At 62.1% G+C, this 84234-nt stretch carries 83 protein-coding genes (1 of these 83 only partly in view); 41 read left to right on the forward strand and 42 right to left on the reverse strand.

Annotated elements, in window-relative coordinates; translation table 11 throughout:
- Window positions 1-548: the 5' portion of an NAD(P)-dependent oxidoreductase gene (locus ACIP02_RS03010; RefSeq protein WP_400613056.1), read on the reverse strand. It extends 70 nt beyond the left edge of the window; 548 of the gene's 618 nt are visible here — the first part of the coding sequence; it begins with the start codon at window positions 546-548; its stop codon lies beyond the left edge, outside the window.
- Window positions 549-600: 52 nt separating this feature from the next.
- On the opposite strand from ACIP02_RS03010, the gene ACIP02_RS03015 reads away from it, so the two are divergent.
- Complete coding sequence (locus ACIP02_RS03015) at window positions 601-933, forward strand: DOPA 4,5-dioxygenase family protein (RefSeq protein ID WP_201200377.1); 333 nt, start codon at window positions 601-603, stop codon at window positions 931-933.
- Between the two features lie 121 nt (window positions 934-1054).
- Here ACIP02_RS03015 and trpA read toward each other — a convergent pair whose 3' ends face one another.
- Both trpA and trpB read right to left on the reverse strand, forming a co-directional pair.
- The gene (trpA, locus tag ACIP02_RS03020) at window positions 1055-1864 is read right to left on the reverse strand and encodes a tryptophan synthase subunit alpha (protein WP_400613058.1); all 810 of its coding nucleotides are present in this window, start codon (window positions 1862-1864) and stop codon (window positions 1055-1057) included.
- The gene (gene trpB / locus ACIP02_RS03025) at window positions 1861-3078 is read right to left on the reverse strand and encodes a tryptophan synthase subunit beta (RefSeq protein ID WP_133969820.1); all 1218 of its coding nucleotides are present in this window, start codon (window positions 3076-3078) and stop codon (window positions 1861-1863) included. Before trpB ends, trpA begins: the two co-directional genes overlap by 4 nt.
- A 110-nt stretch (window positions 3079-3188) precedes the next feature.
- Between trpB and ACIP02_RS03030 the strand changes: the two genes are divergently transcribed.
- Complete coding sequence (locus ACIP02_RS03030; RefSeq protein ID WP_400613061.1) at window positions 3189-4085, forward strand: LysR family transcriptional regulator; 897 nt, start codon at window positions 3189-3191, stop codon at window positions 4083-4085.
- On the opposite strand, the gene ACIP02_RS03035 is transcribed toward ACIP02_RS03030, so the two are convergent.
- Window positions 4082-4405: a YqjD family protein gene (locus ACIP02_RS03035; RefSeq protein ID WP_400613064.1), complete on the reverse strand. Its 324-nt coding sequence runs from the start codon at window positions 4403-4405 to the stop codon at window positions 4082-4084. The genes ACIP02_RS03030 and ACIP02_RS03035 overlap by 4 nt on opposite strands.
- Before the next feature lie 150 nt (window positions 4406-4555).
- On the opposite strand from ACIP02_RS03035, the gene ACIP02_RS03040 reads away from it, so the two are divergent.
- Window positions 4556-4771 carry a dodecin gene (locus ACIP02_RS03040; RefSeq protein WP_400613066.1) on the forward strand — a complete coding sequence of 72 codons (216 nt, stop codon included), beginning with the start codon at window positions 4556-4558 and terminating at the stop codon, window positions 4769-4771.
- Window positions 4772-4871: 100 nt separating this feature from the next.
- Window positions 4872-5093 (forward strand): DUF1161 domain-containing protein, encoded by a 222-nt coding sequence (locus ACIP02_RS03045; protein ID WP_400613068.1) that lies wholly within the window; start codon window positions 4872-4874, stop codon window positions 5091-5093.
- Between the two features lie 99 nt (window positions 5094-5192).
- On the opposite strand, the gene ACIP02_RS03050 is transcribed toward ACIP02_RS03045, so the two are convergent.
- Window positions 5193-6197 carry an LLM class flavin-dependent oxidoreductase gene (locus ACIP02_RS03050; RefSeq protein ID WP_400613070.1) on the reverse strand — a complete coding sequence of 335 codons (1005 nt, stop codon included), beginning with the start codon at window positions 6195-6197 and terminating at the stop codon, window positions 5193-5195.
- Between the two features lie 153 nt (window positions 6198-6350).
- Between ACIP02_RS03050 and ACIP02_RS03055 the strand changes: the two genes are divergently transcribed.
- Both ACIP02_RS03055 and ACIP02_RS03060 read left to right on the forward strand, forming a co-directional pair.
- Entirely contained in the window at window positions 6351-6776 is a 426-nt protein-coding gene (locus ACIP02_RS03055) for an OsmC family protein (RefSeq protein ID WP_400613073.1), read from the forward strand.
- A gap of 74 nt (window positions 6777-6850) precedes the next feature.
- Window positions 6851-7084, forward strand: coding sequence for a DUF1161 domain-containing protein (locus ACIP02_RS03060; protein WP_046615292.1), 234 nt, complete (start codon window positions 6851-6853; stop codon window positions 7082-7084).
- 122 nt (window positions 7085-7206) lie between these two features.
- Here the strand turns inward: ACIP02_RS03060 and ACIP02_RS03065 are convergent, their stop codons facing one another.
- A complete protein-coding gene (locus tag ACIP02_RS03065; protein ID WP_400613075.1) occupies window positions 7207-7620 on the reverse strand; it encodes a hypothetical protein in 414 nt (137 codons plus the stop codon).
- A 53-nt stretch (window positions 7621-7673) separates the two neighbouring features.
- A complete protein-coding gene (locus tag ACIP02_RS03070) occupies window positions 7674-8087 on the reverse strand; it encodes a hypothetical protein (protein WP_201200398.1) in 414 nt (137 codons plus the stop codon).
- Between the two features lie 85 nt (window positions 8088-8172).
- On the opposite strand from ACIP02_RS03070, the gene ACIP02_RS03075 reads away from it, so the two are divergent.
- The gene (locus ACIP02_RS03075) at window positions 8173-9246 is read left to right on the forward strand and encodes an aminopeptidase (RefSeq protein ID WP_400613077.1); all 1074 of its coding nucleotides are present in this window, start codon (window positions 8173-8175) and stop codon (window positions 9244-9246) included.
- Between the two features lie 122 nt (window positions 9247-9368).
- On the opposite strand, the gene ACIP02_RS03080 is transcribed toward ACIP02_RS03075, so the two are convergent.
- Both ACIP02_RS03080 and ACIP02_RS03085 read right to left on the reverse strand, forming a co-directional pair.
- Window positions 9369-10019 (reverse strand): HAD family hydrolase, encoded by a 651-nt coding sequence (locus ACIP02_RS03080; protein WP_400613079.1) that lies wholly within the window; start codon window positions 10017-10019, stop codon window positions 9369-9371.
- Window positions 10020-10133: 114 nt separating this feature from the next.
- Window positions 10134-10682: a gamma carbonic anhydrase family protein gene (locus ACIP02_RS03085; RefSeq protein ID WP_004575263.1), complete on the reverse strand. Its 549-nt coding sequence runs from the start codon at window positions 10680-10682 to the stop codon at window positions 10134-10136.
- Between the two features lie 66 nt (window positions 10683-10748).
- On the opposite strand from ACIP02_RS03085, the gene prlC reads away from it, so the two are divergent.
- The 6 genes from prlC to ACIP02_RS03115 all read left to right on the forward strand — a co-directional run bounded on the left by prlC (window position 10749) and on the right by ACIP02_RS03115 (window position 19189).
- Window positions 10749-12836 (forward strand): oligopeptidase A, encoded by a 2088-nt coding sequence (gene prlC / locus ACIP02_RS03090; RefSeq protein WP_400613083.1) that lies wholly within the window; start codon window positions 10749-10751, stop codon window positions 12834-12836.
- Window positions 12833-13114, forward strand: coding sequence for a YheV family putative zinc ribbon protein (locus ACIP02_RS03095; protein WP_085621407.1), 282 nt, complete (start codon window positions 12833-12835; stop codon window positions 13112-13114). Before prlC ends, ACIP02_RS03095 begins: the two co-directional genes overlap by 4 nt.
- Window positions 13115-13238: 124 nt before the next feature.
- Window positions 13239-15233 (forward strand): M3 family metallopeptidase, encoded by a 1995-nt coding sequence (locus ACIP02_RS03100; RefSeq protein WP_400613087.1) that lies wholly within the window; start codon window positions 13239-13241, stop codon window positions 15231-15233.
- 71 nt (window positions 15234-15304) lie between these two features.
- Window positions 15305-16363, forward strand: a complete 1059-nt coding sequence (locus ACIP02_RS03105; RefSeq protein WP_400613089.1) for a PA0069 family radical SAM protein — start codon at window positions 15305-15307, stop codon at window positions 16361-16363.
- A gap of 380 nt (window positions 16364-16743) precedes the next feature.
- Window positions 16744-17463, forward strand: a complete 720-nt coding sequence (locus ACIP02_RS03110) for a carbonic anhydrase (RefSeq protein WP_003253046.1) — start codon at window positions 16744-16746, stop codon at window positions 17461-17463.
- Window positions 17464-17656: 193 nt separating this feature from the next.
- The gene (locus ACIP02_RS03115; RefSeq protein ID WP_400613092.1) at window positions 17657-19189 is read left to right on the forward strand and encodes a SulP family inorganic anion transporter; all 1533 of its coding nucleotides are present in this window, start codon (window positions 17657-17659) and stop codon (window positions 19187-19189) included.
- 139 nt (window positions 19190-19328) lie between these two features.
- On the opposite strand, the gene ACIP02_RS03120 is transcribed toward ACIP02_RS03115, so the two are convergent.
- Window positions 19329-19970 carry a hypothetical protein gene (locus ACIP02_RS03120; RefSeq protein ID WP_400613094.1) on the reverse strand — a complete coding sequence of 214 codons (642 nt, stop codon included), beginning with the start codon at window positions 19968-19970 and terminating at the stop codon, window positions 19329-19331.
- Between the two features lie 369 nt (window positions 19971-20339).
- Between ACIP02_RS03120 and coxB the strand changes: the two genes are divergently transcribed.
- From coxB to ACIP02_RS03140, 4 genes are read left to right on the forward strand one after another with little or no spacing between them, the layout of a single operon-like run.
- Window positions 20340-21467: a cytochrome c oxidase subunit II gene (coxB, locus tag ACIP02_RS03125; protein ID WP_400613096.1), complete on the forward strand. Its 1128-nt coding sequence runs from the start codon at window positions 20340-20342 to the stop codon at window positions 21465-21467.
- A 43-nt stretch (window positions 21468-21510) separates the two neighbouring features.
- Window positions 21511-23100 carry a cytochrome c oxidase subunit I gene (gene ctaD / locus ACIP02_RS03130; protein WP_400613098.1) on the forward strand — a complete coding sequence of 530 codons (1590 nt, stop codon included), beginning with the start codon at window positions 21511-21513 and terminating at the stop codon, window positions 23098-23100.
- Window positions 23101-23110: 10 nt separating this feature from the next.
- A complete protein-coding gene (locus ACIP02_RS03135) occupies window positions 23111-23677 on the forward strand; it encodes a cytochrome c oxidase assembly protein (RefSeq protein WP_400613100.1) in 567 nt (188 codons plus the stop codon).
- 16 nt (window positions 23678-23693) lie between these two features.
- On the forward strand, window positions 23694-24581 hold the full coding sequence (locus ACIP02_RS03140; RefSeq protein WP_400613102.1) for a cytochrome c oxidase subunit 3: 888 nt from the start codon (window positions 23694-23696) through the stop codon (window positions 24579-24581).
- Between the two features lie 99 nt (window positions 24582-24680).
- On the opposite strand, the gene ACIP02_RS03145 is transcribed toward ACIP02_RS03140, so the two are convergent.
- Complete coding sequence (locus ACIP02_RS03145) at window positions 24681-24884, reverse strand: twin transmembrane helix small protein (protein WP_003258925.1); 204 nt, start codon at window positions 24882-24884, stop codon at window positions 24681-24683.
- Window positions 24885-24935: 51 nt separating this feature from the next.
- Here ACIP02_RS03145 and ACIP02_RS03150 point away from each other — a divergent pair, with 51 nt between their 5' ends.
- From ACIP02_RS03150 to ACIP02_RS03170, 5 genes are read left to right on the forward strand one after another with little or no spacing between them, the layout of a single operon-like run.
- The gene (locus tag ACIP02_RS03150) at window positions 24936-25673 is read left to right on the forward strand and encodes an SURF1 family protein (protein ID WP_400613106.1); all 738 of its coding nucleotides are present in this window, start codon (window positions 24936-24938) and stop codon (window positions 25671-25673) included.
- Window positions 25642-26223 (forward strand): hypothetical protein, encoded by a 582-nt coding sequence (locus ACIP02_RS03155; protein WP_400613109.1) that lies wholly within the window; start codon window positions 25642-25644, stop codon window positions 26221-26223. Before ACIP02_RS03150 ends, ACIP02_RS03155 begins: the two co-directional genes overlap by 32 nt.
- Window positions 26224-26232: 9 nt before the next feature.
- Complete coding sequence (locus ACIP02_RS03160) at window positions 26233-27312, forward strand: heme A synthase (protein WP_400613111.1); 1080 nt, start codon at window positions 26233-26235, stop codon at window positions 27310-27312.
- Window positions 27297-28190 carry a heme o synthase gene (gene cyoE / locus ACIP02_RS03165; protein WP_400613113.1) on the forward strand — a complete coding sequence of 298 codons (894 nt, stop codon included), beginning with the start codon at window positions 27297-27299 and terminating at the stop codon, window positions 28188-28190. The genes ACIP02_RS03160 and cyoE overlap by 16 nt, the downstream gene beginning before the upstream one ends.
- Entirely contained in the window at window positions 28187-28819 is a 633-nt protein-coding gene (locus ACIP02_RS03170; protein ID WP_400613116.1) for an SCO family protein, read from the forward strand. The genes cyoE and ACIP02_RS03170 overlap by 4 nt, the downstream gene beginning before the upstream one ends.
- A 120-nt stretch (window positions 28820-28939) precedes the next feature.
- Here the strand turns inward: ACIP02_RS03170 and ACIP02_RS03175 are convergent, their stop codons facing one another.
- The 3 genes from ACIP02_RS03175 to ACIP02_RS03185 form a co-directional block, all read right to left on the reverse strand.
- Window positions 28940-29713: a MetQ/NlpA family ABC transporter substrate-binding protein gene (locus ACIP02_RS03175; protein ID WP_400613118.1), complete on the reverse strand. Its 774-nt coding sequence runs from the start codon at window positions 29711-29713 to the stop codon at window positions 28940-28942.
- A gap of 64 nt (window positions 29714-29777) precedes the next feature.
- A complete protein-coding gene (locus ACIP02_RS03180; protein WP_012269918.1) occupies window positions 29778-30449 on the reverse strand; it encodes a methionine ABC transporter permease in 672 nt (223 codons plus the stop codon).
- Window positions 30449-31456, reverse strand: coding sequence for a methionine ABC transporter ATP-binding protein (locus ACIP02_RS03185; RefSeq protein WP_400613121.1), 1008 nt, complete (start codon window positions 31454-31456; stop codon window positions 30449-30451). Before ACIP02_RS03185 ends, ACIP02_RS03180 begins: the two co-directional genes overlap by 1 nt.
- 225 nt (window positions 31457-31681) lie before the next feature.
- Between ACIP02_RS03185 and katE the strand changes: the two genes are divergently transcribed.
- Complete coding sequence (gene katE / locus ACIP02_RS03190) at window positions 31682-33817, forward strand: catalase HPII (RefSeq protein WP_400613123.1); 2136 nt, start codon at window positions 31682-31684, stop codon at window positions 33815-33817.
- Between the two features lie 121 nt (window positions 33818-33938).
- Here the strand turns inward: katE and ACIP02_RS03195 are convergent, their stop codons facing one another.
- The 4 genes from ACIP02_RS03195 to zur all read right to left on the reverse strand — a co-directional run bounded on the left by ACIP02_RS03195 (window position 33939) and on the right by zur (window position 36803).
- Window positions 33939-34646, reverse strand: a complete 708-nt coding sequence (locus ACIP02_RS03195; protein WP_400613126.1) for a PA5502 family lipoprotein — start codon at window positions 34644-34646, stop codon at window positions 33939-33941.
- 126 nt (window positions 34647-34772) lie between these two features.
- Entirely contained in the window at window positions 34773-35555 is a 783-nt protein-coding gene (gene znuB / locus ACIP02_RS03200; RefSeq protein WP_019099207.1) for a zinc ABC transporter permease subunit ZnuB, read from the reverse strand.
- A complete protein-coding gene (znuC, locus tag ACIP02_RS03205; protein ID WP_016712841.1) occupies window positions 35548-36321 on the reverse strand; it encodes a zinc ABC transporter ATP-binding protein ZnuC in 774 nt (257 codons plus the stop codon). The genes znuB and znuC overlap by 8 nt, the downstream gene beginning before the upstream one ends.
- On the reverse strand, window positions 36318-36803 hold the full coding sequence (zur, locus tag ACIP02_RS03210) for a zinc uptake transcriptional repressor Zur (RefSeq protein ID WP_400613130.1): 486 nt from the start codon (window positions 36801-36803) through the stop codon (window positions 36318-36320). Before zur ends, znuC begins: the two co-directional genes overlap by 4 nt.
- 18 nt (window positions 36804-36821) lie before the next feature.
- Between zur and ACIP02_RS03215 the strand changes: the two genes are divergently transcribed.
- On the forward strand, window positions 36822-37778 hold the full coding sequence (locus ACIP02_RS03215; protein ID WP_400613132.1) for a zinc ABC transporter substrate-binding protein: 957 nt from the start codon (window positions 36822-36824) through the stop codon (window positions 37776-37778).
- Between the two features lie 400 nt (window positions 37779-38178).
- Here ACIP02_RS03215 and ACIP02_RS03220 read toward each other — a convergent pair whose 3' ends face one another.
- Both ACIP02_RS03220 and ACIP02_RS03225 read right to left on the reverse strand, forming a co-directional pair.
- Window positions 38179-39129, reverse strand: a complete 951-nt coding sequence (locus ACIP02_RS03220; RefSeq protein WP_400613134.1) for a homoserine kinase — start codon at window positions 39127-39129, stop codon at window positions 38179-38181.
- Between the two features lie 69 nt (window positions 39130-39198).
- The gene (locus ACIP02_RS03225; RefSeq protein WP_010951520.1) at window positions 39199-39486 is read right to left on the reverse strand and encodes a DUF2782 domain-containing protein; all 288 of its coding nucleotides are present in this window, start codon (window positions 39484-39486) and stop codon (window positions 39199-39201) included.
- A gap of 75 nt (window positions 39487-39561) precedes the next feature.
- Here ACIP02_RS03225 and polA point away from each other — a divergent pair, with 75 nt between their 5' ends.
- Window positions 39562-42312 (forward strand): DNA polymerase I, encoded by a 2751-nt coding sequence (gene polA / locus ACIP02_RS03230; protein ID WP_400613136.1) that lies wholly within the window; start codon window positions 39562-39564, stop codon window positions 42310-42312.
- Window positions 42313-42713: 401 nt separating this feature from the next.
- On the opposite strand, the gene yihA is transcribed toward polA, so the two are convergent.
- Window positions 42714-43346: a ribosome biogenesis GTP-binding protein YihA/YsxC gene (gene yihA, locus ACIP02_RS03235; RefSeq protein WP_400613138.1), complete on the reverse strand. Its 633-nt coding sequence runs from the start codon at window positions 43344-43346 to the stop codon at window positions 42714-42716.
- A 193-nt stretch (window positions 43347-43539) separates the two neighbouring features.
- Here yihA and ACIP02_RS03240 point away from each other — a divergent pair, with 193 nt between their 5' ends.
- The 7 genes from ACIP02_RS03240 to ACIP02_RS03270 all read left to right on the forward strand — a co-directional run bounded on the left by ACIP02_RS03240 (window position 43540) and on the right by ACIP02_RS03270 (window position 50964).
- Complete coding sequence (locus ACIP02_RS03240) at window positions 43540-43842, forward strand: c-type cytochrome (RefSeq protein ID WP_400613263.1); 303 nt, start codon at window positions 43540-43542, stop codon at window positions 43840-43842.
- Window positions 43843-43873: 31 nt separating this feature from the next.
- Window positions 43874-44491, forward strand: a complete 618-nt coding sequence (locus ACIP02_RS03245; RefSeq protein WP_400613140.1) for a c-type cytochrome — start codon at window positions 43874-43876, stop codon at window positions 44489-44491.
- A gap of 317 nt (window positions 44492-44808) precedes the next feature.
- Window positions 44809-45441 carry a thiol:disulfide interchange protein DsbA gene (gene dsbA / locus ACIP02_RS03250; RefSeq protein ID WP_400613143.1) on the forward strand — a complete coding sequence of 211 codons (633 nt, stop codon included), beginning with the start codon at window positions 44809-44811 and terminating at the stop codon, window positions 45439-45441.
- 12 nt (window positions 45442-45453) lie between these two features.
- Entirely contained in the window at window positions 45454-46308 is an 855-nt protein-coding gene (locus tag ACIP02_RS03255; RefSeq protein ID WP_400613147.1) for an endonuclease/exonuclease/phosphatase family protein, read from the forward strand.
- A 96-nt stretch (window positions 46309-46404) separates the two neighbouring features.
- Window positions 46405-48339: a diguanylate cyclase gene (locus tag ACIP02_RS03260; protein ID WP_400613150.1), complete on the forward strand. Its 1935-nt coding sequence runs from the start codon at window positions 46405-46407 to the stop codon at window positions 48337-48339.
- 62 nt (window positions 48340-48401) lie between these two features.
- Window positions 48402-49190, forward strand: a complete 789-nt coding sequence (locus tag ACIP02_RS03265) for an N-acetylmuramoyl-L-alanine amidase (RefSeq protein WP_400613152.1) — start codon at window positions 48402-48404, stop codon at window positions 49188-49190.
- 157 nt (window positions 49191-49347) lie between these two features.
- Window positions 49348-50964: an EAL domain-containing protein gene (locus ACIP02_RS03270; RefSeq protein ID WP_400613154.1), complete on the forward strand. Its 1617-nt coding sequence runs from the start codon at window positions 49348-49350 to the stop codon at window positions 50962-50964.
- Here ACIP02_RS03270 and ACIP02_RS03275 read toward each other — a convergent pair.
- Both ACIP02_RS03275 and algB read right to left on the reverse strand, forming a co-directional pair.
- Window positions 50943-52709, reverse strand: coding sequence for a KinB sensor domain-containing domain (locus tag ACIP02_RS03275; protein ID WP_400613157.1), 1767 nt, complete (start codon window positions 52707-52709; stop codon window positions 50943-50945). The genes ACIP02_RS03270 and ACIP02_RS03275 overlap by 22 nt on opposite strands.
- A gap of 11 nt (window positions 52710-52720) precedes the next feature.
- Window positions 52721-54067 carry a sigma-54-dependent response regulator transcription factor AlgB gene (algB, locus tag ACIP02_RS03280; RefSeq protein ID WP_027591966.1) on the reverse strand — a complete coding sequence of 449 codons (1347 nt, stop codon included), beginning with the start codon at window positions 54065-54067 and terminating at the stop codon, window positions 52721-52723.
- A gap of 211 nt (window positions 54068-54278) precedes the next feature.
- On the opposite strand from algB, the gene ACIP02_RS03285 reads away from it, so the two are divergent.
- The 6 genes from ACIP02_RS03285 (at window position 54279) to ACIP02_RS03310 (ending at window position 59794) form a co-directional block, all read left to right on the forward strand.
- A complete protein-coding gene (locus ACIP02_RS03285; protein ID WP_400613160.1) occupies window positions 54279-55100 on the forward strand; it encodes a BON domain-containing protein in 822 nt (273 codons plus the stop codon).
- A gap of 174 nt (window positions 55101-55274) precedes the next feature.
- Complete coding sequence (locus ACIP02_RS03290; protein WP_400613162.1) at window positions 55275-55565, forward strand: hypothetical protein; 291 nt, start codon at window positions 55275-55277, stop codon at window positions 55563-55565.
- Window positions 55566-55607: 42 nt separating this feature from the next.
- The gene (locus tag ACIP02_RS03295; RefSeq protein ID WP_003252966.1) at window positions 55608-55769 is read left to right on the forward strand and encodes a DUF1328 domain-containing protein; all 162 of its coding nucleotides are present in this window, start codon (window positions 55608-55610) and stop codon (window positions 55767-55769) included.
- 2 nt (window positions 55770-55771) lie between these two features.
- Window positions 55772-56242, forward strand: a complete 471-nt coding sequence (locus tag ACIP02_RS03300) for an inhibitor of vertebrate lysozyme family protein (RefSeq protein ID WP_400613165.1) — start codon at window positions 55772-55774, stop codon at window positions 56240-56242.
- 744 nt (window positions 56243-56986) lie between these two features.
- A complete protein-coding gene (gene gltP, locus ACIP02_RS03305) occupies window positions 56987-58315 on the forward strand; it encodes a glutamate/aspartate:proton symporter GltP (protein WP_201204279.1) in 1329 nt (442 codons plus the stop codon).
- Window positions 58316-58564: 249 nt separating this feature from the next.
- Window positions 58565-59794: a nucleoside recognition domain-containing protein gene (locus ACIP02_RS03310; RefSeq protein ID WP_400613168.1), complete on the forward strand. Its 1230-nt coding sequence runs from the start codon at window positions 58565-58567 to the stop codon at window positions 59792-59794.
- A 155-nt stretch (window positions 59795-59949) separates the two neighbouring features.
- Here ACIP02_RS03310 and ACIP02_RS03315 read toward each other — a convergent pair whose 3' ends face one another.
- From ACIP02_RS03315 to ACIP02_RS03355, 9 genes are all read right to left on the reverse strand, one after another.
- On the reverse strand, window positions 59950-60567 hold the full coding sequence (locus ACIP02_RS03315; RefSeq protein ID WP_400613170.1) for an ABC-type transport auxiliary lipoprotein family protein: 618 nt from the start codon (window positions 60565-60567) through the stop codon (window positions 59950-59952).
- Window positions 60564-61502, reverse strand: a complete 939-nt coding sequence (locus tag ACIP02_RS03320; protein ID WP_400613173.1) for an MlaD family protein — start codon at window positions 61500-61502, stop codon at window positions 60564-60566. The genes ACIP02_RS03315 and ACIP02_RS03320 overlap by 4 nt, the downstream gene beginning before the upstream one ends.
- 3 nt (window positions 61503-61505) lie before the next feature.
- A complete protein-coding gene (locus ACIP02_RS03325; RefSeq protein WP_400613175.1) occupies window positions 61506-62297 on the reverse strand; it encodes an ABC transporter ATP-binding protein in 792 nt (263 codons plus the stop codon).
- Window positions 62294-63427 carry an ABC transporter permease gene (locus ACIP02_RS03330; protein WP_400613177.1) on the reverse strand — a complete coding sequence of 378 codons (1134 nt, stop codon included), beginning with the start codon at window positions 63425-63427 and terminating at the stop codon, window positions 62294-62296. The genes ACIP02_RS03325 and ACIP02_RS03330 overlap by 4 nt, the downstream gene beginning before the upstream one ends.
- A 114-nt stretch (window positions 63428-63541) precedes the next feature.
- Window positions 63542-64564, reverse strand: coding sequence for a DUF5924 family protein (locus ACIP02_RS03335; RefSeq protein ID WP_400613180.1), 1023 nt, complete (start codon window positions 64562-64564; stop codon window positions 63542-63544).
- 157 nt (window positions 64565-64721) lie between these two features.
- Complete coding sequence (locus ACIP02_RS03340) at window positions 64722-66128, reverse strand: M16 family metallopeptidase (protein WP_400613182.1); 1407 nt, start codon at window positions 66126-66128, stop codon at window positions 64722-64724.
- Between the two features lie 30 nt (window positions 66129-66158).
- The gene (locus ACIP02_RS03345) at window positions 66159-67817 is read right to left on the reverse strand and encodes a Na/Pi cotransporter family protein (RefSeq protein ID WP_400613184.1); all 1659 of its coding nucleotides are present in this window, start codon (window positions 67815-67817) and stop codon (window positions 66159-66161) included.
- Window positions 67818-68139: 322 nt separating this feature from the next.
- On the reverse strand, window positions 68140-68910 hold the full coding sequence (locus ACIP02_RS03350; protein WP_400613187.1) for a TerC family protein: 771 nt from the start codon (window positions 68908-68910) through the stop codon (window positions 68140-68142).
- Window positions 68911-68983: 73 nt separating this feature from the next.
- Window positions 68984-70291 carry a CitMHS family transporter gene (locus tag ACIP02_RS03355; protein WP_400613190.1) on the reverse strand — a complete coding sequence of 436 codons (1308 nt, stop codon included), beginning with the start codon at window positions 70289-70291 and terminating at the stop codon, window positions 68984-68986.
- Between the two features lie 267 nt (window positions 70292-70558).
- Here ACIP02_RS03355 and ACIP02_RS03360 point away from each other — a divergent pair, with 267 nt between their 5' ends.
- Window positions 70559-70960, forward strand: coding sequence for a GFA family protein (locus tag ACIP02_RS03360; protein ID WP_400613192.1), 402 nt, complete (start codon window positions 70559-70561; stop codon window positions 70958-70960).
- A gap of 188 nt (window positions 70961-71148) precedes the next feature.
- Here the strand turns inward: ACIP02_RS03360 and ACIP02_RS03365 are convergent, their stop codons facing one another.
- The 10 genes from ACIP02_RS03365 to ACIP02_RS03410 form a co-directional block, all read right to left on the reverse strand.
- Window positions 71149-73104, reverse strand: coding sequence for a DUF4105 domain-containing protein (locus ACIP02_RS03365; RefSeq protein ID WP_400613195.1), 1956 nt, complete (start codon window positions 73102-73104; stop codon window positions 71149-71151).
- Window positions 73101-73421 (reverse strand): DUF2388 domain-containing protein, encoded by a 321-nt coding sequence (locus ACIP02_RS03370; protein WP_400613197.1) that lies wholly within the window; start codon window positions 73419-73421, stop codon window positions 73101-73103. The genes ACIP02_RS03365 and ACIP02_RS03370 overlap by 4 nt, the downstream gene beginning before the upstream one ends.
- A gap of 36 nt (window positions 73422-73457) precedes the next feature.
- Entirely contained in the window at window positions 73458-73751 is a 294-nt protein-coding gene (locus ACIP02_RS03375; protein ID WP_400613200.1) for a DUF2388 domain-containing protein, read from the reverse strand.
- A gap of 90 nt (window positions 73752-73841) precedes the next feature.
- A complete protein-coding gene (locus ACIP02_RS03380) occupies window positions 73842-74159 on the reverse strand; it encodes a DUF2388 domain-containing protein (protein ID WP_400613202.1) in 318 nt (105 codons plus the stop codon).
- A 310-nt stretch (window positions 74160-74469) separates the two neighbouring features.
- Window positions 74470-74685, reverse strand: coding sequence for a DUF1127 domain-containing protein (locus ACIP02_RS03385; protein ID WP_201204204.1), 216 nt, complete (start codon window positions 74683-74685; stop codon window positions 74470-74472).
- 473 nt (window positions 74686-75158) lie between these two features.
- On the reverse strand, window positions 75159-76652 hold the full coding sequence (locus ACIP02_RS03390) for an acetyl-CoA hydrolase/transferase family protein (RefSeq protein WP_400613205.1): 1494 nt from the start codon (window positions 76650-76652) through the stop codon (window positions 75159-75161).
- Between the two features lie 189 nt (window positions 76653-76841).
- Window positions 76842-78278 carry an NAD(P)(+) transhydrogenase (Re/Si-specific) subunit beta gene (locus ACIP02_RS03395; RefSeq protein WP_400613207.1) on the reverse strand — a complete coding sequence of 479 codons (1437 nt, stop codon included), beginning with the start codon at window positions 78276-78278 and terminating at the stop codon, window positions 76842-76844.
- Window positions 78279-78280: 2 nt separating this feature from the next.
- The gene (locus ACIP02_RS03400; protein WP_003256966.1) at window positions 78281-78595 is read right to left on the reverse strand and encodes an NAD(P) transhydrogenase subunit alpha; all 315 of its coding nucleotides are present in this window, start codon (window positions 78593-78595) and stop codon (window positions 78281-78283) included.
- An 11-nt stretch (window positions 78596-78606) separates the two neighbouring features.
- On the reverse strand, window positions 78607-79728 hold the full coding sequence (locus tag ACIP02_RS03405; RefSeq protein ID WP_400613210.1) for a Re/Si-specific NAD(P)(+) transhydrogenase subunit alpha: 1122 nt from the start codon (window positions 79726-79728) through the stop codon (window positions 78607-78609).
- Window positions 79729-80165: 437 nt separating this feature from the next.
- Entirely contained in the window at window positions 80166-81065 is a 900-nt protein-coding gene (locus ACIP02_RS03410; protein WP_400613212.1) for a LysR family transcriptional regulator, read from the reverse strand.
- Window positions 81066-81226: 161 nt separating this feature from the next.
- Here ACIP02_RS03410 and ACIP02_RS03415 point away from each other — a divergent pair, with 161 nt between their 5' ends.
- Both ACIP02_RS03415 and ACIP02_RS03420 read left to right on the forward strand, forming a co-directional pair.
- Complete coding sequence (locus ACIP02_RS03415) at window positions 81227-82408, forward strand: acyl-CoA dehydrogenase (RefSeq protein ID WP_400613214.1); 1182 nt, start codon at window positions 81227-81229, stop codon at window positions 82406-82408.
- A gap of 15 nt (window positions 82409-82423) precedes the next feature.
- Window positions 82424-83644, forward strand: a complete 1221-nt coding sequence (locus ACIP02_RS03420) for a CaiB/BaiF CoA transferase family protein (protein WP_400613216.1) — start codon at window positions 82424-82426, stop codon at window positions 83642-83644.
- Window positions 83645-84234 lie beyond the last annotated feature (590 nt).

The following is an 84234-nucleotide window of genomic DNA, read 5'->3' on the forward strand; positions in this document are numbered from 1 at the left end:
ACCCTGGCCAGCCGCTGCAGCGGCTCTGCCAGCCCCGGCTCCAGCGTGCCCTCGGTACTGCGAAAATGCTCCATGCCCAAGCCGGCCAGCTCTAGCGGCGCATTGATCAACGTCCAGTGCAACGCACTGCGCTGCAGCCCATCAACCACCTGGTCCACACATCCCCGCTCCATCTCGCTGTACTTGCCCGGCTCATCCAGCACAGCGAAATCGCCCACCAGCAACAGCCGGCGTATAGTCGTACGCTTAAGCCCCGCCACCAGCGCCTCGCTCAAGCGTGCCTGCCCTGGCAGGTCACCGGGCGCCAGCGCAGTCAACAGGGCAATAACCGCCGAACCGCCTGCCGCGCCCTGCTCCGCCTGGTCGGCATTGCCCAGCCCGCCTATTTTGAAATGCAGGCCTGGGCGCGGGGCATGGCGGTTGAGGTCATCGACCACGGCAGTGACCTCGTGCTGGCGCGACAGCAGCTCGACCATCAGGGCACTGCCCAGGCTGCATTCAGGCCCGAACAGGACCAGCTTGAACACTGGGGTTTCGGCGTTTTTCACTGCATCACTCCCTTCGCAGGTGGTGATGGTTGGACCGCAATCAGGAGTTATCGTGCAGAGGATCAAGGGTTACCACGCCCACGTTTATTACGACGCCACCACCTTGGAGCAGGCCCGTGAGCTGTGTGAGGAAGCGGCGCGGCTGTTTCCGGTAACCATGGGCCGCATGCATCAGAAACCGGTAGGGCCGCACCCGGACTGGAGCTGCCAGCTGGCGTTCGAGCCGGAGTATGTCGGGGTAGTGCTGCCTTGGTTGGCGCTGTATCGGAAGGGTTTGGTGGTGTTCATGCACCCGCTGACCGGGGATGAACTGGCGGACCACCGCGATCATGCGATCTGGATGGGGGCTGTGCGGCCTTTGGATCTGTCGATTTTTGGGGGCTAGAGCTGTGTAGCCTGTACCGGCCTCTTCGCGGGTGAACCCGCTCCTACAACGATATCGCAGAGCCAAGGTGTGGCGCTGTCCTGTGTAGGAGCGGGTTTACCCGCGAATCAGGCGACGCGGATTAGCGACGAGCGCCACGCACCCCTTCAGCCAGCGCCGAGCACAGGCTCAGCACATCACTCACCGCCTGCTCCCCAGTCTTGGCCTGGGCAATCTTGTCGACCAGCGCCGACCCCACCACCACACCATCGGCCAGGCGGGCGATGTTCGCCGCCTGCTCTGGCGTACGAATGCCGAAACCTACGCTGATCGGCAGGTCGGTATGCCGACGCAGGCGGGCAATGGCCTGGGTCACGTGCTCGGTGGTCGCCGAGCCGGCACCGGTCACGCCGGCCACCGATACGTAGTAGACAAACCCGGAGCTGCGCTCCAGCACGCGCGGCAGGCGCGCGTCGTCGGTGGTCGGGGTGGTCAGGCGGATGAAGTCGATGCCCGCAGCCTGGGCCGGGGTGGCCAGCTCGGCGTCGTGCTCTGGCGGCAGGTCGACGATGATCAGGCCATCGACGCCCGCTTGCCTGGCTTCGGCCACGAATGTTTCCACGCCAAAGCGGTGGATCGGGTTGTAGTAGCCCATCAGCACGATCGGCGTGGTCTGGTTATCCACACGGAATTCGCGAACCATCTGCAGGGTCTTGGCCAGGGTCTGGCCACCTTCCAGTGCGCGCAGGGTGGCCAGCTGAATCGCCACGCCATCGGCCATCGGGTCGGTGAACGGCATGCCCAGTTCGATCACGTCGGCGCCAGCGGCCGGCAGGCCTTTGAGGACCTGCAGCGAGGCGTCGTAGCCCGGGTCGCCTGCGGTGACGAAGGTGACCAGCGCCGAGCGGCCTTCGGCTTTCAGCTCGGCGAAACGTTGTTCAAGACGGCTCATGCCTGTTTCTCCTGGGCGGCCATGTGGCTCATGACGGTTTGCATGTCTTTGTCACCGCGGCCCGACAGGCAGATCACCATCAGGTGGTCCTTGGGCAGCTTCGGTGCGCGCTTGATCGCTTCGGCCAGGGCGTGGGAGCTCTCCAGGGCCGGGATGATGCCTTCCAGGCGGCAGCAGGCATGGAATGCGTCCAGCGCCTCGTCGTCGGTGATGCTGACGTATTCCACGCGCTTCACTTCGTGCAGGTAGGCGTGCTCCGGGCCGATGCCCGGGTAGTCGAGGCCCGCGGAAATCGAGTGGGCGTCGGTGATCTGGCCGTCTTCGTCCTGCAGCAGGTAGGTACGGTTGCCGTGCAGCACGCCCGGTACGCCGCCGTTCAGGCTGGCCGCGTGCTTGTCGGTGTGCACGCCGTGGCCACCGGCTTCGACGCCGATGATCTGTACGCTTGGCTCTTCGAGGAACTCATGGAACAGGCCCATGGCGTTGGAGCCACCACCGACGCAGGCAACCAGGCTGTCTGGCAGGCGGCCTTCCTTTTCTTGCAACTGGGCGCGGGTTTCCTTGCCGATGATCGACTGGAAGTCACGGACCATGGCTGGGTACGGGTGGGGGCCAGCCACGGTACCGATCAGGTAGAAGGTGTCTTCGACGTTGGTGACCCAGTCGCGCAGGGCTTCGTTCATGGCGTCTTTCAGGGTGCCGGTGCCAGCGGTGACCGGGACGATTTCGGCGCCCAGCAGCTTCATGCGGAACACGTTGGCCTGCTGGCGCTCGATGTCGGTGGCGCCCATGTAGATCACGCAAGGCAGGCCGAAGCGGGCAGCGACGGTGGCGGTGGCCACGCCGTGCATGCCGGCGCCGGTTTCGGCGATCAGGCGTTTCTTGCCCATGCGCTTGGCCAGCAGCACCTGGCCGATGCAGTTGTTCACCTTGTGCGCGCCGGTGTGGTTGAGCTCTTCACGCTTGAAGAAGATCTTGGCGCCGCCGCAGTGCTCGGTCAGGCGCTCGGCGAAGTACAGCGGGTTGGGGCGGCCGATGTAGTCGCGCTGGAAGTAAGCCAGCTCTTCAAGGAACTTGGGGTCGGCTTTGGCCGCTTCGTACTCGCGGGCCAGGTCCAGCACCAGTGGCATCAGGGTTTCGGCCACGTAGCGGCCGCCGAACGAGCCGAACAGGCCGTTGGCGTCGGGGCCGGGGCGGTATTGGGACTGGGTCATGGGGCGCTCCAGGGCGTAATGAATGAGTGATGGGCTTTACTCTAACCAGGGCAAGCCCGGCTGAAAACCGATAAGATTGCGTTAACTTGTCAGAAAAACTCACAGGTAACATGGCCCACGACCTCCCTCCCCTGAATGCCCTGCGCGCCTTCGAGGCGACTGCCCGGCTCAACAGCGTCAGCCAGGCGGCTGAAGCGCTGCACGTCACCCATGGCGCCGTCAGCCGGCAGATCAAGGTACTAGAGGAGCACCTGGGCGTGGCCTTGTTCGTCAAGGACGGGCGTGGCATCAAACTCACAGATGCCGGTGTGCGCCTGCGCGATGCCAGTGGCGAGGCCTTCGACCGCCTGCGCAGCGTGTGTTCCGAGTTGAGCCGCGATGTCAGCCAGGCGCCGTTCGTGCTGGGCTGCTCCGGCAGCTTGCTGGCGCGCTGGTTCATCCCGCGGCTGGGGCGGCTTCAGGCGGACCTGCCGGAGTTGCGCCTGCACTTGTCGGCGGGTGAAGGTGACCTCGACCCACGGCGGCCGGGGCTGGATGCATTGCTGGTGTATGCCGAGCCACCATGGCCGGCAGATATGCAGGTGCATGTTTTGGCTGAAGAACGCATTGGGCCAGTATTGAGCCCGCATTTCGCCGGTTTCGAGCGGCTGCAGGGGGCGCACGCCCAGGCATTGCTGGATGAAAGCCTGCTGCATACTACGTCGCGCCCGCAGGCTTGGCCTACGTGGGTCGCCGCACAGCAACTCGACCCGAGTGCCATTCGTTATGGCCAGGCATTCGAGCATCTGTATTATTTGCTGGAGGCGGCTGTTGCCGGGTTGGGTGTGGCGATTGCGCCGCAGCCGCTGGTGGCCGATGACCTGCGCGCAGGCCGGTTACGGGCACCGTGGGGGTTTTCGGCGACCCAAGCCGCGCTGGCGCTGTGGGTGCCAAGGCGCGCCGCAGATGGGCGCGCCGAGCAGTTGGCGCAGTGGTTACGCGCCGAATTGGCGGGTCAGGGTGTTTAGTTGCGCTTGCACAGCAGATAGGCAGCCAGCAGGCCCAGCGCACCGACGGCAACCCCTGCCGTGGTGTACGGATGTTCCTGGGCGTAATCGCGGGTAGCGATGCCGGTCTGGCGCGTGCGCTGCTTCACTTCCTCGTAGGCATCGCTCAGCAGGCTACGCGAATGACGAAGTGCGCTCTCGGCGTTATTGCGAATGGCCTTTACCGACTTCTGGGACTCCTCCGAGGCGTCATGCTTGAGGTTCTCCAGGCTCTTCAAAAGGCTTTCGATCTCGGCTTCCATGCTTTCCAAAGACGTCTTGCGCAGCGAGTTGCGTGGCATGTTGACTCTCCTTCGCGTTGTGGGCTGTAAGGAATGCGACTACCAAGCGAAGCGAAAGTGCGATCGAACTTTCCGCGTTTGTGCCTGCTCGCAGGTAAACCAGGCCTGCACTGCTAGGCTCAAGGTCACCGTTATTCAAGGAGAGTGCACATGTCCGATCACCACACGTACAAAATGATCGAGTTGGTAGGGTCGTCGACCACCAGCATCGAAGATGCCATTCAAAACGCCCTGGCCGAAGCGGCCAAGAGCATCAAGCTGCTGGAGTGGTTCGAAGTGGTCAACACCCGCGGACACATTCGTGACAACAAGGTCGAGCATTTTCAGGTCACGCTGAAGGTTGGCTTCCGTATCGCCAACAGCTGACACAATACCGGGCTGGATGAGCCCGGTGTGATGGGGTATCACCACAGGGGCGCCCTGAGGGGCGCCTTTGCTGATTTCATCTGCACAAGGAAAGCGAGTGATGAACAAACTGATTGTGGCGCTGGGCCTGATGTCCCTGGCCGGTGGTGCGCTGGCGGCGGGCAAGCCGTGCGAAGAGTTGAAGGCGGAAATCGCGGCCAAGCTGGATGCCAAGGGCGTTAACGGTTACAAGCTGGAAATCGTCGACAAAGGCGACCCGGCGGGCAAGGTGATTGGTAGCTGTGAGGCGGGTACCAAGGAGATTGTGTACCGTCGCGGTTAACGTGCTGGCTTCATTCGCGGGTAAACCCGCTCCCACAGGCCGGTGGAGACCTCAGGCCTTGTGATAATCCTGTGGGAGCGGGTTTACCCGCGAAGAAGTTCACTCGGTCTTCAAGGCCTGCGCCATCAATTCATAAGACCGAATCCGGTCCGCATGCTCGTACAGGTCACAGGTAAAGATCAGCTCATCCGCCCCGGTCTGCTCCAGCAGCACCTCGACTTTAGCCCGCACCTTTTGCGGGTTGCCGATCATCGCCAACCCCAGGAAGCTCCCTACCGCATCGCGCTCATGGGGCAGCCACAAACCCTCCATGCTTTCCACCGGCGGTTTCTGCATCAGGCTTTGCCCGCGAATCAGCGCGAGAATGCGCTGGTACACCGAGGTAGCCAGGTACTCGGCTTTCTCATCCGTCTCGGCCACCACCATGGGAATACCCAGCATCACATACGGCTTGTCCAGCGTGGTCGAGGGCTTGAAGTGGTTGCGGTACACGCGGATCGCCTCGTGCATGTAGCGCGGCGCAAAGTGCGAGGCGAAGGCGTAGGGCATGCCGCGCATGCCGGCCAGCTGCGCGCTGAACAGGCTGGAACCGAGCAGCCACAGCGGCACATCGGTGTCGTGCCCCGGCACGGCGATCACTTTTTGATCATCGGTACGTGGCCCGAGGTAGCGCGACAGCTCTTCGACATCGTCCGGGAAGTCGTCCGGGCCGCCCGCGCGGTCACGGCGCAGGGCATAGGCGGTCATCTGGTCAGAACCCGGCGCCCGCCCCAGGCCCAGGTCGATGCGCCCTGGGTACAGGCTGGCCAGGGTGCCGAACTGCTCGGCGATCACCAGTGGCGCATGGTTGGGCAGCATCACCCCGCCAGAGCCCACGCGGATAGTCGAGGTACCCCCGGCAAGGTAGCCGATCAACACCGACGTGGCCGAACTGGCGATGCCGTCCATGTTGTGGTGTTCGGCCACCCAGAAGCGGTTGTAGCCAAAACGCTCGACGTGCTGCGCCAGGTCCAGCGAGTTGCGCAGCGATTGCGCCGGGCCGGCGTCGGCGCGCACGGGCACCAGGTCGAGGGTGGAAATCTTCAAGTCACGCAGCTGCGTCATGGAGCCTCCGCATAGGTGGTTGGCCACAGGCCTTTTCAACTCTGTATGGGCACATTCGGCGGATTCAATGCTTGCTATGCGATTGCGCTGAACTTGCCGTAGGCAGCTGGCCTCTGAATCCATAAGCACGTAACCCAGTGACCAGGAGGCATCATGAAAAAGACAGCATCGGCAATCTGGCAAGGTGGCCTGAAGGACGGCAAGGGCCTGCTTTCTACCGAAAGCGGCGCACTCAAGCAGAACCCATATGGCTTCAATACCCGCTTCGAGGGTACGCCCGGGACCAATCCGGAGGAACTGTTGGGTGCGGCGCATGCCGGTTGCTTCTCGATGGCGCTGTCGATGATGCTCGGTGAGGCGGGGCTCACTGCGGACCGGATCGACACCGCAGCCGAGGTGACCCTCGATAAGCAAGCGGATGGTTTTGCGATTACCGCTGTGCACTTGGTGCTAAGGGCCAAGGTCCCCGGGGCCAGCGAGGCGCAGTTCCTCGAGATTGCCAACAAGGCGAAGGAAGGTTGCCCGGTGTCCAAGGTGTTGAACGCCAAGATCAGCCTGGATGCTGCGTTGGTAGGCTGAAGCGGCGCAACGATGGCAGTTTGCTGTAGTCTAAACAGCGTCGGCAGCACTACTGCCCTTTCAGGAGCCGTTCCATGATTCGCGTAGCAATCGCCGTGTTGGCTTCGCTGGTCGCCACGTCTGCGCTGGCGGCGGTGAAGCCGTGCGAGGAACTCAAAGCCGAGATCGAAGCGAAGATCCAGGCCCAGGGGGTACCGTCCTATACCCTGGAGATCGTGCCCAACAGCGAGGTCAAGGACCAGAACATGGTGGTCGGGACCTGTGATGGTGGGACCAAGAAGATCATTTATCAGAAGAATGATCGTTAGTAGGGCTTGAGATCTTGGGGCCGCTTTGCGGCCCATCGCGACGCAAGGCCGCTCCTACAGGGGATCGCGTACCCCTTGTAGGAGCGGCATTGCGTCGCGATGGGCTGCGCAGCAGCCCCGGTTCACGGAATGCAGAACACATTGCTAGGCTCATTCACCAGCACTTTGCGGCTGGCGTCATACAGCAACACCTGCGGCTCCATCACCGGCGCCCGCGCCTCTAGGCGGTAACGCTCGCCAGCCTTGAAGTCATCAAAGCGTACGGTCAGGTAACAGGTACGGTCGCGCGGCTCGGTCAGGGTGCCCCCCGAATAGATTTCATAATCAAAGCGCACCACCAGTTCGTGCTTGCCCGGCGTTACCTGAAAGTAACGGCCGTCCTCCAGTCGCTTGCCGTCGAGGCGGTCGGCCATGATCACCCGGCCGGGGGTCATGGTGTAGAGGTCGACCCAAGCCTGCTTGGGGTCGACGGGCGGCAAGGGGCTGGCGCAGGCCCCCAGTGCACTGAGGGCGATCAGCATCATGGGCTGGCGCATGGCAAAACTCCCACTTGCGAGTTACACGCTACAAGCATAGCGCCGTTTGCGTTTCAGGTGCGCTGGCAACCCGCCGGCAGGCCTTGGCCGAGCAGTTTTTGCTGATGGTCGTACAGTTTGATCCAGGGCCGGAAGCCGATGCTGCCAGCCTGCAGCTGGTAACGCTGCCCGGCGCTGAAGTCCTTGAAGGTCAGCTTGACCTGGCAATCGCGCCACAGCGGCGCGTCGACCGGGCCGATATTGCTGGGGGTAACCGGGAACTGGTAACGCACGGTCAGCTCGTGGCTGCCGGGTTGTACTTCGAAGTAACGGCTGTCGACCCAGTCGCGCTCATCCACCTGCACGGCATCCAGCGAGGTGTTGTCGTAGGGGGTCAAGTCGATCCAGGCCTGGTTCGGGTCCGGGTCTGGCAACGTCGAACAGGCAGATATCAGCAACAGTGAACCGGCGACCAATAATGCACGCATGGCGAAACTCCCCCTTGGCGAGATAGTCTTGGAGCGAATCGGCCTTGAGCGAGTCAGACAGTCCCGGATGCTTCGACTTTTTCTTATGCAGCGCTCAGGCCCTGGGGCACTCGACCGCGTTTTCACCCGTTTTGTTCCGCTGCTGGCAGCGCTCCTGCTGAACGGTTGCAGCAGCGCTGCCTACTATGGGCAACTGGCCGAGGGCCAATGGCAACTGCTGCGGGCACGCCAGCCGGTGGAGCAGATAGTGGCCGACCCCGCTACCCCCGCGCCCTTGCGCGCGCACCTGCAACAGGCTGAACAGGCGCGGGTGTTTGCCAGCCAGCACTTGAAACTGCCCGACAACCGCAGCTACCGGGTGTATGCCGACCTTGGCCGCCCCTATGTGGTGTGGAACGTATTCGCCACACCCGAACTCTCGTTGCAGCCGGTGACGCATTGCTTCCCGATAGCCGGTTGCGTGGCCTACCGCGGCTACTACCAGCAAGGCGCGGCGCGTGGTGCGGCGGCATTGATGCGTCAGGACGGGCTGGATGTGTACGTCGGTGGGGTGGAGGCCTATTCGACCTTGGGCTGGTTTGATGACCCGATCCTGTCGTCGATGGTGGGTTGGGGTGACGAGCGCTTGGCGACGTTGATCTTCCACGAGCTGGCTCACCAGCGCTTTTATGTGCAGGACGATACCGAGTTCAACGAGTCGTTTGCCTCGTTTGTCGAGCAGGAAGGTACGCGGCAATGGCGCGTGGCGCGTGGTCTGGCTGCGGTTGGTGAGGATCAGGGGCAGCAGCGTGAGCAGTTCATCCGCTTGGTATTGGCCAGCCGTGAGCGGTTGCAGGCGATTTATGCCGGGCCGCTGGATGATGCGCACAAGCGCCAGGCCAAGCGGGCGGAGTTCGAGCGGCTTAGGCAGGAGTACCGGCAGGTTCGGGACGGCAAGTGGGGCGGGGACAAGCGCTATGACGCCTGGATGTATGGGCCGATGAGCAATGCCAAGTTGTTGCCGTTTGGGTTGTATGACCAGTGGGTGCCGGCGTTCGCGGCGGTGTTTCGCGAGGTTGGTGGGGATTGGGGGCGGTTTTATGAGCGAGTTAAGCAGTTGGGGAGATTGCCCATTGTGGAAAGGAAAGCGGCGTTACAGAGGTTGATGAGTAGCCTGTGAGATTTTGGGGCCGCTTTGCGGCCCGTCGCGACGCAAGGCCGCTCCTACAAAGGCCCTGCATATGCCGAAAATGTAGGAGCGGCCTTGCGTCGCGACGGGCTGCAAAGCAGCCCCCAGGGCCCTCAAGCCTTGATAAATGCCTGATGCATTTCGGCCAAGGTGGCAAAGTGGAAAGCCGGCGCTTCGGCCATCAACTCCTCCTGGCTACCAAACCCATACCCCACCGCCACGGCCTGCAAGCCATTGCTGCGTGCCCCGATCAGGTCATGCTTGCGGTCACCGATCATCAGCGTCTGCGCCGGGTCCAGTCCTTCTTCGTCCAGCAAATAGCGAATCAGTTCGACCTTGTTGGTGCGCGTGCCGTCCAGCTCGCTGCCGTAGATCACCTTGAAGTGGTGGTCGAAGGCGAAGTGCCGGGCGATTTCGCGGGCGAATTCCCATGGCTTGGAGGTGGCGATGTACAGCGTCCGGCCTTGGCCGTTCAGGGCTTCAAGCAGCTCCGGCACGCCGGCAAATACCAAGTTTTCGTAGAGGCCGGTCACCCGGAAACGCTCGCGATAGAAGTTAACCGCTTCCCAGGCCTTGGCTTCGTCGAAGTTGTAGAACTGCATGAAGGCCTGCAGCAGGGGTGGGCCGATGAAGTGTTCGAGGCGGGCCAGGTCCGGCTCGTCAATGCCCAGCTTGGCCAGGGCGTACTGGATCGAGCGGGTGATGCCCAGGCGTGGGTCGGTCAGGGTGCCGTCGAGGTCGAACAGGATGTTTTGCTGGTGCATGTACGGGGTTCCACTTGAGTGCTTTGTGCCCATCATTCGCGGGTAAACCCGCTCCCACAGGGGATCGCAGCGTTTGGGAAATCCCTGTGGGAGCGGGTTTACCCGCGAATACGGTCATTCAGGTTGATCGTAGCCCTCGGCCAGATGCTGGTCCTTGAGCTTCACATAATTGCCCGCGCTGTAGGAAAAGAACGCGCGCTCCTTGTCGTTCAGTAGCCGAGCCTGTTTCACCGGGCTGCCCATGTACAGGTAACCACTGACCAGGCGCTTGCCCGGCGGCACCAGGCTGCCGGCGCCGATGATCACTTCGTCCTCGACGATGGCGCCGTCCATGATGGTGCTGCCCATGCCGACCAGGATGCGGTTGCCCAGGGTACAGCCATGCAGCATCACCTTGTGGCCGATGGTCACTTCGTCACCGATGATCAGCGGGAAACCGTCCGGGTTGAACGGGCCGGCGTGGGTGATGTGCAGCACGCTGCCATCCTGCACGCTGGTGCGCGCGCCAATGCGGATGCGGTGCATGTCGCCGCGCACCACGGTCAGTGGCCAGACTGAGCTGTCCTCACCGATCTCCACGTCCCCCAGCACCACCGCCGAACGGTCGACGAATGCCCTGGGCCCCACTTTCGGAGTGTGTTGCTGGAAGCTGCGAATGGCCATGATAGCGTCTCTCATCTGTGCCGATAGGCAGGCTGCCTGCTGCGGTCGGCGTCGATTGTAATTAAGATGGGGCAGTGTTTCTTCTGCCAAGGTATCCGAACCGTGAGTGCGAACAACCCGCTTCTGCAGCCGTACGATCTGCCGCCCTTCTCGCAAATCCGTGCCGAACACGTGTTGCCGGCGATCGAAGCGATCCTGGCCGACAACCGTAAAGCCATTGCCGAGATCCTCGAAAAGCAAGGCAAAAACCCTACCTGGGCCGGCTTGGTGCTGGCCATGGACGAACTGAACGACCGCCTGGGTGCCGCCTGGAGCCCGGTCAGCCACCTCAATGCGGTATGCAACAGCGCCGAACTGCGCGAGGCCTACGAGTCGTGCCTGCCGGCATTGAGCGCCTACTCTACCGAACTGGGCCAAAACCGTGCGCTGTTCGAAGCCTACCAGGCGCTGATCGCCAGCCCTGAGGCTGCCAGCTTCGACGTGGCGCAAAAGACTATCCTCGAGCACGCCCTGCGTGACTTCCGCCTGTCGGGTATCGACCTGCCGGCGGCCCAGCAGCAACGCTATGCCGAGGTACAGAGCAAGCTCAGCGAACTGGGTAGCCGGTTCTCCAACCAGCTGCTCGACGCCACCCAGGCCTGGACCAAGCACGTTACCGACGAAGCCGCGCTGGCTGGCCTGACCGATTCGGCCAAGGCACAGATGGCCGCCGCCGCCCAGGCCAAGGGCCTTGACGGCTGGCTGATCACCCTGGAATTCCCCAGCTACTACGCAGTCATGACCTACGCCAGCGACCGCGCCCTGCGCGAAGAGCTGTACGCGGCCTACTGCACCCGTGCTTCGGACCAGGGCCCGAACGCCGGCCAGAACGACAATGGCCCGGTGATGCAGGAAATCCTCGACCTGCGCCAGGAACTGGCCGAGCTGCTGGGCTACAAGAACTACGCCGAGCTGAGCCTGGCGACCAAGATGGCCGAGTCCAGCGACCAGGTGCTGAGCTTCCTGCGTGACCTGGCCAAGCGCTCCAAGCCGTTTGCCGCCCAGGACCTGCAGCAGCTCAAGGCCTACGCCGCCGAGCAAGGCACCCCTGAACTGGCCAGCTGGGACGCCGGCTACTTTGGCGAGAAGCTGCGCGAGCAGCGCTACAGCGTGTCGCAGGAAGCCCTGCGCGCCTACTTCCCGATCGACAAGGTGCTGGGCGGCCTGTTCAGCATCGTGCAGCGCCTGTACGGCATCGAAATCGCCGAACTGAAAGGCTTCGACAGCTGGCACCCCGATGTGCGCCTGTTCGAAATCAAGGAAAACGGCCAGCACGTCGGCCGCTTCTTCTTCGACCTGTATGCCCGCGCCAACAAGCGTGGCGGTGCCTGGATGGACGGCGCCCGCGACCGTCGCCGCACCGCCGGCGGCCAGCTGCAGAGCCCGGTGGCCAACCTAGTGTGCAACTTCACCCCGGCGGCGCCTGGCAAACCGGCGCTGCTGACCCACGATGAAGTCACCACGCTGTTCCACGAATTTGGCCATGGCCTGCACCACATGCTGACCCGCATTGAGCATGCCGGGGTTTCCGGTATCAACGGCGTGGCCTGGGATGCGGTCGAGTTGCCAAGCCAGTTCATGGAAAATTGGTGCTGGGAGCCGGAAGGCCTGGCGCTGATCTCTGGCCACTATGAAACCGGTGCGGCCCTGCCCCAGGACCTGCTGGACAAGATGCTGGCGGCGAAGAACTTCCAGTCGGGCATGATGATGGTGCGCCAGCTGGAGTTCTCGCTGTTCGACTTCGAGCTGCACGCCAGCCATGGCGACGGCCGCAGCGTGCTGCAGGTGCTTGAAAGTGTGCGCGACGAGGTGTCGGTCATGCGCCCACCGGCGTACAACCGCTTCCCCAACAGCTTCGCGCACATCTTTGCCGGCGGCTACGCGGCGGGCTACTACAGCTACAAGTGGGCCGAAGTGCTGTCGGCCGACGCCTTCTCGCGCTTCGAGGAAGAAGGCGTGCTGAACGCCGAGACGGGGCGCGCCTTCCGTGAGGCGATCCTGGCCCGTGGCGGTTCGCGTGAGCCTATGGAGCTGTTCGTCGACTTCCGTGGCCGCGAGCCTTCCATCGATGCATTGCTGCGCCACAGTGGCCTGACCGAGGCCGCTGCGGCATGAGTGAGGTAGCCGTGAACAAGACCAAGAAGCGCTTCATTGCCGGGGCCGTGTGCCCGGCATGCAGCGAACCCGACAAGCTGATGATGTGGAACGAAGACGGCGTACCGCACCGCGAATGCGTGGCCTGCGGCTTTACCGATACGCTCAACGAGCAAGGCTTGTCGGTGCCCAAGGAACTGGGCACCCGGGTTAACCATCTGGAGCCGAAAGCGGCACCGGCCAAGGTGCAGACGGTGCAATTCTTCCCTAACCCGAAGCTGAAGAAACCGGCTGAATAAAGCCACTTTGCCGCCCGGGCGCAATGCCCGGGCAGGCAGGCCTGGGTGGTAGATACTCAGGCCACCTTCCGCCCGCTGGCCATGCAAGCTTGCCTGCTCTTCACTACGAGCAAGGTGCTGCGCGATGGACAACCCCCTCCTGCAAAATAGCAATATCCCCGTCGATTACTCTTCGATCACCCTCGAAAACATGCGTGCGGCCTTTGACCATGTGCTGCTGGCGCATGAACAAGGTATCGAGCGCATTATTCTAGAGCAGCAGGCCATGCCTACCTGGGATGACATGGTGCTGGCCGTGGATGGGCTGGATAGCCGGCTGCTGGCAGTGTTGTATGCGGCCTCGCCGTTGGTTGATCGGGATGTGGCCTGGGCCAATGCCATCGTCGATTTCTACGGTAAAGTTACCGCACGCTTTGAGCAGAAATTCGTCAACAGTAGCCTGCATGCGCTGTATCAGCGCTTGGCCGGTAGCGAAATCGGCAAGCAACTGGATGCCGACAAGCGCGCCACGTTGCGTTGGCATCTGGACAAATTCGCTTCAAGTGGCGTGTTGCTCGACACCGCTGACAAAGCACGCCTGGCAGGTCTTCAGGCGCAGATTGGCGCAGCCCGTGAGGCATTCCGCAGCAATATCAACCGGCCGGACCTGAGCGTTACCGACGAGGCCGAGCTGAGCGGCATTCCGCAACGCATACGCGACCAAATGGCTGCACGGGCACAGCAGGCAAGTGAGCCAGGTTGGCTGATTGCCTGTGACAGTGTCACGACTGACGACGTGCTCAGGCATGCTGCCCACCGCCCGTTGCGAGAGCGCGTGTACCGGGCGTTCCACGCCCGTGGGGTCAGCCATGATCCACAGCAGGACAACCGCTGGCACCTGGAGCAGCTGGCGCAATTGCGTGAAGAAACAGCCCTTCTGCTCGGTTTTACCAGCTACCTGGAGCAGAGCCTGCATGTGAAGAGCGCGGGTTCGGTGGCCCAGGTGCGCAGCTTTCTCAACGATCTGGCGGGCGATGTGCGACCGGCCATGCTGCGCTGGCGTTCGCAGGTGGAGCGCCTGGCTGCCGAAAAAGACCTGGGGCAACCTCAGCCTTGGGATCATGACTACCTGCAGGCCGCTTCGCGCACGACGTTTTCCAGCGAAGCGTTGCGCGAATACTTCCCGTTGGGTGCGGTGGTCGGCGCGTTGCAGCAGTTGGCACTGAAGCTGTTTGGTGTGGCACTGAAACCCAAGCCCCTGGCTACCTGGGAAGACAGCGTGCAGCCGTTTGAGGTGTGGCAGGACAACGCCTTCATCGGCTTCTTGTATCTGGATGCCGTGCAACACGCCGGCAAGCAGCCGGACGCAGTGTTCACCACCTATGTCAGAAACCGCCGGGTCGATGCCGAGGGGATCTATCAGGTGGCCTCGGTGGTGGTTTTCTGTGATGTGCCGCAGGCGCTGCCAGGCCGCCAGCCATTGCTCGACCACCTGGCGCTGCGCAAGCTGTTCCACGAGTTCGGCCATGCCCTGCACCATTTGCAGGTACGTACGACCAACCATGTGATGTCCAACGTCACCGAGCTGGGTACCGATGGTGTGGAGCTGTTTGGCAAGCTGTTCGAGCGCTGGGTGTGGGATGCGGGCTACCTGGCGGCGATCTCGACGCACACCCGCGATGGTAGCCAGCTGACCCGGCTGCAGGCCGAGCAGTACCTGCAGGGGTTGCGGCAGCAGGGCGTGGAGGAAACTGCGCGTAATCTGAGCCTGGCGCTGTTTGACATCGACCTGCACGGCACGCCGAACGATGGCCGCTCCCTCGAGCAGCGCCTGAATGACGCCCGTGAGCGTTGTGGCTACTGGCCATTGGCTGATTTCGAGCACCCGGCGCATGCCTTCGATCATCTGGTAAACGGTTACGATGCCGGCTACTACGCCTACCTGTGGTCGGATGTGCATGCCTGCGACCTGTTCACCCGCTTCGAGGCAGAGGGCTTGTTGAATCGGGCTACAGGCCGGGCGCTGCAAGACGCGTTGTTCGCCCCGGGGGCATCGCGCCCGTTGCGCGAAGGCATCGAGGCGTTTCTTGGCCGGCCCGCCAGCCAAGCCGCGTACCTACGCTGGCATGGCCTGAAGTAGGTAGACCAGAGGTGCTGGAAAGTTCAGTGCATGCACGATACTGTATATAGGTACAGTATAAGGGGCAGGCCATGATTCCTCCAGCACCGCAAAAAGGCCGCGGCACGGCGCACAACCCGCACAACCGCTTCGCCCCGAACCACTCGGTGGCAGAGGATGACGGCTGGTATCAGGAAGTGCCGCAGAGCCAAGGCACCGAGGTGCGGATCGAGACGGCCAAGTCGGTGATCAGCCGCAACACCTCGCCCGACCTGCCCTTTGACCGCTCGATCAACCCTTACCGTGGTTGTGAACATGGCTGCATCTACTGCTATGCCCGCCCTTCACATGCCTACTGGGACCTGTCGCCTGGCCTGGACTTCGAGACCAAGCTGATCGCCAAGACCAACGCCGCCGAGGTGCTCGCCCAGCAGTTGAGCAAACCGGGCTATGTGTGCGCACCGATCAACCTGGGCTCCAATACCGATCCGTACCAGCCGATCGAGCGGGAACAGCTGCTGACCCGGCGCCTGCTTGAAGTGCTGCTGCGCTTTCGCCACCCGGTCACCATCGTCACCAAGGGTGCGCTGGTGTTGCGCGACCTCGACCTGCTCGCCGAAATGGCCCGCCAGCGCTTGGCGCGGGTGATGATCAGCCTGACCACGCTGGACGATGACCTCAAACGCGTGCTCGAACCGCGGGCGGCCTCGCCTGGCGCGAGGTTGCGGGCCATACGCGTATTGCGCGAAGCGGGTGTGCCGGTGGGCGTGTTGTGCTCGCCGATGATTCCGATGATCAACGACAGCGAACTGGAGCGCCTGCTCGAGGCGGCCAAGGAGGCTGGCGCGCAAAGCGCGGCGTACATGATGCTGCGCCTGCCCCTGGAGGTGGCACCGTTGTTCGAGCAGTGGCTGCAGGACCATTACCCGCAGCGGGCGGCGCATGTGTTGAGCCTGATTCGCCAGAGCCGCGGTGGTGAGCTGTATGACAGCCGTTTTGGCGCACGCATGCGCGGTGAAGGGGTGTTTGCCGAGTTGCTGGCGCAGCGCTTTGCCAAGGCCATGAAACGCCTGGCGTTCGAGGGGCGGGAGGCACAGGCGCTGGATTGCTCGGCGTTCTGCCCGCCGGGTGGGCAGATGGCCCTGTTTTGATGCTGAGCACCACGCAGGTCCCTTGTAGGAGCGGGTTTACCCGCGAATGCGTCGGTGGCGCCAATGACGCATTCGCGGGTAAACCCGCTCCTACAAAGGCCGCGCTCTACCCACAACCCAACTAATAGCAGCCAATAATTACGCTAATACATATTGGCAGCTGATGTTTTTTTGCTATTATCCAGATCCCGCCTTCTTCATCTGGAACACCCGTTCTAGAGCCTTCGAATTAAGTTTCAGTTAAGTTTTCCCCGCTAGCGTAGGAAACCAGTCCACACCGACTGTGATCTATGGCCCGTGCGTGTCATCTAAATCCCTGCATAGCCAGAATCTTTCACCGGTAAAATGGATTTACCTACTCACCGTCAAGAGGATGAATCATGCCCGTCAAGGACCCATCCAAGGTCGTACCGCAGGTCCCCGCGGAAAGCGCCGATGCTGCTTTGAAGCACATCGTCGACGGCTTCCTGCGCTTTCACCATGATGTATTCCCCGATCAGCAAGAGCTGTTCAAGAAGCTCGCCACTGCGCAAACCCCGCGCGCCATGTTCATCACCTGCGCCGATTCGCGCATCGTGCCCGAGCTGATCACTCAGAGTTCCCCTGGCGACCTGTTCGTGACCCGTAACGTGGGTAATGTGGTACCGCCTTATGGCCAGATGAACGGCGGTGTTTCCAGCGCCATCGAATACGCCGTAATGGCGCTTAAAGTGCACCACATCATCATTTGCGGCCATTCCGACTGTGGCGCCATGCGTGCGGTACTCAACCCGCAGTCGCTGACCAAGATGCCTACCGTTGGCGCCTGGTTGCGCCACGCTGAAGTGGCCCGTACCGTAGTCGAGAACAACTGCTCCTGCGGTAGTGAACACGAAACGATGCAAGTGCTGACCAAGGAAAACGTCATCGCCCAGCTGCATCACTTGCGTACTCATCCTTCGGTGGCTTCGCGCCTGGCCGCTGGCGAGCTGTTCATCCATGGCTGGGTGTACGACATCGAGACCAGCAAGATCGAAGCCTACGACGCCGCGAGCGACAGCTTCCTGCCTTTGGCTGCTGGCGAGCCAGTGCCCTGCGCCACTCCGAGAGGCCGCTACTAAGCGACCCGTCCGCCCGCTGAAACCTTGATAGCCGGCTGCACCCTGTAGGGGTGTGGCGCGGCGTTCTGCTGCCTTGAATTCCCTGACTGCCTTGCCGGTACGCCCGCTGGCGGCCCGCGCCTGCGCGTTTGTCAGGGGCAAACGTGCCCACGGCCAGGGGAATGGCCGTGCGACTGGAAAAAGGAGAAATACAGTGAACATTACGCAGTTGAAAGCGGCCCTGCCGCGTGAGTTGCTGGCGTCGGTGGTGGTCTTTCTGGTGGCCTTGCCGTTGTGTATGGGTATTGCGATTGCTTCGGGCATGCCACCGGCGAAAGGCCTGATTACCGGCATTATCGGCGGTGTTGTTGTGGGTTTCCTCGCGGGTTCTCCGCTACAAGTCAGCGGCCCCGCCGCGGGCTTGGCGGTGTTGGTGTTCGAGTTGGTGCGCCAGCACGGCATGGCCATGCTCGGGCCGATCCTGTTGCTGGCCGGCCTGCTGCAGTTGGTGGCGGGGCGCCTGCGCCTGGGCTGCTGGTTCCGTGTTACTGCACCGGCGGTGGTGTACGGCATGCTGGCGGGGATTGGCGTGCTGATCGTGCTGTCGCAGGTGCATGTGATGTTCGACACTGCGCCGCAGCCGTCGGGCCTGCAGAACCTGCTGGAGTTCCCGGCAACCTTGAGCGCGGCCCTGCCGCAGGAGAACGCTGGCGCTGGCTGGATAGCCGGTGCGCTGGGCCTGGGTACCATCGCCATCATGTGGGGCTGGGAGCGCTTGCGGCCGCAGCGGCTACGCTTCGTGCCCGGTGCACTGCTCGGGGTGGCGAGCATGACCGCCGTGAGCATGTGGCTGGCCTTGCCGGTGAATCGCGTGCAGGTGCCGGCAGACCTGTCCGAGGCCATCGACTGGCTCCACCCGGGTGACCTGATGCAACTGGCCGACCCTACCCTGCTGGTCGCCGCGTTTGCCCTGGCGTTCATCGCCAGCGCCGAAACCTTGCTGTCGGCAGCAGCGGTCGACCGCATGCACAGCGGCCAGCGTTCGGACTTCGACCGCGAGCTGTCGGCCCAGGGCATCGGCAACATGCTGTGCGGGATACTCGGTGCCCTGCCAATGACCGGGGTGATCGTGCGCAGCTCGGCCAACGTCCAGGCCGGGGCGCAAACCCGGGCCTCGGCGATCTTCCATGGCCTGTGGTTGCTGGCCTTCGTGGTCGCGCTGAGCAGTGTGCTGCAGCAGATTCCGGTGGCGAGCCTGGCGGGGGTACTGGTGTTTACCGGGGTCAAACTGGTCGACTTCAAGGCGTTTCGCGGGCTGGGCCGCTATGGGCGCATGCCGATGTTCACCTATGCGGTGACGGCGCTGGCGATCATCTTCACCGACCTGTTGACCGGTGTGCTGCTCGGTTTTGCCCTGACCTTGCTGAAGCTGGCGTTCAAGGCGGCGCGGCTGAGGATCAACCTGGTCAGCCTGGAGAAGGCTGGGCATATGGAACTAAGGCTCAGTGGCGCGGCCACTTTCCTCAAGGTGCCGGCGTTGACCCAGGTGCTGGATGGGGTGCCAGCGGGGACCACCCTGCATGTGCCGCTGGGTAACTTGAGCTATATCGATCACTCATGCCTGGAATTGCTGGAGGATTGGGGCCGGAGTAACTTGGCGAATGGGTCGCGGTTGTTAATCGAGCAGCGGCGATTGAAGCGGCGGATTGAGGGGCGGTTGCGGACTACGGCGGGGGTTGGGGCCTAAAGCTGAAGTTTTGTATTGCCTGAACTGGCCTATTCGCGGCGGTTCGACGCCTCGATGAACCCGCTCCTACACAGGTACCGTGTTGACACAAAAACAGTGTAGGAGCGGGTTCACCCGCGAATAGGCCGGGACAGGAGTGTCAGGCCGGTTGACCCAGCTCTACACCCAGCTGGCGCGACAGGCACGGCCAGCGCTTCCACGCCGCGCCGGTTTCTGGGCTGCTCAATGTCTCGCGATAAGCCTCTACCGACTCCACCGCAAAGCTCTCGTCATCGAGCATTTCATCAACCGAGTGGTGCACCACTTCGTCCAGCTGGTTGGCGAAAGCTTCGCCGATCAGATGGTGGGCGATCAGGTTGGCCACCGTTGTGTCGACCGGAATCAGTGGTTGTTGGAAGTGGCGGATGTACAGGTCGTTGACTTCTTCCACCAGGCGGTGCGCCAGGTAGGCCTCGTCCAGCAGGCAATCCAGGCCCACATGCCCTTGCATCACGCTGGGCGGTTGCAGGAAGTACGCCTCGGCAATTTTCAGTACAGGTTTGATCTGCGACTCGATCCCGGCTTCGCGGGCAACCGCGTGGGCCGCCTCCAGCAATTCCGGAACCTGGTCGATGTAGGCGCTGACGAAGCGCGCCAAAGTACCCTGGGCGTCCTGCTCAGGCAGTTGGATCGAGGGGTGCAGGTGGGGCAGTTGCAGCTCGAGACGCGTTTTCAATTGGCCGGTCTGGCCTTCGTGTTGATGGGCTTGGCTTACCTGCTCGCGTACAGCAGCGATGTTCATGACAACTCCAGGGACATTACGTTTCAAACGGAAGACACTAAATTAGCTCGGTATACAGAATGCCTAAGACTTGTTTGTTATAAGTGTCGCAAACGTGTGCGCTCTCAGGCATATCGAATGGCCATTATTTGGCCATACCCTATCAAGCACGCGCTTTTCGAGCCATTTGGTCATTACGTGAAGTTCATTTCACAGGCTGCATTGCGTGCCATTGGTCGCTGTCTATACTCCCGTTGAACGTGATTCGTTGATGAGGCCCGACTGCTTTTAGCAGGGGCTCGGTCGTCGAAGCCAGGCAGTCTTGACCGCCGTTCCCTCTTGCCGCAGGCCACGCCTCCGGGACAACAAGAATTAGAAGGGGAACCCGCAATGATGCGACATCCACATGTCTGGATGGGCCTCCTGTTGTGGTCGGTTTTTAGTCAGGCCAACGCGGCCTGGACCGTGAACATGCACCCGGGGGCGACGGAAGTCTCCAACGCCGTCTTCGACCTGCACATGACCATCTTCTGGATCTGCGTGATCATCGGCATCGTGGTATTTGGTGCGATGTTCTGGTCGATGGTCGTCCACCGCCGCTCCACCGGCCAGCAGGCCGCGCATTTCCACGAGCATACCTGGGTGGAAATCATGTGGACCGTGGTGCCATTCCTGATTTTGGTGGTGATGGCCATTCCGGCCACCAAGACCCTGATCGACATCTACGACGCCAGCGAGTCGGACATCGATATCCAGGTCACCGGCTACCAGTGGAAGTGGCACTACAAATACCTGGGCCAGGACGTGGAATTTTTCAGCAACCTGGCCACGCCCGCCGAGCAGATCCACAACCAGGCGCCCAAGGACGAGCATTACCTGCTGGAGGTCGACCAGCCGCTGGTGCTGCCGGTGGGCGCCAAGGTGCGCTTCCTGGTCACTGCCGCCGACGTGATCCACTCCTGGTGGGTGCCGGCTTTCGCGGTCAAGCGCGACGCCATCCCCGGCTTCGTCAACGAAGCCTGGACCCGCATCGAAAAACCCGGCATTTACCGCGGCCAGTGCACAGAGTTGTGCGGCAAGGACCATGGCTTCATGCCGGTGGTGGTCGAGGTGAAATCCAAGGCCGACTACGACACCTGGCTTGGCGAGCGCAAGGCCGAGGCCGCCAAGCTCAAGGAGCTGACCAGCAAGGAATGGACCCTGGAAGAACTGGTCGAGCGCGGCGACAAGGTCTACCACACCACCTGCGTGGCCTGTCACCAGGCCGAAGGCCAAGGCCTGCCGCCGATGTTTCCGGCGCTCAAGGGCTCGAAAATCGCCACCGGGCCGAAGGAAGGCCACCTGAGCATCGTCTTCCACGGCAAGCCGGGCACGGCCATGGCCGCCTTCGGCAAGCAGCTGTCGGAAGTCGACATCGCCGCCGTGGTCACCTACGAGCGCAACGCCTGGGGCAACAACAAGGGCGACATGGTCACGCCGAAGGACGTGCTGGCGCTGAAGCAGGCAGAAGCCAAGTGAACCGGGTTACTCGCGGCAATCAGTGGATTGCAGGAGACAGGACATGAGTGCAGTGATCGACGACCATGCCAGTGGCCATGAGCATGCGCACGGCCCGGCCAAGGGCCTGATGCGCTGGGTGCTGACCACCAACCACAAAGATATCGGCACCATGTACCTGTGGTTCGCCTTCATGATGTTCCTGCTGGGTGGCTCGTTCGCCATGGTGATCCGCGCCGAGCTGTTCCAGCCCGGGCTGCAAATCGTCGAACCGGCGTTTTTCAACCAGATGACCACCATGCATGGCCTGATCATGGTGTTCGGCGCGGTGATGCCGGCCTTTGTCGGCCTGGCCAACTGGATGATCCCGCTGATGATCGGCGCGCCGGACATGGCCCTGCCGCGCATGAACAACTTCAGCTTCTGGCTGCTGCCGGCGGCGTTCCTGTTGCTGGTCTCGACCCTGTTCAGCCCCGGCGGCGGGCCGAACTTTGGCTGGACCTTCTACGCCCCGCTGTCCACCACCTATGCGCCAGCCAGCGTCACCTTCTTCATCTTTGCCATCCACCTGATGGGCATCAGCTCGATCATGGGCGCGATCAACGTGATCGCCACCATCCTCAACCTGCGTGCGCCGGGCATGACCCTGATGAAAATGCCGCTGTTCGTCTGGACCTGGCTGATTACCGCGTTCCTGCTGATTGCGGTGATGCCGGTGCTGGCCGGCGTGGTGACCATGATGCTGATGGACATCCACTTCGGCACCAGCTTCTTCAGTGCCGCCGGGGGTGGTGACCCGGTGCTGTTCCAGCATGTGTTCTGGTTCTTCGGCCACCCCGAGGTGTACATCATGATCCTGCCCGCCTTCGGCGCGGTCAGCTCGATCATCCCGGCGTTCTCGCGCAAGCCGCTGTTCGGCTACACCTCCATGGTGTACGCCACCGGCGCCATTGCCTTCCTGTCGTTCATCGTCTGGGCCCACCACATGTTCGTGGTCGGTATTCCGGTGGTCGGCGAGCTGTTCTTCATGTACGCCACCATGCTGATTGCCGTGCCCACCGGGGTGAAGGTGTTCAACTGGGTGAGCACCATGTGGGAAGGCTCGCTCACCTTCGAAACTCCCATGCTGTTTGCCATCGCTTTCGTCATCCTGTTCACCATCGGCGGCTTCAGCGGGTTGATGCTGGCGATTGCCCCGGCGGACTTCCAGTACCACGACACCTACTTCGTGGTGGCGCACTTCCACTATGTGCTGGTGCCCGGGGCGATCTTCGGCATCTTCGCCTCGGCCTACTACTGGCTGCCGAAATGGACTGGCCACATGTATGACGAAACCCTCGGCAAGCTGCACTTCTGGCTGTCGTTCATCGGCATGAACCTGGCCTTCTTCCCTATGCACTTCGTCGGCCTGGCCGGCATGCCACGGCGTATCCCCGATTACAACCTGCAGTTCGCCGACTTCAACATGGTCTCGTCGATCGGCGCGTTCATGTTCGGTGCCACGCAGATCTTCTTCCTGTTCATTGTCATCAAGTGCATCCGTGGGGGGGCGCCGGCACCGGCCAAACCCTGGGATGGCGCCGAAGGCCTGGAGTGGTCGATCCCCTCGCCTGCGCCTTACCACACCTTCCAGACACCGCCGGAAGTGAAGTAGGAGCGCTGCCATGAACGGCCTGCCGCTGAAACGCCTGGTCACGCGCCTGCTGATGCTGACGGTGGTGATGTTCGCCTTCGGCTTCGCCCTGGTGCCGATCTACGACGTGATGTGCAAGGCCTTCGGCATCAACGGCAAAACCGGCGGGCAGTACGAAGGCAGGCAGATCAGTGACCCATCGCGTTCGGTGCGCGTGCAGTTCATGTCGACCAATGCCAGCGACATGGTCTGGGACTTCTACTCCACGGCCGATCAGCTCGAGGTCAACCCAGGGGCGGTGAACCAGATGATCTTCATCGCGCACAACCCGACCGACCGGCCGATGAGTGCGCAAGCGATACCCAGCATCACGCCGGCCGAAGCTGCGGCGTATTTCCACAAGACCGAGTGCTTCTGCTTTACCCAGCAGGTGCTGCAGCCCGGCGAACGCATCGAGATGCCGGTGCGCTTCATCGTCGACCGCGACCTGCCGGCCAGCTTGAAGCACCTGACATTGGCCTACACCTTGTTCGACATCACCGCTCGCCACCCGCCGGTCGCGCACGTTGCGGCCCAGGGCGTCAAGGGCGCCCGTTAAGGGAAGGAGAACAGCAATGGCAAGTCATGAGCATTACTACGTTCCGGCGCAGAGCAAGTGGCCGATCATCGCCACCCTCGGCATGTTCATCACGGTGTATGGCCTGGGCACCTGGTTCAACGACATGAAGGCCGGCCACCCGGATTCGCATGGACCGCTGATCTTCTTTGTGGGCGCGTTGTTCCTGGCCTACATGCTGTTCGGCTGGTTCGGGGCGGTAGTCAAGGAAAGCCGCGCCGGGTTGTACAGCCCGCAGCTGGACCGCTCGTTCCGCTGGGGCATGAGCTGGTTCATCTTCTCTGAAGTGATGTTCTTCCTGGCTTTCTTCGGCGCGCTGTTCTACGTACGCGTGCTGGCCGGGCCGTGGCTGGGGGGTGAAGGGGCCAAGGGTGTAGCACACATGCTATGGCCGAGCTTCGAGTTCACCTGGCCGTTGCTGCACACGCCCGACCCGAAACTATTCCCGCCGCCGAAGGAGGTGATCGACCCGTGGCACCTGCCGCTGATCAACACCATTTTGCTGGTCAGTTCCAGCGTGACCATCACCATTGCCCACCATGCCCTGCGCCGTGACCACCGTGGGCCACTGAAATTCTGGATGGCGCTGACCATCCTGTTGGGTATCTGCTTTATCGCTCTGCAGGCCTTCGAGTACCACGAGGCCTATACCAAGCTGGGGCTGACGCTGGGCTCCGGGATCTACGGGGCGACGTTCTTCATGCTCACCGGCTTCCACGGCGCCCACGTGACCTTGGGCACGATCATCCTGATCGTGATGTTCGTGCGCATCTTGCGTGGGCACTTCAACCCGGAGAAACACTTTGGTTTCGAGGCGGCCAGTTGGTACTGGCACTTCGTTGATGTGGTGTGGGTGGGGTTGTTCATCTTTGTCTACGTGCTGTGAACAGAGAACCCTGTAGGAGCGGGTTTACCCGCGAATGCGCCGGCACATTCAACATCGCATTCGCGGGTAAACCCGCTCCTACAGGGTCAGCTGAAAACTTCAGAAAGGGGCGTGGGAGACGAGCTGGCCACTGATGAAGCCCCAGGCGACCAAGCCGATGGTCAGGGCCGCCAGGGTCACCCGCACTGTCAGCGCTTTCAGCAGGCGGGTCGAGTTTTCGTCGTCCTTGACCAGAAACACCAGGCCACTGAACAGGCTGGCAATGGTGGCCAACAGCATCAGGACAATCGCGGCCTTGAGCATGGCGCTACTCCGGGGGGATGCGGTGATGTGGATAAGTATAGCGAGGTGCCCGTGAGGCCATTTCGCCCAGGCTGGATACCGACCCTGGTGGTGCTTGCGCTGCTGCCGGGGCTGATTGCGCTTGGCTGCTGGCAACTCGGCCGCGCCGAGGAAAAGCGCGTGCTGCTGGCCAGCTACGCCGAGCGCCGCATTGAAGCGCCGTTGGCCACAGCCCAGCTGACAGCCGATCAAGACAATAGCTTCCGCCGGGTCCACCTGTATGGCCGCTTCGATGCCGAACACAGCGTACTGCTGGACAACCGCATGCGCGACGGGCAGGCCGGGGTCGAGCTGCTGCAACCTTTCCATGATCAGGCCAGCGGCCTGTGGTTGCTGGTCAACCGCGGCTGGTTACCTTGGCCCGACCGCCGTGTGCCGGTGCACTTCGACACCCCTGCGCACGCCTTGGCCCTCGACGCCTCGGTGTATGTCGCACCTGGCAGCACCTTCCAGCTGCACCCGGACCCCACCGGCGGCCAGTGGCCGCACCTGCTGACCGTAATCGATGCTGCACAGCTTTGGCCGCAGCTCGGCCGTGAAGGTTATGCCCACGAACTGCGCCTGGAACCCGGCCCGGCGACCTACCGCCTGGACTGGCCGGTCGTGGCCATGGGCCCGGAAAAACACCTGGGCTACGCCGTGCAGTGGTTTGCCCTGGCGACCGCCCTGGTTCTGCTCTACCTCTATTTCGGCTGGCACCCAAACAAGGAGAAACGCCATGGCCACCGCCACTCCCCTGGAAGTGCCTGAACGTAGCAAGCCCAGAGCCCGCGGGCGTTTTCAGCTGTTGCTGATCCTGTTGGTGGTGCTTGGGCCGATGATCCTGGCCACCAGCATGTACAAGCTCAACTTCTGGGTGCCGGATGGCCGCAGTTACCACGGCGCCATGATCGGCAACGGCGAAAGCCGTACCGATATCGGCGTGGCCGGCCAGGATCAGCGCTGGCAGCTGTTGGTTAGCGCGCCTGCGGCTTGCGCCGAAGACTGCCAGCGCCTGGTGTACCTGGCCCGGCAGATCCAGGTTGGCCTGGGCCGTGATGCCAGCCGCGCCAGCCATGCGCTGGCTGCCGCCCAGCCGCTGAGCGACGACTTCCAGGCGCTGCTCGGCCGCGAGTACCCGCAGCTGCAACGCTACCCGCTGGATGCGCAACGTTATCTGCAGCAAGTCGGCGAGGCCGGCCCGCAACTGTGGATCGTCGACCCGCACGGCAACCTGGTGCTGCGCTACGACGGCAAGGTCAACGGCAAGCACGTACTGGATGACCTGCGTCACCTGCTCAAGCTGTCCAACATCGGCTAGGAGCCTGCCATGGCCAGACCCGGATTTCGCCTTGCTGTGTTCGCCACCCTGCTGGCGCTGCTGGTTGTCCTGCTCGGTGCCTACACCCGCCTGACCCATGCCGGCCTTGGTTGCCCCGACTGGCCGGGTTGCTACGGTTTTATCAGTGTGCCCAAGAGCGACGCGCAGCTGGCCCATGCCGAGCTGCACTTCCCTGAGCACCCGGTGGAGGCAGCCAAAGGCTGGGCCGAGATGGTCCACCGCTATTTCGCCGGCACCCTGGCGGTGGTGATCGCCCTGCTCGCCTTGCAGGCCGTGCGCCGGCATGCCCGCGACGGCCAGCCGTATCGCCTGCCGGTGCTGCTGCTGGGTGTGGTGCTGGCCCAGGCGGCGTTCGGCATGTGGACAGTCACCCTGAAGCTGTGGCCGCAGGTGGTCACCGCGCACTTGCTCGGCGGCTTTACGACCCTGAGCTTGCTGCTGCTGTTGTCCCTGCGTCTATCCCGAGCCTTTGCACCGTTGCCCAAATTGCCGTTGAGCCTGCGCCGCATCGCTGCGCTGGCCCTGCTGGTGGTGATCGGGCAGATCGCCCTGGGCGGCTGGGTCAGCGCCAACTATGCGGCGGTTGCCTGTATCGACGTGCCCACCTGCCACGGCCAATGGTGGCCGGCAGCGGACTTCAGCAACGGCTTCCACCTGACCCAGCACGTCGGCCCCAATTACCTGGGCGGGCAACTGGACAGTGACGCGCGCACAGCCATCCACATCAGCCACCGCCTGGGGGCGCTATTGGTGACCTGCGTGCTGCTGATGCTCAGCTGGAAGCTGCACCGCTGTGGCCTGCCCGGCCTGGCGCGGCTGGTACTGCTGGCGCTGGCCCTGCAAGTGGGCCTGGGCATCAGCAATGTCGTATTCCACCTGCCGTTGGCTGTGGCGGTGGCGCACAACGCGGGGGGGGCGCTGTTGCTGCTGAGCATGGTGCTGGTGAACTACCGTATTCGCGTGGTCGACAAGGTGCGCGTGGGTGTCGGTCATGGCTGGCGCCTGCGGCCGGTGACCGGTGTGGGCATTTCTCATCACATGAGGAACGATTCGTGGCGACGCTTCTGAGCGCACGACGGGCCAGTTGGCGCGATTATCTGGAACTGACCAAACCCAAGGTGGTGGTGCTGATGCTGATCACCTCGCTGGCGGGCATGTTCCTCGCCACCCGCGCGGGTGTGAGCTGGAGCGTGCTGCTGTTCGGCAACCTGGGTATCGGCTTGTGCGCCGGCGGTGCTGCGGTAGTCAACCATGTGGTGGACCGGCGTATCGATGCACTGATGGCGCGCACCCATAAACGGCCACTGGCCCAGGGCCGGGTCGAACCGCTGCCGGCATTGCTGTTCGCCTTGGCCCTGGCGCTGCTGGGCATGGCCCTGCTGCTGGTGTTCACCAATACCCTCACGGCCTGGCTGACCCTGGCCTCGCTGCTTGGCTATGCGGTGCTCTACACCGGCTTTCTCAAGCGCGCCACACCGCAGAACATCGTCATTGGCGGCCTGGCCGGCGCTGCCCCGCCGTTGCTTGGCTGGGTAGCGGTCAGTGGCCATGTCAGCGCCGAGCCACTGTTGCTGGTGCTGATTATCTTTGCCTGGACCCCGCCGCACTTCTGGGCCTTGGCCATTCACCGCAAGGAGGAGTACGCCAAGGCCGATATCCCCATGCTGCCGGTGACCCACGGCGAGCGTTACACCACGCTGCATATCCTGCTGTACACCCTGATTTTGCTGGCGGTAAGCCTGCTGCCGTATACCATCCACATGAGTGGCCCGCTGTACCTGGCCTGTGCCCTGGCCTTGGGCCTGCGCTTCCTGCAATGGGCCTGGGTGTTGTACCGTGGCAGCCGGCCGCACGCGGCGATCAGCACCTTCAAGTACTCTATTGGCTACCTGTTCGCGCTGTTCATCGCGTTGCTCCTCGACCACTACCTGTTGCTGAACCTATGACCCGAACCCAGAAAACCGTCTTCATTCTCGTTGCCCTGGTCGCGTTGATCCTGGGCCTGACCGTCAACAAGGTGCTCAATGGCCGCGACCAGCCCAACCCCACCGAGCTGATCGACGCCGGCATCATTCTGCTGCCGCAAAGCCGCACCGTGGCCGACGTGACCATGACCAACCAGGACGGCCAGCCGGTGCAGCTGGATGACCTGAAGGGCAAATGGTCGTTGCTGTTCTTTGGCTACACCTATTGCCCGGACATCTGCCCGACTACCTTGGCCCAGTTGCGCCAGGTGAAGAGCGAGTTGCCCAAGGAAGCCGTCGACCGGCTGCAGGTGATATTGGTGAGCGTGGACCCGAACCGCGACACGCCGAACCAGCTGAAGCAGTACCTGGGCTATTTCGACAAGGACTTTGTCGGGGTGGCGGGGTCGATCGAGGATACCCAGAAGCTGGCGAATGCCTTGAGCATTCCGTTCATTCCGGCAGATACCAGCAAGCCGGGGTATACCGTGGATCACAGCGGCAACCTGGCGGTTGTGGGGCCGGATGGGCGTCAGCGCGGGTTCATTCGGGCGCCGTTCAATAACCAGAAGCTGGTGGCGCAGTTGCCCGGGCTGGTTAAACGGGATTGAGTGGCTCCTGAAAAGCTTCGCGGGTAAACCCGCTCCCACAGGGATAGCACAAGCCTCGCAGGCAGTGCCGTACCTGTGGGAGCGGGTTTACCCGCGAAGAATCCAGCGCGATTGTTCGGCTTAGAACGCCGGAACCACAGCGCCTTTGTACTTCTCATTGATGAACTGCTTCACCTCAGGCGAGTGCAGCGCTGCTGCCAGTTTCTTCATCGCATCGGAGTCCTTGTTGTCCGGGCGGGCAACCAGGATGTTCACGTAAGGCGAGTCGCTGCCTTCGATGGCCAGGGCGTCTTTCTCTGGGTTCAGCTTGGCTTCCAGCGCATAGTTGGTGTTGATCAGGGCGGCATCGACCTGGGTCAGCACACGTGGGATGGTGGCGGCTTCCAGCTCGCGGAACTTCACGTTTTTCGGGTTCTCGGCAACATCCTTCACGGTCGACAGGATGTTGGTGTTGTCCTTCAGCTTGATCACACCGGACTTGTCCAGCAGCAGCAGGGCGCGGCCGCCGTTGGTGGCGTCGTTGGGGATGACCACGGTGGCCCCGGAAGACAGCTCGTCCAGCTTCTTGATCTTGGTCGAGTACACGCCCAGCGGCTCGATGTGCACGCCGGCCACGCTCACCAGATTAGTGCCCTTGGCCTTGTTGAACTCATCCAGGTACGGCTGGTGCTGGAAGAAGTTGGCGTCCAGGCGCTTTTCTGCAACCTGCACGTTCGGCTGGATGTAGTCGGTGAATTCCTTGACCTTCAGCTCCACGCCTTCTTTCGCCAACTGCGGTTTGACGAAGTTGAGGATTTCGGCGTGCGGCACCGGGGTGGCGGCGACGGTCAGGGTTTCGGCAGCATTGGCCGAGAAGGCCGCGACAGCGGCGACAACAGCAAGCAGCTTCTTCATTGATCACTCCTTGTGAGGGCCGCGACGGCCCCCGAACGGGTCGGCCGGGCCGACCCCATTGGGGTTACTTACGGGAAAAATGCACAACCAGTTTGTCGCCCACGCTCTGCAGCACTTGCACCAGTACCAGCAGCAGTACCACGGTCACCACCATCACATCGGTCTGGAAACGCTGGTAGCCGAAGCGGATGGCCAGGTCGCCGAGGCCGCCTGCGCCGACCACACCGGCCATGGCGGTGTACGAAACCAGGGTAATCGCCGTTACGGTAATGGCTGCAAAGATACCCGGGCGGGCCTCCGGCAGCAGGGCGCTGGTGATGATCTGGCGGGTGGTGGCGCCCATCGACTGGGTCGCTTCGATTATGCCGCGGTCCACTTCACGCAGGGCGGTTTCCACCAGGCGCGCGAAGAATGGCGTGGCCCCTACCACCAGTGGCGGAATGGCGCCGGCTACACCCAGCGAGGTGCCGGTGATCAGCACGGTGAACGGGATCATCACGATCAGCAGGATGATGAACGGCAGCGAGCGCAGGATGTTGACCACCAGCGACAGCAGCGCATACACGCCCTTCTGCTCGAACATCTGCTTCGGCCCGCACAGGAACAGCAGCACGCCCAGCGGCAGGCCCAGCAGCACGGTGAAGAACAGCGAGCCGAACAGCATGATCATGGTGTCGATGGTGGCCAGCCAGATTTCGGCCCAGTCGACGTTGGCGAAGAAATTCAGGGCGTCCATCAACGCAGTACCTCCATATGTACATCAGCTGCCTTGAAGCGGGCGAACGCCGCTTCCATGTCACCGCCGATCAGGGCGAGGGTGAGCTGGCCATAGGGAACATCCTTGATACGGTCGATACGCCCGGCGAGGATGCTGTAGTCCACACCCGTTTCGCGGGCCACGGTGCCCAGCAGCGGCGCGTAGGTGGCGTCGCCCTGGAACGTCAGGCGCACGATGCGGCCCGGTACGTGAGCGAAGTCGTCGCGCTGCTCGCCTTCGTCAACCTGCTCGTCTTCCTGGACAAAGCGCTTGGTGGTGGCGTGCTGTGGGTGCAGGAACACATCGGCCACCGAGCCTTGCTCGACGATCTGGCCGGCGTCCATCACGGCCACGCAGTCGCAGACCCGGCGGATCACGTCCATTTCGTGGGTGATCAGCACGATGGTCAGCTTCAGTTCACGGTTGATCTCGGCCAGCAGTTGCAAGACCGAGGCCGTGGTTTGCGGGTCGAGGGCACTGGTGGCCTCGTCGCACAGCAGGATCTTCGGGTTGGTGGACAAGGCGCGGGCGATGCCGACGCGCTGCTTTTGGCCGCCGGACAGCTGTGCCGGGTACTTTTTGGCGTGGTCCGACAGGCCGACGCGTGCCAGCAGCTCGGTCACGCGCTTGTCGATTTCGCTGCGCGACAGCTCGCCGGCCAGGGTCAGTGGCAAGGCAACGTTGTCGGCGACGGTCTTGGAGGCCAGCAGGTTGAAGTGCTGGAAGATCATGCCGACCTGCTGGCGGAAGCCGCGCAGCTGGTTGGCGTTGAATGCGGTGACGTCTTCGCCGTCGACGATGATCTTGCCGCCGGAAGGCTCTTCCAGCCGGTTGATCAGGCGCAGCATGGTGCTCTTGCCGGCGCCGGAATGGCCGATCAGGCCGAACACCTGGCCATCTTCGATGATCAGGCTGGTCGGATTCAGTGCGGGGATTTCCCTACCGGCAACGCGGTAGGTTTTATGTACCTGTTGGAACTCGATCACGTAGCGAACCTTGTGGGGCGCATGGAATTTGGGGTCAGCGGTTAGCTGAGGTCGCGCATTTTAGCCTTTTCCCTTAGCTGTTCTTAGCATTTATTTCGTAATGCACCAATCCATCGGGCATATGGCGACAACCGGTAAAGTGAATTGAACGCAACGAAGCCGCCTCCGGTCACTACTTGGAACATGCCCCCAAGGGCAGCCTGATGACTGATGAGGAGAGCCCCGATGCCCAGCAAGAAGCCGGATTCGCCGAAACAGAGCCAGCTCGCCGGTACCGATACGCCTGATCGTGCCAACACCAACGCGAAGCTGCAAAGCCTGGAGGAGGTGCGCAGCGATGCCACCGGCCAAGCTTTGCGCACCAACCAGGGCGTGCGCATCGCCGACAATCAGAACACTTTGAAAGCCGGTGATCGTGGCCCCTCGCTGCTTGAAGACTTCATCATGCGCGAGAAGATCACGCACTTTGACCACGAGCGTATTCCCGAGCGGATCGTGCATGCCCGTGGCACGGGTGCGCATGGCTACTTCCAGAGCTATGGCAACCATGCCGAGCTGACCAAGGCAGGTTTCTTGCGGGACCCTGAGAAAATCACGCCTGTATTCGTGCGATTTTCCACTGTACAGGGCCCCCGTGGTTCGGGGGATACCGTGCGTGATGTGCGCGGTTTCGCGGTCAAGTTCTATACCGACGAAGGTAACTTCGACCTGGTCGGCAACAACATGCCGGTCTTCTTCATCCAGGACGCAATCAAGTTCCCCGATTTCGTGCATGCGGTCAAACCCGAGCCCCATAACGAGATCCCTACCGGTGGCTCGGCCCACGACACGTTCTGGGATTTCGTTTCGCTGGTGCCGGAATCGGCCCACATGGTGATGTGGGCGATGTCCGATCGGGCTATCCCGCGCAGCTTGCGCATGATGGAAGGTTTCGGCGTGCATACCTTCCGCCTGATCAACGCCGAGGGCGTGGCCAGTTTCGTCAAGTTCCACTGGAAGCCGCGGCAGGGCGTGCATTCGCTGCTGTGGGACGAGGCGCAGAAGTTGGCGGGCAAGGACACTGACTTCCAGCGTCGTGACCTGTGGGAGGCGATCGAGACCGGTGATTACCCGGAATGGGAACTCGGCGTGCAGATCGTGCCGGAGGCCGACGAGCACAAGTTCGACTTCGACTTGCTGGACCCGACCAAGATTATCCCGGAAGAGCTGGTGCCCGTAACGCCCTTGGGCAAGATGGTGCTGAACCGTAACCCGGACAATTTCTTTGCCGAGGTCGAACAGGTGGCGTTCTGCCCAGGCCATATCGTGCCGGGAATCGACTTTACCAATGACCCGCTGCTGCAGGGCCGGCTGTTCTCGTACACCGATACCCAGATCAGCCGCCTGGGTGGGCCGAACTTCCACCAGATCCCGATCAACCGGCCGGTAGCGCCTAACCACAACAACCAGCGTGATGCGATGCACCAGCACGTCGTGCACAAGGGGCGGGCGTCCTACGAACCCAACTCGATTGACGGCGGCTGGCCCAAGGAAACACCGCCGGCGGCGCAAGACGGCGGCTTCGAGAGCTACCAGGAGCGTATCGATGCGCACAAGATTCGTCAGCGCAGCGAGTCGTTTGGCGATCACTTCTCGCAGGCCCGGCTGTTCTTCCAGAGCATGAGCCCGACCGAGCAACAGCACATTATCAAGGCCTACAGCTTCGAATTGGGCAAAGTGGAACGCGAACATATCCGCGCCCGGGAAGTGAATGAGATTCTCGCCAACATCGATTTGAAGCTGGCTGCAGCGGTTGCAGCAAACCTGGGCCTGCCTGCACCGAAAGCGGGTACGGTGCAGGTCAAGGGCAGCCAGCTGGCGCAATCGCCTGCCTTGAGCCAGATGAACCACCCAGGTTCGGTGGGTATCAAGGGGCGCAAGATTGCCGTGCTGGTGGCCAATGGCGTGGACGCCGCCAGCGTGGACAAACTGGTCAAGGCCCTGGAAGCGCACAGTGCCCGCCCGATGCTGCTGGGACCGACCTCGGCGCCGGTAAAGGCGGCGGATGGCACGCAACTGCCGGTAGCGGCCTCGATGGAAGGGATGCCGTCTATCATGTTCGACGGGATTATCGTACCTGCGGGCAAGGCTTCTACGGATGCCTTGGCCGCTAGCGGCCTGGCCAAGCACTTCTTGCTGGAGGGCTACAAGCACCTCAAGGCGCTGGTGTTGACCCAGTCGCTATTGGGCACGCTGGGGCTGAAGGAGGACAAGGGGCTGTTGTTGGGTGATGACCAGCAGGTGGTAGATGCCTTTGTCAAAGCGGTCGAGGGGCATCGGGTCTGGGAGCGGGAGGCTGCAGCGGAGGCTGTGCCGGCCTAGGGCTGCTTTGCAGCCCATCCGACCGGTCCGGCGCCCCGGCAAGGCCGCTCCTACAAGGGAATGCGATCCCCTGTAGGAGCGGCCTCGTGTCGCGAAAGGGGCGCGCAGCGCCCCCAGGGTCTCAACGCTGATGCGGAACCAGGACCACCTGCGCCGGCAGCGAACGCTGAATTTCATGCTTCTGCTTCAGCTCAAATCCGCTGTCGATCTTGCGCACGCGCTTCTCCAGCAAGGTCTTCAGCCACGGCGCATCATCGGTGCGCGGCACCTGGAATACCACCTCGCACTGGTAGCTCACCACATCGGCAGCAATCTCATCCAGCTGGCGGCGCATGGCGCGGCTGTCGGTGGTCTTCAAGGCCACCACGGTGCTTGGCGCGGTCGGGTCGATGATGCGTGCCTTTGGCTTGGCCTCGGCGGCCTTAAGCGCAGCCTCTGCTTTCTCCAGCTCCGCCTTGCGGGCCTGGGACAGGGGGTCGCCACCGGTCACTGCCGGGGCTTGCGGCATCAGTGCCCGGGCACGGGCCAGGGCGGTAGCTGCTGCGTTCACATCACCCTTCTGCAACACGATCTGGCTACGTTGCAGGTAGGCTTCGGCCAACTGGCGCTGGTATTGCTCCAGGCGCGCGTCGTCCGGTGACTGGGCCTGCAGGGCCGTCAACTGGTCTTCGGCGGTGGCCAGTTCGTTGCTGGCGATGTTTTGTTGCAACTGCTGCCAGGCATCGGCTTGGGCAGGTGCGGTGGCCTGTTCTACCGGCGCACTGGAGCAGGCAGCCAGGAGCAGGGAAAACGCGGCAACAAGCAGATAACGGGAGGCAAACGGCTTCATTCCTGCGACTCTCTATTTGCGCAAAAAGCGAGCAAGTCTACACCCAGGTGCGCACGCTCGAAAACAGGTCTTACAGACCCTTTACCCGGCAAAAGGTTGCAAGGCGTGCCGGCACACGCCCTGTCTTCAGCGCTTTGGCAGGGCCAGGCTCAGCAAGAATAGCACCGCTGCACAGACCACGATCGACGGCCCGGCGGGGGTGTCCTTGAACCAGGACATGGCCAGGCCACCGCAAACGGCGGTCACGCCCAGCAGGCTGGCGCCCAGGGCCATCTGCTCGGGCGAGCGGGCGTGACGCTGCGCCGCAGCGGCGGGGATGATCAACAGCGAGGTGATCAGCAGCACGCCGACGATCTTCATGGCGACGGCAATCACCACGGCAATCAGCAGCATCAGCGCCATGCGCAGGCCAGCCACGGGCAGGCCCTCGACCATCGCCAGCTCTTCATGCACGGTAACCGCCAGCAGTGGCCGCCAGAGCACGGCGAGCAGCAGCAGGACCAGCGCACTGCCGCCGAGGATCCAGGCCAGGTCGGTGGTGCTGATGGCCAGCAGGTCGCCGAACAGGTAGGCCATCAAGTCGATGCGCACGTCGTGCATGAAACTCAGCACCACCAGGCCCAGCGACAAGGTGCTGGGGGCGAGGATACCGAGCAGGGTGTCGGAGGCCAGCGGCTGGCGTTGCTGCAAGGTCACCAGCAGGATCGCCAGCAACAGGCAGCCGACGGTTACCGCCAAGGCCGGGCTTACATCCAGTACGAAGCCCATAGCCACGCCCAGCAGTGCGGCGTGGGACAGGGTGTCGCCGAAATAAGCCATGCGCCGCCACACCACGAAAGAGCCGAGCGGGCCCGCAACCACTGCCAGGGAAAGGCCCGCAAGCAAGGCGTAAAGAAGAAAATCAGCCATGCTTGCAGTGCTCTCCGTGAACATGGGTGCCGGGGGCGACGACCGAGCCGTGCAGGTCGTGGCTGTGGTCGTGATGGTGGTGGTAAACGGCCAGGCTCGGGGCGTTCTGGCCGAACAGCTCGACGAAGGCCGGGTCGTTGCTGACTTGCTCCGGGTGGCCCGAGCAACATACGTGTCGGTTCAGGCACACCACCTGGTCAGTGGCGCTCATCACCAGGTGCAGGTCATGGGACACCATCAGCACGCCGCAGCCGTGGCGGTCGCGCAGCCGGGTGATGAGGTTGTACAGCTCGGTCTGGCCAACCACATCCACGCCTTGAACCGGCTCGTCGAGTACCAGCAGCTGGGGCTCGCGCAGCAGTGCGCGGGCCAGCAGCACACGCTGCATCTCACCACCGGAGATGGTCTGGATCGGGCTGTCGATGACCTGTTCGGCGCCCACTTCCTGCAGCGCCGACAAGGCTGCCGCACGGTCTACCCCGGGCACCAGGCGCAGGAAGCGCAGCACCGACAGCGGCAGCGTGGCATCTACCTGGATTTTTTGCGGCATGTAGCCGATGCGCAGCTTTGGCTTGCGCCACACCTTGCCACGGTGCGGCTTGAGTAGCCCGAGTACGGCGCGCACCAGGGTGGTCTTGCCCGCGCCGTTGGGGCCGATCAAGGTGACGATCTGGCCCGGCGCGACCGACAGGTCGATGCTGTCGAGCACCGCCTCGCCGCCAAAGGTGACGCCGACCTGCTCCAGGCGGATCAGCGCGTCGCTCATGCCGCGCTCCGGCAGTTGCCGCACAAGCCAACCACTTCCACGGTCTGGGTCTCGACGGTGAAGCCGACGCCCTTGGCGCTGCCGATGATGGCTTCGCTGATGCTGCTCTGTTCCAGCTCGATGGCCACATGGCATTCGCGGCAGATCAAAAACTGGCCCTGGTGCACGTGCTCGGGGTGGCTGCAGCCGATGAAGGCGTTGAGCGAGGCGATGCGGTGTACCAGGCCGTTTTCCAGCAGGAAGTCGAGTGCGCGGTACACCGTGGGTGGTGCGGCGCGGCGGCCGTCCTGCTCGCTGAGCACGGCGAGGATATCGTAAGCGCCCAGTGGCTTGTGGCTTTGCCACACCAGCTCCAGAACCCGGCGGCGTAGCGCGGTCAGGCGCAGGCCTTGGCGGGTGCACAGGGCGTCGGCTTCAGCCAAAGCGCTGTGGACGCAATGGGAGTGATCGTGAGGACGGTTGGCCAGCGGCGTGATGGACATGGGCAGCGACGGTTCTGGATGGAGACGTTATTATGTTACCTGTTTCTCACGACCCGAGTATTCACCGTGTCCCGATTTCTAGCCCTTTTTGTCGCTTTCATCGCATGCTCGGCCCAGGCCGATGTGCGTGTGCTGGCCAGTATCAAACCGCTGCAGCAGATTGCCGCTGCCGTGCAGGAGGGTGTCGGCAGCCCTGAGGTATTGCTGCCGCCAGGTGCTTCGCCGCACCACTACGCGCTGCGCCCGTCCGACGTACGGCGGGTGGGCGATGCCGACCTGCTGTATTGGATCGGCCCGGACATGGAGAGCTTCCTGCCACGCGTACTGGGCAGCCGCAGCAAGGTCACGGTGGCTGTGCAGTCGCTGCCGGGCATGAAGCTGCGTCACTTTGGCGAGGACAGCCATTCCCATGAGGAAGCGGACCACGATGACCATGACCACGACCACCGCCCGGGCAGCCTGGATGCGCACTTGTGGCTATCGTCGGCCAATGCGCGGGTAATCGCGGCAAAAATGGCAGCTGACCTGGCCCAGGCCGATCCCGCCAATGCGGCGCGCTACCAGAGCAACCTGAAGACCTTCGTCGAACGTATGGACGCGCTGGACGGGCGGATCAAGGCGCGGATGGCGGGTATTGCCGACAAACCCTACTTCGTGTTCCACGAGGCGTTCGACTATTTCGAGGCGGAATACGGCTTGAAGCACACTGGCGTGTTCAGCGTGGCGTCCGAGGTGCAGCCAGGGGCCCAGCATGTGGCCGCTATGCGCAAGCGCCTGCAGGAAGTGGGCAAGACCTGTGTGTTCAGCGAGCCGCCACTGCGCCCGCGCCTGGCCGAGACCCTGACGGCCGGGCTGCCGGTGCGCCTGGCTGAGCTGGATGCACTGGGTGGTACTGATCCGGTAGACGGCAAGGGTTATGAGCGTTTGCTGGAGAAGCTGGGCGGTGACCTGGCGGGGTGCCTGGAGCAGTTGTAAGCCTGCTTTGCCTTACGTCCTGCTGGAGATTGCATCAAGGCTGGCAGGGGCTTGCCTTGATGCTTTCAGCGCCTATGAGATCGAGCGCCGCCCACGCGGCGCTTCGCGGGACAAGCCCGCTCCCACATCTGTTCGGGCCAGTCATTCCTGTGAAGTCACCTCGGGCCGCCTTGTTTGTTCCATTCGATATCGAAGGGGGCGCCGCTGCTCTTCATCCATCTCCAGTCCTGCACCAAGGCTGTAACCCATCTGGCGCAGGAATAATTGGCCCGAAACAGATGTGGGAGCGGGCTTGTCCCGCGAAGCGCCGCGTGGGCGGCGCTCGATCTCACAGGCGCTGAAGGCATAAAGGCGGGCACCTGTCAGCCTTCACCCAATCCCCTGCCAGGCCCACTGGGACTCAGAGCGCAAACGGCAAGTGCAAAGCCACCTGCTGGCGCTGCGCCAAACGCACTTCAAACTCGCTCGGGTCATGGATCATCACGTCCATCCCGGCAAACGACTCCGCCGCAATCAGGCGCGACAGCCAGAAGCGTACGCAGCCTACCCGCAACATTTCCGGCCACAGTTCGGCCTCGGCTGCAGTGAACGGCCGCAGCGCCGCATAGGCCGCCAGCAGCGCCTGGGCACGCGGCATGTCGATCGCGCCGTGCTCATCCAGGCACCAGTCGTTCACGGTGATGGCGATGTCATACAGCATCGGCCCCGAGCAGGCGTTGTAGAAATCGATCACACCGGTCAGGTGGGTGCCTTCGAACATCACGTTGTCGCGGAACAGGTCGGCGTGCAGGTTGGCCCGTGGCAAGGCCAGGATCTGCGCCTTGTGCGCACCGATTTCGTCCAGCGCCGGCTGCAGCAGCGCGGCTTGTTCGGCCGTCAGGCGTGGCAGCAACTCGGCACCCGAGGCCAGCATCCAGTCCAGGCCACGGTCGGTGCGGCGCTCGATGATGTGCTCGCGGGTGGCCAGGTGGATGTGCGCCAGCAGTTCGCCGACCTGGGCGCAGTGCTGGGCATTGGGAGCCTTGATGTGCTTGCCCGACAGCCGTGGCTGCAGCAGCGCCGGCTTACCGCAGAGTTCGCGCAGGCCGTGGCCGTCGCGGTCACGAACTGCGTACGGCACCGGCATGTCGGCTGCGTGCAGGGTATCGAGCAGCTCAATGAAGAACGGCATGTCCTCGGCGGGCCCACGCTCGATCAGCGTCAGGACGAACTCCCCCTGTTCGAGGCTGACGAAGAAATTGCTGTTCTCGGTGCCGGCGGCAATGCCCTGAAAGTCGAGCAGACGGCCCAGCGCGTACGGCGCCAGAAAGGTTTCCAGCTCAGGCCGGGTCACGGGGGTGAAGACTGACATGATGAAAAATTGCCCATACGGGCACTTCCGCCGGGAAGTGCCGGGTTGATGTGAACGGTGCGCGTCAGATTACCACTCGAAGATCTTCCAGGACGGAATCAGCATGTCCGGCTGGTCGGATCGAATGAAATTGGCATCGGTGCCATCGGCGCGTACCAGGAAATAAGGCTTGCCGTTTTTCGGTGTGATCTTGATCGCATACAGGAAGCCGTTCTGCCGGTATTCCTGGATGGTCTTGTCGCCTTCCGTGCGAATGGTCACCTCGGGATCGGCCGAGGGGGCGTCGTCCGCCGCCAGGGTGACGACCGGCATGGTTGCCAACAGGCCGAGCAGTAACAGGCGATTGAGTGTACGCATGATAACCTAGTCCCTTTGTCGTCAATGATTCTGGCTATTCTAGCGCCGGACCCGTCGAAAAGGTTGATTCTGCTCATGAGCCAAGCGCCCCTCGTCCTGGTGGACGGTTCCTCCTACCTGTACCGCGCCTTCCACGCGCTGCCGCCGCTGACCACGTCCAAGGGCATGCCGACCGGTGCGGTGAAGGGTGTGCTGAACATGCTCAAGAGCCTGCGCAAGCAATACCCCGACAGCCTGTTCGCGGTGGTTTTCGACGCCAAGGGCGGCACCTTCCGTGACGCCATGTTCGCCGAATACAAGGCCAACCGCCCAAGCATGCCCGACGACCTGCGGGTACAGGTCGAGCCGTTGCATGCCAGTGTCAAGGCGCTGGGCTACCCGCTGCTGTGCGTAGAAGGGGTCGAGGCCGATGACGTGATCGGCACCCTGGCGCGCAGCAGTGCCACCCAGGGCCGCCCGGTGATCATCTCGACCGGCGACAAGGACATGGCGCAGCTGGTGGACGGCCACGTGACCTTGGTCAACACCATGACCGGCAGCGTGATGGACGTTGCCGGCGTGCACGAAAAGTTTGGCGTCGGTCCGGAGCACATCATCGACTTCCTTGCGCTGATGGGCGACAAGGTCGACAACATCCCCGGTGTGCCGGGCGTTGGTGAAAAGACCGCAGTTGGCCTGCTGACCGGTATCGGCGGCGGCCTCAGCGACCTGTACGCCAACCTCGACAAGGTTCCGACCCTGGCCATCCGCGGCGCCAAGACCCTGCCGGCCAAGCTCGAGGAGCACCGCGATTCGGCGTTCCTGTCCTATGAACTGGCCACCATCAAGTGCGATGTACCACTGGATGTCGAGGTCGAGGCACTGGTGTGCGGTGAGCCGGACCGCGACGCGCTGCTGGCGCTGTACACCGAAATGGAGTTCAAGAGCTGGGTCGCCGAGGTGCAGCGCGAGGCGAGCAAGGCTGGCGAGGATCTCGCCCCGGTCGTCGATGAGCCGGTGGCCAAGGTCGAACCGAAATACGAGACCATCCTCGACCAGGCCCGCTTCGACGCCTGGCTGGAAAAGCTGCGCCAGGCGCCGCTGTTCGCCTTCGACACCGAAACCACCAGTCTTGACGCCCAACAGGCGCAGCTGGTCGGCCTGTCATTCGCCGTCGAACCCCATGAAGCTGCTTATGTGCCCCTGGCCCACGACTACGATGGCGCTCCGGCACAGCTGGACCGTGAGGCCGTGCTGCTGGCACTGAAGCCTCTGCTGGAAGACCCAGCCAAGGCCAAGGTCGGGCAGAACGCCAAGTACGACATCAACATTCTCGCCAATGCCTCACCGGCCATCGAAATGCGCGGCGTGGCCTACGACACCATGCTCGAGTCGTATGTGCTCAACTCCACTGCGACCCGTCACGACATGGACAGCCTGGCGCAGAAGTACCTCGACCACAGCACCATCGCCTTCGAGGACATCGCCGGCAAGGGTGCCAAACAGCTGACCTTCAACCAGATCAACCTGGACAAGGCCGGCCCGTACGCCGCCGAAGATGCCGACATTACCCTGCGCTTGCACCAGGCGCTGCAGGCCCGCCTGGCGCAGACGCCAAGCCTGCAGCCGGTGCTGATGGACATCGAGATGCCGCTGGTCCCGGTGCTGGCCAAGATCGAGCGCCAGGGCGCGCTGGTCGATGCCGCACTGCTGCATGTGCAAAGCGGTGAGCTAGGCGTGAAGATGGCCGAGCTGGAGCAGCGTGCCTACGAGCTGGCCGGTGAAGAATTCAACCTCGGCTCGCCCAAGCAGCTGGGCGCGATCCTGTATGACAAGTTGGGCATGCCGGTGCTGAGCAAGACCGCAAAGGGCCAACCCTCCACCGCCGAAGCGGTGCTCGACGAACTGGCCGAGCAAGGCTACCCGCTGCCTGAGGTACTGATGCAGTACCGCAGCCTGAGCAAGCTCAAGAGCACCTACACCGACAAGCTGCCGGGGCAGATCAACCCACGCACCGGGCGTATTCACACCTCGTACCAGCAGGCGGTGGCGGCTACCGGCCGGCTGTCGTCGAGCGACCCGAACCTGCAGAACATTCCGATCCGTACCGCCGAAGGCCGACGCATTCGCCAAGCATTCGTTGCCAGCCCCGGCTACAAGCTGCTGGCGGCGGACTACTCGCAGATCGAGCTGCGCATCATGGCCCACCTGGCCAAGGACGAAGGCTTGTTGCACGCCTTCCGCAACGACCTCGACGTGCACCGCGCCACGGCAGCAGAAGTGTTCGGGGTGGCGCTGGAAGACGTCACCACCGACCAGCGTCGCAAAGCCAAGGCCATCAACTTTGGCCTGATCTACGGCATGAGCGCGTTTGGCCTGGCCAAGCAGATCGGTGTCGACCGCAAGCAGTCGCAGGACTACATCGACCGTTACTTCGCCCGCTACCCCGGCGTGCTGGCCTACATGGAGCGCACTCGCGCCCAGGCTGCCGAGCAAGGTTTTGTCGAGACTCTGTTCGGCCGCCGCCTGTACCTGCCAGACATCAACGCCAAGAACCCGGCCCTGCGTAAAGGCGCCGAGCGCACGGCAATCAACGCGCCAATGCAGGGCACAGCAGCCGACATCATCAAACGCGCCATGGTCAATGTGGATAACTGGCTGAGCGAGAGCGGGCTGGATGCCCGGGTGATCCTCCAGGTACACGACGAACTGGTGCTCGAGGTGCGTGAGGACCTGGTTCAACAGGTGAACGATGAAATTCGCCAGCATATGAGCCAGGCCGCCCAGCTGGATGTACCCCTGCTGGTTGAAGCAGGAATTGGTGCGAATTGGGACGAAGCTCACTGATTGAGCCGGTAAAGCTGTGTAGGATCTGCGACGGGGTGACGCGGATCCTGGCACCGCTAGTGTCGTTGGTGCTGAGGTTTGATGAAACTATCGCAAATAGTTTTCAGGGCTTCGGAACTAAACCGGTGAAGCGGAACTCAGAGTAACTGAATGGCTGGTGAAGCCTTTCGATGCTCCTATGTTGTGTTAAGTGTTGGCAGATATCTGGACCCCGCCCTAGCGGTCCGGACTTGGACCCCGAACTTCCCCCTCCCCATACGAAGTCCGGGGTTTTTTTTGCCCGGAATTTGCCTCATGGCTTGCTCAGCCCCCTGTAGGAGCGGGTTCACCCGCGAATGCGATGCCGGATGCACCGCCGCATTCGCGGGTGAACCCGCTCCTACAAGGTTGCGCGCCAACCTTCAGATGACTGGCTTGTCTTCCAGCTCCATCCAGCCCGCCAGCACGCGATAAGCCTCTTCCACGCCCAGGCGCTTGGGCGCCGAGAACAGCTGGATGGTCACGCCATCGCCCCAGCCTTTCCTGATTTCCGACTGCACTTTCAGCAGGGTGTTCTTGCCAGCGCCGTGGGTCAGCTTGTCGGCCTTGGTCAGCAGGATGTGCATCGGCATGCCGCTGGCCTTGGCCCAGTCGAGCATCATCTTGTCGAAGTCGGTCATCGGGTGGCGCACGTCCATCATCAGGATGATGCCGCGCAGGCACTCACGGCTGCCCAGGTAGGCTTCCAGGTGTTTCTGCCAGTGCTGCTTGAGTGGAATCGGCACTTTTGCATAACCGTAGCCCGGCAGGTCGACCAAACGCCGTTCATCGTCCAGACTGAAGAAATTCAACAGCTGGGTGCGCCCCGGGGTTTTCGAGGTACGCGCCAGGCTGGCATGAGTCAGGGTATTGAGGGCGCTGGATTTGCCGGCGTTAGAACGGCCGGCAAAGGCCACCTCGTAACCCTGGTCGTCCGGGCATTGTTCGACCTTGGCTGCGCTGAGGGCGAATTTGGCTTTCTGGCAGAGGCCGAGGATGGGGTTCTTGACTTGCATGGGATATCCGATGTGGGTGTTGCCAAAGCCTAGGCCGGCAAGCGGTGTCGTTTCCGTTTGGCTGACAGAAGTATATAATGCCCCAGTTTTTGTGTGCCCATTCTCCCAGCGAAGGAGAACGGGCATGGGGTGCCGAACTATAGCTTGCGCATCAGAACGCAGCGCGTCCCCCAACCCTGTCAGGTCGTTTCGCCTGGCGAAATGGCTGCTAGCTGTCGGTATGTTCCTGCCGTATTTCAGCGCACAGGCTACACAGGATCCCGAGGTGTTGTACAACCGCACGTGTGCGGCCTGTCACACCGGGCAGTTGCCACAGGCACCCAGGCAGGGTGACCGGGCAGCTTGGGAGCCACGGCTGGCGCAAGGCATGGAGGTACTGGTAAAGCACGTGACCCAGGGTTTCAAGGCTATGCCGCCGCGTGGATTGTGCATGGACTGCAGTGCCGAGGACTACCGTTTGGTCATCCTTTGGATGAGTGGCAGTCCCGATACATAACATTTCACCCTTAGCCGTGTTGGATTAGCTGATGAACAAACTAGTCGTGAGTCTGCTGTTGACCCTGGGTGTCGCAGGTGCGGCCACTGCTGCACAACCTATCAAAGGCGATGCCGCCGCTGGCCAGGCCAAGACCGCCGTCTGTGGCGCCTGCCACAACCCTGACGGCAACAGCCTGGCACCGAACTTCCCGAAACTGGCCGGCCAGGGCCAGCGCTACCTGGAAAAACAACTGCACGACATCAAGTCGGGCAAACGTACCGTGCTGGAAATGACCGGCATGCTGGCCCCGTTCAATGACCAGGATCTGGCCGACATCGCTGCCTATTTCGCCAGCCAGAAAGGCAGCGTAGGCGCCGCCGATCCCAAGCTGGTGGAGCGTGGCCGTGCGCTGTTCAACGGTGGCGACCTGGAGAAAGGCATGCCCGCCTGTACCGGCTGCCACTCGCCGAACGGCGCTGGCATCGCCCTGGCCGGCTTCCCGCATCTGAGTGGGCAGCACTCGCAGTACGTGACCAAGCAGCTGACCGACTTCCGCGAAGGCAACCGCACCAACGATGGCGACGCCATGACCATGCGTACCATCGCTGGCAAGCTGAGCAACCACGACATCGAAGCGTTGGCCAGCTACATCCAGGGCCTGCACTGACTGGCGGCGCGGTCCCTTGTAGGAGCGGCCTTGTGTCGCGATGGGCTGCGCAGCAGCCCCAGGGTTTCAGCGCAAATGCAAAAATTGCTGGGCTGCTGCGCAGCCCTATCGCGACACAAGGCCGCTCCTACAGGTGATGTACATGCCTTCAAGGGCGCTGCATTAACTTTCAGTTAATGTTGTAGGCCAATGATGAAAGGGTGGCCGGGCCGCCCTTTTTTCAGTCCGCAGCCGTTACACTACAGAACTCGAGCCCTTCCCGGCCTGTCTCAGTGCAGGTCGCGTCGTGGCGACCCATGAATGCTCAGGAGTAAAGCATGCGTAAACTGATTCTCAGCGCTGCGCTGGTCGCCGCCAGCGTATTCGGTATGACTGCCGTCCAGGCCGCCGAGCCTGTTGCCGGCAAGGAATATATCGAGCTGAGCAACCCTGTTCCGGTTTCCGTGCCTGGCAAGATCGAAGTAGTCGAGCTGTTCTGGTACGGCTGCCCACACTGCTACCACTTCGAGCCAACCATCAACCCTTGGGTCGACAAGCTGCCCAAGGACGTCAACTTCAAGCGCGTTCCAGCCATGTTCGGTGGCCCATGGGACGCCCACGGCCAGATGTTCCTGACCCTCGAAGCCATGGGCGTCGAGCACAAGGTACACGCCGCGGTGTTCGATGCCATCCAGAACCAGCGCAAGAAGCTGACCGACAAGAACGACATGGCCGATTTCCTCGCCACCCAGGGCGTAGACAAGGACAAGTTCCTCGCCACCTTCGATTCGTTCGCCATCAAGGGCCAGGTCAATCAGGCCAAGGAACTGGCGAAGAAGTACGAAATCACTGGCGTACCGGCGATGGTGGTCAACGGCAAGTACCGCTTCGACCTGGGTACCGCTGGCGGGCCGGAAGGCGTGCTGAACGTTGCCGACCAGCTTATCGACAAGGAGCGCGCCGCTAAGTAAGCGGCGAAACCCATGCCCCGCTTCAGAGCTACGCGTGGCATTGGCCTGCACCAGCCGCAGGTCAACGAACATCACCTGCAGGCCACTGGCCTGCCCGAGGATGGTCGCCTGCGGTTGCTCAGTTTCAATATCCAGGTGGGCATCAGTACCGAGCGCTACCGGCATTACCTGACCCGTAGCTGGCAGCACCTGCTGCCGCATAACGGGCGTGCCGGCAATTTGCAGAAGATCGGCAAGCTGTTGGGCGACTTCGATCTGGTGGCCCTGCAGGAGGCCGATGGCGGTAGCCTGCGCTCGGGCTACGTCAACCAGGTCGAACACCTGGCGCACCTGGGGGCCTTCCCCTACTGGTACCAGCAGCTCAACCGCAACCTGGGGCGTTTTGCCCAGCACAGCAATGGCGTGCTCAGCCGCCTGAAGCCGCAACTGCTCGAAGACCACCCCTTGCCAGGCCCTGCCGGGCGTGGGGCGATCCTAGTGCGCTTTGGCGAAGGTGACGATGCGCTGATCGTGGTGATGATGCACCTGGCGCTGGGCGCCAAGACCCGCGCCCTGCAGCTGGGCTATATCCGCGAGCTGATTGGTGGTTACCGCCACCAGGTGCTGATGGGTGACATGAACACCCATGCCACCGACCTGCTGGAGCACTCGCCGCTGCGCGACCTGGGCCTGGTTGCCCCGCAGGTCGAGGCCACCTTCCCCAGTTGGCGACCACAGCGTTGCCTGGACCATATCCTGCTAAGCCCAAGCCTCACCCTGGAGCGTGTCGAGGTGCTGGCGCAGCCCATCTCCGACCATCTTCCGGTCGCGGTAGAGATCCGATTGCCTGATGCATTGACTGTGGATACGCTGCCGGTCTTGAGCTGAATCAGCTAAAGCATCGCACGCCCTCAAGAGTTGGAGGCGCGCGCCGACAGTGTGTAATCAGACAGCCCAGATGTATCACCCCTCGCGGATCCAGGCATGACCGAAGAAGCCGAGCGCTGGAAAGAAAAATACCTTAAAAGCATCGAGCAGCAGGAAAAGCTCGAACGCCGTTGGGACGCCCGTCTCGATCTGCTGCGCCGCGGCCTGGTACGCAGCACCCTGGCTGCCGAAGGCAGTGACAAGGTAGTGGACGAGTGCATGAAAGAAATGCGCGAGGTCATCCGTAGCGACAACATGGATGCCGGCCTCGCCGGGTTGATCCCTCGCCTGGAAAAGGCCGTGCTGGATTCCGAGCAACGTCGTGAAACGCGCATGAACCAGGTGGGCGATGCGCTGACTGCGCTGGTTGGTCAACTGCAAGGCCTGCCGCTACCTAGCGATATTTCGCGGCCTTTGAAGAAGCTGGCGAAGAAGCTCGATGGCGGCGTCGCGCAGTCACGCGACCTGCCGCCGCTGCTGGGTGAGCTGAGCGGTTTGCAGGGGCGCGCGCTGTCAGCCCTGGGCAAACCGGGTGAAGATGCCCGCCCTGGCTTCCTGCAGCGCTTGTTCGGTAGCCGTGAGGACGATGGCCAGGACGAAGCGGTGCTTGTGCCAGTGGCTGTGCCGGTTGGCGAGCCTCCGCCCCAAGCGGAGCCGGCCAGTGTCGAGCCCCCGCTACCCAGTGATGTCGATGCGTTACTGCCGTTGCCAACCCTCTCTGAGCCCGCAGCCGAGGTGGCCGTAGCGCCCGAGCCGGAGCTGGAAACATCAGGCCCGGCATTGATCGAAACGACCGGCAGGCCGCCGGTGTCGCAACCGCAGAATGATGCATCCACCCCTGAAGACGCTGCCAGCAAGCCATTGCCTGAGGCCGCGCCATTACCGGCACTGGAAGAAACGTTCGGCGAAGACGGCCCCTATGCCCTGCCTTACGCGGTGGAGCCGCCTTACAGCCAGGTTGCCGCACACATCGAGCAAACCCTGATCGGCCTGCTTGACGACCTCAGCCTGCCCGAGCGGCACAAGGCCCAGGCGCTGGAAATGCGCGTCCGGGTTGCCCGCGGCTTGAACTGGTATGAGCTGATACCGGTGCTGGATGACCTGGCGGTGCTGATGCTGGCGATCACCGACAGCGGCCAGCACGAATTCGAGACTTACCTGCAGCAACTCAACGAGCGCCTGGAAGGCTTCCAGAGTCACCTGCACGAGGCCAGCGCTGGCCACGCCGACAACAGCAGCGCTGCCCGTGCGCTGGATACCCAGTTGCGCGAGCACGTCGACGGGCTGCAAAGCAGTGTGCAAGGTGCCGCCGACGTAGACAGCCTCAAGCACATCCTCGAGAACCGGCTGGAAGGCTTGCTGGTGACCATGGACGAGCACAAGCACGAGCGTGATCGCCGCGAGCAGGAACTGGCCGGTCGCCTGCAAGGGTTGTCGGAGCGCGTGGCAAACATGGAGCACGAGGCGCTCGGTTACCGCGAGCACCTGGAGGAACAGCGCCAGAAGGCCCTGCTCGACCCCCTCACCGGCCTGCCCAACCGGGCAGCCTGGAGCGAGCGGGTTGAACGCGAAATGCTCGAATGGCAGGAAAACGGCGGTCACCTCGCTATGGCGATCCTCGACCTGGACCATTTCAAGCGCATTAACGACAGCTATGGGCACCTGGCCGGCGACAAAGTACTGAAGATCGTTGCCGACCAACTGCAAAAGCGCTTGCGTGGCCGTGACTTCATTGCCCGTTTTGGCGGTGAGGAATTCGTCCTGCTGCTGCCGCAGACACCGCCAGCGGCGGCGGCCCAGGTGGCCGAGGTGTTGCGGGCGACCATAGAAGCCTGCCCGTTCCACTTCAAGGGCGAGCGGGTGGTGATCACCACCTCGATCGGCCTGGCGGCTTTCCGTTCTGGCGAGCGCGGCGACCAGGTGCTCAAGCGTGCCGATGCGGCGTTGTACCGGGCCAAGGAGCAGGGGCGCAATCGCGTCGAGCAGAGCTAGCCGGCAGGCGCGGTTGTGGCGAGCACGTTATACTGTAGCGCTCATACGCTGAGGCCACTGACGTGCTTTCCACGCTGAAAAAAACCCTGATTTGCTTTCTGCTGTTCTCTGTCGCCGGTTGCTCGACGGGCCTGCGCATCGACCGCAGCCACCCTTCGGCCAACCAGGACGACCGCATTCAGTTCGTTGTCCTGCATTACACCAATGCCTCACTGGAGCGTTCGCTGGCGTTGCTGACCCAGGGTGAGGTCAGCAGCCATTACCTGATCGGCGATGGCCCGGCCACGGTGTATCAGCTGGTGGATGAGAGCCGCCGCGCCTGGCATGCCGGTGACAGCCAGTGGCAGGGGCGCACCTGGCTGAACTCCTCGTCCATCGGTATCGAGATCGTCAACCCAGGCTTTACCGATACGCCGAACGGCCGGGTCTGGCACCCTTACAGCGAAGCGCAGATCCAGGCGCTGATTGCCCTGCTCAAGGATATTGTCAAACGCAACAACATCGAGCCCCGTCATATTATCGGTCACAGCGACATTGCCCCGTTGCGCAAGCTTGACCCAGGGCCGTTGTTCCCCTGGAAGCGCCTGGCCGATGCCGGGCTGGGAATCTGGCCCGAGGCCAATGCGGTGGCACGCCAGCAGGCCTATTTCAGCGTCAACCCGCCCAGCGTTGGCTGGTACCAGCAGGAGCTGGCACGGTTCGGCTACCAGGTCGAACAGACCGGCGTACTGGATGTGGCCACCCGCCATGTAATCGCCGCGTTCCAGATGCGCTTCCGCCCACAGCGTTTTGATGGCATGCCGGATGCGCAGACGGCAGCGATGCTGCAGGTGCTTAACCGCATGCGTTGAGCTTCATCGAGGATTTGCGGCCTCTGTAGGAGCGGGCGCGCCCGCGAAGCAGGCACCGCGGTCACAATTGGATTGTGAAGGTTGCAGCGAAGCGCCAAACGGCGCGGGTGATTATCGATTCAGTTGCTATACCTTAGTTATCAACTGGATGCCGTCGATGTCATCTTTAATTGCCCTGCTGCGCCAAATTTTTTACCGTCCCTGGATGCTGGCCACTTTGGCAGCGTTGGCCAGCGCCGCGGTGTTGCTGACTGCCAGCATCGGTATTGCCCTGCAACAGATGAAGCAGAGCGAGAGCGAACAGATGAACGCCCAGGGCGAGCGTTTTCTGGATCGCCTCGAGCAGGTATTCGGCCAATTGCGCGAAGGTGTCGACCAGCTGCAAGCGCAGCCCTTGCGCGGCTGCAGCCCGGCGATGCTGGCTGCCTTGCAGCAGGTAGGCCTGAGTTCGAGGTTCATCTATGAAGCGGCTTATGTGGATGGCCTAGTTGCCTGCTCCAACCGGGGTGATGAACGCGCGTTCGTGCCGCTGCGCGCACCGGACATCCAAGGGCCCACGTACAGTTACTGGCTCAATACCACCACCGAGCCGAACGAGAACCTGGCCGCACTGATGCTGGGCCGGGGCAAGTTTCTGGTCTCCACCTCCCGCGGACACCTGACCGATGTGGTCGACCTGCCCCCGGGCGGCAGCCTGGTGGTGGTACTCGACAACGGTGCGCGCGCCATTCCGGTGCTCGGCCCACCGCAGGTATGGCCGCCACCCTCTGCCTGGTCGAACAGCCATAACTCGCTACTCGAACTCAGCGACCGGCTGATCTATCGCATGCCGACCAAGTCGCCTGACTACCAGTTGGTACTGATTGCCCCACGCGCCAGCCTGCCGCTGCGCATGAACGGCATGCTCTGGTTGCTGTTCCCCGGGAGTGTGCTGGCCGCCTGTTGCATTGGCTGGCTGGTGCTGCAACTGATCCTGCAGCGGCGCTCGATGAGTTCGGAGTTGCAGAATGCCTTGCGCCGTGGCGAGCTGCAGGTGCTCTACCAGCCGATCATCGAGCTCGACAGCCGGCGCTGCGTGGGGGCCGAAGCGCTGGTGCGCTGGCGTCGCCCGGACGGCTCACTGACCAGCCCGGACCTGTTCATTCCGCTGGCGGAAAACACCGGGCAGATTCGCCAGATCACTGACTTTGTCCTGCAACGTGTGCTCGAGCAGCTAGGGCAGCTGCTGCGCTCGCACCCCAAGCTGTATATCTCGATAAACCTGGCGGCCTGCGATGTGATGGTGCCGCGGATTGGCCGGGTGGCAGCACGCCTGCTGGCGTTGCATCGGGTGGCGCCCAGTCAGATTGCCTTTGAAGTGACCGAGCGCGGCCTGATCGACGTGGTCGTTGCCCGTGACAACCTGCAGGCGCTGCGCGCCGTCGGGCACCAGGTGCTGATCGACGATTTTGGTACCGGTTATTGCAGCCTGGCCTACCTGCAGACCCTGCCGGTGGACTGCCTGAAGATCGACAAGGCGTTCATCGATGCACTGGGCCATGATGCTGCCAGCAGCGGCGTTGCCCCGCATATCATCCGCATGGCCCACGACCTGCACTTGCGGGTGATTGCCGAAGGCATCGAATGTGAAGACCAGGCAGCGTTGTTGAACAGTGAGGGGGTCAATTATGGCCAGGGCTGGCTGTTTGCCCGGCCGTTGAATGCGCGGCAGTTTGCCGAACTGGTGGCACGTGGGCATTTGCCACCACGCCCTCAAACAGGCAAGGCCATGTAGAACTGCGTCCCCTGCCCAGGCCGGGAGAACACGCCCATGCGCCCGCCGTGCAGCTGCACGATCTCCTTGCACAGCGCCAATCCCAGCCCCGCCCCACCTTTCTTGCGCCCTACCTGCACGAAGGGCTCGAAAATGCGCCCTTGCTGGCCATAGGCGATACCCTCGCCATTATCTTCGACACTGATGATCACCCGCTCGGCATGCCGCCGCGCATGCAGGCGTATACGCCCGCCGCTGGCGGTGTGGCGGATGGCGTTGTGCAACAGGTTGTCCAGCACCCGGTCGAGTTGGGGAACGTCGGCCAGGATGCGCGGTAGTGGCAGCTCCAGCTCCTTGATCAGCTCGATCTGCTTGTGCCTGGCCTGGTCGGCAAAGCGCAGTTGCGCACGCTCCAGCAGTTCGTCGAGGGCGCACGGCGCCAACTCGAGTTTCTGCAAGCCGCTTTGGTAGCGCGAGAAGTTGAGCAGGTCGTTGATCAATTGGGTCAAGCGCTGCATTTCTTCGCCGATGGTTTCCAGCAAGTCGTTCTCGCGTGCCTCGGGCGGGAACTTGACCCGCTCGCGCAACAGGCCGAAAGCCATGTGCATACCGGTCACGGGGGTGCGCAGTTCATGGGACGCGCGCAGCACGAATTCACTGCGCACCCGTTCGAAGGCCCGTTGCTCGGTCACATCGTGCAGCACCATCACCGCGCCAAGGATCGGCCCTTGCGGGTGGCTGACCGGGGTCAGGCTGTAGGTGAGCAGGCGCGATTCCTCATCCACTTCCATGTTCAGGTCGTCTGGCGGGCGGTCGAGGCTACCGCCGCGCAGTACCTGGCGCAGCTGCTGCTCCAGCTCCGGTCGCTGCAAGGCTTCGGCCAGGCTGCTGCCGACGCGGCTGTCGTTCCAACCCAACTGGCGCTGCGCTACCGGGTTGAGGTGTTCCAGGCGGCCCTGGCGGTCGATGATCAGAAGGCCGTCGTCGATGCTATCGAGCACGGCTTGCAAACGCTGCTGACCGGCCAGCAGTTCATCGACGTTGGTGGCTTGGTGCTTGCGCAAGGCATCGGCCATCAGGCCGAAGCGGCGGGTCAGCAGGTTCAGCTCGGTGGCTTGGGTGACAGGCAGGGTAACATCGAAATTGCCTTTGCCGAGTTGGTCGGCCGCCTTGGCCAACGCTTCGATCGGTTGGCCGAAGCGGCGGGCGATGTTGTGCGCAGTGATAAAGCCCAGAACCACCACCACCAGGCCCATCAGGCCGAGCACGCCGCTAACCAGCAGCGCGCGGTCACGGCTGTGTTCCTCGCTACGGGTGATCAGGTCCAGGGCCTGCTTGTGGGCGTCGATCAGGTCGGTGCGCACCTGGTTGAAGGCCGCCCCCAGTGGCTGATCGACGCCCATGCTGCGGGCAGGTGCGGGGCTGTCGCGGTAGGCCTGGAGAAAGGCCTGGTAGTTGCTGCTGGCCTTGCTGAAACCGGTGCGTTCACCACCCTGCTCCAGGCCCAGGTTGAGCAGACCCTGAAAGCTCTCTTGCAGCAGCCGCAGGTTTTCCGGGGCAGTGTCCTCATCGAGGATCAAGGTAAGCTGTTCGCCCAGGTTTTGCCGCAGCTTCAGCCCCACCTCCAGGGCATGGGTGGTGTCACGCACCCGTTGCTGTTGCACCGTGGCCATCTGCAGCACGCTGACCAGGCCCAGCAGCAGCCCGAGCAAGGCCACAGTGACCAGTGCCGAGATGCTGAGGAAAAGCCGCGTGCGCAGCTTCATGGGCGGCCACTTCACAGGTTGTACTGCTTGCGTTTGCGGTACAGGGTGGAGGCATCGATGCCCAAGGTCTTGGCCGCCTGGTCGAGGGTATCGCTGGCGGCCAGTACCGCACCGATATGTGCACGTTCCAGCTCATCCAGGCTGAGTGCGGCGCCCACCCGCGGAGCGTTGCCGGCCGGCTGTTCGCCCATGCCCAGGTGGCTGATTTCGACCCGCTCCTGCGGGCAGATGATACTGGCCCGTTCCACCACGTTGCGCAGCTCGCGAATATTGCCGGGCCAGCGGTAATTGAGCAGGGCGGCACGTGCCTCGTCGCTGAAACCGCGGGCGGGGCGGGAGTATTCCTTGACGAAACGGGCGAGGAAACGGTCAGCCAGGGTCAGAATGTCTTCACTGCGCTCGCGCAAGGGCGGCAGATGCAGAGTGATGACGTTCAGGCGATAAAGCAGGTCCTCGCGAAAGCGGCTTTCGCGCACCATTTCTTCGAGGTTGAGGTTGGTAGCCGCCAGGATGCGCACATCGGCACGACGGGTGACCGGGTCGCCGACGCGCTCGTATTCCTTGTCCTGAATGAAGCGCAGCAGCTTGGGCTGCAAGGTCAGTGGGAAATCGCCGATCTCGTCGAGGAACAGTGTGCCGCCGTCCGCCTGGCTGACCCGCCCCAGGGTGCTTTCGCTGGCACCGGTGAAGGCACCGCGGGTATGGCCGAACAGCTCGCTTTCCATCAGCTCGGCGTTCAGTGACGGGCAGTTGATGGTCACGCAGGCTTTGCGCGCACGCTTGCTCCAGCCATGGATGGCCCGGGCCAGCTCGCCTTTACCGGTGCCGGATTCGCCAAGGATAAGGATGTTGGCGTCGGTGGTAGCAACCTGGCGGGCGGTTTCCAGCACCACCATCATCGCCGGGCTGTGTGAGTCGAGGCCGTCCTTGGGTTTGCGCACTTCGCCTTCCAACGCTTCCAGGCGTGCAGAAAGCTGGCGCACTTCCAGTTGTTTGGCGGTGGCCAGGCGTAGCTGATCGGGGCTGCAAGGCTTTACCAGGTAGTCTGCAGCGCCGGCCTGGATAGCGTCTACTGCCGTGTCGATAGCCGAATGCGCCGTGACGATCACCACGCGCATCCAGGGGGCCTGGATGCGCATCTGCGCCAGCACATCAAGGCCGTTGTCTTCACCGAGGCGTAAATCGAGGAAACACAGGTCGAATACCTGGCGCTGCAGCAGGGTCTCGGCCTGGGCGGCGCTGTTGGCAGTGGCCACGCTGTAGCCTTCGTCTTCCAGGCAATAGCGGAAAGTGCGCAGGATCGCGGACTCGTCATCCACCAGCAGAATGCGGCCTTGGTTGTCCTGGGCTGATTCCATTTCCTACGCTCCTTAGGGATAGATCTTTATTTAGTGTGGGAAAAATCGGGCAAGTTGCATGGTCAATTCTGAAGGATTATGTCCTTTGCATGCTAGCCAATAGCCAAACAACGCCTGCAGGCCGCGTTTTTGCGGTGCTTTGCTTAGAGGCACGCGATGGCACATTGGTTGCGACGATTTTAAGTTTTTGCCAACAAAAGGAGGCTCTGCCATGACCTTTCCCCTACGCAGCGCTGTATTGGCCGCCGCTTTGTTGCCGGTTTTTGCGCCGGCATTTGCCGACCCGGTGCAGGACGCGCGCCTGGAAGGCGCCCTGCAAACTGCATTATCCCTGAACCGCATGCTCGACCCGTTCCGCATCAAGGTCGACGTGGACGGCAAGCAGGCGCGGCTTTCCGGCGAAGTGGAGAATGCTGTCGAACGGCAGTTGGCCGAGGATGTAGCCCGGGCTACCCGGGGCATTGAGCAGGTAGATAACCAGTTGCAGGTCAATGCCCAGCTGGTGGAACGCCCACTTGAGCTGCGTGCTTATGCCCAGCGGCTGGAGGACGCCACCCTGGCGGCGGTGATCCGAGCCCGGCTGTTGTGGAGCCGCACCACTGAAAAGGCACCTATAGAAGTACAAAGCAGCGAGGGCGTGGTGACGCTGCGTGGCCGAGTCGACAGTGCCGAAGCCAAGGAACTGGCCGGTGTGGTGGCGCGTACCACCGACGGTGTGCATTTGGTCAACAACCTGGTCAGCCTCGATACCGCCGCCATGGCCAAGGCGCGCGAAACCCCGGTGGGGGTGCCCACCGGCCCGCAGCCCAGCGACAGCTGGATCATCGACAAGATCCAGAACAGCTACCGCTTCAGCCGCAACCTCGATGGGCTGAACCTGAAAGTCGCCAGCGAAGAAGGCATGGTGCGGCTGTCGGGTGAGGTAGTTAGCGCCGAGCAGAAAACCATCGCGGTGGAGATCGCCAGGCAGATCATCGGCGTGCGCGGGGTTGATGCCGACTTGCTGAAGGTGGCGACCAAGGTTGAAGGCTGATCGTGCAATTCGCACGACCCCAGGGGTGGCATCGTGCAGGATACGTCCTCGCCGGCTTTGCCTTAACTGCTTAAGTTATTGATTTAAAACGATTTTATTATAATTCCAAGACTGGCATGCAGGCTGCAATTACCTGTTCAGGTTTGAACAAAAATTACAGCAGGAGAAGCCGGCATGAACCGCCAGACCGTCAACCGCTCGCAGAACGCCGTACTGCCCTTGCGCCAGTTGCTGTCACTCGGCATGGCGCTGCTGCTGACCTTGGCCGCTGGCCTGTTCTATTACAGCTGGCAGACCGCGCGCCTGAGCGAGCAGGTGGCGGCGCAGACCGCCCTGCTGACGCAGATTCAGGCAACCCGTGCCAACACGCTGGTCAAGGCTGCCGAGCCTGTGCGCGGCGACCATGCCACGGCTTCACCGGCCACTTTGGAAAATGTCGTACCGCAGGACCGCTGGGTGTTCTGACCCGTCGGGCCGATCGATTCCGCGAAAGAAAGGAGAACCACCATGCTGAGCTGGGCTATCACTTTCCTCATCATCGCCATTGTCGCTGCCGTACTGGGCTTCGGTGGTATCGCGGGCGCTGCAACGGGTATCGCGAAGATCCTGTTCATTGTCTTCCTGGTGCTGTTTGTAGCCTCCTTCTTCTTTGGACGTGGACGAGGTTGAAGATGAGCAGGAAGCTTTGTTCAGCCCTGGCTGCCGCCCTGTTACTGGGTGGCAGTGCGGCGGCGATGGCGGCCAATGACGGCCAGGTCCGGGTCGACCAGTTGCTCGGCTCGGACCCGGAGTACCGTGAAACCTGGCAGGACACCATCGAAGGCGAAGAACGCCTGCCCGATTGGGTGATCAATCTGTCAGGCAGTGCCCAGCAGCAGATGTCTGCCGTTACCGAAGACGGTGACAAGTACCTGGTCGGCCCGCTGTGCGAGGCCCAGGACAACTGCACCTACAAGCGCCTGATCGTGGCGTTCAGCTGGGACAAAGACGATGCCTACGGGATGCTTGTGGAGGTACCCGAAGGTTTGCCGAGCGACAAGTCGCCTACCCGGCATGCGCAATATCGCTGGTTGGGCAAACCGGACGACGGCATGAAAGCCATGCTGCAGGAGCAGCTGAAGCGTGACCCGAACTGGTACTGAGCCTTGTTTGCCAGTGCCGATGAAAGGTCACTCACTGTCACGTAATAGAAGCTGAACCTTTTTATATTTCAGCCTTCTATGATGCGCCGCCCCGAGGAGGGGCAGCACATGACCAAGGGGCCGGGCTGTTCTGATTGTTGCAGGATCGGAGTGGCCTAGGGGTACAGGGAGTGCCTCCAGCATTGGGCCGGGTCAGGAAAGGCGGAATCGGAAGCATCAGGTCGGCGGTGTCACAGGGATACCTTGCCAGACCTGACTTCCGAGGAGCCATGTAGGAACCGTCGCTACCCTTGCGCGTTTTTTCCTCCAGGACACATTTTGTCTCGACCGCACATCATTTTTTTCCAACGACTCGGCCCGTTCAAAAAGTGGCATTTCTGCCATTCGGATTGTCGAACAAGCCATCCGATACCTCCTCTTCATACCGTCAAATCTGCCTAAAAATGGCCGGTTGGTCTTGTTCGGGATTCCGAACGTTATAAATCAATGACTTACAAACCTACCTTTTCGGTCGAAAACGTTATGCATAGCACGCATAGGGTATGCGTTTCCGGCATTAGATTTCCCCCCCTGCCATCGCAATAGTTGCCGCCTTTTTCGCTGGCCAGAGCGCCCTGTCGCTCGCCTGCGGTGTCCTTACATGACGTCGCCGGACGGAAACCGTCAATGCGTGTGACCTTGCCAAGGGCTCTGTCACGCCTGTTTCCACCCGCTGCCATGACCACTAGAACAAAGGGTAAAGACATGAAGAAGGCAAAACTTAGCCTCGCCTGGCAGATCGTGATCGGTCTGGTCCTGGGCGTTGCAATCGGCGCGCTGCTGAACCACTTCAGCGCGGAAAAGGCCTGGTGGATCAGCAACGTCCTCCAGCCCGCCGGTGACATCTTCATTCGCCTGATCAAGATGATCGTTGTCCCGATCGTGATTTCGTCGCTGATCGTGGGTATCGCCGGGGTTGGCGATGCGAAGAAACTGGGCAGCATCGGCCTGAAGACCATCATCTACTTCGAAGTGGTGACCACCATTGCCATCGTCGTCGGTCTGGTGCTGGCCAACCTGTTCCACCCGGGCGCCGGCATCGACATGAGCACCCTGGGTACCGTGGACATTTCCAAGTACCAGGCAACTGCGGCTGAAGTGCAGCATGAGCACGCGTTCATCGAAACCCTGCTGAACCTGATCCCGTCGAACATCTTCGCAGCGCTGATGCGTGGCGAAATGCTGCCGATCATCTTCTTCTCGGTACTGTTCGGCCTGGGCCTGTCGAGCCTGCAGGCTGACCTGCGCGACCCGCTGGTACGCACCTTCCAGGGCGTATCGGAAACCATGTTCAAGGTCACCCACATGATCATGAACTACGCCCCGATCGGCGTGTTCGCCCTGATCGCCGTGACCGTGGCCAACTTCGGCTTCAGCTCGCTGCTGCCGCTGGCCAAGCTGGTGCTGCTGGTATACTTCGCCATCGCTTTCTTCGCCTTCATGGTGCTGGGCCTGGTTGCCCGCCTGTTCGGCTTCTCGGTGATCAAGATCATGCGCATCATGAAAGATGAGCTGATCCTGGCCTACTCCACCTCCAGCTCGGAAACCGTGCTGCCGCGGGTGATCGAGAAGATGGAGAAGTACGGTGCGCCGAAGTCGATCTGCTCGTTCGTGGTGCCGACCGGCTACTCGTTCAACCTCGACGGCTCGACCCTTTACCAGAGCATTGCGGCCATCTTCATTGCCCAGCTGTACGGTATCGACCTGTCGTGGAGCCAGCAGCTGTTGCTGGTGCTGACCCTGATGGTCACCTCCAAAGGTATTGCCGGCGTGCCGGGCGTATCGTTCGTGGTGCTGCTGGCCACCCTGGGCAGTGTCGGTATTCCGCTGGAAGGCCTGGCATTCATCGCCGGTGTCGACCGCATCATGGACATGGCCCGTACCGCACTGAACGTGATCGGCAACGCCCTGGCGGCACTGGTCATCTCCCGTTGGGAAGGCATGTACGATGCGGCCAAAGGCGAGAAGTACTACGCCTCGCTGATGGCCGACAAGCAGGGCGCCGCAGTGGTTGGCGAAGCTGCCAAGCGCTAAGCCTGAAGGCTGATTGACCCAAAAGCCCCGACTTGTCGGGGCTTTTTGTATTCGGGCTACTCGCAGACCCATGTAGGAGCGGCCTTGTGTCGCGAAAGGGGTGCGCAGCGCCCCCAGGGTTTCAGCTTCGCAACACAAATTGCCGGGGCCGCTCTGCGGCCCTTTCGCGACACAAGGCCGCTCCTACAGGGGACCGGGTAGCCCTTGGAATACGCTATCATTCGGGCATTTTTCAGGGGGAACACTCGGATGCTCAACGGCCTTTGGCTCGGCTTTTTCCTGGTGGCGGCAGTGTCCGCCCTGGCCCAATGGCTGGTAGGCGGCAACGCTGGCATCTTTGCGGCCATGGTCGAAAGCATCTTCGCCATGGCCAAGCTGTCGGTCGAGGTGATGGTGCTGCTGTTCGGCACGCTGACCCTGTGGCTGGGCTTTCTCAAGATTGCCGAAAAAGCTGGCATCGTTGAATGGCTGGCCAAGGTACTGGGCCCGCTGTTCGCCCGCCTGATGCCGGGGGTGCCACCGGGCCACCCGGCCCTGGGCCTGATCACCATGAACTTCGCCGCCAACGGCCTGGGCCTGGACAACGCCGCCACACCGATCGGCCTGAAGGCCATGCGCGCGCTGCAGGAACTGAACCCCAGCAGCACCACGGCGAGCAATGCGCAGATCCTGTTCCTGGTGCTCAATGCCTCGTCGCTGACCCTGTTGCCGGTGACCATCTTCATGTATCGGGCTCAGCAAGGCGCGCCCGACCCGACCATGGTGTTCCTGCCCATCCTGCTGGCGACCAGCGTCTCGACCCTGGTCGGCCTGCTGTCGGTGGCAGTGATGCAGCGCCTGCGCCTGTGGGACCCGGTCGTGCTCGCCTATTTCATCCCTGGCGCGCTGCTGCTGGGCGGCTTCATGGCCTTCCTTGGCACGCTGTCGGCGGCAGCGCTGGCCAGCCTGTCGTCGATCTTGGGCAACCTCACGCTGTTTGGCGTAATCATGCTGTTCCTGGTAATAGGTGCCTTGAAGCGGGTCAAGGTGTATGAGGCCTTTGTCGAAGGCGCCAAGGAAGGCTTCGACGTGGCCAAGAACCTGCTGCCCTACCTGGTGGCGATGCTGGTGGCCGTGGGTGTGCTGCGTGCTTCAGGCGCCCTGGAGCTGGCCCTGGACGGTATCCGCCATGCGGTGAACTGGATGGGCCTGGACACGCGCTTTGTCGAGGGCTTGCCGACGGCGCTGGTCAAGCCGTTCTCCGGCAGTGCGGCGCGGGCGATGCTGATCGAGACCATGCAGACCCAGGGCGTGGATAGCTTCCCGGCGCTGGTGGCGGCGACCATTCAGGGCAGTACCGAGACCACCTTCTATGTGCTGGCGGTGTACTTTGGTGCGGTGGGTATCCAGCGTGTGCGGCATGCGGTGGGGTGTGCGCTGCTGGCCGAGTTCTCTGGTGTGGTGGCAGCGATCTTCGTCTGCTACTGGTTCTTCGCCTGAGTTATTTGCCGGGTACGCACAGTCCTTTGTAGGAGCGGCCTTGCGTCGCGATGGGGCGCGAAGCGGCCCCGGCGATTTCAGCATTGGCGCTAACTTCTGGGGCCGCTTCGCGGCCCATCGCGACACAAGGCCGCTCCTACAACAGCATCAGGCCTTCAGTGAGTTGAGGTACTGCCTACCTGCGCAATCGTCCACCCCACCACCTGCCCGCTCAGCTGGTCACACGCCTGACCAAACCCGGCCACCACTGCTGACACCTGCTTGTCAGCCAACGGCTGACGGATTTCGAAGCGTTTGCTGGCCAGAATACGCTGGCTACGACCCTGCACCAACCGCGCGTCGTAGCGGATCACCACCTCCACCGCCCCATCTGCGCGGTATTCCGTCTGGAACGCCTGTAGCTCGCCAGCCAGCTCGTAGTCAGCCTGTAGGTTGCTGTCATCGGCGCTCAGGCGCTGCACCTGGCCGTCACGCTGGAAACCGTCGAGCAGGCGGTTGCGCAGCAGCACCGGCACTGTATCGCTCCAGCGTGCGCCCTTGTAACTGCTGACCACATCGCCCTGGGGAATCACGGTTATCCGCGGCCCGGCCAGCACTTCACTGGCCAGCGGCTTGTTCAGGCGCAGCGACCAGTCCAGCGGCGCCGCCGTACGGCTGGCCTGACTGACCGGCAGCCGATACAGATCGACAGGTTCACTCTTGGGCAGTATTGAGCAGGCACTGACCAGGCTTAACGCGGCCGCCAGGGCCAGCAGGCGCAGCGACGGTTTCATGGCTGGAACTCCTTGTTGTTGTCGCGGCCGAGCAGGTAGCCGCTAGGGTCGGCCTCCAGTTGCCGGGAGATGCCTTTGAGGGCGTTGAGGGTTTCGCGCAGCTCGCGAATGGCCGGAGTCAGCTGGTTCAGGCCCTGGGCGCCGTCACCAATGGCCTCGCTGTTGTTTTTCAGCAAACTGTTGATGGTGGCGGTGCTTTCGGCCAGCGATTGCATGGCCTGCTCGGCGCTACCGATGGCCTGCTTACCCTGGGTACCGAGCAGGCCGTTGGCATTGCGCATCAGCGTCTGGGTTTCAGCCAGGGTGGCACTGGCCTGCTTGCCCACCTGCACCAGTTGTTCGATGGCCTCGGCAATGCTGCCGTGCTGGCCGGCAAAGGCGCCGGTAGTCTTGTCGAGGTTGGCCAAGGTATTGCTGAGGTGGCCGATGTTGTCTTCGGAGAACATCTGGTTGGCGTTGTGCAGCAGCAGGTTGATGTTGGTTACCAGGTCACTGCTGTCGTTGAGCAGGCGCGAGATGGGCGATGGCGAGGCGATGATGACCGGCAGCTTGCCGTCCTTGCCTTTGAGCTCGGGGCTTTGCGGGGTGCCGCCGCTGAGCTGGATGAACGAGTTGCCGGTCACCCCGGCCAGGGTCAGCTTGGCCTGGGTGTCTTCCTTCACCGGGGTATCGCCGCTCAGGCGCACCCGCGCCAATACCCGGCGCGGGTCTTTCGGGTCCAGGCGCAGGGTGGACACGTCGCCCACCTTGATGCCGTTGTACTGCACCGGGCTGCCGCGCGACAGGCCGGATACCGCCTCGTTGAACACGACTTCGTAATCCTTGAAGGCATCGTCGACGCTGGACTTGGTCAGCCACAGGCCGAACAGCATGGCGCCGGCGACCACCAGGACGGTGACCAGGCCGATAAGGACGTGATGGGCTCGGGTTTCCATGGCTTAGCGCTCCTGCCCGGCACGGGTGGCGGCCTGCTCGGCAGCGCGCCCGCGTGGGCCGTGAAAGTATTCTTGAATCCAGGCATCGTTGGTCTGCTCGACCTCGGCCAGCGGGCCGGCTACCAGGACCTTTTTCTGCGACAGCACGGCAATGCGGTCGGTGATGGTGTACAGGGTGTCGAGGTCGTGGGTGATCAGGAACACGGACAGGCCCAGAGCATCGCGCAGGGTCAGGATCAACTGGTCGAAGGCGGCAGCGCCGATCGGGTCCAGGCCTGCGGTGGGTTCGTCGAGGAACAGGATGTCCGGGTCCAGGGCGAGGGCGCGGGCCAGCGCTGCGCGCTTGATCATGCCGCCTGACAGCGATGACGGGTATTTGTCGGCGGCTGAAATCGGCAGCCCGGCCAGGGCCAGTTTCACCCCCGCCAGGTGCTCGGCATCAGCGCGGGACAGCCCGGCATGCTCGATCAGCGGCAAGGCCACGTTTTCGGTCACGGTCAGCGAAGAGAACAGCGCGCCCTTCTGGAACAGCACGCCAAAGCGCCGCTCGACCAGCGAGCGCTGCTCTTCACCCAGGCCGGCCAGGTCCTGGCCGAACACCTGGATCTGCCCTTCGTTGGGCCGGCGCAGGCCGATGATACTGCGCAGCAGCACCGACTTGCCGCTGCCCGAACCGCCGACCACGGCAAGGATCTCGCCGCGGTACAGGTCCAGGTCGAGGTGTTCATGCACCACCTGGCGGCCGAAGCGGTTGCAGATGCCGCGGGCTTCGATCACGCGTTCTTCACCACTCACCAGCCCATCTCCATGCAGAACAGGGCAGCCACCGCGTCCAGTACAATGACCACGAAAATCGATTGCACCACCGCCGAGGTGGTGTGTGCCCCCACCGATTCGGCGCTGCCGCTGACCTTGAAGCCTTCCAGGCAGCCGATGGCGGCAATCAGGAAGGCGAAGAACGGTGCCTTGGCCAGGCCCACCAGGAAGTGCTGCACGCCGATGTCGCTTTGCAGCAGCGACAGGAACATGGCCGGCGAGATATCCAGCGTCAGGGCGCATACCACCGCACCGCCGACAATCCCGCAGATCATTGCGACAAAAGTGAGCAACGGCAGCGAAATCAGCAGTGCCAGCACCCGTGGCACGACTAGCAGTTCCATGGGGTTGAGGCCCAGGGTGCGGATGGCGTCGATTTCCTCGTTGGCTTTCATCGAACCGATCTGCGCTGTGAACGCACTGGCGGTGCGCCCGGCCATGAGGATGGCCGTCAGCAGTACGGCGAACTCGCGCAAGAACGAGAACGCCACTAGGTCGACGGTGAAGAGGGTCGCGCCAAAATCGGCCAGCACCGTGGCGCCGAGGAAGGCCACCACTGCGCCCACCAGGAAGGTAAGCAAGGCGACGATAGGTGCGGCATCCAGGCCCGTCTGCTCGATGTGTGCAACGACCGGTGTGATGCGCCAGCGATGGGGCTGGAGCGCTCGACGAAGCAAGGTTTCGAGGATTACGCCGACGAAGCCGAGCAACTGCATGCTGTCTTGCCACAGGGTGCCGACAGCACAGCCGATGCGCTCCAGCAGCAGCATCACGACGTTGCGCTCGGGCTCCTTGATCGGGATGCAGTAGTCCTGCACCGATTGGTAGACGTTCTTCAACAACGCACGGCTGGCTTCGGGCAAGTCATGGGTGCAGCGAGACAGGCGCTCGGAGCCAAGCAGTTCGGCCAGCAGCGACGCGCCGGCGGTGTCCAGGCGGCCCAATTGGCTGAGGTCGGCGACGGTTTCGGCAGTGTATTGCGCACGCAGCTTTTCGCTCTCGCGCTTGAGGCTGGCGTAGTGCGCCAGGGTCCAGTCGCCGGTTATGCGCAGGCAGACCGGTTGGCTGCTGGTATCCAGAGTGGCGCTGGGGGTGGTCATAGGCTCCATGCAATTGACTCGGCGCTAAGGCTTAGGGGCTGATCATAGCGCAGCGGGCATGGGCTGTTTGGTGATTATGTGCTGTGTGTTGGCCCTAGGGGCTGCGAAGCAGCCCCCTTTCGATCACTGTGCTGGTTTATCGTCGATTACCTTGAAGCGCAGCACGCCAATCACCTGGCCATCCTCGGTCAGCACCCTCACCTGCCACTTGCCCACCGGGTTGGGCGGGAAATTCTGCTTGTGGGTCCAGGCTCTGTAGCCTTCCTTGCGTCCGCCGTTGATGTCCAGGGCAATGCGATCGACTTCCTGGCCGTCCTTTTGCCACACATGGTAGATCCGTTCGTTCAAGCCGCGTGGTGCGTTGATGGCGGTGTAGGCATACAGCCCGCTGCTGCGAATGCGGCTGGCGGCAATTTCCTTCAGCGATTCGCCCGGCTGGCGATTTTGCACTTCGGTGCTCACCGCCACCTCGGTCATCCACAAGGTTGCCGGGGGTACCCAGGACCTGACCAGCCAGCCGCCGGCGCCTACGGACAGGGTGACCAGCACCAGCGCCACGGCTCGGCGCCAGTTATTGATGGGGAAACTGCTGGCCAGGCTGGGAAATGACAGACCCATGGCGATGATGAGCGCCAGCTTGAAGCTTTGCGCCGTGGTCAGGTGAACGATGATCGGCAACGCCGTGAGCAATGCGGCGAACAGGGTCAGGGTATGCAGCGCCAGGAACAGCCAGCGCCGTGGGGCCAGCCATTTGTAGTAGAGCGGGTCGATGATCGAAATAAGGCCGGCTGCGCCGAGCAGGCCAGTGAAGATCAGCTGGCCGCTGTTCCAGGTGGTGGTGATGAAGAAGAACGGCAACACGAAGAACAGCGTTTCCTGGTGGATCATCTGCGTTGCGTAGCGCAACAGCGGCTGTGGGATTTCGCGGTTGAAGGTGCGCGCGAACAGGCCGGTGAGTGTGTTTTCCAGCATCAGCCAGACCCAGCTGACCAGCATCAGAATGGCGACCCAACTGGCCAGGCCGGCCTGGCGGTCGACCAGGATGAAACTGCCGATGCCGGAAAGGAAACCGCCGAGCGCGATGACGCCGGGGTAGCGTTTGAGCAGTTCGATGATGCGTTGGACGATATGGGGGATTTGGGGCATTGGGGGCTACAACAGGGTGGAATGGGGTGGCTGTTCCGGCCTCTTCGCGGGTGAACCCGCTCCTACAGGTACAGTGCAGATTTCAGCTATTGCACTAATCCTGTGGGAGCGGGTTCACCCGCGAAAGGGCCGGTACTGGCAAAAGGATACCGCCGATCTACCGCTTCCGTGTAGCACCACTCGGCCGCTGCGGGCCATGCCGTCGCCAGCGCAGCAGCGCCGCCGCCAGTATCAGCCCCGCCAGCAAGGCCAGCAGCCCGTACAGTTCGTCATAACCCAATAATGGCTTCTCGACCCGTACGTACCCGTTTTCCTTCAGCAGTTCCTTCAACGCCTGGTTGGCCTGTTCCAGCGTCACTTGGCGCAATTTACGCACCGGGTTGGCAAAACGCCCGTCGGTGTAATCGTTCAGCGCCCCCCAGTAGTAATCGGCCAAGGCACTGTTGCCCTGGGTGCTCCAGCTTTCCTTGGCAACGCTGGCGTCCTTGATGCGGGCGAACGTGTCCGGGTCGAGGCCCTCCTTGCGCAGGTGGTCGAACAACGCCTGCATCACCGACACGGCCTTGTCGATGTCATCGCGCTCCAGGTCGGCATTGAGGCTGAGCAGGCCGGTGTCACCGAAGCTTTCGCGTTGCACCGAGGGGCCATAGGACAAGCCGTTGCGCAGGCGCAGTTGGTCGTACAGCGCCCAGTCCAGGTAGCGCGACAGTAGGTCCAAGGTGGCCTGGTGGTCGTTGTCCAGCACCGGCTCGATGAACAGCCAGTGCAATTTGACGCTGTCGCCCAGCCAGCCGCGGGTCAGGTCACGGCGTTGCTCGGCTTGCTGGGTAATGCTCTCCAGGTTGCGCCGCTCTCCCGGCTCGCTGGCCGGTAGCTCGCCAAAGGTGCGCTCCAGATAGGCCGGTAGCAGGCGGTCGAGGCCGCCGACCATGATAAGGCTCATGTTGTTGGCGGCGTACCAGTGGTCACGCAGGGCCTGCACCTGCTCCAGCGTCATGTCGTCGATATTGGAACGTTCCGGGCACTTCAGGCCCAGTTCGGTCGCCAGCTGGTCGCTGGCCGGGTGGCCGATGTCCTGACGGTCCAGCCAGCGCTGCAGGTGGCCATAATGGCCGCCATCCTCACGTTCGATGATGCGCTTGGCGGTGGCCAGCGCCTTGGCATCGATGCGAGTGTCGCGCACGACAGCCAGCAGCAGGTCGAGCACCTTGCGCTGGTTGCGCGCCGGGGCCTCGATGACGAAGGTAGTATCGGCGCTGCTGGTGTAGGCGTTCCATTCTCCGCCAAGCGCTTGAAGGCGCTCTTCCAGCCCGCCCTCGCCCGTTTCGTCGATGCCGCTGAACAGCAAGTGCTCAAGCAGGTGCGGCAGTTCTTTCTGCTCGCAATCGAAATCATCCAGGCCCACCCCGACCACCAGGCGAATGGCCACATGGTCACGCTCGTAGCCGTTTTTCAGGATCACCTGAAGACCATTGGGCAACAGGTAGCCTTCCACCCGCGAGCGGTCGAGGGCGAAGGTGGGCAGGCTGCAGATCAGCAGGCAAACGAACATCAGGCAACGCATGGGCGAGCAAAGATCCTCAGCTAGGCGTAATCACGGCTGGCGGGCTTCATCCGGCACACTGTCGAGCATCAGCCCGCCGGTGTCCGAGCCGCCCAGTACCACATAGGCACTGCTACAGAACAAAGAGTTCAACCGCTTCATGTCGGCAATCAGTTCCAAGTGTAGCGAACTGGTCTCGATACTTTGCACGACCTTGCGTTGCAGGCGGCTGACATGGGCGTGGGCCAGGCGCCGTTCCTGGGCACGGAACCGGCGCTTTTCCCGCAGCAGCAAGCGGGCGCTTTCCGGGTCGGCACTGAGGAACACCGACAGCCCCAGGCGCAGGTTGGCCAGCAATTGCTCCTGCAGGCCGGTCAGCTCCTCCAGGCCCACCTGGGAGAACTCCCGGCGCTGGCTGGTTTTCTGCTGCTGGACCTTGCGCAGCATGCGTTCGACCAGGTCGCAGGCGAGCTTGAGGTTGATAGCCAGTTCGATGATTTCGGCCCAGCGGCGGTTGTCCTGCTCGCTGAGGTCCTCTCGTGACATTTGCGCCAGGTACAGCTTGATCGCACTGTACAAGGCATCGGCGTCCTCGCCCAAGGCGCGCACCTGCTGCGGCAAGGCTGTCTGGGTGCCACGCAGGGCACCCAGCATGGCTTCGAGCAGGCTGTCGACGATGTCACCCAGGCGCAGGGTTTCACGGGCAGCGTTGGCCAGGGCCAGGCTGGGGGTTTCCAGCGCCGAGGCATCAAGGTGGCGCGCTCGCACCTGGCCATTGCCGATTTCCCGCTCTGGGAGCAGCACATTGCACAGCCGGCCCATCGGTTTGACCGTGGGCAGCATGATCAGGCAGCGCAGCGTGTTGTAGAGCAGGTGGAAGCCGATGACCAGTTCCTGTGGGCTGAAGCTCAGCGAGTCCATCCACGCTACCAGTGGGTGCAGCACAGGAATGATCAGCACCAGGCCGATCAGCTTGTACAGCAGGCTGCCCAAGGCCACCCGGCGCCCGGCGGCGTTCTGCATGCTGGTGCTGATGAAAGCCAGCAGGCCGCTGCCGATGTTGGCGCCGACCACCAGGCCGATGGCTACCGGCAGGCTGATCAACTCGGCCCCGGCCAGGGTTGCGGTGAGTAGCACGGCGGCCAGGCTGGAATAGGAAATCATGGCGAACATGGCCCCGACCAGGGCATCGAGCATGATGTCGCCGGTCAGCGAGGCGAACAGCACTTTCACCCCTTGCGCATGGGTGATCGGCGCAGCAGCCTGCACGATCAGCTCCAGTGCCAGGATGATCAGGCCCAGCCCGATGCCTACCCGGCCCAACTGGCCGGCGCGGGTTTGCTTGCGCGAGAGGAAGAAGATCACACCGAGGAAGATCAATAGCGGCGACAGCCATGACAGGTCGAATGTCAGTACCCGGGCCATCAACGCGGTACCCACGTCGGCACCGAGCATGATCGCCAGGGCCGGGGTCATGGCCATCAGGCCCTGGCCAACGAACGAGGTGACCAGCATGGCGGTGGCGTTACTGCTTTGCACCATGGCTGTGACCAGGATACCGGCAATGAACGCCAACGGGCGCTTGTTCATGTTCTGGCTGATGATGCGCCGCAGGTCGGAACCGAATACCCGAAGGATGCCGGTACGCACGATATGTGTGCCCCAGACCAGAAGCGTCACGGCCGAGAGCAGGTTGAGCAGGGTCAGCATGGCGAAGGCCCCCTGTTGCACAGGCCCAATGGGCCAAGGAAAAAAACGTGAGCCGTTGAAGAAATTTCAGTGCTCACTCAAAGCTTTAGTTGTTTTACGCAGCTGCCGCCAGCTTCGCATGGTGGTCATTTATTTGAAATACATGGGAGAGAATGTTGCCTGTGCCGGCCTCTTCGCGGGTGAACCCGCTCCTACAGCGCTACACGGTCCTTGTAGGAGCGGGTTCACCCGCGAAGAGGCCCGCACAAGAAAAGCCGTTTTCCAGCCATCCAGAAATGAAAAAGGGCCCCGAAGGGCCCTGGCTGTCCTGCACTTCCTGATCTTACTGACCCGGAATGTCCTTGCGCAGTTTCACCGGGTCATGCTCTTTGCCTTCCTTGCGGGACAAGGCGGTGCGCATGCGGATGTTGATGGCCTCTACCGCCAGCGAGAAGGCCATGGCGAAGTACACGTAACCCTTCGGTACATGTACGTCGAACGCTTCGGCGATCAGCACGGTACCGACCACGATCAGGAACGACAGCGCGAGCATCTTCAGCGACGGGTGCTTGTCGATGAAGTCACTGATGGCGCCGGCACACAGCATCATCACCAGCACGGCCACAACGATGGCGGCGATCATCACCGGTACGTGGGAAACCATGCCTACTGCGGTGATCACCGAATCCAGCGAGAACACGATGTCGATGATGGCAATCTGGATGATGGTGTAGAAGAACTTGCCGCCTGCGCCTTTCGGCTCGTCGGCATTTTCGTCCTCGCCTTCCAGGCCGTGGTAGATCTCTTGCGAGCTTTTCCACAGCAGGAACAGGCCACCGAAGAACAGGATCAAGTCACGCCCGGAGATGCCTTGGCCAAGCACCACGAACAGGTCGGCGGTGAGGCGCATGACCCAGGTGATCGAGAGCAGCAGCATGATGCGGGTGACCATGGCCAGGGCCAGGCCAAAGATCCGGGTGCGTGGCTGCATGTGCTTGGGCATGCGGCTGACCAGGATCGAGATCATGATGATGTTGTCGATCCCGAGGACGATCTCAAGCGCGGTAAGGGTAAAAAAGGCAACCCAGATTTCCGGGCTGGTCAGCCATTCCATGTTATTTCCTTCAAACGGTAAAGGCGAAGCGCCCCAAACCAGGGGCGCGTCGCGGTAGGGTAATACGTATTTATTAAAGACTACTGAACAGCGGGAAAATGCCCATCAGCAGCGCGGCGAACATTATGCACAGGCATACCAGCACTGCCCACTTGAGGGTGAAGCGCTGATGATCGCCGAATTCGATACCGGCCAGGGCCACCAGCAGGTACGTGGAAGGCACTAGCGGGCTGAGCAGGTGTACCGGCTGGCCGACAATCGATGCACGGGCCATTTCCACCGGGGTGATGCCGTAGTGGCTGGCGGCTTCGGCCAGTACTGGCAACACGCCGTAGTAGAACGCGTCGTTGGACATGAAGAAAGTAAACGGCATGCTCACGATGGCAGTGATTACCGCCAGGTATGGGCCCAGCGCTTCGGGGATGACCGCCAGCAAGCTTTTGGACATGGCATCAACCATACCGGTACCCGACAGGATACCGGTGAAAATGCCGGCGGCGAAGATCAGCCCGGTCACGGCCAGCACACTGCCGGCGTGGGCGGCGATGCGGTCTTTCTGCTGCTGCAGGCACGGGTAGTTGACGATCATGGCGATGCTGAAGGCGATCATGAACAGCACTGGTAGCGGCAGTACACCGGCGACCAGGGCAACCATCAGCGCAGCGGTCAGCGCGCCGTTGAAGTACAGCAGCTTGGGGCGGCGCGCTTCAGGGAACTGCGAAACGGTGATTTCGCTGTGGTCGATGTCGTCGGTCGGCAAATGCAGTTCACCCAGACGGGCCCGTTCGCGTTTGCCGTACATATAGGCAATGGCCAGGATTGCCAGTACGCCGAACAGCATGGCCGGGATCATCGGCACAAAGATGTCCGAGGGGTCGACATGCAGGGCGCTGGCGGCACGGGCGGTGGGCCCACCCCACGGCGTCATGTTCATTACCCCGCCGGCGAGGATGATCAGGCCGGCCATGATCCGCGGGCTCATGCCCAGGCGGCTGTACATCGGCAACATGGCGGCGCAGCAGATCATGTAGGTGGTGGCACCGTCACCGTCGAGCGAGACCACCAGGGCCAGCACGGCGGTACCGACCGAGACTTTCAGCGGGTCACCCTTGACCAGTTTGAGGATCTTGCGCACGGCCGGGTCGAACAGGCCGGAGTCGATCATCAGGGCGAAGTAGAGAATGGCGAACATCAGCATCACGCCAGTTGGCGCAAGCTTGCTGATGCCCTCGAGCATCATCGGGCCGATCTTGGCGGAAAAGCCACCGAACAGGGCGAACAGGATCGGTACCAGGATCAGCGCGATCAAGGCCGACAGGCGCTTGGTCATGATCAGGTACATGAAGGTGATGACCATGGCAAAGCCAAGGAAGGTCAGCATGGCAATACTCCAGGCGTGGCGCTACGAAAGGACTGTCGATTCGGGCGGATCAGCGCGTCTGGCGCTGCGCGGGGAGCATGCGGAGGGGGACTTCAGGAAGGCGGGCACAGGAATACATCAGAATCACCATTGTTGTTGTTGATTGGGCCGGGCGCGGTGTTTACCGGGTGCCCTGGCTGACCGGTCTTGTGCCGGTAGTGGGCGCTATCCTATGAGGGCAAGCTTTCAGCCAGCTTTCGCTGAAGCAAAGGCGACGAGAGGTAGGTGATGCAGGATGTGACAGAGGGTGGCTGCCATTGTGGCGCCTTGCGTTATAGGCTGGAGGGTGACTTGACGGACATCGCCCACTGCCATTGTTCGATCTGCCGGCGGGTCAGCGGCGGGCTGGTAGTGACCTGGCTTACCCTGCCACGCTCGGGCTTTCAGTGGCTGGCGGGTGAGCCGAACTGCTATGTGGCACCGGCCAGTTGCAGCCGCTACTTCTGTGGGGAGTGCGGGGCGCATGTGGCGCTGGTGACCACGCACAGCCCTGAAACCATCGATGTGACGGTGGCCACCTTCGATCACCCGGAGCGGGTGCGGGCCAACCGGCATATCTGGGTGGATAGCCGGTTACCTTGGCTGCACCTGGATGAGGATTTGCCTTCAGAAGCTGAAGAGCACCTGTAGGAGCGGCCTTGTGTCGCGATAGGGCTGCAGAGCAGCCCCAGGATTTCAGCATCGCGGCACAAATCGCTGGGGCTGCTCTGCAGCCCTATCGCGACACAAGGCCGCTCCTACAGGACTGCGCAAATCCCATGGTCTGCGCTATTTCTGTAGGAGCGGGTTTACCCGCGAACGGGCCAGCCCTGCAAACATCACAACTGCAGGCCACCTGCAGCCTTGTGCAATGCCCGCAAATGTTCACCGATCTGCTTCACATTGGCCTCGACCGCAGCAATCTCCCTGGCCCGCGAAGGGTTCAGCAGCGCCCTCACCTCTTTGTCGAGGTTGGTGCTCAAACGCAACAGTTGGGCCTGCCGCTCGTTGCTCTCCTGCTCCAGGTGCCTGCGCTCCTCCGGCTGCGGCAGCCCGTAGCCCTTGGCATCGAGCAGCTCGGCCGGGCGGCTGAGGAAGCCGCTGTTGGCGAGCATCTGCTTGAGGGTGGCGTCGGCCTTGTTGATGCTGCCATCCTTCAGCGCGGCAGCATTCAGGTAACGCTGCTTGACCTCGTCCTGGGCCAGCAGCAGTTGCCGGCGCAAGCTGGCTTGCTCAAGCAACAGCAAGGCAGCGCTGGTGCGCAGGTCGGCCTTGGCGAACCAGGGGCGGCGTTGTTCGGCATCCTGGGCCAGCCAGTCTTCGACTTGTGCCTGCTTGATCGGCAGTTGCTTGCGCAGTACCTCGAACATGGCCTGGTAGCGGTCGCGGTAGGAGTCGAAACGGTAGCCCAGGCGTAGCGCCTCGCGCGGGTTGTCGAGCACGCTGGTGTCGGCCAGCCCCCTGCCCTTGAGCACGGCCAGCAAACCATTGGGCATGATGCTGTCGAGGTCGTTCAGCTGTGGGTTGGCGGTGCCGCTGCGCAGCAGCTTCAGCGACTCCACCGCGCAGTTATTGGACAGGAACCAGTAGTTACCGTCGTAGCTCCAGTGCATTTCGGCAGCCTGGCGCACTAGGTTCTCGATTTCGTCGCGGTTCAGCTTCAACGGCACCGAGGCCAGGCTGCGCAGTTCGGTCTTGGTGTATTCGTCGATCACCTGGCCCAGCGGCAGCACGAACAGGCGCGACGGGTAAACGCCGACCAGGCCGTCCCAGCTGGACAGCTGTACGTCGTTGACGAAGGCGCGGTACGACAGCACCAGGCTCTGGTCGAGGTCCAGCCGGCAGTCCGGCCCACGTGGCCGGCCTGGTTTGCAGATGACCAGACGCAGCATGCTGTGGCCCCAGCGGCTGACCAGGTTCTGGTTGGCTTCGGCCAGCAGGTAGTCCACTTCATAGACCCGCTCAGGGTCGATTTCGCCTAGTGGCTGGCGGGCAAAGTCGCTGCCGGCATTGATGAACGGCAGGCCTTTGGCGCAGGTGTCCTGTTGCGGTGCCCAGCCAAAGTGTTCGCTCAGGTACTGGTTAAGCGCGGGGCGGCGGCAGCCGTAGCTCGGGTCGAGGAGGAAGTACTCCATATTGACCGCGATGTACTCCTTGGGGCTACTCAGTTCATAGCTGTCGGGGCTGCGCACGAACTGGCCGTTGTGCTGCTCGCGCTCGCCACGGCGGCCGACGTATTGCGGCCAGCCTGCGAGGTCGAGCAGGCGCGGGTCGTCGCTGAGGGTAAAGCGGCGCTCGGCCTGGCCTCGGCATTCCTCGGGCAGGCCGACCTTGCCCAGCGTCCCTTGCTGGCGCTTGCAGCGGGCAATCAGGGATTTCTCGGAGCCTGGCCATAGCCGGGCACGGTCATAGATATGGCTGAGTTCGTGCAGCACGGTGGCCAGCAGCTCTTCCCGCACCGTGCCATGGGGGCGGTTGGTGCGTTCGTGGGCGGCACTGCCGTCGGTAAGCCCGGGCAGCAGGCGGCGGTTGAGCTCAAGGGTGGACACCAGCGATGCCTGACCGTAAGCGTCGGCTGGCATGTTGTCGCTCCAGCTGACCCGCACACGGCGGTCGAGCTGCTGTTTGAAGCGTGGGGGCAGCTTGGCCATGGCCTCGTCGAGCAGCGCCTGGCTGGCTTGGGTTTGTTGTGGGTCGAGGCCGGATGCCTGCAGCTCAAGCTGCAGGTCGGCCAGGGCGGGCGTGCCGAGCAGCGTCAGGGCGCCGCCGAACAGCCAGGCGCGCATGCGCTTCACAGTGCGAGAATGGCTTCGGCCAGTACCTGATCGCTGGCGCCGCGTGCTTCCGGTACGCGCTCGCGCAGGGTGTTGAAGGCTGCCTCAAGCTGGACGCCGCGGATGTCACCCTTGCTGGCGACGAAGCTGGCGGCGTCGTCGTGGGCTTCGCGTACCACTTTGGAGTCGCGGATCGACGTAGTGGTGTCCGAGGTGAAGTCGATCGAACGGCCAAAGGCACGCACGATGATGTTGCTGGTGGCCACCAGCGTCTGTGCCTGGGCCAGGTCGGCCAGCAGCAGCATGCCGAGGGTAGCGGCAATCAGCGGTTTACGCATGGAGCATCTCCGAAAAATACAAGGAGTCAGAAGTAGCTATTGGACGAGAATTGCCTGCGCCAGTTCCAGGTCGCCGACGGCCTGGCGTGCACAATTGTGGCGTAATGATTCCAGAGCGGCTTCCAGCCGCGCACCGCGGATCAAACCCTCGGTGGCAACGAATGCGGCGGCATCGTCGCGCGCCTGGCGGACCAGTTTGCGGTCGAAGGGTGCGGTAGTGACCTGGCTGGTGGCATAGCCGGAGATGACCAGGCCTTGCGTGGTGGTATCCATGGCATGGGCGCTGGGCATGCCAGCGGCGGCGAACAGCAACGGCAACAGATAACGCATCGGCATTCTTGCAGGCTGGGAAAATAGGCGGCGCACGCTACCTCAGGTGCGAGGGCCGAAGCCGACGCACCTGTTTTTGCGTGGCGTGGATCAGAGCGCCAGGATGGCCTGGGCCAGCTGTGCGTCGCTGGCTTGCAGTGCCGGCATGTTCGAGCGGATGTGCACGAAGGCGCTTTCCAGTCGGGCACCTCGGATATCGCCTTGCGTGCCGACGAAGGTAGCTGCGTCATCCCGAGCTGCCTGAACGATTTTGTCGTCGCGGAACGAGGAGGAGATATCGGAGGTAGCATCGGTAGACGCGGCTACCGCACCCACTACGGCGTCGGTGGTGACAACGAAGCTGGTGGCGTTGGCAGTGCTGGCCAGGCCGAGCAGCAGGGCGGCGCCAATCAGGTGTTTACGGGACATGATCGTGGACTCCTGGGTAGGGTCAGGTTGATTCTGCTTTCTCGGATGTTTGCACGGCGCGTCGCGGCACATTTCCAACAACTGTTTCTAGCAGACGGTTAAGCCAAGCGTATCACGCAGTGTTGTATCTGGATGCTAATGAGTGTTGCGCAAGACAACTGTTATGGTTGTTTTTGAATAAAGTAGAATTGTACTGGTTTCGGCTGCGAATGCTCTGCAATGCACATTACAGGCAAAAAAAACCCGTCGCAGTGACCTGCAACGGGTTTGGGGAATTCGCGGTGCCGGCCGAGGCCGGCAAGCCGGGAGCTTAGCGCCAGAAAGGCTTGCTCAGCTCTTCGTAACGCTGCGACTCGCTGATGCCGGCGTCGGCCAGCAGGCGGGCATCCAGGCGAGCCAGTTGACGGCGGCTGGCCATACGGCGCTGCCACAGCAGCAGGGTGGACAATGCGCGCAGCGGCATCGAGGCGTTGGATTGCTGGGCGTTGCTTTCAAAAACCAGACCGGAACTGAGGGTACGTTCCATGATGCTTCATCCTTCCGCTTATGGCGGGATTAGGTAGTGATTTAACTGATGCCAATGATCCTCCTCTGCTGTCCATAACAGTAGATACAGTTTTGGTGAAAGACGATGGCTCAGTTAACTGTGTAACCCTACTGTTGCACTCGAAATAGGCGAAACTGTACTGGTCTGCACTTAAATAGTGCATTTCTAGAAGTTGAAGCGATTTCAGACGGTGAGGTTTGGTGAAAGCACCGATACAGTAGAACAGATTTTGATAGAAGTGCGCTTCAGCTGTGTTGCACAGAATTGCTGTGTTGCACAGAATTGTAGGAGCGGCCTTGTGTCGCGATGGGCCGCAAAGCGGGCCTGGAATCTCAAGGTTACAGTTGAGATTGCCGGGGCTGCTGTGCAGCCCTTTCGCGACACAAGGCCGCTCCTATAGGGGCATGACCAGAACAGCAGAAGCAGGGCCGCTGTTCCGCACCGCGACTGGATCAGCCAGCCAGCATACGCCCGGTTTCTTCCAGGTTCTCGTGCCAGCTCAGCGCTTCACGCAGAATGTGCGGGGTATGGCCACCACGCTGGCAGGCACGATCGAAGTAGTCGTTCAGCGCAGCGCGGTAGTCCGGGTGCACACAGTTGTCGATGATCGCCCGTGCCCGCTCACGCGGCGCCAGGCCACGCAGGTCGGCCAGACCTTGCTCGGTGACCAGGATGTCCACGTCGTGCTCGGTGTGGTCGACATGGCTGACCATCGGCACCACGCTGGAAATCGCCCCGCCTTTGGCAATCGACTTGGTCACGAACACGGCCAGGTGGGCGTTACGGGCGAAGTCACCCGAGCCACCGATGCCGTTCATCATCCGGGTGCCGCACACGTGAGTGGAGTTGACATTGCCGTAGATATCGAACTCCAGTGCGGTGTTGATACCGATGATGCCCAAGCGACGCACTACTTCCGGGTGGTTGGAGATTTCCTGCGGGCGCAGCACCAGCTTGTCCTTGTAACGCTCCAGGTTGCCGAACACATCGGCATTACGGCGCGTCGACAAGGTGATCGAGCTGCCCGAGGCAAAGCTCAGCTTGCCCGCGTCGATCAGGTCGAAGGTGGAGTCCTGCAGCACTTCGGAGTACATGGTCAGGTCTTCGAACGGCGAGTCGATCAGGCCGCACATCACCGCGTTGGCAATGCTGCCAATGCCGGCTTGCAGCGGGCCGAGCTTGTTGGTCATGCGGCCAGCGTCGACTTCTTTCTTCAGGAAGTTGATCAGGTGGTCGGCGATACCTTGGGTTTCGTCATCCGGCGGCAATACGGTGGACGGCGAGTCCGGCTGGTCGCTGATGACGATACCCACGATCTTGGCCGGGTCGATGGGGATGGCGGTGCTGCCGTTACGGTCGTCGACCTTGACCAGCGGGATAGGCGTGCGGGTCGGGCGGTAGGTCGGGATATAGATGTCGTGCAGGCCTTCGAGGTTGGTGTTGTGCGAGAGGTTGATCTCGACAATCACCTGCTTGGCGAAAATCGCGAAGCTGGCCGAGTTGCCCACCGACGTGGTTGGCACGATGTGACCCTGCTCGGTGATGGCCACGGCTTCAATGACCGCGATGTCCGGCAGCTTCAGCTGCTGGTTGCGCAGCTGTTCGACGGTTTCCGACAGGTGCTGGTCGATGAACATCACCTGGCCGTCGTTGATGGCCTTGCGCAAAGTGCTGTCGACCTGGAATGGCATGCGGCGAGCCAGCACGCCGGCCTCGGTCAGTTGCTTGTCCAGGTCGTTGCCCAGGCTGGCGCCGGTCATCAGGCTGATTTTCAGTGGCGACTGCTTGGCACGTTCGGCCAGTGCATGCGGTACGGCCTTGGCTTCGCCGGCGCGGGTGAACCCGCTCATGCCGACGGTCATGCCGTCCTCGATCAGACCAGCGGCATCAGCCGCACTCATTACCTTGCTGTGCAGGGAGGACAAGCGGATACGATCACGGTACATGGATTGTTATCTCGGGCTACTGAAACTACTGCAGCGCAGTCTAGAGACTTCGCCCTTTGCCGTCCCGCGACCATGGTCGTATGAAAGGCCCGGAAAAAGAGCCATTGATCTGGATCAGCAAAATGCAGAAGCCCCGGGAGAATGCTCGCCGGGGCTTTCTATATAACGCAGTGTTTGTAGCTGAACGGATTACTCGACCGCTTTGACCATATCTTCGATGACCTTCTTCGCGTCACCGAACACCATCATGGTCTTGTCCAGGTAGAACAATTCGTTGTCCAGGCCGGCATAGCCGCTGGCCATCGAGCGCTTGTTGACGATGATGGTCTTGGCCTTGAACGCTTCGAGGATCGGCATGCCGGCAATAGGCGACTTGGGATCGTTCTTCGCCGCCGGGTTGACCACGTCGTTGGCCCCGAGCACCAGCACCACGTCGGCCTGGCCGAACTCGGCGTTGATATCTTCCATCTCGAACACCTGGTCGTACGGCACTTCGGCCTCGGCCAGCAGCACGTTCATGTGCCCGGGCATTCGCCCCGCCACCGGGTGGATCGCGTACTTCACGGTCACACCGTTGTGGGTCAGCTTTTCGGTCAGTTCCTTGAGCGCGTGCTGGGCGCGGGCCACCGCCAGGCCGTAGCCCGGGACGATGATCACGCTGTCGGCATTGCTCAGCAGGAAGGTGGCATCGTCGGCCGAGCCGGACTTCACCGGGCGCTGCTCTTGCGAACCTTGCGCGGCGCCGGCATCGGTATCGCCGCCGAAACCACCGAGGATCACGTTGAAGAACGAACGGTTCATCGCCTTGCACATGATGTACGAGAGAATGGCACCGGACGAGCCGACCAGGGAGCCGGCGATGATCAGCATCGAGTTGTTCAGCGAGAAGCCGATGCCGGCTGCTGCCCAGCCCGAATAACTGTTGAGCATCGATACCACCACCGGCATGTCGGCGCCGCCGATCGGAATAATGATCAGCACACCCATGATGAAGGCCAGAACCAGCATCAGGGTGAAGGCACTGTAGTGGCCGGTGAAGGTAAACAGGAGGCCGAGAGCGATGGTGGTCAGGCCGAGGATCAGGTTTAGCTTGTGCTGCCCGGCGAACTGTACCGGTGCGCCCTGGAACAGGCGGAACTTGTACTTGCCCGACAGTTTGCCAAAGGCGATTACCGAACCGGAGAAGGTGATGGCACCGATAGCTGCGCCAAGGAACAGCTCCAGGCGGTTGCCGGTTGGGATTGGGTCGCTGATGGCAGCAACGATGCCCATCGACTGTGGTTCCAGTACCGCAGCGATGGCGATGAATACCGCAGCCAGGCCGATCATGCTGTGCATGAAGGCGACCAGCTCAGGCATCTTGGTCATCTCTACACGCTTGGCCATGACCGAGCCGGCGGTGCCACCGACCAGCAGGCCGACGATCACGTAGCCGATGCCGGCAGTAGCAAGCTCAGCCCCGAGCTTATAGATGAGGCCAACCGTGGTGAGGATCGCGAGCCCCATGCCGATCATGCCGAACAGGTTGCCGCGCCGCGAGGTAGTCGGGTGCGACAGGCCCTTGAGCGCCTGGATGAAGCACACCGAGGCGACAAGATAGAGGAGCGTTACCAGATTCATGCTCATGCTTACTTCTGCGCCTCGTTCTTGGTTTTCTTCTTGAACATCTCAAGCATGCGGCGGGTGACCAGGAAGCCACCGAACACGTTGACCGCGGCCAGGGCCACCGCCAAGGTGCCCATCAGCTTGCCTGCCGGGGTCACGGTCAGGGCCGCTGCCAGCATGGCGCCAACGATGACGATCGCCGAGATGGCGTTGGTGACCGCCATCAGTGGTGTGTGCAGCGCCGGGGTGACGTTCCACACCACGTGGTAGCCCACATAGATGGCCAGCACGAAGATGATCAGGTTGTAGATGCCATGGGAAATCAGCATGTCTTCCATTGTCGTGCTCCTTAGCCGTTCTTGCGGACGACCTGGCCATCGCGGCACATCAGGCAGGCCGCGACGATGTCGTCTTCGAGGTTGATGACCAGCGCGCCGTCCTTGTCGAACAGCAGCTTCATGAAGTCCAGCAGGTTGCGTGCATACAGTGCCGAAGCATCAGCGCCCACCTGAGCCGGCAGGTTGGTAGGGCCAACGATGGTCACACCGTTCGCCTGCACCACCTGATCAGCGACAGTCAGCGGGCAGTTGCCGCCCTGGGCTGCAGCGAGGTCGATGACCACCGAGCCGGGCTTCATTTGCGCCACGGTTTCGGCGCTGAGCAGGGTCGGCGCCTTGCGGCCGGGAATCAGCGCGGTGGTGATGACGATGTCCGCCTGCTTGGCACGCTCGTGCACGGCCTGGGCCTGGCGCTGCATCCAGCTGGCCGGCATTGGACGCGCATAACCGCCGACGCCTTCGGCGCATTCACGCTCTTCGTCGGTCTCGTAGGGTACGTCGATGAACTTGGCGCCCAGCGACTCGATCTGCTCCTTCACTGCCGGGCGTACATCGGACGCCTCGATCACTGCGCCCAGGCGCTTGGCCGTAGCAATCGCCTGCAGGCCGGCAACGCCTGCACCCAGGATCAATACACGCGCGGCCTTCACGGTACCAGCGGCGGTCATCAACATGGGCATGAAGCGTGGGTAGTGATGGGCGGCCAGCAACACAGCCTTGTAGCCGGCGATGTTGGCCTGCGACGACAGTACGTCGAGGCTTTGCGCCCGCGAGGTGCGCGGCGCGGCTTCCAGGGCAAAGGCGGTGATGCCGCGTTCTGCCATCTTGCCGATCCGTTCGCTGTTGAAGGGGTTGAGCATGCCCACCAGAAGGCTGCCGCTGTTGATCAGCGCCAGTTCCTGGTCGTTGGGAGCGGCCACCTTGAGAACCAATTGAGCGCCGTAGGCGTCGGCTGCGCTTCCCAAGGAAGCACCCACGGCCTCATAGGCACTGTCCGGAATGGCGGCGTTAAGCCCTGCCCCCCGTTGGACGGTGACCTGATGGCCCTGGCCAATCAGTTTCTTGATGGTTTCCGGGGTCGCAGCGACCCTTGTCTCACCGGTCTGCGTCTCGAGAGGAACACCAATGTGCACGACTATTTCTCCTGCGGTGACCTTTTGTCTTTGTAAAAGCCAGCACACTTCGGATGGTGAGCTGGGGCGGCTGTGGAGCGCCAACCCGCCGGATCCCGGGCGGGCGAAGCATTTTGCAGACGAACCCCAGGGCCTTCAACCCGTTCTGGAGCGAAACCAAGTTAAAACTACAAGTCACCCTGTGACCGCTTGTCGCAGCAGTAAGGCTTTAGCCCGTCAAACATGGGCCATTGGCAGATTAGAAGAAAAAAACAAAATAAATTCGGTCAATTCGCTTACAACTTGCTGAATGTCGCAAGATAGCCCGCAAAGCCGTGCAGTCAGCAGGGTTAAAGGGTATTTTTGTGTTTGCGGAACAGTTTGCTTGAATGCGACAAATACATACATCTGTAGGTGTTCAAAATAATTGACTACGGAGTCAATTTGTCGCATTTTGTTCACGTTTTTGCCGTGTACGCCTGGGCCTGGCTAACCAGCCAGTCGCGGAAAGCGCGGAGCGAAGCAGACTCCACCTTGCGCTCTGGAATCATCAGATAGTAGGCCTTGTCGCTACTCAGGGCGTATCTGTTAGCGACTACCAACCTACCCTCCTGCAACTCGCGCTGGATCAGGAATGGTGGTATCAGGGCTATGCCCATTTCGTGCATGGCCGCCTGTGCGAGCATCGAGAATAGTTCATAACGCGGGCCTGTCATGTCGCCCTCCACGTTCATGCCCATGCTGCCGAACCACTGTCGCCAGGCGTAGGGGCGCGTGCTTTGCTGCAGCAGGGGTAGCTGGGCGATGCGCTGTGCCTCGAGCGTGCCCTGCCCGTCCAGCAGCGCAGGGCTGCAGACGGGCACCGGGTTTTCCCCCATGAGCCGGTGCGACTGGGTGCCGGACCAGTCGGCGTCACCAAAATAGATGGCGGCATCGAAGGTGGTATCGGCAAACAGGAATGGCCGGGTGCGGTTGGTGAGGTTGACCGTGACGTCGGGATGGCACTGCTGGAAGTCCTTCAGCCGAGGTAGTAGCCATTGGGTGCCAAACGTCGGCACCACTGCCAGTTCGATCACGTTGGCGCCCTGCTGGCGCATCACCGACAAGGTGTCGCGTTCCACGGCGTCCAGTTGTGCGGCAACCTGGCGGCTATAAGAGAGGCCTGCCTCGGTCAGTTTTACGCCGCGACGCGAGCGACGAAACAGTTCCACATTAAGGAAGGCCTCCAGGCCACCGATCTGGCGACAGACGGCGCCCTGGGTCAGGGCAAGTTCCTGAGCCGCCTTGGTAAAGCTCTCGTTGCGCGCTGCCGCCTCGAAACAAACCAGGGCAGCGGTACTGGGGATCTTGCGGCGCATGTACGTCAACCTCACTTATAAGGCTGTCAATGTGGCGATTTGCCGATTTACGAAGTGATAAATTATCACTAATTGGTGCGCAATCCTCGTTTGTACGCGCAGCCGATCAGGCCTAGGCTCAAAGGCACAAGAAACTGCTCCCTATTTCGAGGATTTCGCTCATGGCCGGTAAAGCAAGCTTCAACTGGATCGACCCGCTGCTGCTGGATCAGCAGCTCACTGAAGAAGAGCGCATGGTGCGTGACAGCGCTTATCAGTTCGCCCAGGACAAGCTGGCCCCGCGCGTGCTCGAGGCCTTCCGTCACGAGCAGGCCGACCCGGCAATCTTCCGCGAGATGGGAGACGTCGGCCTGCTGGGGGCAACCATTCCCGAGCAATACGGTGGCAGCGGCCTGAACTACGTGTGCTATGGCCTGATTGCGCGCGAGGTGGAGCGCATCGACTCGGGTTACCGTTCGATGATGAGTGTGCAGTCGTCGCTCGTGATGGTGCCGATCAACGAATTCGGCACCGAAGCACAAAAGCAGAAATACCTGCCCAAGCTGGCAAGTGGCGAGTGGATCGGTTGCTTCGGCCTGACCGAGCCCAACCATGGCTCCGACCCGGGATCGATGATTACCCGTGCCAGGAAAGTGGATGGTGGTTATCGCCTGAGCGGTAGCAAGATGTGGATCACCAACAGCCCTATCGCCGATGTGTTCGTGGTCTGGGCCAAGGATGATGCCGGCGATATCCGTGGCTTCGTTCTGGAGAAAGGCTGGCAAGGCCTGAGTGCCCCGGCTATCCATGGCAAGGTCGGCCTGCGCGCCTCGATCACCGGCGAAATCGTCATGGACAATGTGTTTGTGCCGGAAGAGAACATCTTCCCGGACGTGCGCGGCCTGAAAGGCCCATTCACCTGCCTGAATTCAGCCCGTTATGGCATCTCCTGGGGGGCGCTTGGTGCTGCAGAAGCCTGCTGGCACACCGCCCGCCAGTACACCCTGGACCGTCAGCAGTTCGGCCGCCCGCTGGCTGCCAACCAACTGATCCAGAAAAAGCTGGCCGACATGCAGACCGAAATTAGCTTGGCGCTGCAAGGTTGCCTGCGTCTGGGGCGCATGAAGGACGAAGGTACGGCTGCAGTAGAGATCACCTCGATCATGAAACGCAATTCCTGCGGCAAGGCACTGGATATCGCCCGCATGGCGCGAGACATGCTGGGCGGTAACGGTATCTCCGACGAGTTTGGCGTGGCCCGTCATCTGGTCAACCTGGAGGTGGTCAACACCTATGAAGGCACTCATGACGTACATGCGCTGATCCTGGGGCGTGCGCAAACCGGTATCCAGGCCTTCTATTGATAAAGGAGCCAGCCCATGGGCGCGCTATCACATCTGCGGGTGCTGGACCTTTCGCGCGTGCTGGCTGGCCCGTGGTCTGGCCAGATCCTCGCTGACCTTGGCGCTGACGTGATCAAGGTCGAGCGCCCGGGCAGTGGCGACGATACGCGCTCATGGGGGCCGCCCTTCCTCAAGGGGGCCGAGGGTGAAAACACCAGTGAGGCGGCTTATTACCTGTCGGCCAATCGCAACAAGCGCTCGGTGACCATCGACTTCACCCAGCCCGAGGGGCAGCGCCTGGTGCGCGAGCTGGCAGCGAAGTGCGATATCGTCATCGAGAACTTCAAGGTGGGCGGGCTGGCAGCCTATGGCCTGGACTACCAGAGCCTGAAGGCGATCAATCCACAGCTTATCTATTGCTCCATTACCGGCTTTGGCCAAACCGGGCCCTATGCCAAGCGTGCTGGTTACGACTTCATGATCCAGGGGTTGGGTGGGCTGATGAGCCTGACCGGTCGCCCCGAGGGTGAAGACGGCGCAGGGCCGGTGAAAGTGGGTGTTGCGCTTACCGACATTCTTACCGGCCTTTATTCTACGGTGGCCATGCTGGCCGCCCTCGCCCATCGAGATCAGACGGGTGTGGGTCAACATGTCGATATGGCCTTGCTCGATGTGCAGGTGGCTTGCCTGGCGAACCAGGCAATGAACTACCTGACCACGGGAGTCGCGCCTCGTCGGCTGGGTAATGCGCACCCAAATATCGTGCCTTATCAGGATTTCCCGACGGCGGATGGCGACTTCATCCTTACCGTGGGTAACGACAGCCAGTTCCGCAAGTTCGCTGAGGTGGCGGGGCAACCGCAGTGGGCGGATGACTCGCGCTTTGCTACTAACAAGCTGCGTGTGGCCAACCGCGCCGAGCTGATTCCATTGATTCGCCAGGCCACGGTGTTCAAGACCACCGCCGAGTGGGTAAGCCAGCTGGAGGCTGCGGGGGTGCCATGTGGGCCTATCAATGATCTGGCGCAGATGTTCCAGGACCCCCAGGTGCTGGCGCGCGGATTGGCAGTGAACATGGCGCACCCATTGGCGGGTAGCGTGCCACAGGTGGCCAGCCCGATCAGGTTGTCGGAGACGCCAGTGGAGTATCGTCGGGCGCCGCCATTGCTGGGTGAACATACAGAGATAGTATTAGGTGAAGTGTTGGGGCTGGATGCTGGTGAGCTGCAGCGCTTGCGCGGTGCTGGTGTGCTTTAGAGGTAGAGGGTTGTGAAAAGCGGGGCGGCCGTCAGGCCGCCCCGCTTTTGGGCTTTTGGGCTTTTGGCTGTGCGGGATGGGGACTGTATATGGGGTGATGGGCCTGTCTATAGAGAGTGTTGGGTATGAGAGGTGTCCGCCACAACACATGCAGCGCCTGTGTTATGACGAACACCTGGCGGCCCTGAAACGGTCTTTTCCACCATATTCCAATTAAATTGAATTAAAGGTTGACGCCCTCTCGAATCCCCTTATAATGCGCCCCACTTCCAGCGACAACGGAACGACAAACTCCTTGAAATTCAACGAGTTAGCCGATCCAGAAGGCGCTGAAAGGGCTACGATCAAATGATCGCCAGCGGTTGAGAAGAAGGTTGACAGCGGTTTTAAACGCTGTAGAATTCGCCTCCCGCTACGAGAGATCGCAGCGAGCCAAGTGTTTGAAGCTAAACGAGTTTCTCGCAAAAAACTTCAAAATAAACGCTTGACAGGCTCTGAGGAAAGCGTAGAATGCGCGCCTCGGTTGAGACGAAAGGCTCTTAACCAAACGCTCTTTAACAAATTGAATCAAGCAATTCGTGTGGGTGCTT

It is taken from the genome of Pseudomonas sp. NPDC089408, assembly GCF_044749445.1.
GTDB lineage: Bacteria > Pseudomonadota > Gammaproteobacteria > Pseudomonadales > Pseudomonadaceae > Aquipseudomonas.

What these genes read in the sequence shown, in the direction of transcription:
- trpA (WP_400613058.1), bottom strand. Translation starts at nt 1,864, where the DNA reads ATGAGCCGTCTTGAACAACGTTTCGCCGAGCTGAAAGCCGAAGGCCGC.
- trpB (WP_133969820.1), bottom strand. Translation starts at nt 3,078, where the DNA reads ATGACCCAGTCCCAATACCGCCCCGGCCCCGACGCCAACGGCCTGTTC.
- ACIP02_RS03030 (WP_400613061.1), top strand. Translation starts at nt 3,189, where the DNA reads ATGGCCCACGACCTCCCTCCCCTGAATGCCCTGCGCGCCTTCGAGGCG.
- ACIP02_RS03035 (WP_400613064.1), bottom strand. Translation starts at nt 4,405, where the DNA reads ATGCCACGCAACTCGCTGCGCAAGACGTCTTTGGAAAGCATGGAAGCC.
- ACIP02_RS03040 (WP_400613066.1), top strand. Translation starts at nt 4,556, where the DNA reads ATGTCCGATCACCACACGTACAAAATGATCGAGTTGGTAGGGTCGTCG.
- ACIP02_RS03045 (WP_400613068.1), top strand. Translation starts at nt 4,872, where the DNA reads ATGAACAAACTGATTGTGGCGCTGGGCCTGATGTCCCTGGCCGGTGGT.
- ACIP02_RS03050 (WP_400613070.1), bottom strand. Translation starts at nt 6,197, where the DNA reads ATGACGCAGCTGCGTGACTTGAAGATTTCCACCCTCGACCTGGTGCCC.
- ACIP02_RS03055 (WP_400613073.1), top strand. Translation starts at nt 6,351, where the DNA reads ATGAAAAAGACAGCATCGGCAATCTGGCAAGGTGGCCTGAAGGACGGC.
- ACIP02_RS03060 (WP_046615292.1), top strand. Translation starts at nt 6,851, where the DNA reads ATGATTCGCGTAGCAATCGCCGTGTTGGCTTCGCTGGTCGCCACGTCT.
- ACIP02_RS03065 (WP_400613075.1), bottom strand. Translation starts at nt 7,620, where the DNA reads ATGCGCCAGCCCATGATGCTGATCGCCCTCAGTGCACTGGGGGCCTGC.
- ACIP02_RS03070 (WP_201200398.1), bottom strand. Translation starts at nt 8,087, where the DNA reads ATGCGTGCATTATTGGTCGCCGGTTCACTGTTGCTGATATCTGCCTGT.
- ACIP02_RS03075 (WP_400613077.1), top strand. Translation starts at nt 8,173, where the DNA reads ATGCAGCGCTCAGGCCCTGGGGCACTCGACCGCGTTTTCACCCGTTTT.
- ACIP02_RS03080 (WP_400613079.1), bottom strand. Translation starts at nt 10,019, where the DNA reads ATGCACCAGCAAAACATCCTGTTCGACCTCGACGGCACCCTGACCGAC.
- ACIP02_RS03085 (WP_004575263.1), bottom strand. Translation starts at nt 10,682, where the DNA reads ATGGCCATTCGCAGCTTCCAGCAACACACTCCGAAAGTGGGGCCCAGG.
- prlC (WP_400613083.1), top strand. Translation starts at nt 10,749, where the DNA reads ATGGGGCAGTGTTTCTTCTGCCAAGGTATCCGAACCGTGAGTGCGAAC.
- ACIP02_RS03095 (WP_085621407.1), top strand. Translation starts at nt 12,833, where the DNA reads ATGAGTGAGGTAGCCGTGAACAAGACCAAGAAGCGCTTCATTGCCGGG.
- ACIP02_RS03100 (WP_400613087.1), top strand. Translation starts at nt 13,239, where the DNA reads ATGGACAACCCCCTCCTGCAAAATAGCAATATCCCCGTCGATTACTCT.
- ACIP02_RS03105 (WP_400613089.1), top strand. Translation starts at nt 15,305, where the DNA reads ATGATTCCTCCAGCACCGCAAAAAGGCCGCGGCACGGCGCACAACCCG.
- ACIP02_RS03110 (WP_003253046.1), top strand. Translation starts at nt 16,744, where the DNA reads ATGCCCGTCAAGGACCCATCCAAGGTCGTACCGCAGGTCCCCGCGGAA.
- ACIP02_RS03120 (WP_400613094.1), bottom strand. Translation starts at nt 19,970, where the DNA reads ATGAACATCGCTGCTGTACGCGAGCAGGTAAGCCAAGCCCATCAACAC.
- coxB (WP_400613096.1), top strand. Translation starts at nt 20,340, where the DNA reads ATGATGCGACATCCACATGTCTGGATGGGCCTCCTGTTGTGGTCGGTT.
- ctaD (WP_400613098.1), top strand. Translation starts at nt 21,511, where the DNA reads ATGAGTGCAGTGATCGACGACCATGCCAGTGGCCATGAGCATGCGCAC.
- ACIP02_RS03135 (WP_400613100.1), top strand. Translation starts at nt 23,111, where the DNA reads ATGAACGGCCTGCCGCTGAAACGCCTGGTCACGCGCCTGCTGATGCTG.
- ACIP02_RS03140 (WP_400613102.1), top strand. Translation starts at nt 23,694, where the DNA reads ATGGCAAGTCATGAGCATTACTACGTTCCGGCGCAGAGCAAGTGGCCG.
- ACIP02_RS03145 (WP_003258925.1), bottom strand. Translation starts at nt 24,884, where the DNA reads ATGCTCAAGGCCGCGATTGTCCTGATGCTGTTGGCCACCATTGCCAGC.
- ACIP02_RS03155 (WP_400613109.1), top strand. Translation starts at nt 25,642, where the DNA reads ATGGCCACCGCCACTCCCCTGGAAGTGCCTGAACGTAGCAAGCCCAGA.
- ACIP02_RS03160 (WP_400613111.1), top strand. Translation starts at nt 26,233, where the DNA reads ATGGCCAGACCCGGATTTCGCCTTGCTGTGTTCGCCACCCTGCTGGCG.
- ACIP02_RS03170 (WP_400613116.1), top strand. Translation starts at nt 28,187, where the DNA reads ATGACCCGAACCCAGAAAACCGTCTTCATTCTCGTTGCCCTGGTCGCG.
- ACIP02_RS03175 (WP_400613118.1), bottom strand. Translation starts at nt 29,713, where the DNA reads ATGAAGAAGCTGCTTGCTGTTGTCGCCGCTGTCGCGGCCTTCTCGGCC.
- ACIP02_RS03180 (WP_012269918.1), bottom strand. Translation starts at nt 30,449, where the DNA reads ATGGACGCCCTGAATTTCTTCGCCAACGTCGACTGGGCCGAAATCTGG.
- katE (WP_400613123.1), top strand. Translation starts at nt 31,682, where the DNA reads ATGCCCAGCAAGAAGCCGGATTCGCCGAAACAGAGCCAGCTCGCCGGT.
- ACIP02_RS03195 (WP_400613126.1), bottom strand. Translation starts at nt 34,646, where the DNA reads ATGAAGCCGTTTGCCTCCCGTTATCTGCTTGTTGCCGCGTTTTCCCTG.
- znuB (WP_019099207.1), bottom strand. Translation starts at nt 35,555, where the DNA reads ATGGCTGATTTTCTTCTTTACGCCTTGCTTGCGGGCCTTTCCCTGGCA.
- znuC (WP_016712841.1), bottom strand. Translation starts at nt 36,321, where the DNA reads ATGAGCGACGCGCTGATCCGCCTGGAGCAGGTCGGCGTCACCTTTGGC.
- zur (WP_400613130.1), bottom strand. Translation starts at nt 36,803, where the DNA reads ATGTCCATCACGCCGCTGGCCAACCGTCCTCACGATCACTCCCATTGC.
- ACIP02_RS03215 (WP_400613132.1), top strand. Translation starts at nt 36,822, where the DNA reads ATGGAGACGTTATTATGTTACCTGTTTCTCACGACCCGAGTATTCACC.
- ACIP02_RS03220 (WP_400613134.1), bottom strand. Translation starts at nt 39,129, where the DNA reads ATGTCAGTCTTCACCCCCGTGACCCGGCCTGAGCTGGAAACCTTTCTG.
- ACIP02_RS03225 (WP_010951520.1), bottom strand. Translation starts at nt 39,486, where the DNA reads ATGCGTACACTCAATCGCCTGTTACTGCTCGGCCTGTTGGCAACCATG.
- polA (WP_400613136.1), top strand. Translation starts at nt 39,562, where the DNA reads ATGAGCCAAGCGCCCCTCGTCCTGGTGGACGGTTCCTCCTACCTGTAC.
- yihA (WP_400613138.1), bottom strand. Translation starts at nt 43,346, where the DNA reads ATGCAAGTCAAGAACCCCATCCTCGGCCTCTGCCAGAAAGCCAAATTC.
- ACIP02_RS03245 (WP_400613140.1), top strand. Translation starts at nt 43,874, where the DNA reads ATGAACAAACTAGTCGTGAGTCTGCTGTTGACCCTGGGTGTCGCAGGT.
- dsbA (WP_400613143.1), top strand. Translation starts at nt 44,809, where the DNA reads ATGCGTAAACTGATTCTCAGCGCTGCGCTGGTCGCCGCCAGCGTATTC.
- ACIP02_RS03255 (WP_400613147.1), top strand. Translation starts at nt 45,454, where the DNA reads ATGCCCCGCTTCAGAGCTACGCGTGGCATTGGCCTGCACCAGCCGCAG.
- ACIP02_RS03260 (WP_400613150.1), top strand. Translation starts at nt 46,405, where the DNA reads ATGACCGAAGAAGCCGAGCGCTGGAAAGAAAAATACCTTAAAAGCATC.
- ACIP02_RS03270 (WP_400613154.1), top strand. Translation starts at nt 49,348, where the DNA reads ATGTCATCTTTAATTGCCCTGCTGCGCCAAATTTTTTACCGTCCCTGG.
- ACIP02_RS03275 (WP_400613157.1), bottom strand. Translation starts at nt 52,709, where the DNA reads ATGAAGCTGCGCACGCGGCTTTTCCTCAGCATCTCGGCACTGGTCACT.
- algB (WP_027591966.1), bottom strand. Translation starts at nt 54,067, where the DNA reads ATGGAATCAGCCCAGGACAACCAAGGCCGCATTCTGCTGGTGGATGAC.
- ACIP02_RS03285 (WP_400613160.1), top strand. Translation starts at nt 54,279, where the DNA reads ATGACCTTTCCCCTACGCAGCGCTGTATTGGCCGCCGCTTTGTTGCCG.
- ACIP02_RS03290 (WP_400613162.1), top strand. Translation starts at nt 55,275, where the DNA reads ATGAACCGCCAGACCGTCAACCGCTCGCAGAACGCCGTACTGCCCTTG.
- ACIP02_RS03295 (WP_003252966.1), top strand. Translation starts at nt 55,608, where the DNA reads ATGCTGAGCTGGGCTATCACTTTCCTCATCATCGCCATTGTCGCTGCC.
- ACIP02_RS03300 (WP_400613165.1), top strand. Translation starts at nt 55,772, where the DNA reads ATGAGCAGGAAGCTTTGTTCAGCCCTGGCTGCCGCCCTGTTACTGGGT.
- gltP (WP_201204279.1), top strand. Translation starts at nt 56,987, where the DNA reads ATGAAGAAGGCAAAACTTAGCCTCGCCTGGCAGATCGTGATCGGTCTG.
- ACIP02_RS03310 (WP_400613168.1), top strand. Translation starts at nt 58,565, where the DNA reads ATGCTCAACGGCCTTTGGCTCGGCTTTTTCCTGGTGGCGGCAGTGTCC.
- ACIP02_RS03315 (WP_400613170.1), bottom strand. Translation starts at nt 60,567, where the DNA reads ATGAAACCGTCGCTGCGCCTGCTGGCCCTGGCGGCCGCGTTAAGCCTG.
- ACIP02_RS03320 (WP_400613173.1), bottom strand. Translation starts at nt 61,502, where the DNA reads ATGGAAACCCGAGCCCATCACGTCCTTATCGGCCTGGTCACCGTCCTG.
- ACIP02_RS03330 (WP_400613177.1), bottom strand. Translation starts at nt 63,427, where the DNA reads ATGGAGCCTATGACCACCCCCAGCGCCACTCTGGATACCAGCAGCCAA.
- ACIP02_RS03335 (WP_400613180.1), bottom strand. Translation starts at nt 64,564, where the DNA reads ATGCCCCAAATCCCCCATATCGTCCAACGCATCATCGAACTGCTCAAA.
- ACIP02_RS03340 (WP_400613182.1), bottom strand. Translation starts at nt 66,128, where the DNA reads ATGCGTTGCCTGATGTTCGTTTGCCTGCTGATCTGCAGCCTGCCCACC.
- ACIP02_RS03345 (WP_400613184.1), bottom strand. Translation starts at nt 67,817, where the DNA reads ATGCTGACCCTGCTCAACCTGCTCTCGGCCGTGACGCTTCTGGTCTGG.
- ACIP02_RS03350 (WP_400613187.1), bottom strand. Translation starts at nt 68,910, where the DNA reads ATGGAATGGCTGACCAGCCCGGAAATCTGGGTTGCCTTTTTTACCCTT.
- ACIP02_RS03355 (WP_400613190.1), bottom strand. Translation starts at nt 70,291, where the DNA reads ATGCTGACCTTCCTTGGCTTTGCCATGGTCATCACCTTCATGTACCTG.
- ACIP02_RS03360 (WP_400613192.1), top strand. Translation starts at nt 70,559, where the DNA reads ATGCAGGATGTGACAGAGGGTGGCTGCCATTGTGGCGCCTTGCGTTAT.
- ACIP02_RS03370 (WP_400613197.1), bottom strand. Translation starts at nt 73,421, where the DNA reads ATGCGTAAACCGCTGATTGCCGCTACCCTCGGCATGCTGCTGCTGGCC.
- ACIP02_RS03375 (WP_400613200.1), bottom strand. Translation starts at nt 73,751, where the DNA reads ATGCGTTATCTGTTGCCGTTGCTGTTCGCCGCCGCTGGCATGCCCAGC.
- ACIP02_RS03380 (WP_400613202.1), bottom strand. Translation starts at nt 74,159, where the DNA reads ATGTCCCGTAAACACCTGATTGGCGCCGCCCTGCTGCTCGGCCTGGCC.
- ACIP02_RS03385 (WP_201204204.1), bottom strand. Translation starts at nt 74,685, where the DNA reads ATGGAACGTACCCTCAGTTCCGGTCTGGTTTTTGAAAGCAACGCCCAG.
- ACIP02_RS03390 (WP_400613205.1), bottom strand. Translation starts at nt 76,652, where the DNA reads ATGTACCGTGATCGTATCCGCTTGTCCTCCCTGCACAGCAAGGTAATG.
- ACIP02_RS03395 (WP_400613207.1), bottom strand. Translation starts at nt 78,278, where the DNA reads ATGAGCATGAATCTGGTAACGCTCCTCTATCTTGTCGCCTCGGTGTGC.
- ACIP02_RS03400 (WP_003256966.1), bottom strand. Translation starts at nt 78,595, where the DNA reads ATGGAAGACATGCTGATTTCCCATGGCATCTACAACCTGATCATCTTC.
- ACIP02_RS03410 (WP_400613212.1), bottom strand. Translation starts at nt 81,065, where the DNA reads ATGCGCCGCAAGATCCCCAGTACCGCTGCCCTGGTTTGTTTCGAGGCG.
- ACIP02_RS03415 (WP_400613214.1), top strand. Translation starts at nt 81,227, where the DNA reads ATGGCCGGTAAAGCAAGCTTCAACTGGATCGACCCGCTGCTGCTGGAT.
- ACIP02_RS03420 (WP_400613216.1), top strand. Translation starts at nt 82,424, where the DNA reads ATGGGCGCGCTATCACATCTGCGGGTGCTGGACCTTTCGCGCGTGCTG.